91 protein-coding genes and 1 pseudogene (2 of these 92 cut by a window edge) are annotated in these 115,343 nt (G+C 61.8%); 47 read left to right on the forward strand and 45 right to left on the reverse strand.

Annotation, left to right across the window (positions count from 1 at the left end; translation table 11 throughout):
* Together AAEO81_RS16960 and AAEO81_RS16965 are read left to right on the forward strand one after the other, a co-directional pair.
* Nucleotides 1-318: the 3' portion of a 3-oxoacid CoA-transferase subunit A gene (locus AAEO81_RS16960; RefSeq protein ID WP_341958030.1), read on the forward strand. 384 nt of this gene lie to the left of the window's left edge; 318 of the gene's 702 nt are visible here — the last part of the coding sequence; its start codon lies off the left edge, out of view; its stop codon occupies nt 316-318.
* A gap of 8 nt (nt 319-326) precedes the next feature.
* Nucleotides 327-968: a 3-oxoacid CoA-transferase subunit B gene (locus AAEO81_RS16965; protein ID WP_341958031.1), complete on the forward strand. Its 642-nt coding sequence runs from the start codon at nt 327-329 to the stop codon at nt 966-968.
* Between the two features lie 77 nt (nt 969-1,045).
* Here AAEO81_RS16965 and AAEO81_RS16970 read toward each other — a convergent pair whose 3' ends face one another.
* The 8 genes from AAEO81_RS16970 to AAEO81_RS17005 form a co-directional block, all read right to left on the reverse strand.
* Nucleotides 1,046-2,200, reverse strand: coding sequence for an outer membrane protein transport protein (locus tag AAEO81_RS16970; RefSeq protein WP_341958032.1), 1,155 nt, complete (start codon nt 2,198-2,200; stop codon nt 1,046-1,048).
* A gap of 159 nt (nt 2,201-2,359) precedes the next feature.
* On the reverse strand, nt 2,360-3,295 hold the full coding sequence (locus tag AAEO81_RS16975; RefSeq protein WP_166594566.1) for an SMP-30/gluconolactonase/LRE family protein: 936 nt from the start codon (nt 3,293-3,295) through the stop codon (nt 2,360-2,362).
* Nucleotides 3,296-3,393: 98 nt separating this feature from the next.
* Nucleotides 3,394-4,578 carry an acetyl-CoA C-acyltransferase gene (locus AAEO81_RS16980; RefSeq protein ID WP_341958033.1) on the reverse strand — a complete coding sequence of 395 codons (1,185 nt, stop codon included), beginning with the start codon at nt 4,576-4,578 and terminating at the stop codon, nt 3,394-3,396.
* Complete coding sequence (locus AAEO81_RS16985) at nt 4,571-5,023, reverse strand: acyl-CoA thioesterase (protein WP_341958035.1); 453 nt, start codon at nt 5,021-5,023, stop codon at nt 4,571-4,573. Before AAEO81_RS16985 ends, AAEO81_RS16980 begins: the two co-directional genes overlap by 8 nt.
* Entirely contained in the window at nt 5,020-6,180 is a 1,161-nt protein-coding gene (locus AAEO81_RS16990) for an FAD-dependent monooxygenase (RefSeq protein ID WP_341958036.1), read from the reverse strand. The genes AAEO81_RS16985 and AAEO81_RS16990 overlap by 4 nt, the downstream gene beginning before the upstream one ends.
* Complete coding sequence (locus AAEO81_RS16995) at nt 6,180-7,025, reverse strand: VOC family protein (RefSeq protein ID WP_341958037.1); 846 nt, start codon at nt 7,023-7,025, stop codon at nt 6,180-6,182. Before AAEO81_RS16995 ends, AAEO81_RS16990 begins: the two co-directional genes overlap by 1 nt.
* Nucleotides 7,026-7,117: 92 nt before the next feature.
* Nucleotides 7,118-8,839, reverse strand: a complete 1,722-nt coding sequence (locus AAEO81_RS17000; protein WP_341958040.1) for an AMP-binding protein — start codon at nt 8,837-8,839, stop codon at nt 7,118-7,120.
* Between the two features lie 20 nt (nt 8,840-8,859).
* Nucleotides 8,860-10,110: an alpha/beta hydrolase gene (locus AAEO81_RS17005; protein WP_341958041.1), complete on the reverse strand. Its 1,251-nt coding sequence runs from the start codon at nt 10,108-10,110 to the stop codon at nt 8,860-8,862.
* A gap of 250 nt (nt 10,111-10,360) precedes the next feature.
* Here AAEO81_RS17005 and AAEO81_RS17010 point away from each other — a divergent pair, with 250 nt between their 5' ends.
* Nucleotides 10,361-11,116, forward strand: a complete 756-nt coding sequence (locus AAEO81_RS17010) for a TetR/AcrR family transcriptional regulator C-terminal domain-containing protein (protein WP_341958042.1) — start codon at nt 10,361-10,363, stop codon at nt 11,114-11,116.
* Between the two features lie 72 nt (nt 11,117-11,188).
* The gene (locus AAEO81_RS17015; protein ID WP_341958043.1) at nt 11,189-12,046 is read left to right on the forward strand and encodes a LysR family transcriptional regulator; all 858 of its coding nucleotides are present in this window, start codon (nt 11,189-11,191) and stop codon (nt 12,044-12,046) included.
* A gap of 15 nt (nt 12,047-12,061) precedes the next feature.
* Here the strand turns inward: AAEO81_RS17015 and AAEO81_RS17020 are convergent, their stop codons facing one another.
* The gene (locus tag AAEO81_RS17020) at nt 12,062-13,018 is read right to left on the reverse strand and encodes a threonine dehydratase (protein WP_341958045.1); all 957 of its coding nucleotides are present in this window, start codon (nt 13,016-13,018) and stop codon (nt 12,062-12,064) included.
* Nucleotides 13,019-13,110: 92 nt separating this feature from the next.
* Here AAEO81_RS17020 and AAEO81_RS17025 point away from each other — a divergent pair, with 92 nt between their 5' ends.
* The 4 genes from AAEO81_RS17025 to AAEO81_RS17040 all read left to right on the forward strand — a co-directional run bounded on the left by AAEO81_RS17025 (nt 13,111) and on the right by AAEO81_RS17040 (nt 17,732).
* On the forward strand, nt 13,111-13,911 hold the full coding sequence (locus tag AAEO81_RS17025; protein WP_341958047.1) for an AraC family transcriptional regulator: 801 nt from the start codon (nt 13,111-13,113) through the stop codon (nt 13,909-13,911).
* Nucleotides 13,912-14,051: 140 nt separating this feature from the next.
* Nucleotides 14,052-15,089 (forward strand): ABC transporter substrate-binding protein, encoded by a 1,038-nt coding sequence (locus tag AAEO81_RS17030; protein ID WP_341958048.1) that lies wholly within the window; start codon nt 14,052-14,054, stop codon nt 15,087-15,089.
* 91 nt (nt 15,090-15,180) lie between these two features.
* A complete protein-coding gene (locus AAEO81_RS17035; RefSeq protein WP_166594577.1) occupies nt 15,181-16,557 on the forward strand; it encodes a cystathionine beta-synthase in 1,377 nt (458 codons plus the stop codon).
* A complete protein-coding gene (locus tag AAEO81_RS17040) occupies nt 16,554-17,732 on the forward strand; it encodes a cystathionine gamma-synthase (RefSeq protein ID WP_341958049.1) in 1,179 nt (392 codons plus the stop codon). The genes AAEO81_RS17035 and AAEO81_RS17040 overlap by 4 nt, the downstream gene beginning before the upstream one ends.
* Before the next feature lie 179 nt (nt 17,733-17,911).
* Here the strand turns inward: AAEO81_RS17040 and AAEO81_RS17045 are convergent, their stop codons facing one another.
* Nucleotides 17,912-18,850 carry a LysR substrate-binding domain-containing protein gene (locus AAEO81_RS17045; protein WP_341958050.1) on the reverse strand — a complete coding sequence of 313 codons (939 nt, stop codon included), beginning with the start codon at nt 18,848-18,850 and terminating at the stop codon, nt 17,912-17,914.
* 185 nt (nt 18,851-19,035) lie between these two features.
* Here AAEO81_RS17045 and AAEO81_RS17050 point away from each other — a divergent pair, with 185 nt between their 5' ends.
* From AAEO81_RS17050 to AAEO81_RS17075, 6 genes are all read left to right on the forward strand, one after another.
* On the forward strand, nt 19,036-19,527 hold the full coding sequence (locus tag AAEO81_RS17050; protein WP_341958051.1) for an L-2-amino-thiazoline-4-carboxylic acid hydrolase: 492 nt from the start codon (nt 19,036-19,038) through the stop codon (nt 19,525-19,527).
* Nucleotides 19,524-20,759 carry a Zn-dependent hydrolase gene (locus AAEO81_RS17055; protein ID WP_341958053.1) on the forward strand — a complete coding sequence of 412 codons (1,236 nt, stop codon included), beginning with the start codon at nt 19,524-19,526 and terminating at the stop codon, nt 20,757-20,759. The genes AAEO81_RS17050 and AAEO81_RS17055 overlap by 4 nt, the downstream gene beginning before the upstream one ends.
* 219 nt (nt 20,760-20,978) lie before the next feature.
* On the forward strand, nt 20,979-22,142 hold the full coding sequence (locus tag AAEO81_RS17060) for an isovaleryl-CoA dehydrogenase (protein WP_341958055.1): 1,164 nt from the start codon (nt 20,979-20,981) through the stop codon (nt 22,140-22,142).
* Nucleotides 22,143-22,240: 98 nt separating this feature from the next.
* Complete coding sequence (locus AAEO81_RS17065) at nt 22,241-23,845, forward strand: carboxyl transferase domain-containing protein (RefSeq protein WP_341958057.1); 1,605 nt, start codon at nt 22,241-22,243, stop codon at nt 23,843-23,845.
* Nucleotides 23,846-23,859: 14 nt separating this feature from the next.
* On the forward strand, nt 23,860-24,675 hold the full coding sequence (locus AAEO81_RS17070) for a gamma-carboxygeranoyl-CoA hydratase (protein WP_341958058.1): 816 nt from the start codon (nt 23,860-23,862) through the stop codon (nt 24,673-24,675).
* Nucleotides 24,672-26,633: an acetyl/propionyl/methylcrotonyl-CoA carboxylase subunit alpha gene (locus tag AAEO81_RS17075; RefSeq protein ID WP_341958060.1), complete on the forward strand. Its 1,962-nt coding sequence runs from the start codon at nt 24,672-24,674 to the stop codon at nt 26,631-26,633. The genes AAEO81_RS17070 and AAEO81_RS17075 overlap by 4 nt, the downstream gene beginning before the upstream one ends.
* A gap of 223 nt (nt 26,634-26,856) precedes the next feature.
* On the opposite strand, the gene AAEO81_RS17080 is transcribed toward AAEO81_RS17075, so the two are convergent.
* Nucleotides 26,857-30,342 (reverse strand): indolepyruvate ferredoxin oxidoreductase family protein, encoded by a 3,486-nt coding sequence (locus AAEO81_RS17080; RefSeq protein WP_341958062.1) that lies wholly within the window; start codon nt 30,340-30,342, stop codon nt 26,857-26,859.
* Nucleotides 30,343-30,566: 224 nt separating this feature from the next.
* Here AAEO81_RS17080 and AAEO81_RS17085 point away from each other — a divergent pair, with 224 nt between their 5' ends.
* From AAEO81_RS17085 to mapR, 5 genes are all read left to right on the forward strand, one after another.
* Nucleotides 30,567-31,034, forward strand: coding sequence for an Lrp/AsnC family transcriptional regulator (locus AAEO81_RS17085; RefSeq protein ID WP_166594587.1), 468 nt, complete (start codon nt 30,567-30,569; stop codon nt 31,032-31,034).
* A 568-nt stretch (nt 31,035-31,602) separates the two neighbouring features.
* The gene (locus AAEO81_RS17090) at nt 31,603-32,124 is read left to right on the forward strand and encodes a sigma factor-like helix-turn-helix DNA-binding protein (RefSeq protein WP_341958064.1); all 522 of its coding nucleotides are present in this window, start codon (nt 31,603-31,605) and stop codon (nt 32,122-32,124) included.
* 106 nt (nt 32,125-32,230) lie between these two features.
* Nucleotides 32,231-33,412, forward strand: a complete 1,182-nt coding sequence (locus tag AAEO81_RS17095) for a M14-type cytosolic carboxypeptidase (protein ID WP_341958066.1) — start codon at nt 32,231-32,233, stop codon at nt 33,410-33,412.
* A gap of 167 nt (nt 33,413-33,579) precedes the next feature.
* Entirely contained in the window at nt 33,580-33,828 is a 249-nt protein-coding gene (locus tag AAEO81_RS17100; RefSeq protein ID WP_341958068.1) for a DUF3203 family protein, read from the forward strand.
* Between the two features lie 105 nt (nt 33,829-33,933).
* On the forward strand, nt 33,934-35,382 hold the full coding sequence (gene mapR, locus AAEO81_RS17105; protein ID WP_166594592.1) for a GntR family transcriptional regulator MpaR: 1,449 nt from the start codon (nt 33,934-33,936) through the stop codon (nt 35,380-35,382).
* 159 nt (nt 35,383-35,541) lie between these two features.
* On the opposite strand, the gene AAEO81_RS17110 is transcribed toward mapR, so the two are convergent.
* The 9 genes from AAEO81_RS17110 to AAEO81_RS17150 form a co-directional block, all read right to left on the reverse strand.
* A complete protein-coding gene (locus AAEO81_RS17110; RefSeq protein WP_341958070.1) occupies nt 35,542-36,288 on the reverse strand; it encodes an SDR family oxidoreductase in 747 nt (248 codons plus the stop codon).
* A 104-nt stretch (nt 36,289-36,392) separates the two neighbouring features.
* A complete protein-coding gene (locus AAEO81_RS17115) occupies nt 36,393-38,483 on the reverse strand; it encodes an EAL domain-containing protein (protein ID WP_341958071.1) in 2,091 nt (696 codons plus the stop codon).
* A 125-nt stretch (nt 38,484-38,608) separates the two neighbouring features.
* Nucleotides 38,609-40,099, reverse strand: coding sequence for an efflux transporter outer membrane subunit (locus tag AAEO81_RS17120; protein ID WP_341958073.1), 1,491 nt, complete (start codon nt 40,097-40,099; stop codon nt 38,609-38,611).
* Complete coding sequence (locus AAEO81_RS17125) at nt 40,096-43,203, reverse strand: efflux RND transporter permease subunit (protein ID WP_341958075.1); 3,108 nt, start codon at nt 43,201-43,203, stop codon at nt 40,096-40,098. The genes AAEO81_RS17120 and AAEO81_RS17125 overlap by 4 nt, the downstream gene beginning before the upstream one ends.
* Nucleotides 43,203-43,607: a hypothetical protein gene (locus AAEO81_RS17130; RefSeq protein WP_341958077.1), complete on the reverse strand. Its 405-nt coding sequence runs from the start codon at nt 43,605-43,607 to the stop codon at nt 43,203-43,205. The genes AAEO81_RS17125 and AAEO81_RS17130 overlap by 1 nt, the downstream gene beginning before the upstream one ends.
* A complete protein-coding gene (locus tag AAEO81_RS17135) occupies nt 43,604-46,699 on the reverse strand; it encodes an MdtB/MuxB family multidrug efflux RND transporter permease subunit (protein WP_341958080.1) in 3,096 nt (1,031 codons plus the stop codon). Before AAEO81_RS17135 ends, AAEO81_RS17130 begins: the two co-directional genes overlap by 4 nt.
* Nucleotides 46,696-48,021: an MdtA/MuxA family multidrug efflux RND transporter periplasmic adaptor subunit gene (locus AAEO81_RS17140; RefSeq protein WP_341958082.1), complete on the reverse strand. Its 1,326-nt coding sequence runs from the start codon at nt 48,019-48,021 to the stop codon at nt 46,696-46,698. The genes AAEO81_RS17135 and AAEO81_RS17140 overlap by 4 nt, the downstream gene beginning before the upstream one ends.
* A gap of 196 nt (nt 48,022-48,217) precedes the next feature.
* Nucleotides 48,218-48,718 carry a thiol peroxidase gene (gene tpx, locus AAEO81_RS17145; RefSeq protein WP_341958084.1) on the reverse strand — a complete coding sequence of 167 codons (501 nt, stop codon included), beginning with the start codon at nt 48,716-48,718 and terminating at the stop codon, nt 48,218-48,220.
* 124 nt (nt 48,719-48,842) lie between these two features.
* Nucleotides 48,843-49,760 carry a LysR family transcriptional regulator gene (locus AAEO81_RS17150; RefSeq protein WP_341958086.1) on the reverse strand — a complete coding sequence of 306 codons (918 nt, stop codon included), beginning with the start codon at nt 49,758-49,760 and terminating at the stop codon, nt 48,843-48,845.
* A gap of 132 nt (nt 49,761-49,892) precedes the next feature.
* Between AAEO81_RS17150 and AAEO81_RS17155 the strand changes: the two genes are divergently transcribed.
* A complete protein-coding gene (locus tag AAEO81_RS17155) occupies nt 49,893-50,888 on the forward strand; it encodes an aldo/keto reductase (RefSeq protein WP_341958088.1) in 996 nt (331 codons plus the stop codon).
* 465 nt (nt 50,889-51,353) lie between these two features.
* Here the strand turns inward: AAEO81_RS17155 and AAEO81_RS17160 are convergent, their stop codons facing one another.
* The 3 genes from AAEO81_RS17160 to AAEO81_RS17170 form a co-directional block, all read right to left on the reverse strand.
* On the reverse strand, nt 51,354-55,046 hold the full coding sequence (locus AAEO81_RS17160; protein WP_341958090.1) for a translocation/assembly module TamB domain-containing protein: 3,693 nt from the start codon (nt 55,044-55,046) through the stop codon (nt 51,354-51,356).
* On the reverse strand, nt 55,043-56,773 hold the full coding sequence (locus AAEO81_RS17165) for an autotransporter assembly complex family protein (RefSeq protein ID WP_341958092.1): 1,731 nt from the start codon (nt 56,771-56,773) through the stop codon (nt 55,043-55,045). Before AAEO81_RS17165 ends, AAEO81_RS17160 begins: the two co-directional genes overlap by 4 nt.
* Nucleotides 56,774-56,840: 67 nt before the next feature.
* On the reverse strand, nt 56,841-57,491 hold the full coding sequence (locus AAEO81_RS17170) for a GNAT family N-acetyltransferase (protein WP_341958094.1): 651 nt from the start codon (nt 57,489-57,491) through the stop codon (nt 56,841-56,843).
* Nucleotides 57,492-57,707: 216 nt separating this feature from the next.
* Between AAEO81_RS17170 and xthA the strand changes: the two genes are divergently transcribed.
* Nucleotides 57,708-58,520: an exodeoxyribonuclease III gene (xthA, locus tag AAEO81_RS17175; protein WP_341958096.1), complete on the forward strand. Its 813-nt coding sequence runs from the start codon at nt 57,708-57,710 to the stop codon at nt 58,518-58,520.
* Nucleotides 58,521-58,696: 176 nt separating this feature from the next.
* Nucleotides 58,697-60,046 carry a phosphate ABC transporter substrate-binding/OmpA family protein gene (locus AAEO81_RS17180; protein WP_341958098.1) on the forward strand — a complete coding sequence of 450 codons (1,350 nt, stop codon included), beginning with the start codon at nt 58,697-58,699 and terminating at the stop codon, nt 60,044-60,046.
* A 485-nt stretch (nt 60,047-60,531) separates the two neighbouring features.
* Here the strand turns inward: AAEO81_RS17180 and AAEO81_RS17185 are convergent, their stop codons facing one another.
* Nucleotides 60,532-61,764 carry an acyl-CoA dehydrogenase gene (locus AAEO81_RS17185; protein WP_166594607.1) on the reverse strand — a complete coding sequence of 411 codons (1,233 nt, stop codon included), beginning with the start codon at nt 61,762-61,764 and terminating at the stop codon, nt 60,532-60,534.
* 169 nt (nt 61,765-61,933) lie between these two features.
* Here AAEO81_RS17185 and AAEO81_RS17190 point away from each other — a divergent pair, with 169 nt between their 5' ends.
* The 3 genes from AAEO81_RS17190 to AAEO81_RS17200 all read left to right on the forward strand — a co-directional run bounded on the left by AAEO81_RS17190 (nt 61,934) and on the right by AAEO81_RS17200 (nt 64,470).
* Nucleotides 61,934-62,866: a LysR family transcriptional regulator gene (locus tag AAEO81_RS17190; protein WP_341958101.1), complete on the forward strand. Its 933-nt coding sequence runs from the start codon at nt 61,934-61,936 to the stop codon at nt 62,864-62,866.
* A gap of 271 nt (nt 62,867-63,137) precedes the next feature.
* Nucleotides 63,138-63,521, forward strand: coding sequence for a MerR family DNA-binding transcriptional regulator (locus tag AAEO81_RS17195; protein WP_341958103.1), 384 nt, complete (start codon nt 63,138-63,140; stop codon nt 63,519-63,521).
* A 49-nt stretch (nt 63,522-63,570) separates the two neighbouring features.
* Nucleotides 63,571-64,470 (forward strand): hydroxymethylglutaryl-CoA lyase, encoded by a 900-nt coding sequence (locus AAEO81_RS17200; protein ID WP_341958105.1) that lies wholly within the window; start codon nt 63,571-63,573, stop codon nt 64,468-64,470.
* Between the two features lie 580 nt (nt 64,471-65,050).
* Here the strand turns inward: AAEO81_RS17200 and AAEO81_RS17205 are convergent.
* The 3 genes from AAEO81_RS17205 to AAEO81_RS17215 form a co-directional block, all read right to left on the reverse strand.
* A complete protein-coding gene (locus AAEO81_RS17205; protein WP_341958107.1) occupies nt 65,051-65,599 on the reverse strand; it encodes a cupin domain-containing protein in 549 nt (182 codons plus the stop codon).
* A gap of 149 nt (nt 65,600-65,748) precedes the next feature.
* Nucleotides 65,749-66,729, reverse strand: a complete 981-nt coding sequence (gene denD / locus AAEO81_RS17210) for a D-erythronate dehydrogenase (RefSeq protein ID WP_341958108.1) — start codon at nt 66,727-66,729, stop codon at nt 65,749-65,751.
* 16 nt (nt 66,730-66,745) lie between these two features.
* Complete coding sequence (locus tag AAEO81_RS17215) at nt 66,746-68,059, reverse strand: MFS transporter (RefSeq protein ID WP_341958109.1); 1,314 nt, start codon at nt 68,057-68,059, stop codon at nt 66,746-66,748.
* A 163-nt stretch (nt 68,060-68,222) separates the two neighbouring features.
* Here AAEO81_RS17215 and AAEO81_RS17220 point away from each other — a divergent pair, with 163 nt between their 5' ends.
* The 3 genes from AAEO81_RS17220 to AAEO81_RS17230 all read left to right on the forward strand — a co-directional run bounded on the left by AAEO81_RS17220 (nt 68,223) and on the right by AAEO81_RS17230 (nt 71,181).
* On the forward strand, nt 68,223-68,999 hold the full coding sequence (locus AAEO81_RS17220) for a FadR/GntR family transcriptional regulator (protein ID WP_341958111.1): 777 nt from the start codon (nt 68,223-68,225) through the stop codon (nt 68,997-68,999).
* A gap of 261 nt (nt 69,000-69,260) precedes the next feature.
* Nucleotides 69,261-69,491 (forward strand): hypothetical protein, encoded by a 231-nt coding sequence (locus AAEO81_RS17225; RefSeq protein ID WP_341958112.1) that lies wholly within the window; start codon nt 69,261-69,263, stop codon nt 69,489-69,491.
* Nucleotides 69,492-69,615: 124 nt separating this feature from the next.
* The gene (locus tag AAEO81_RS17230) at nt 69,616-71,181 is read left to right on the forward strand and encodes a methyl-accepting chemotaxis protein (protein ID WP_341958114.1); all 1,566 of its coding nucleotides are present in this window, start codon (nt 69,616-69,618) and stop codon (nt 71,179-71,181) included.
* Here the strand turns inward: AAEO81_RS17230 and AAEO81_RS17235 are convergent.
* Complete coding sequence (locus AAEO81_RS17235) at nt 71,171-71,776, reverse strand: TetR family transcriptional regulator (protein ID WP_341958116.1); 606 nt, start codon at nt 71,774-71,776, stop codon at nt 71,171-71,173. The two genes, AAEO81_RS17230 and AAEO81_RS17235, sit on opposite strands and share 11 nt — an antisense overlap.
* A 130-nt stretch (nt 71,777-71,906) precedes the next feature.
* On the opposite strand from AAEO81_RS17235, the gene AAEO81_RS17240 reads away from it, so the two are divergent.
* Nucleotides 71,907-72,788: an NmrA family NAD(P)-binding protein gene (locus tag AAEO81_RS17240; RefSeq protein ID WP_341958118.1), complete on the forward strand. Its 882-nt coding sequence runs from the start codon at nt 71,907-71,909 to the stop codon at nt 72,786-72,788.
* Between the two features lie 68 nt (nt 72,789-72,856).
* On the opposite strand, the gene AAEO81_RS17245 is transcribed toward AAEO81_RS17240, so the two are convergent.
* From AAEO81_RS17245 to AAEO81_RS17270, 6 genes are all read right to left on the reverse strand, one after another.
* On the reverse strand, nt 72,857-74,299 hold the full coding sequence (locus tag AAEO81_RS17245) for an efflux transporter outer membrane subunit (protein WP_341958120.1): 1,443 nt from the start codon (nt 74,297-74,299) through the stop codon (nt 72,857-72,859).
* Nucleotides 74,292-75,479, reverse strand: coding sequence for an efflux RND transporter periplasmic adaptor subunit (locus AAEO81_RS17250; RefSeq protein ID WP_341958122.1), 1,188 nt, complete (start codon nt 75,477-75,479; stop codon nt 74,292-74,294). The genes AAEO81_RS17245 and AAEO81_RS17250 overlap by 8 nt, the downstream gene beginning before the upstream one ends.
* Nucleotide 75,480: 1 nt before the next feature.
* Nucleotides 75,481-78,666: an efflux RND transporter permease subunit gene (locus AAEO81_RS17255; RefSeq protein ID WP_341958124.1), complete on the reverse strand. Its 3,186-nt coding sequence runs from the start codon at nt 78,664-78,666 to the stop codon at nt 75,481-75,483.
* Nucleotides 78,667-78,978: 312 nt separating this feature from the next.
* Nucleotides 78,979-80,361 (reverse strand): MFS transporter, encoded by a 1,383-nt coding sequence (locus AAEO81_RS17260; RefSeq protein ID WP_341958126.1) that lies wholly within the window; start codon nt 80,359-80,361, stop codon nt 78,979-78,981.
* A 59-nt stretch (nt 80,362-80,420) separates the two neighbouring features.
* A complete protein-coding gene (locus AAEO81_RS17265) occupies nt 80,421-81,956 on the reverse strand; it encodes an AMP-binding protein (RefSeq protein ID WP_341958128.1) in 1,536 nt (511 codons plus the stop codon).
* Nucleotides 81,957-81,958: 2 nt separating this feature from the next.
* The gene (locus AAEO81_RS17270) at nt 81,959-83,137 is read right to left on the reverse strand and encodes an acetyl-CoA acetyltransferase (protein WP_341958130.1); all 1,179 of its coding nucleotides are present in this window, start codon (nt 83,135-83,137) and stop codon (nt 81,959-81,961) included.
* Nucleotides 83,138-83,287: 150 nt separating this feature from the next.
* Between AAEO81_RS17270 and AAEO81_RS17275 the strand changes: the two genes are divergently transcribed.
* Nucleotides 83,288-83,860, forward strand: coding sequence for a LuxR C-terminal-related transcriptional regulator (locus tag AAEO81_RS17275; protein ID WP_341958132.1), 573 nt, complete (start codon nt 83,288-83,290; stop codon nt 83,858-83,860).
* A gap of 21 nt (nt 83,861-83,881) precedes the next feature.
* Here AAEO81_RS17275 and AAEO81_RS17280 read toward each other — a convergent pair whose 3' ends face one another.
* The 4 genes from AAEO81_RS17280 to AAEO81_RS17295 form a co-directional block, all read right to left on the reverse strand.
* On the reverse strand, nt 83,882-85,813 hold the full coding sequence (locus AAEO81_RS17280) for a PAS domain S-box protein (protein ID WP_341958134.1): 1,932 nt from the start codon (nt 85,811-85,813) through the stop codon (nt 83,882-83,884).
* 54 nt (nt 85,814-85,867) lie between these two features.
* Nucleotides 85,868-86,236: a response regulator gene (locus AAEO81_RS17285; protein WP_341958136.1), complete on the reverse strand. Its 369-nt coding sequence runs from the start codon at nt 86,234-86,236 to the stop codon at nt 85,868-85,870.
* 51 nt (nt 86,237-86,287) lie between these two features.
* Nucleotides 86,288-87,709, reverse strand: a complete 1,422-nt coding sequence (locus tag AAEO81_RS17290; RefSeq protein ID WP_341958138.1) for an ATPase domain-containing protein — start codon at nt 87,707-87,709, stop codon at nt 86,288-86,290.
* Nucleotides 87,710-88,229: 520 nt separating this feature from the next.
* Complete coding sequence (locus tag AAEO81_RS17295; RefSeq protein WP_341958140.1) at nt 88,230-89,480, reverse strand: aspartate aminotransferase family protein; 1,251 nt, start codon at nt 89,478-89,480, stop codon at nt 88,230-88,232.
* 383 nt (nt 89,481-89,863) lie between these two features.
* On the opposite strand from AAEO81_RS17295, the gene AAEO81_RS17300 reads away from it, so the two are divergent.
* The 10 genes and pseudogenes from AAEO81_RS17300 (at nt 89,864) to AAEO81_RS17345 (ending at nt 98,365) form a co-directional block, all read left to right on the forward strand.
* The gene (locus tag AAEO81_RS17300) at nt 89,864-90,739 is read left to right on the forward strand and encodes a MurR/RpiR family transcriptional regulator (RefSeq protein ID WP_341958142.1); all 876 of its coding nucleotides are present in this window, start codon (nt 89,864-89,866) and stop codon (nt 90,737-90,739) included.
* Between the two features lie 64 nt (nt 90,740-90,803).
* On the forward strand, nt 90,804-91,604 hold the full coding sequence (locus AAEO81_RS17305; RefSeq protein WP_341958144.1) for a transporter substrate-binding domain-containing protein: 801 nt from the start codon (nt 90,804-90,806) through the stop codon (nt 91,602-91,604).
* Nucleotides 91,605-91,606: 2 nt separating this feature from the next.
* A complete protein-coding gene (locus AAEO81_RS17310; RefSeq protein WP_341958146.1) occupies nt 91,607-92,995 on the forward strand; it encodes an MmgE/PrpD family protein in 1,389 nt (462 codons plus the stop codon).
* A complete protein-coding gene (locus tag AAEO81_RS17315; RefSeq protein ID WP_341958148.1) occupies nt 92,992-93,648 on the forward strand; it encodes an amino acid ABC transporter permease in 657 nt (218 codons plus the stop codon). Before AAEO81_RS17310 ends, AAEO81_RS17315 begins: the two co-directional genes overlap by 4 nt.
* A 9-nt stretch (nt 93,649-93,657) precedes the next feature.
* Nucleotides 93,658-94,302, forward strand: a complete 645-nt coding sequence (locus tag AAEO81_RS17320; protein WP_166594634.1) for an amino acid ABC transporter permease — start codon at nt 93,658-93,660, stop codon at nt 94,300-94,302.
* Between the two features lie 11 nt (nt 94,303-94,313).
* On the forward strand, nt 94,314-95,081 hold the full coding sequence (locus AAEO81_RS17325) for an amino acid ABC transporter ATP-binding protein (protein WP_341958151.1): 768 nt from the start codon (nt 94,314-94,316) through the stop codon (nt 95,079-95,081).
* Nucleotides 95,082-95,141: 60 nt separating this feature from the next.
* Nucleotides 95,142-96,107: an agmatinase gene (locus AAEO81_RS17330; RefSeq protein ID WP_341958153.1), complete on the forward strand. Its 966-nt coding sequence runs from the start codon at nt 95,142-95,144 to the stop codon at nt 96,105-96,107.
* 65 nt (nt 96,108-96,172) lie between these two features.
* The gene (locus AAEO81_RS17335) at nt 96,173-96,583 is read left to right on the forward strand and encodes a RidA family protein (RefSeq protein ID WP_166594637.1); all 411 of its coding nucleotides are present in this window, start codon (nt 96,173-96,175) and stop codon (nt 96,581-96,583) included.
* Nucleotides 96,584-96,836: 253 nt separating this feature from the next.
* A pseudogene (locus AAEO81_RS17340) lies at nt 96,837-96,993 on the forward strand (4-amino-4-deoxy-L-arabinose-phospho-UDP flippase); the annotation flags it as partial.
* The gene (locus tag AAEO81_RS17345; protein ID WP_341964552.1) at nt 96,977-98,365 is read left to right on the forward strand and encodes a UDP-glucose/GDP-mannose dehydrogenase family protein; all 1,389 of its coding nucleotides are present in this window, start codon (nt 96,977-96,979) and stop codon (nt 98,363-98,365) included. The pseudogene AAEO81_RS17340 and the gene AAEO81_RS17345, both read left to right, overlap by 17 nt.
* A 1,310-nt stretch (nt 98,366-99,675) precedes the next feature.
* On the opposite strand, the gene AAEO81_RS17350 is transcribed toward AAEO81_RS17345, so the two are convergent.
* Complete coding sequence (locus tag AAEO81_RS17350; protein ID WP_341964553.1) at nt 99,676-101,277, reverse strand: phospholipid carrier-dependent glycosyltransferase; 1,602 nt, start codon at nt 101,275-101,277, stop codon at nt 99,676-99,678.
* A 641-nt stretch (nt 101,278-101,918) separates the two neighbouring features.
* Between AAEO81_RS17350 and AAEO81_RS17355 the strand changes: the two genes are divergently transcribed.
* Nucleotides 101,919-102,515, forward strand: a complete 597-nt coding sequence (locus AAEO81_RS17355) for a histidine phosphatase family protein (protein ID WP_341958154.1) — start codon at nt 101,919-101,921, stop codon at nt 102,513-102,515.
* 41 nt (nt 102,516-102,556) lie between these two features.
* Nucleotides 102,557-103,399: a phosphatase PAP2 family protein gene (locus tag AAEO81_RS17360; RefSeq protein ID WP_341958155.1), complete on the forward strand. Its 843-nt coding sequence runs from the start codon at nt 102,557-102,559 to the stop codon at nt 103,397-103,399.
* Here the strand turns inward: AAEO81_RS17360 and AAEO81_RS17365 are convergent.
* The 3 genes from AAEO81_RS17365 to AAEO81_RS17375 form a co-directional block, all read right to left on the reverse strand.
* A complete protein-coding gene (locus AAEO81_RS17365; RefSeq protein ID WP_341958156.1) occupies nt 103,338-104,648 on the reverse strand; it encodes a HAMP domain-containing sensor histidine kinase in 1,311 nt (436 codons plus the stop codon). The genes AAEO81_RS17360 and AAEO81_RS17365 overlap by 62 nt on opposite strands.
* A 120-nt stretch (nt 104,649-104,768) precedes the next feature.
* Nucleotides 104,769-105,983 (reverse strand): MFS transporter, encoded by a 1,215-nt coding sequence (locus AAEO81_RS17370; protein ID WP_341958157.1) that lies wholly within the window; start codon nt 105,981-105,983, stop codon nt 104,769-104,771.
* Nucleotides 105,984-106,221: 238 nt separating this feature from the next.
* The gene (locus AAEO81_RS17375; RefSeq protein WP_341958159.1) at nt 106,222-106,998 is read right to left on the reverse strand and encodes an alpha/beta hydrolase; all 777 of its coding nucleotides are present in this window, start codon (nt 106,996-106,998) and stop codon (nt 106,222-106,224) included.
* Between the two features lie 270 nt (nt 106,999-107,268).
* Here AAEO81_RS17375 and AAEO81_RS17380 point away from each other — a divergent pair, with 270 nt between their 5' ends.
* Together AAEO81_RS17380 and AAEO81_RS17385 are read left to right on the forward strand one after the other, a co-directional pair.
* A complete protein-coding gene (locus AAEO81_RS17380; RefSeq protein WP_341958160.1) occupies nt 107,269-107,541 on the forward strand; it encodes a DUF2790 domain-containing protein in 273 nt (90 codons plus the stop codon).
* A gap of 116 nt (nt 107,542-107,657) precedes the next feature.
* Nucleotides 107,658-108,425: a 2-keto-4-pentenoate hydratase gene (locus AAEO81_RS17385; RefSeq protein ID WP_341958162.1), complete on the forward strand. Its 768-nt coding sequence runs from the start codon at nt 107,658-107,660 to the stop codon at nt 108,423-108,425.
* Nucleotides 108,426-108,661: 236 nt separating this feature from the next.
* On the opposite strand, the gene AAEO81_RS17390 is transcribed toward AAEO81_RS17385, so the two are convergent.
* Nucleotides 108,662-109,792 carry a hypothetical protein gene (locus tag AAEO81_RS17390; protein ID WP_341958164.1) on the reverse strand — a complete coding sequence of 377 codons (1,131 nt, stop codon included), beginning with the start codon at nt 109,790-109,792 and terminating at the stop codon, nt 108,662-108,664.
* Nucleotides 109,793-109,874: 82 nt separating this feature from the next.
* A complete protein-coding gene (locus tag AAEO81_RS17395; protein WP_341958166.1) occupies nt 109,875-110,786 on the reverse strand; it encodes a LysR family transcriptional regulator in 912 nt (303 codons plus the stop codon).
* A 108-nt stretch (nt 110,787-110,894) separates the two neighbouring features.
* Here AAEO81_RS17395 and gcl point away from each other — a divergent pair, with 108 nt between their 5' ends.
* From gcl to AAEO81_RS17410, 3 genes are all read left to right on the forward strand, one after another.
* Complete coding sequence (gene gcl, locus AAEO81_RS17400; RefSeq protein WP_341958167.1) at nt 110,895-112,670, forward strand: glyoxylate carboligase; 1,776 nt, start codon at nt 110,895-110,897, stop codon at nt 112,668-112,670.
* Between the two features lie 51 nt (nt 112,671-112,721).
* Nucleotides 112,722-113,504, forward strand: a complete 783-nt coding sequence (gene hyi, locus AAEO81_RS17405) for a hydroxypyruvate isomerase (protein WP_166594653.1) — start codon at nt 112,722-112,724, stop codon at nt 113,502-113,504.
* 197 nt (nt 113,505-113,701) lie between these two features.
* Nucleotides 113,702-114,604, forward strand: a complete 903-nt coding sequence (locus AAEO81_RS17410) for a 2-hydroxy-3-oxopropionate reductase (protein WP_166594654.1) — start codon at nt 113,702-113,704, stop codon at nt 114,602-114,604.
* Nucleotides 114,605-114,691: 87 nt separating this feature from the next.
* On the opposite strand, the gene AAEO81_RS17415 is transcribed toward AAEO81_RS17410, so the two are convergent.
* On the reverse strand, nt 114,692-115,343 hold the 3' end of the coding sequence (locus tag AAEO81_RS17415) for an OprD family porin (protein WP_166594655.1). Its footprint extends 677 nt past the window's final position; 652 of the gene's 1,329 nt are visible here — the last part of the coding sequence; its start codon lies beyond the right edge, outside the window — the gene reads right to left on this strand; the stop codon is at nt 114,692-114,694.

Here is a 115,343-nt window from a genome sequence, read left to right on the forward strand (position 1 = left end):
CTGCTCGCCGCAGGCAAGGAAACCCGCGTCATCGATGGCCGGGACTACGTGCTGGAAATGCCCCTCCACGCCGACATCGCCCTGATCAAGGCCCACAAGGGCGACCGCTGGGGCAACCTCGTGTACCGCAAGGCGGCACGTAATTTCGGGCCGATCATGGCGATGGCTGCGAAAGTCGCCATCGCTCAGGTCGATGAAATCGTGGAACTGGGCCAACTGGACCCGGAACACATCATCACCCCCGGGATTTTCGTCCAGCGCCTGGTGGCCGTGCCGGGCCACGCCGTCTCTCCTTCCGCCACCGCCACTGCCGTCTGAGGCCTGCCATGACCGTCACTCAAAAACTGTCGCGCACCGACATGGCCCAACGCGTGGCCGCCGACATCCCCGAAGGGGCTTACGTGAACCTGGGCATTGGCCTGCCCACGCTGGTGGCCAATTACCTGGGCGAAAAGGAAGTCTTCCTGCACAGCGAAAACGGCATCCTCGGCATGGGCCCCTCCCCCGAGCCCGGCGCCGAAGACGACGACCTGATCAACGCGGGCAAACAGCACGTGACCCTGTTGACCGGCGGCGCGTTTTTCCACCACGCCGATTCCTTCTCGATGATGCGCGGCGGCCACATCGACATCGCCGTGCTCGGTGCCTTTCAGGTGTCCGTCACCGGTGATCTCGCCAACTGGCACACCGGCGCCGAAGGCTCCATTCCTGCCGTCGGCGGCGCGATGGACCTGGCCACAGGGGCTCGCCAAGTGTTCGTGATGATGGACCACCTGACCAAGACCGGCGAAAGCAAACTCGTCGACCAGTGCAGCTACCCGCTGACCGGCATCGGTTGCGTGACCCGCATTTATACCGACCTGGCGATTCTGGACGTGACGGATCAGGGGTTGCTGGTGCGGGAAATCGTGGCCGACATCACGTTTGAAGAACTGCAACAGCTCAGTGGTGTGCCGTTGCGTCAGTAGTTCGTACCCTCCCGCCATGGCGGGAAAGGAGAACACCGTCCGGCATGCTTGGTGCCGGACGGTGGCCCAGGCCAGCGTTAGAACTTGTAGCCGAAACCGACGGCGAGCATGTGCAGTTCGCCGCCCGCTTCCGTGCCTTCGCTGGGACCGGTGCCCTTGGTGATGTGACGCAGGTCGTACATGTACGAGCCGCTCACTTCGAGGTCTTTGGATACGGTGTAGGTCAACCCGGCCGTGACGCTTTTAGGCTGGTTGCACGGGCAAATGGCAATCAGCGTTGCTTCGTCGTTCGGCACCTGATGGTTAGCCAGCGACACGCCCCCGCGTACCTGCAAGCGGTCGTTGACCTTGTAGTTCGCCCCGAAGCGGAAGACGTTCTGGTTCTGCCAGCCAAAGCCCGGCCCATGGCTGGAACCGGGCGCACCGCCTTCTACCAGCGAGTTGTTGAACGTCTTCTGACTCGCCCAGTTCAGCCACACGTAGTCGAAGGCGAACGTCCAGTCGCCCCAATCGTACGCCAGCCCCGCGCCCGCCTGTTGTGGTGCGTTCAACTGCCCGTTTGGAATGATGTCGTCATGGGCGTCCAGTTTCTGAAACCACACCGGTGACGAGTACGTCAGTCCCAGGCGCAGATTGGGCGCAATAGTGCCCAGGTAGCCGACGCCAAAACCGATCCCCAACGCGTGATCGGTGTCATTGGTGGCACCGAAATTTTCCAGCCCATGCAGCATCAGGCTTTCATAGCCCAGCTTCACCGAGAAACCGAGGTAATGGCCCGGCGCGAACTGGTAGGTCGCGGTGGGCGAGAGAATCAGTTGCCCCAGTTCCGATTTGACCTTCGAGGTGCCGAATGCCGGAATCGGTTTGCCATAGTCCACCCCCGCGCCGTACCCGGCAGCCGTGAGGCCGAAGGTGACGTCGGGCGAATATTGATAGTTGGCGCCGAAGCCCGGCAGCAACAGAAAGATGTCATCGCTGTTTTTGGCCCCATGGACGTTGGAACGCAACTGCCCCACGGTCGCCATCACGTTGCCGTCCACCCGCGACCCCACCGCGCCCATGCCGGCCGGGTTGTTGATCGCGGCGGTGGCATCCACGGGATTGGCGATGGATGCGCCGCCCATGCCCATGGCGGTGACCCCATACCCCGCATACTGAGGGCCGTTTGCCGCTTCCACCCTCGCCGCTAACATCACCGTTCCCGCAAGGATGACGCCCAGCACATTTTTCATGACCCTGATTCCTTATATTTATTGTTGGCAGGTCAATGCCCACGGCGTTGCGTCAGGCAAGCCGAACCCGCAACGTCAGCGAGAGGGCCGACGCCGTTGGACACGATCGATGCTTATTCAGATCGGGGCAGTCCGCCTGCCCCTCAGATGCCGATGCGGTTACGGGCGACCGTCACCACGACCTACCGCGACACGGGTGGTAAAGATCGAGGTTTCGACGTCCAGCGCGACCATGGCCAGGAAGATGTTGGGGTGATCGCCCTTGAGCCGGGTGCCGGTCATGTAGAGCGTCTTGCCGTCTTCGCCGCCCAGTGCGACGGAGACCACCTCGTGACCCGGAATGTGAACCCGGTCAGTGATGTTGCCTTGAGCATCGATGCGTGCGAACTGGTGCGAACGCAACACGGCGAGCCAGATGCCGCCCTCGGCGTCGATGGCGATACCGTCCACGCAACCCAGTTGGCCCGCGCGATCTTCATCGGTGGGGAAGGCTTTCTTCATGTCGAGGAACACGCGACGGTTGACCAGCTTGCCGTCAACGATGTCGACGATGGACAGGTGCTCGACAAAGGTCTCGGAGAAGATGAGGTGTTTCTGGTCCGGGGTGATCACGATGCCGTTCGGAAAGTGGCAGTCCTCAAGCCCCACGTACACGTCCTTGCCGCCCGGCTCGACGATCACGATGCGGCCCGGTTTCAGGCCTTCGCCTTCAAACACCCGGGCACCGACGTCGTCAACGTAGATGCGGTCGTTTTTATCGATCACCATGTCGCCAATGTAGCCCGTAAACACGCTGGACAGGTCGGCGTACAGTTCGAGGTTTTCACCCAGGGGCTTGCCCGGCAGGTAGCGGTACAGCCGGGTTTCGTGCATTGAACTCAGGATGAGCGTGCCGTCGGACAGAAAGCCCATGCCGTTGGGTTTGTGCGGCATTTCGGCGATGACGGTCTTTGTGCCGTCTGCATCAACGGTGTAGACCTTTTTGCCCAGCATGTCGGAGACGTACAGCTTGCCATCCCTCCAGCGGGTGCCTTCACCGAAGATCAGGCCGTCGGTCAGCTTCTCTACCACGTATTTTTGTTGTTGTGAGGACATGTCACGTACCACCTTTGTTGTTAGAGATTGTTGAGGTCGCCGTGCAGGTCCACGGCGTTGTTCATGCACGCAAAATACGGTTTATCGCGAGAGTCCGATCAGAGGATTTCAAACAGCCCTGCCGCCCCCATGCCACCGCCCACGCACATCGACACCACGGCATAACGCGCCTTGCGTCGCCGGCCTTCGAGCAGGACATGCCCAACCTGGCGAGCGCCGGTCATGCCATACGGATGGCCGATGGAAATGGCGCCGCCGTTGACGTTGCAGCGCTCGGGGTCAATCCCCAGTTGCTGCTGGCAATACAGCGCCTGGCAGGCGAACGCTTCGTTGAGCTCCCAGAGGTCGATGTCCTGAACCGTCAGCCCGTGTTGCCTGAGCAGTTTGGGGATGGCAAAGATCGGCCCGATGCCCATTTCTTCCGGCGCCAAGCCTGCGACCGCGATACCGCGGTACAGACCCAGCGGGGTGGCGCCCTCTTGCGCCGCACGCCGACTGTCCATCAGCACACAGGCGCTGGCGCCGTCCGATAACTGACTGGCATTGCCCGCCGTGACACTGCCTCCCGCGATGACTGGCGACAGCTTCGCCAGGCTGTCGAAGGTGGTGTCGGCCCGATTGCCCTCGTCCCGCGCCAGCAGCACCGGCTCAAAACGCACCGCGCCGGATTCCTTGTCGACGATGCGACGCTCCGCGCTGATCGGCACGATCTCGTCGTTCAGCAGGCCGTTGGCTTGGGCGCGGGCCGTGCGCAACTGCGAACTCAGGGCGAACGCATCCTGCGCCTCACGGGAAATCCCGTATTGGCGCGCCACGTGTTCGGCGGTTTGCAGCATCGGCATGTAGGCGTGAGGCACGGCTTGCTGCACGGTGCGATCCGCTTCCTGGGCCACCCACTGGAAATAAGCATCCTGCACGGCAGAGATGTTTTCCTGCCCACCAGCAGCCACCGCGTCCATGCCGTCATGCAGAATCTGCTTGGCTGCCGTGGCGATGGCCATTAGCCCGGACGAGCATTGCCGGTCGAGGGTCATTCCGCTCACCGAAACCGGCAGCCCCGCCGCGAACACCGCGTTGCGCGCCAGGTTCGAACCGGCGGTGCCTGCGGCTAACACCGTGCCGATCACCACGTCGTCGATGAGCGCAGGATCAACCCCGGCGCGCTCCACGGCATGGCGTAGCGCGTGGCCCATGAGGGTCGGCGACTTGATGTGATTGAGCGAACCGCGCATGGCTTTGCCAATGGGCGTGCGCGCCGTTGACACGATCAGGGCTTCACGCATGGTGGTCTCCTGTCGCGCGCTGATGCTCACGGAGCACCGTTTTCAGCGCATCGGGCAGCGGCAGGCCGGTCATTTGCGGGGTGACGCAGATCGGCGAGAACACCCCTTCGAACGCCACGCTGCCATCTGGCAAAAACGCGGTGGCGTGCAGATCGAACGTGCGCTGACGGACCTCGCCCACGTCGATGCGAATGTCCACCACCGAACCGGGCGGCAGGCTTTTGTTGAAGGTCAACGACATGTGTTTGCAGGCGAGGCCGCCGTTGCCGGTCCTGGCTTCCGGCCCCCAGCCGATGTGGCCGTAGAAATGCATGACCGCACCGATCAGAAACTCGGTGAATCGACCGGTGTACGCGACACCGGCGGGATCACAGTCGACCCAGCGCACCGTGCGCCGGACCGTGAAGGGCCGTTCGGCAACGACGTATTCAATGCCGCCGTTCATGCCGCACTTCCCGTACGCCCGAGGCGCACCATCAATTCAGGGTACTGGTCACGCAGGCGATCATCGTCGACACGCCCGGTACGGGTCATGAACTGGTAGACGAATTCCTCGGGGCTGTAGGTGTCCATCCACTGCCCCATCCGCTCGTACCACAGGTAAGAACGTTCGGACGCACCGATCAGCTTCTGCTTGCTGGGGCGGTGGGTGCTTTCATAGGCCTGCAAACCTGCCAGCGCGTTGTCCTCGTGGGACAGCAGCGCGTTCGCCAGTGCAATGGCGTCGTTCATGGCGATGCGCGTGCCCGAGCCGATGGAGAAATGCGCGCTGGCCAGCGCATCGCCCACCAGCACGTGACGACCGTTGACCCAATGGGCGTTGCGAATCACCGGGAACTGGCGCCAGACCACGCGCACGTTGCCACTGATCAACGGCGCGCCTTCCAGTTCAGGGGCGAATATCTGTTCCATCAACGCCTGACGCGCGTTTTCGGACAGCGCGCCGAGGTTCAGACGCTCCCAGGTCGCGTCGTCGCATTCGGCGACGAAGGTGCTCATTTCATCGCTGTAGGCGTAATAATGCGCGACGAAATGACCGCCCTGGTATTTGCGGAAGACCAGTGCAGACGCCTCGAAGACCTTCGGCGTGCCATACCAGGCAAAGTGATTGCCGAGGGTGTGAGTGGTGGTGCCGAAACCCTGTTCGAACTCGCGACGGATGACCGAATTGATGCCATCGGCACCGACCACGACGTCCGCGTCCTGTAAACCAAATCGCGCCAGATCGGCCGTGCTGTCGATGCGTTGGCGATAATGAATGACCACCCCCGCCGCTTCCGCATGCCGCTCCAGAATCTGCAACAGGGTCAGGCGTGGGATGGCACCACCCTTCACTGGCAGGCGAAAACCGATGGCGGTTTCATCCTGCACGATCACCTGATGCTGGTGCTGACGGGTCGCTTCGGAGAGCGCGTCGTACGAACCGGCATCCGCTTCGCGCAGCTGTTGCAGACCGGTGTCCGCCATGACCACACCGAAGCCGAACGTGGCGTCTGCGGCATTCTGTTCGATGATTTCAACGGACCAGTCTGGCGCGCCGCGTTTGAGCAACAGCGCCAGGTACAGACCGGACGGACCGCCGCCGACAATGGCCACTTTCATCATTGCGCTCCCCGGCTGATTTGCAGGCGGTAGCGGTCGAACTCGGTGACCTGACCGACGAACCCGCCGGTCAGCGCCGCGTTCCACAACGCCGGGACGAAGCCCAGTTTCTTGCGTTCGAACACCAGCGCGTCTTGGGCAGTGATTTTCCAGTAACCATTGCTCAGGTGTTCGAGACCGTAATCCGGGTTCGCTCGGGCGGCGTCCACCAGCGGCTGAAATTCCGGGGCATCGAGGACGAAGAGCACCACCTCGTCGGTGTTGTCCGGGGCAATATCGGCCGCCTTGTCCAGCCAGACCTGATCGATCCCCACGAACGGTGCAGTACCGGCGAGGTGCGCGTCTTCATGGGCCATCGCCGCTTCCAGCGTGCGGGTCGCGTCCTCACCATCCAGTGCGTTCATCGGGCGCTCTTGAATGGTGATTTCCATGTAATAGCCGTTCGGGTCGTTGAAGTAGATCGACTCGATCAGCTCGTGGCGGATCTGGAAGATCAACGGGATCTGCTGCGCCTCCAGACGGTCGCGCCATTCCAGCAACTCTTCGCGGGTGTCCACACGCCACGCGGTGTGCGTCGCTTCGTAGCGATAGTCGGCCACGGGCAGGGTGAAGTCCGGCTGTTCGGTGTTGATGTAGTAGAAGAACGCGATGGTGCTGTGGTTGCCGCTGTCGAAAAAGAAATGCAGGAAATCGGGATGATTGGAGGGCCCCCAGGCACGTGCCGAGATGGCATGCACCAATGGCAGGCCAAGTTTGTCCCGATAGAACTCCACGGTTTCACGCAGCTTCCAGGTGGGCCTGGCGCTGTGGTGAACGCCTTTGAGAACGGGCTGTTTTACAGTCATGGGAACGACTCCTGTGAACGGCGTCGGAGGACGCCTGTTGCCAGGGGGCTGACGCGCAGCCCCTTTAATCAAATGAACTCGACAGCCCGCACTCAGCCCGCAAGCTGGGCACGCTCAAGCTCGACGCTCTTTTTCACGATGTCGCGCAGGCCTTCTTTGCTGAGCTTCCCGGACGCGGTCAGCGGGAACGACGCCAGCACTTCCACGCGCTCCGGCCACTTGAACTTGGCCAGTCCGTAGTCCTGCAGGAACTCCCCGAGTTCGGCCACGCTCGGCGCAGCGAAGCCATCGCGCAGCACCAGCGTCACGCACAGACGCTCGTCGAACACCGGGTCCGGGTAGCCGACCGCCGCCACCGCCGCAACGGCCGGGTGACCGGAGACCGCCATTTCCACTTCTTCGCAGTTGATCTTTTCGCCGCCACGGCTGACCAGGTCCTTCAAACGGCCGCAGAACACGTAGTAGGTCTTGCCGTCGATGAGTTTGGTGAACATCAGGTCGCCGGAGCGGTAGTAGCCGTCGCGGGTGAAGGTCTCGCGGTTGCGGTCTTCGGCGTTGTAATAGCCGTGAATGGTGTACGGGCCCTTGAACACCGGCTCGCCGATTTCGCCAGGCTTGGCGTCCTCGTCCGTGCCGGGCACCACGATGCGGATCTCGTCGAACTCGGACACCGGGCGGCCGTTGGTGGTGTCATGGGCTTCTGCCGGGTCATCGCGGTGGGTCAGCGCGATCACGCCCTCGGTGATGCCGAAGATGTTGTGGGTGCGCACGCCGAGCAGTTTCTGCAACTTGGCCGCGCTGTTGGCGACGATCACGCCACGGGCATTGGACAGGTCCACACGCCCTTCCTGAATTGCCGACTCCAGCCGCGCAATGATCGGACCGCCCAGCATCAGCCAGGTGGGCTGGGTGGTGGCGATCAACGAGATTAGGGTTTCAGGCTGCAGATCCGGGGTAATCGTCACCGTGCCACCGGTCATCAGAAACGGCCCGAAGCAGCAGCCCATGTTGAGGTTGTGCACCATCGGTTGCGGCATGAACAGCGTGTCGTCCGGACGGAAACCCAACCACTTGGCCACCGAGCGCATGTTGTAGAGGTATTCGTTGTGGAAGCGCGGAATGATTTTCGGCACGCCGGTGGTGCCACCGGACAGCTGAAAAACGGCGACCTGAAACGGGTCCAGGTGCACCTGCCCCACCAGCGCTTCGGCTTCGGCCAGGTCGATCCCGGCGATCAGCGCGTCCTGAAACAGCACCCCGTCCTGAGGCTCGCCGCGCACTTGCATGATGAGCTTCAGGGAAGGCGCCGCTTCCTGCATCTTGCGGGCGAAGGCCACGCTGTCGAACTTCTCGACTTCATCGCCCTGCACGATGTGCAACCTGGCTTCACCGTGGTTGGCCAGATAGCCGATTTCACGCTCGCGGTGGGCGGCCATGGTGCAGATCGGAATCAGCCCGGCCTTGAGGCAAGCGATGAACGAAATGACCAACTGCTCGCTGTCGCGCAGCTGGTAGATCACGCGATCCAGCGGCTTGAGCCCTTGTTGGATGAAGGCCCCGGCCAGCCGAGTGGACAGTTCATCCAGCTCGCGGTAGGTGATGCGCAGATTCGGACCCAGCAGCGCGACGTTGTCAGGGTAATGCCGAACCACCTCTTTAAGCCCGTCAACGAGGGTTTCGTGACGCAATGCACCGCCCGCGACGTAACGGTCAAGGTCGGCCTGCCGGGGGTAGACGACACCGGCAATCGGTTCGGCGACGCGGTTCAGTCGTGGGGTGTGTACAGCAGCGGATTCATTTTTTGTCATTGTCATGAGCGAACGCCTTTGTCTTGTCAGAAGTTTTCTTGAAGCCAACGTCTCAGGTGCTGGCCCGCGAGGACCTGGCCGGACGTCTCACCCGTCTCCAGTGCCTGACCGTGGTGGTTGCCACGCACGCGGTGCCGTTCTTTGCGTGAAGCCGGGATCGCCTCATAAATCGCGTCCACGTCCTGCGGAAATACCGCGTTGTCGCCGCTGTACTCAATCAACAGTGTGGGCTGTTCGATGGCGTGCGCGCATTTGGCCAGAGAGGCGTTCGAGGACAGGCCCGACCAGGTCGAGAGCCACGACTCGGGGGTGACAATGCGCCCGAAACCCACACTGCCCAGGTTGGAAACAAACGGGTCGGCGCCCCATAACGAACCGACGAAACGGTCGGACGGATCGAGGGAAATGTCCCAACTGCGCAGGTCGGCGTCGGTACGCCACACCTGAAAGATCGCCCCGTGCGCCGCCAGCGCCCGGTCTGCGTTCGCGCCACTGGTTTTCAGTCGATGACGTGCTGCTTGACGACGCTCGATCAAATCACGGGCATGGGCATCGATACGCGCGACACGCTGACGCTGCGCCGCCCGATAGCATTCGATGAAGTCTGCACTGTAACGGGCAGAGTCAGGCGGCATGCGGAAGCCGTTGGCCTCGCTGAACGGGTCCAGCGTCGGGTCGGTGGAGAATGGATCGCGCTCATCTGTCACCGACGGGTCCAGCGCGTTCATCAGCAGAATGCCCTGGCCGGGATGCGGCGAGACCAGCGCGATGCCGTCTGCCACAGGGAATTCGGCAGTGTCGAACTTCGTGGCGCGGCCGGCCGGGGTTTTATCGACGCGTCCTTCCGCAGCCTGTGTTGATTGCTGGTTGTAGTAAGCGAACAGACCGGCGCCGCCCGAATTGCCCAGCAGCACGATGGTGTCGAACCCGGCGGCACGCAGATGACGCATGCCTGCGGCGACGTCGTACAGCGCGAATTCGTGTTCCAGACGCAGGTCATTGCCAATCGAGCGCGCGCCTTGCACCCAGCACGCCCATCCCGCGTCCAGCGCATCCGGCACCAGGTAGTGGGTCACCACCAACTCCCGGGGGTGCATGATGAACAGCACTTTGCGCTCGCCGCCTCGGGAGAAGAGCACGCCGAGTGCACCCTGACCGTCCTGTGTCGTCAGCGGCACCGGCGTCGAGCTGAACGGAACGGTCATGCGATCCGCTTGCCAGGACGCGCCGCGCAAACCTGCCGTCACTGCCACTTTCTTGTTATTGGAATCAGCCACTGTGGGCCCTCCTGCCAAGCCTCGAAAGGCCGTTGAGATCGCTTTTTGAGACAGGCTCAATTAGACGTTGAGCAGAAGATAGAGCACTATCTGAGAGGGTGTCAATTAGCGTTTCAAAAAATAGTTTCCGAGACTTTCCCCTCCCTGATCCTGCAACCCTGCTCTGGCCTTGCATTCATTGAGGGCTTTAGAAAACGTGACAGGCAGTGATAATCTGAGGCCGTATCAATTAATTCCAGGGAACTGTCGGATGTCAGAGAAAACCAAAGCCGCTGCAACCCCGAAGGCCGCGCCCGTCAAAAAGGTGGGACGGCGGCCCAAGAGCGGCCAGGATGTCTCGCGGGAAGCCATGATCGAATGCGCCGTGAGGATCGCCCGCAGCGAATCCTTGAACGAAGTCAGCATGGTCAGGATCGGCAAGGAACTCGGGGTGGCCGCTGGCATGGTGCATTACCATTTGGGCAGCCGCGACGAACTGATCAGCGCCGTGATCAACGCCGCGTTCAAGGAGCGTCTGGAACGGCTGCCAGCACCGACCGGCGCGTGGCGTCACGATCTGGAACAGTTCGCCTTGTCGTCGCTGGACACGATGGGCCGCTGGCCGGGGCTGGCGACCTACATCCTGACGGAGAACAAATTCCGCCTGTTTCAGCGGGTCCAGCCCGGCGAGACTGATTACGGCCTGGCGTACTTCGATCACATGGGGCGGATTCTGATGAGCATGGGCGTTTCGGGGCCCATGGGCGCGATGATCTACCACCTGCTGCTGTTGTTCGTGTCGGTCATCGCCGCCGAAAAGGAAAACCGTCAGTCGCCCAAGACCCACGGGGACTTCATCAGTGGTTACCTTGCCCGCTTCGCCAACGACAGTTATCCGGGTGCGGCGTTTCTCGCAGCGCCGTTCGCCTCGCTCAACAGTCCTGCCACTTATGAAACCGGGGTGTCGATCCTGCTGGACGGTTTCGAGAAATGGATCGTGGTGCCAGAGGTTCCCGCCAAGGCGTGAATCGGGCGACCGCAGTTGACTTATCCCGGGATAAACCCTGGTTGTGCCCCTGATTTCACAGGATGCTTTCTCTTGAGCAGCTACCTCGAGCCGGACCTTTTGCGCACCTTTCTTCTGATTGCCGAAACCGGCGCGCTCAGCCGGGCCGCTGGCCGCGTGGGCCGCACCCAGGCGGCCGTCAGCATGCAGATGAAACGCCTCGAAGACATCGTGGGTCAGCCGCTGCTCACCCGCACCGGTCGAGGTGTGAACCTGAACGCCCATGGCGAACGGCTGCTGCCCCATGCCCGCAAGATTCTGCGCGCCCACGATGAGGCCATGGCGCAACTGCGTGACGACGCCCTCTCGGGGATCATCCGGCTGGGCTGCCCCGACGACTACGCCACGGTGTTTCTGCCTGCCCTGCTCCGGGATTTTGCGGCCTTGCATCCGCAGGTGCAGGTCGAGGTGTTCTGTGCGCCGACCCCACGGCTGATTGAACGCATCAATGCCCACTTGCTGGACATTGCGATCATCTCTGAAGCGCACACCGACAACGCCCCCTCTGCCATTCGCCTGGAACCTCTGGTGTGGGTGGGCGCCAAGGGCAGCGACGCGGCGCAGATGGAGACGCTGCAACTCGCCCTCTCAGACCCAGACACCCTCGACCATCAGGCCGCCGTCAACAGCCTCGAAGCTGTCGGCAGACCGTTTCGCCTGGCCTACGCCAGCCACAGTTTGACCGGGTTGTGTGCGGTCGTGCGGTCGGGTCAGGCCGTCGCCGTGCTGACTCAAACCGCCGTGCCCGCCGATCTGCACATCCTGCGCAGTGACAGCGGGCTGCCCGCGCTGCCGCAGATTTCCATCAGCCTGAAACTCGATCGCCAGAAAGTCTCCGGGCCGGTCGCCGCCATGGAAGCGCATATACGCGCGCAACTGCCGCAGTTGTAAACCGGCGTGGGTGCCTCAGCCCAAGACCTTCGCGTAAATCTGTTTATCAACGTTCGCCCCCGACAGAATCACCCCGACCCGCTTGCCTTCCATCGCCGCCCGCTCCTGCATCAAAGCCGCCAGCGCAGCCGCCCCTGCGCCCTCGGCCAGGTTGTGGGTGTCGGCGTAATACACGCGCATCGCCTCGGCAATCTCGGTTTCGCTGACAGAGACGATCCGCGCCGCACCGGTGGCGTAAATTCGGAACGCGTCGGGCACCGGTTTACGCACGGCGAGGCCGTCGGCGAAGGTGTTGGCCGATGCCGTTTCCCGCAATGCGCCCGCGTCGAAGGACTGCTTGGCCGCGTCGGCTTCGGTGGAAACCACGCCGACCACTTGAGTCTTCAGGCCCAGCGCATCGCGGGCGGCAATCACCCCGCAAATCCCAGAGCCGCAGCCGATCGGCACGTACACGGTGTCCAGGTCCGGCGCGGCCTTGAACAGTTCCAGCGCATAGGTGGCCACACCCTTGACCAGTTCCGGGTGGAACGCGGGCACCAGAAACAGCCCCTCGACCTGCGCGAGACGGATCGCTTCTTCGCGCGCCTCGTCGAAGTCCTGACCGTACTCGATGACCTCGCCGCCGAAGCCGGCCATGGCCTTGTTCTTTTCCACCGAGTTGCCTTTCGGCACGACGATGACTGACCGAATCCCCAACGCCTGCGCAGCCATCGCCACGCTTTGCCCGTGATTGCCTCGGGTGGCGGCGATGACGCCCGTGGTGTTCGGCCAGTTGCGCTTGAGCCAGGCCATGTAGGTGATGCCACCCCGCACCTTGAACGCACCGGTCGGCGTGTGGTTCTCGTGTTTGACCCACACCGTGCAACCCAGGCGCTGCGCCAGCAAAGGCCAGACGAACTGCGGCGTCGGGGGCATGACCTGGTACACCTGGCGGGCGGCATCTTCGATATCCTGCAGTGTCAATTCGGGCATGACGCTCTCCTGTTTTTTGCCGAGTCTAGGCGCTGGGTCCCGTTGAAGGCTTTCAAAAAAACCACCTGACCTTCGTTGAAACGCTCAGTAAGATGAGGCCCATGAGCACCCTTGATCAGCCTGCCTCTCTGCCCCTCAACGACCCGGTACGACGCGCCGTCGTCGGGCCGTGGCTGATCGAATTGCTGCCTGCCAGCGCGTACGAAGCCCGCTACGTCGCCACGCACTCATCCATCGGTTTCGCCTTCGACAGCCAGCGCGGTGTCCATGCCATCGGCAGCGACCGCGTGCGCCCGTTCGATGCCCTGCCCAATGGACTGGCCTTCGTGCCTGCCGGGTGTGACGTCTATTCGCAATCGTCCAAGGGGGGCGAATATCTTCGGGTGCTGCGCCCCGATGGTTGGGCGCTGAATGACGAACGCCCGTTCAATAACCGGATCGACCCTCAAGCCATTCGCCTCGCTCAACGCATGCGCAACGCGCTGTTGAAGCCTGCGTCGGACGATGACTGGGAGCTTTGGGCGATGACGCTGGCGAGTCGTGTCTGCGCCGAGGCAGAAAGCGCAGGATCAGGATCGATTACCCCTCGCCGCCTGCGTCTGCTCGACGAGTATCTCGACGCCGGTTTGAGTGAGCCCATCAGCGTGCAGGCAATGGCCGCGCTGCTCGACCTGTCCGAGGGCTATTTCATGCGTGCCTTCACCGAGGCGACGGGAACCAGCCCTCACCGCTACCTGATCGACCGCCGCATCGCTCGCGCCCGTTCGCTGTTGCGCGACCCGGCACAACGGCTGGCCGACATTGCGCACGCCTGCGGTTTCTCGTCTCAGGCGCACATGACCACGACTTTCACCCAACGGCTCGGCGTCAGCCCCGGGGTCTTTCGGCGCTGATACGCGCGCTTGGCAGGCCTGTTTGCGCGAACATATTGATATGCGTTTTTGATATTTAAATAACGCTGGTTATATCTATAAAGTCGCTTCCATCAAGGACGGCGCAGCGTGCTCCGGTCCCTCAAACGATGGAGCCTGTGATGCCTCAAAAACGCTCGACAATTCCTCGCAAAGGCCGCTTTGGCGCTGTGCTGACGCTGGCCGCCAGTGTGTTGGTCGCGACACTGGGCGCGCCGCAAGCCGCTCAGGCTGAAGGCCAATTGCGCATCGCCGAACAGTTCGGTGTGGTCTACCTGTTGCTCAACGTGGCACGGGATCAGCAGTTGATCGAGAAGCACGGCAAGGAAGCGGGCGTCGATATCAAGGTGGACTGGACGCAGCTGTCAGGCGGCTCGGCGGTGAATGACGCCCTGCTCTCTGGCGCCGTGGACATCGCCGGTGCAGGCGTGGGCCCATTGCTGACCATCTGGGACCGCACCCATGGCAAACAGAACGTCAAAGCCGTGGCCTCCTTGGGGAACTTCCCGTATTACCTGGTGAGCAATAACCCTAACGTCAAAACCATCGCTGACTTCAGCGAGAAAGACCGCATCGCCGTGCCCGCCGTCGGCGTGTCGGTGCAATCGCGCTACCTGCAATTTGCTTCGGCCAAATTGTGGGGCGATGCCGACTACAACCGCCTCGACAAATACACCGTCAACCTGCCGCACCCGGACGCCGCCGCTGCGCTCAAAACCGGTGGCACCGAGCTGAACGGCCACTTCTCCAACCCGCCGTTTCAGGAGCAGGAAGTGGAGAACAAGAACGTCCATGTGGTGCTGAATTCCTACGACGTGTTGGGCCCGAACTCGCCGACGGTGTTGTTCGCCACGGAAAAATTCCGTGAGGACAACCCCAAGACCTATCAGGCGTTCATTGACGCATTGGCGGATGCCGCGGACTACATCAAGCGCGACAAGGCGGGCGCGGCGGACACCTACATTCGCATCACCCACTCCAGCATCGACCGTGCGCAGTTGATCAAGATCATCGAAAACCCGCAATTCGAATTCACCATCAACCCGAAGAACACCTACCCGATGGCCGAATTCCTCTACCGCGTCGGCGCGATCAAGACCAAGCCAACCTCGTGGAAAGATTATTTCTTCCAGGATGCGAAGTTGCTGGAAGGGAGTTGATGAGCGACTAGAGCTGCCCCGCCTCATTCCGGTGCACGTTTGAACTATGCTGCTGTCCATCCGATGAGTGTTCTGCACATGAGGATTTGACATGTCAGCTGATTCGCGTCCAGCCGTACTCGAACTGATCGGCAATACCCCGTTGGTGCGCGTCAGTCGCATCGACACCGGTCTCTGCACCCTCTTCCTGAAGCTTGAATCGCAAAACCCCGGCGGCTCGATCAAGGACCGCGTTGGCCTGGCCATGATCGACGCCGCCGAGCGCGACGGCCGTTTGCGCCCCGGTGGCACCATCGTCGAAGCCACGGCGGGCAACACCGGTCTCGGCCTGGCCTTGGTCGGTCGGGCCAAGGGTTATCGCGTGGTGCTGGTGGTTCCGGACAAGATGTCCACCGAAAAGGTCTTGCACCTGAAGGCCATGGGCGCCGAGGTGCACATCACCCGTTCCGACGTCGGCAAGGGCCATCCCGAGTATTACCAGGACGTCGCCGCCCGGCTGGCCAGTGAAATCCCCGACGCCTTCTTCGCCGACCAGTTCAACAATCCCGCCAACCCCCTGGCCCACGAATGCAGCACCGCGCCGGAAATCTGGGCGCAAACGCAGCATGACCTGGACGCGATCGTCGTCGGGGTCGGCTCGGCAGGCACCCTCACCGGCCTGACCCGCTTCTTCAAGCGCGTGCAACCGGACCTGGAAATGGTCCTCGCTGACCCCGTCGGGTCGGTGGTCGCCGAATACAGCCGCACGCGGACGCTGCCCACCCCCGGTTCCTGGGCCGTAGAAGGCATCGGCGAAGATTTCATCCCCTCCTTCACCGACATCACCAGCGTGCGTCAGGCCTATTCCATCAGCGACGAAGACAGCTTCGAACACGCCCGGCAGTTACTGCGCGCCGAGGGCATTCTGGGGGGCTCGTCTACCGGCACGCTCCTGGCCGCTGCCTTGCGCTATTGCCGCGAACAGACCGTGCCGAAACGCGTGGTCAGCTTCGTCTGCGACACCGGCACCCGCTATTTATCCAAGGTCTACAATGACCAGTGGATGACCGATCAGGGCCTTATGCAACGCACCAAATACGGCGATTTGCGCGACTTGATCGCCCGTCGTTTCGAGGATGGCCGGGTGATCAGCGTCGGCCCGGACGACACTCTGCTGACAGCGTTCCAGCGCATGCGCCTGGCCGACGTGTCGCAACTGCCGGTGCTGGTGGACAACACACGGCTGGTGGGCGTGATCGATGAGTCCGACATCCTGCTGGACGTGCACAATGACACTTCCCACTTTCGCACCACTGTCGCCAGCGCCATGACCGATCAGTTGAACACCCTGCCGCCCGACGCTTCCCTCGCCCGGCTGCAAGAAGAACTGGACCGTGGCCATGTCGCCATCATCGCCGACGCTTCGGGCTTTCACGGCCTGATCACCCGCGTCGACCTGCTCAATCACTTGCGGAGATCCCTTGCATGAGTCAGCACGACGAACACGCCAAGCCCCATGGTTTTGCCACCCGCGTGATCCACGCCGGACAGTCACCCGACCCGTCCACCGGTGCGCTGATGCCGCCGATCTACGCCAACTCCACCTACTTGCAAGAAAGCCCCGGCGTGCACAAGGGGCTGGATTACGGGCGCTCGCACAACCCGACGCGCTTTGCACTGGAGCGTTGCGTGGCGGACCTCGAAGGCGGCACTCAGGCCTTCGCCTTTGCCTCGGGGCTGGCGGCCATTTCGTCGGTGCTGGAATTGCTCGACGCGGGCTCGCACATTCTGTCCGGGGATGATCTCTACGGCGGCACCTTCCGGTTGTTCGATAAGGTGCGCAAACGCAGCGCCGGACACCGTTTCAGCTTCGTCGACATGACCGACCTGTCGGCCTTCGAAGCCGGTTTGCAGGATGACACCAAAATGATCTGGGTCGAGACACCGAGCAACCCGCTGTTGCGCCTGAGCGATCTGGCGGCCATTGCACGCATCTGCCGGGATCGCGGGATCATTTGCGTGGCCGACAACACCTTCGCCAGCCCGTGGATTCAGCACCCGCTGGCCTTGGGTTTCGACATCGTGGTGCACTCGACCACCAAATATTTGAACGGCCATTCGGACGTCATCGGCGGCATTGCCGTGGTCGGCGACAACCCTGAGCTGGCTGAACGCTTGGGCTTCTTGCAGAACTCCGTGGGCGCCATCGCCGGGCCTTTCGACGCCTTCCTCACCCTGCGCGGCGTGAAAACCCTGGCCCTGCGCATGGAACGCCACAGCAGCAACGCGCTGGAACTGGCGCAATGGCTGGAACGCCAGCCCCAGGTGGCGCGGGTTTACTACCCCGGCTTGCCCACTCACCCGCAACACGCGCTGGCCTGTCGGCAGATGCGCGGCTTCGGCGGCATGATCTCGCTGGACCTAAACACCGACCTGGCCGGCACCCGACGGTTCCTGGAGAATGTCGAGCTGTTTGCGCTGGCGGAAAGCCTCGGCGGCGTCGAAAGCCTCATCGAACACCCGGCCATCATGACCCACGCCAGTATTCCTGCCGGAAACCGGGCGAAGCTGGGGATCGGCGATTCGCTGGTGCGCCTGTCGGTGGGCATTGAAGATATCGAAGACCTGCGGGCGGACCTGGCTCAAGCGCTGGGTACAATCTGATTTGTGGATTGTGTTCAGGCATGTGCGGAGGATTGTTGCCCGTTAAGTAATAGAGATTTGCCAAAATTCACATGGTCGAGGCTTCGATAGGTTGCTAACGTTCTATCCATCAAATCCGCCGATTTGATGGATGTCCTCCAGGCCGCCACACCGTCCGAGATAACGGGTTGGCGGCTTTTTTATGGACGCGATTCGGCGCTCGACGAGTCCGTCGACAGCGGCTGAATCATCAACACCCGCTTCAACCAGCTGTAAAGACTCATCCCTTCCTTCGATAACTCCCCGTCCGCCCGCCGACACAGGTAATACGCGCGCCCGTCGTCCAGCGCGTGGTCGAACAGTTTCACCAATTCACCCCGGTCCCGCAGCGGTGCCACCAATGGCTCGCGAAGCAGCGCACAGCCCAGTCCATTGAGGGCGGCGGTCATTGCCAACTGGCCGTCCTCGAAGAGCAAGCCCTGCAACGCGCCCGGATGGCGAACGTCTACACGCTGAAACCACTGCGCCCAGGTGCCGCGTTCTTCGTCGTGCAGCAGCGGCAGGTCAATTAATGCTTCGGGCGACTCGATAGGGCCGACGCGTTCCAGCAGCGACGGGCTGCACCACGCCGTCACGTCACCCGGTATCAGCGGCTCACTCTGATACCCCGGCCAATGCCCCGTCCCGAACCGGATGGAAATGTCGGCCGCATCGCTGGGGTAACTGCGGTGGTTGGCGTAGGTCACGTTGACGTCCACGGCCGGGTTGTCAGCCAGAAACTCGCCCAGGCGCGGGATGAACAGGTTGATCCCGAGCATGGGGATCAGGCTGATGGTCACTTGCCGTGTCGCGGACTGCTCGCGCACGTGCTCGGTGGCGCTGCGCAACACCGCGAACGCCGAGCGAATCGCCCGGTAATACTCCCGGCCGTCGTCGGTGAGGATCAGGTTGCGGCCTTGCCGCGAAGTGAGCGACTGGCCGAGAAAATCGTCCAGCAGGCGCAATTGATGGCTGATGGCCGACGGCGAGACATCCAGCTCACGGGCGGCGGCATTCACTCCACCGTGACGGGCGAAGGCTTCGAAGGTGCGCACGGCACGCAGTGGCGGGTCGTTTTCAAACTGTTCTGTAAAATTCATGTGTTGAGCTTAATACGGATATCAAATGCCGAAAAGCGGCAAACAACTTCGCCATATAGAAGGTTATAAGCCTATGCAGCCATAACAGTTGATAAATATAGAATGGTTAATTAGTGTTCTTTCCAACGAGGCCTACCTGCTTTTCATAAAAGGCCCTCTCACACCGTGAACCCGAGGAAAACCACATGAGCGCTGTCGAAGGTGAACTGGGCATTCTGGCCCGGCGGCGAATCGAGGCTGAGATCATCAAGCCGATCTACGAAATACTGGTGCGCGACTACGGCAAGCAGCACGCCCAGGCCGTGATTGGCGAAGCGGTTTCCCAAGCAGCGGTCAAGGCCGGGGCGTATTTCGCGTCCCGCGAGCCAAAAGGCCCAAGCCTCGAAGGTTTCGTGGCCCTGCAAGAGCTGTGGGAAAAGGACGACGCGCTGAAAGTCGACATCATCGCCAGCGACGCCACCCACTTCGACTACGACGTGCACCGCTGCCGCTACGCCGAGATGTACCACGATATGGGCCTCGGCGAGATCGGGCACCTGCTGTCCTGCAACCGCGACGAACTGTTCATCGTCGGCTACGACCCCAACGTCGAACTCACCCGCACTCAAACGCTGATGCAAGGCGCCAGTCACTGCAATTTCCGCTACAAGGTCAAGGATCAGGAGCCGCAATCATGAGCGCCGCCCCTCGCATCAACGGCGCACGTCTGTGGGATTCGCTGATGGAAATGGCGCAGATCGGCGGCACGCCCAAGGGCGGCGTTTCCCGGCTGGCACTGACCGAGGAGGATCGTATTGGCCGCGACCTGTTTGCCCGCTGGGCCACCGAAGCCGGGTGCACCGTGCGCGTCGATGCCATGGGCAATATGTTCGCCCGCCGCGTGGGGCGTGACGACAGCCTGGCCCCGGTCATCACCGGTTCTCACGGCGATTCACAACCGGCTGGCGGCAAGTTCGACGGCATCTATGGTGTGCTCGCGGGCCTGGAAGTCATCCGCACTCTGAACGATCACGACATTCAGACCGATCGGTCGATTGAAGTGGTGAACTGGACCAACGAGGAAGGCTCGCGGTTCGCCCCGGCGATGATTGCCTCGGGCGTCTACACCGGCGTGTTCGACCTGGCATACGGCCTGTCCCGCACCGACGCCAAGGGCATCACCCTTGGCGAAGCGTTGCAGACCATCGGTTACGCAGGTGACGAACCCATGGGCGGCCGCGAGATTCACGCCGCCTTTGAGCTGCACATCGAGCAAGGCCCGATTCTTGAAGCACAAGGCCTGACCATCGGCGTGGTGACGGGTGCTCAAGGCCAACGCTGGTACGAAATCGAACTCACCGGACGCAGCGCCCACGCGGGCACAACGCCCATGGATCATCGTCTGGACGCTCTGCTCGGTCTGGCGCGGGTGGTCGAAGCGGTCAATGCCATGGGGGTTGCCCAGGGCGATGAAGGTCGTGCGACGGTCGGCTGGGTCAACGTCTTTCCCAATTCTCGCAACGTGGTGCCGGGGCGCGTGGTGTTCAGCGTCGAGTTTCGTCACCCCAACGAAGCCGTGCTGGAGGTGCTCGACTGGCAGTTGCGTCAGGAAGTGCAGGCCATCGCCGACACCATCGGCCTGCAACTCAAGCTGGAGCAGATCTTTCAATATGCGCCGATTGCCTTCGACGCCGACTGCATCGACCGCGTAGAACAGGCCGCGTCCGAACTCGGCTACAGCCATCGCCGCATGATTTCCGGCGCTGGCCACGACGCCTGCTACCTGAGCAAAGTCGCCCCTACTTCCATGATCTTCGTGCCCTGCGTGAACGGTTTGAGCCACAACGAAGCCGAGCACATTCATCCTCATTGGTCGGAAGCCGGTGGGAATGTGTTGCTGCACGCGATGCTGGCCAAGGCGGGAGTTTGACCCTTCCCGCACCGCCTGTGCCTTCGGTATAGGCGGGATCGCAGCACGGTCAGGCTCTTGATTCTGGCCGGATTGCACCCCTTCTCCTCATCTCTTTTCTCAACCGTACTCATGCCCCGCGTTGACAGCCCCTCATTCGCAGGTTTACGTTAACGTAAAGGTGATACAGATCATTTTCGTCTGACAGCCCCTCCAAAAACAACAAGGGAACGCAGTCTCATGAACTACCCCACGCTCAATTTCGGCCTTGGCGAGACGATCGACATGCTCCGCGACCAGGTGCAGGCCTTCGTCGCCGCGGAACTGGCGCCTCGCGCGGCGCAGATCGATCAGGACAACCTGTTCCCCGCCGACATGTGGCGCAAGTTCGGTGACATGGGCCTCTTGGGCATCACCGTCGACGAGCAATACGGTGGCGCGGGCCTGGGCTATCTCGCTCATGTGGTGGCCATGGAAGAAATTAGTCGCGCGTCGGCCTCCGTCGCCCTCTCCTACGGCGCGCACTCCAATCTCTGCGTGAACCAGATCAACCGCAACGGCAACCCTGAGCAGAAAGCCCGCTACCTGCCAAGGCTGATCAGCGGCGAGCACATCGGCGCCCTGGCCATGAGCGAGCCCAATGCCGGTTCCGATGTGGTGTCGATGAAGCTGCGGGCCGATAAACGCGGCGACCGCTTCGTCCTCAACGGCAGCAAGACCTGGATCACCAACGGCCCCGACGCCCACACCTACGTGATCTACGCCAAGACCGACCTGGAAAAAGGCGCCCACGGCATCAGCGCTTTCCTCGTCGAGCGCGACTGGAAAGGGTTTTCCCGTGGCAGCAAATTCGACAAGCTCGGCATGCGCGGCTCCAACACCTGCGAGCTGTTTTTCGATGACGTCGAAGTCCCGGAAGAAAACCTGCTCGGCACGCTGAACGGTGGCGTACGTGTGTTGATGAGCGGCCTGGACTACGAACGTGTTGTGCTCTCCGGCGGCCCGACCGGGATCATGCAAGCCTGCCTGGACGTGGTGTTGCCTTACATTCATGACCGCAAACAGTTCGGCCAGAGCATCGGCGAATTCCAGCTGATTCAGGGCAAGGTCGCCGACATGTACACCCAACTCAACGCCAGCCGCGCCTACCTGTACGCCGTGGCGCAGGCGTGTGAACGTGGCGAAACCACGCGCAAGGACGCCGCCGGGGTCATCCTCTATACCGCCGAACGTGCCACGCAAATGGCGCTGGACACGATCCAGATTCTCGGCGGCAACGGCTACATCAACGAATTCCCCGCAGGCCGTCTGCTGCGCGACGCCAAGCTGTACGAAATCGGCGCTGGCACCAGTGAAATCCGTCGCATGTTGATTGGGCGCGAGCTGTTCAACGAGACGCGGTGAAGCAGCGGCGAGCGTTGAGCGGCAAGCGGCAAGTAAAGGCAGTGTGCGGTGACCGGGTATTAGGCGTCGTGTCAGCGGTTCTGGTGGGGGGATGAGTGATGTTTTTCAAAACACAGGTCAATCCGCGTTCGGCGGAGTTTTTGGCGAACAGCGAGGCGTTACGCAAGCAGGTGGATGATCTGCACACGCTGTTGGCGCAGGTGTATCAGGGCGGTGGGCCGAAAGCGCAGGAGCGGCACACGTCGCGGGGCAAGTTGCTACCGCGTGAGCGCATCAATCGGTTGCTGGACCTGGGGTCGCCGTTTCTGGAAATCAGCCAGTTGGCGGCCCACGACGTGTATGGCGAAGAGGTGCCCGCCGCAGGTGTGATCGCCGGAATCGGGCGGGTCGAGGGCGTCGAATGCATGATCATCGCCAACGACGCGACGGTCAAAGGCGGGTCGTATTACCCGCTGACCGTCAAAAAACACCTGCGCGCCCAGACCATCGCTCAGCAGAACCGCCTGCCGTGTATTTACCTGGTGGACTCCGGCGGCGCCAACCTGCCCCGTCAGGATGAGGTCTTTCCTGACCGCGAACACTTCGGCCGCATCTTCTTCAATCAAGCCAACATGAGCGCCGAAGGCATCCCGCAAATCGCCGTGGTCATGGGTTCATGCACGGCGGGCGGCGCGTATGTGCCAGCCATGGCGGATGAAGCGATCATGGTGCGCCAGCAGGCGACGATCTTCCTCGCAGGGCCGCCGCTGGTGAAAGCCGCGACGGGTGAAGTCGTGAGTGCTGAAGACTTGGGCGGTGCCGACGTGCATTGCAAGATTTCCGGCGTGGCCGACCACTACGCCGACAGCGACGAACACGCGCTGGCACTGGCCCGACGCAGCGTCGCCAACCTCAACTGGCGCAAATTGGGCGCACTGCAAACACGTCCTCCTGAAGCCCCGCGCTACCCCAGCGACGAACTGTACGGCGTGATTTCCGCTGACCCCAAACAGCCTTTTGACGTGCGCGAAGTCATTGCGCGGCTGGTCGACGGTTCGGTGTTCGATGAGTTCAAGGCGCTGTTCGGCACCACGCTGGTGTGCGGGTTCGCGCACCTCAATGGCTATCCCGTCGCGATCCTGGCCAACAACGGCATCCTGTTTGCCGAGGCGGCGCAGAAAGGCGCGCACTTCATCGAACTGGCCTGTCAACGGGGCATTCCGCTGCTGTTCTTGCAAAACATCACCGGTTTCATGGTCGGTCAGAAATACGAAGCGGGCGGTATCGCCAAGCACGGCGCCAAGTTGGTCACCGCCGTGGCCTGCGCCAAGGTGCCGAAATTCACGGTGATCATCGGTGGCAGTTTCGGCGCCGGTAACTACGGCATGTGTGGGCGGGCCTACGACCCGCGTTTCCTGTGGATGTGGCCCAACGCGCGCATCGGCGTGATGGGCGGCGAGCAGGCGGCGGGCGTGCTGGTGCAGGTCAAGCGCGAGCAGGCCGAACGCAGCGGCCAAGGCTTCAGCGCCGAGCAGGAAGCCGAGATCAAGCAGCCGATCCTCGACCAGTACGAACATCAGGGCCACCCCTATTACTCCAGCGCCCGCCTCTGGGACGATGGCGTGATCGACCCCGCGCAGACCCGCGACATTCTCGCCCTGGCCCTCAGCGCGGCGCTCAACGCCTCCATCGAACCGACCCGCTTCGGCGTGTTCCGGATGTGACCCGAGGAACGACCATGACCGATTTCGACACCGTCGAGCTGGAATACGACCCGCGAGGTTTCGCGACCCTCTGGCTCAACCGTCCTGACAAGAACAATGCGTTCAACGCGCAAATGATTCGCGAGCTGATCCTGGCGCTGGACAAGGTCCAGAGCGACAGTCGCCTGCGCTTTCTGCTGCTGCGCGGGCGCGGTCGGCACTTCAGCGCCGGGGCCGACCTGGCCTGGATGCAGGAATCCGCGAACCTGGATTATCAGACCAATTTGGGCGACGCCCGCGAACTGGGCGAGCTGATGTACGGCCTCGCCAAACTGAAATTGCCGACGCTGGCGGTGGTGCAAGGCGCGGCCTATGGCGGCGCGCTGGGCCTGATCAGTTGCTGCGACATGGCCATCGGCGCCGACGACGCGCAGTTCTGCCTGTCGGAAGTGAAGATCGGCCTGGCGCCAGCGGTGATCAGTCCCTTCGTGGTCAAGGCCATTGGCGAACGCCATGCCCGTCGTTATGCCCTGACCGCTGAACGTTTCGACGGCCAACGGGCGCGAGAGATCGGCCTGCTGGCCGAAGCGTACCCGGTCGCCGAGCTTGAGGCCCAGCTGCAACACTGGGTGTCGAACCTGCTGCTCAACAGCCCACAGGCCATGCGGGTCAGCAAAGACTTGCTGCGCGAAGTCGGCCACGGCGAATTGACCCCGTCCCTGCGCCGCTACTGCGAAAACGCCATCGCCCGCATCCGCGTCAGCCCCGAAGGCCAGGAAGGTCTACGCGCCTTTCTGCACAAGCGCGAGCCGAGCTGGCGCGACGAATCCAAGAACGGAGAGACACCATGAGCCGCCCGAACACCCACGCCCTGACGTCCGTGCTGGTGGCCAACCGGGGCGAAATCGCCTGCCGCGTGATGCGCACCGCCAAGGCCATAGGCCTGACGACCGTTGCGGTACACAGTGCCACTGACCGCGATGCCCGCCACGTGCGCGAGGCCGACATCGCTGTGGACCTGGGCGGCAGCAAGGCCGCTGACAGCTATTTGCAGATCGACAAACTGATCGCCGCCGCCAAGCGCAGCGGCGCCCAAGGCATTCACCCGGGCTATGGGTTTCTCTCGGAAAACGCAAAATTCGCTCGTGCTGTCGAGCAAGCGGGCCTGATTTTTCTTGGCCCGCCCGTCTCGGCCATCGACGCCATGGGCAGCAAATCCGCCGCAAAAACCTTGATGGAAACCGCCGGTGTGCCACTGGTGCCCGGTTACCACGGCGAAGCCCAGGACGCGCAAACCTTCCGTGACGCCGCCGCGCGCATCGGCTACCCAGTGCTGCTCAAGGCCACGGCAGGCGGCGGTGGCAAAGGCATGAAGGTGGTCGAGCGTGACGAAGACCTCGCCGACGCTCTCGCCTCGGCACAGCGTGAAGCGCAGTCGTCGTTTGGCGATTCGCGCATGCTGGTGGAGAAATACGTCCTCAAGCCCCGCCACGTAGAGATTCAGGTGTTCGCCGATCAATACGGCCATTGTCTGTACCTGAACGAGCGCGACTGTTCGATTCAACGCCGTCACCAGAAAGTCGTCGAAGAAGCCCCGGCGCCCGGCCTCAGCGCTGAGTTGCGTCGGGCCATGGGCGAAGCGGCGGTTCGAGCGGCGCAAGCCATCGGCTATGTGGGTGCGGGCACGGTGGAGTTTTTGCTGGATGCGCGGGGCGAGTTTTTCTTCATGGAGATGAACACGCGGCTGCAAGTCGAACACCCGGTGACCGAAGCCATCACTGGCCTGGACCTGGTGGCCTGGCAGATTCGCGTGGCCCAGGGCGAGCCGTTGCCGATCACACAGGCGCAGGTGCCGCTCAACGGCCACGCCATCGAAGTGCGCTTGTACGCTGAAGACCCGGCCAATGACTTCTTGCCCGCCACAGGCACCTTGCAGGTGTACCGGGAATCGGCGGCGGGGCCTGGACGCCGCGTGGACAGCGGCGTGACGGAGGGGGCTGAAGTCTCTCCGTTCTACGACCCGATGCTCGGCAAGCTGATCGCCTGGGGCGAAGACCGCGAACAGGCGCGGCTGCGACTGCTGGCCATGCTCGACGAATTCGCCATCGGCGGATTGCGCACCAACCTGGCGTTTCTGCGCCGGATCATCGCTCACCCAGCGTTTGCAGCGTGCGAACTGGACACCGGGTTCATTCCTCGTTATCAGGCCGAGTTGTTGCCGCCGGCCGAGGGCTTGTCCGATGAGTTCTGGGCTGTTGCCGCCGAGGCGTATCGTCACGGCACGTCGAATACCGTGCGGACCGATGATCCTCATTCGTCGTGGTCGAGCACGAACGGCTTGCGTTTGGGATTGCCGAATGAAGTCGAGCTGAAACTGAGCTGTGCAGGCGAAACCCGCACAGTGACCCTGAGCGCGCCTTCGACCGACGTGACGTTGCAAGGCGAACAACTGACCCTCAAACACAACGGGCTGCGTCGCCAGACCCTGGCGATCCGCCGAGGCGACACCCTGTACCTGCGCTGGCAGGGCGAGCTGCACGCGATCACAGCGTTCGACCCGATTGCCGCCGTTGACGCCAACCACACCCACCAAGGTGGCCTCAGTGCGCCCATGAACGGCAGCATCGTGCGGGTGTTGGTCGAGGTGGGTCAGCCCGTCGAAGCCGGAACGCCGCTGGTGGTGCTGGAAGCCATGAAGATGGAGCACAGCATTCGGGCGAATCAGGCGGGCACCGTCTCGGCACTGTATTGCGCAGAGGGCGAGATGGTCAGTGAAGGGACGGTGTTGGTGGAGCTGACGGAGATCTAACGACTCGCACAGAATCTGTGGATGCGCGCAGAACCTGTGGGAGACGCCGGAGGTTACGACGGCAGCGATGGCGGCGTGTCAGTCACTCGTCAATGGCTGACCCAACGCTTCGCTGCCGTCGTAACCTCCGGCGTCTCCCACAAGGGAATCAAGATCAGTTCAAAAGCGATGTTGAACCGAAATAAAAAGGGGGTAAGGATCAGTCGATCCTCACCCCGTTGATTTAAGCCGCCACCTCATACAACTTGGGCAGCTCAACCTCCCCATTCACCAACCCCTGACGCATGCGCACCGCTTGCAACGCCGCTGCGTTCATCGCGCTTTCCTTCACATGGCCGTACCCGCGAATCCGTTCAGGTAAACGCGCCAGGCTCAGTGCCATGTGGCGATTGCTGGCGTTCAAATGCGTCAGGATCAGCTCGATGTCACTCACGTAGCTGTCGATCAACGCGCGCTCCTGCCGACGCTCCAGACTCCGGCCAAACGGGTCGAACGCCGTCCCGCGCAGGAATTTGAAGTTTGCCAGCACATCGAAGGCCTTCAACATCCACGGGCCAAAACTGCGTTTGCGCGGGGTGCCGTTGTGCGGGTCGCGCTTGGCCAGCCACGACGGCGCCAGATGAAACTCCAGCCGGTAATCGCCTTCGAACTGCGCCTGCAACTGACGGGTGAACTCGCCGTTACTGTACAGACGCGCCACTTCGTACTCGTCCTTGTAGGCCAACAGCTTGAAGTAGTTGAACGCAACGGCCTCGGTCAACGCCGGTTGCTCGCCCGGAAACAGCCGCGCTTCGGCATCGCGCACGTTGTAGACCAGCGACAGATAACGCTCGGCATACGCCAGGTTCTGATACGCGGTGAGGGTTTTGGTGTTGTTGATCAGACGCTGCTCAAGGCTCAGCGTTTCGGGTTCAAACACGGTCACCGCTTCGGGATTGGCCGCCGCCTGCACCGCTTTCAAATCGAACGCCGCTCGACGCCCCCACAGAAACGCTTGCTGGTTCAGGTTGACCGCCACGCCGTTCAGCTCGATGGCCTTTTCAATCGCCGCTGAAGTCAACGGAATCAGGCCCTTCTGGAACGCATAACCCAGCATGAACAGGTTGCTGGCGATGCTGTCGCCCATCAATTTGGTCGCCAGGTCGGTGGCAGGCACGAAGTGGGTCTTGTCAGTGCCCACGGCCTCGCGAATGGTCTGCATCATCGCGTCCGCCGGGAATTCGGCATCGGGGTTGCGGGTGAACTCCGCAGTCGGCGTTTGCTGACTGTTCACCACTGCGTGTGATTTGGCGCTGTTGAGCTTGGCAATCGCATCAGGGCCGGACGACACCAGCAGATCGCACCCCAGCAGCAAATGCGCTTCACCGGCCGCAATGCGCACGGCGAACAGGTCTTCCTGCCGCGCCGCGATGCGAATGTGGCTGACGACCGGGCCGAATTTCTGCGCCAGACCGGCCTGATCGAGCACGCTGCATCCCTTCCCTTCGAGGTTCGCCGCGTAACCCAGCATCGCACCCACCGTCGTCACACCGGTTCCGCCCACGCCCGGCAGCAGGATGTTGAACGGTTGGTCGAGGCTCGGCAGCGTCGGCTCAGGCAGCTCCGCGAACGCTTGGGCCTGTTTCGGCAACTGAGGCTTGCGCAGCTTGCCGCCGTGGACGGTGACGAAGCTGGGGCAGAAGCCCTCGACGCAGCTGAAATCCTTGTTGCACGCGCTTTGATCGATCTCGCGTTTGCGCCCTTCGGCGGTTTCTTTCGGCAGAATCGACAGGCAGCCGGATTTCGCCCCGCAATCGCCGCAGCCTTCACAGACGGCCGGGTTGATGATCGCGCGCTTGTCCAGATCAAGCATCGTGCCGCGCTTGCGGCGACGGCGTTTCTCGGTGGCGCAGGTCTGGTCGTAGATGATCACCGACACACCTTTGAACTCGCGCAATTCGCGTTGAACACTGTCCAGGTCGCGACGATGGTGAAAGGTCGTGATCGGTGCGAACGCTTCGCGGCTCGGGTATTTATCCGGCTCATCCGACACCAGCGCAATGCGTTGCACGCCTTCGTTGAACACCTGACGACTGAGCTGATCGACCCGCAAGATACCGTCGATGGGCTGGCCGCCGGTCATGGCCACGGCGTCGTTGTAGAGAATCTTGTAAGTAATGTTGACCTTCGAAGCCACCGCCGCCCGCAGCGCCAGATGGCCGGAGTGAAAATAGGTGCCGTCGCCCAGATTCTGAAACACGTGCGGGGTCTCGGTGAACGGCGCCTGGCCAATCCAGGTCACGCCTTCGCCGCCCATTTGGGTGAAGGTCTCGGTTTCCCGGTCCATCCAGATGGTCATGTAATGGCAACCGATGCCCGCCAGCGCGCGGCTGCCGTCCGGGACTTTGGTCGAGGTATTGTGCGGACAACCGGAGCAGAAATGCGGGGTACGCTGCGTGTTGAACAGCGGCGCGGCGAGGGCTTTTTCTTTGTCTTGCAGGAATTGCAGGCGCGCTTCGATTGTCGGGCTGCTGTAGATCGGCGCCAGCCGTTTGGCGATAACCCGGGCAATCATCGCGGGCGTCAGTTCGGCCAGGTTGGGCAGCAAAGAGCGCCCTTCTTCGTCGAACTCGCCGACAACACGAGGGCGTTTATCGACGGGCCAGTTGTACAGTTGGCCGGTCAATTGGTCTTCGATGACGCTGCGCTTTTCCTCGACCACCAGGATTTCGTCGAGCCCTTCGGCAAAATCGTGCACTGACACCGGTTCCAGCGGCCAGCTCATGCCGACCTTCAACACGCGAATGCCCACCGACGCGCACAGCGCTTCGTCGATGCCCAGCTCTTCCAGCGCCTGACGCACATCGAGGTAGGACTTGCCGGTGGTGATGATGCCGAGACGCGGCTCGGGAGAATCGATGACCACTCTGTTCAGTTCGTTGGCCCGTGCAAAGGCTCGAGCGGCGTAAATCTTGTAGGTGTTGAGGCGCGCTTCCTGGGCCAGTGGCGTGTCAGGCCAGCGGATGTGCAAGCCGTCTTTCGGCAGCTGGAAATCTTCGGGGATGCGGGTTTCGATGCGCAGTGGATCGACTTCGACCACGGCGGAAGAGTCGACGTTTTCGGCAATGGTCTTCATCGCGACCCAGCAGCCGCTGTAGCGGGACAGTTCCCAGCCGATGATGCCGTAATCGAGGATTTCCTGAACGTTGCTCGGGTTGAGCACCGGGATCATCGAGGCAATGAACGCGTGTTCGCTCTGGTGGGCGATGGTCGAGGATTTGCAGCCGTGGTCGTCGCCCGCGAGGATCAGCACCCCGCCTTTTTCCGCGACGCCGGCCGAGTTGCCGTGCTTGAAGACGTCGCCGCAACGGTCAACGCCCGGCCCCTTGCCGTACCACAGGGCGAATACGCCGTCGTACTTGCCATGGGGAAACAGGTTGACTTGCTGGCTGCCCCAGACCGCCGTGGCGGCCAACTCTTCGTTGACGCCGGGCTGGAAATGGATGGCGTTTTCCTGGAGGTAGTCCTTGGCGTCCCACAGGCTCTTGTCGAGGTTGCCCAGTGGCGAGCCGCGATAACCGGAGATGAAACCAGCGGTGTTCAGGCCCCGGGCCTCGTCGCGCTGCTTTTGCAGCATCGGCAAGCGGGTCAGCGCTTGGGTTCCGGTCAGGTAAAGATGGCCGGTGGCGAGTCGGTATTTATCGTCCAGACGAATATCAGCCAAAGACATTCAGGCACTCCTTTATTGTTATTAGTGCGTTTTGAATGTGGCGAATGGCGGCGTCTCGGGCTTTGTGGGCCGTGGTGCTGCCATTCGGTCGTCGGGACGGTTCAGCCCGACGCTCACAGCCCAAATACTGCCTGTGCGGCGCGGGCTTTTTCTTTCTCTTTTGGCCGGTTTCTGCTGATATTCTGCATGCCGGTTTCATTTTTATAATAAAAAAGGGTCAATTCATGCAGGTCAAACTGAGCCCCATCGATCGCAAAATTCTCCGCCTGTTGCAGCACGACGCCGACCTGTCTGCCGCTGAAATTGCTGAACGGGTCGAGCTGTCGCAATCGCCCTGCTGGCGGCGGATCAATCGTCTAGAGGAGGAAGGGGTGATCGAGCGCAAGGTCGCATTGCTCAACCCGGCGAAGCTCGGGCTGACCATGACCGTGTTCGTCGACGTGAAACTGTCAGGCCACGGCCGGCGTTACCTGACCGAATTCGAGGCCGCGGTCATCGGTTTTCCCGAAGTCCTGGAGTGCTACACGATGGCGGGCGACATGGATTTCATGCTCAAGGTCGTGGTGCAGGACATCGCCAGTTATGAACGATTTCTGCGCGATCACTTGCTGCAAAGCCCCCATGTTCAGGAGGCGCATTCGAATATCGCGATGAGTGTGGTGAAGCGGACGACGGAACTGCCCATCGACTAGCCGCGACAAGTAGCAGCAACGAGTGGCGAGCTTCAAGCTGCAAGAGCAGTTAGCGGTGAGTTTGAAGCGGGTGGCGTGCCGCTCGGAATGGGGTGGCGTTTTTTTTGCGGGAACGAAAAAAAACATTTGACGTGCAAATGATAATGATTATTATTGAGCGCAACCCGTCGCGAGACGGGTTGGTAACCCGGAAGCCTTAGGTCGGCTTCCGGATTATCTCCTCATCAGGCTAATCACGGTTTTTGACCCGGCTTTTTGCCGGGTCTTTTTTTGTGCCCTTTGAGGGTCTGATTTCGTGCTGCGGTTCGGTCGGGTGTTGCATCTTCAGGCTAATGAAGAGGGTGACTGCTTGATGGCGCGCATCATAGCAAAAGAAAAATGAGCGCTGAACCGGCAATGCGGTCAAAAACGACATATTTAGTAAATAAGTCGAGGATAAACGACCTTTTTACTTGAGAATGAATCTCATACCCACTAGCATCGACGAGCATCACGGACGATGCCCCCACGCCTCTGCTCAGCACGATGCTCTTCAGGATGATCAACGGATGACCGCGAGTGATACGCCATGACCCATCAGCTCAGCTCGATGTTTTCCTTGCCCCCTCGCCAACCCGACGTGCCTGCCAGCGCCGAGACCGACACCTGTCGGCGGCGGATTCAAAAACTCCCGCGCAAGACGCAGCAGGTCTTTCTGCTCAGCCGTCTCGATCAGTTGCCCTACACCTCCATTGCTCAGTTGCTTGAACTGGACGTCGACTCAGTCGAGCGCAAGATCGTCCGCGTTCTCGTCCATTGCAGTCACAGCGCCGACGAAACCGCAGAGAAGGCGCTTCGCTGGTATGCCCACTTGCAGAGCCCCCTCGCCACCGCCAGCCAGCGCATCGAGTTCCGCCACTGGCTCGACGCCGACCGACGCCATTTGAACGCATTTCAGGACGCCGAACGCCTCTGGCGTAGCCTGGAAGCACCCGCTGCGCTGATGGGCGCCAGCGGCTGGCACCGCCGCAAACGCCGGGTTTACATCGGCTGGCTGATGTTGACGGCCTTTCTGTGCAGCCTGTTGGTCACCGCTGAAGCCTTCACCTGAGTCCCATCAGCAACCGTTTCTGTCGCCGGTCCTCGACCTGATGCGTGTAAAGTAGCGGTCATAACAGCCCAGCAGCGCCCTCTTCTTTTGACGGACTCGGCCTGCGATGGCGCTGAGTTGGCACTTACGTACTCAGGACTCTTCCGTGATTCAGACCGCCCTCTCCGTTACCTGCGATTTCGACAGCGGCAACATCGTCGTACTCGATGCAAGCAGCCCTCAGAATGTCCAACTGGCCATTCGCCCCGACACCCGCAGCCCGCATTTTCAGTGGTTCCACTTCAAGGTCGATGGCATGCAAGTGGGCGAACCTCACGCGTTCAGCCTGACCAACGCCAGCGAATCCAGCTACAACCGCGCGTGGACCGGCTACAACGCCGCCGCCTCCTACGACCAGAAGACCTGGTTCCGTATCCCCAGTCAGTTCGACGGCAAAGCGCTGAATTTTGAGCTGTCACCTGAACAGCCGCAAATCTGGTTCGCCTATTTCGAGCCGTACAGCCGTGAACGCCATGACGGGCTGATCGATCAGGCGCTGAACAAAGCCGGCACTGAGCTGCTGGCCACGGGCAAAAGCGTCGAAGGTCGCGACATTCCTCTGCTGCGCAAAGGCGACGGCGCACCCGGCAAACGCAAGATCTGGATCATCGCCCAGCAACACCCCGGCGAGCACATGGCCGAATGGTTCATGGAAGGCATCATCGAACGGCTGCAAGAGAACGATCCTGAATTGGAGGCCCTGCTCGCCTCGGCCGATCTGTACCTGATCCCGCACATGAACCCGGACGGCTCGTTCCATGGTCATTTGCGCACCAACGCCCAAGGCAAAGACTTGAACCGTGCGTGGCAGGATTCAACAGCGGAACTCAGCCCGGAAGTGTATTTCGCCAGAGAACAGATGGAAAAATACGGCGTGGACATGTTCCTCGACGTCCACGGTGACGAGGAAATTCCGTACGTCTTCACAGCCGCCTGCGAGGGCAATCCGGGGTACACCGAGCAGCAGAAAGCACTGGAAGCGGACTTTCGCGCTCGCTTGAGTGGCCTGACCAAAGACTTCCAGACCCGCTACGGCTATCCGAAAGGTCAACCTGGCAAGGCCAACATGAACCTGGCGTGCAACAGCGTCGGCGAACGCTACAAATGCCTGTCGCTGACCCTTGAAATGCCGTTCAAGGACAACGACGACGCACCGGACATCGTCACCGGCTGGTCGGGCAAACGCTCGATGCAACTGGCCCGGGATGTGCTGACCGTACTGGGGCAAATGGTGTCTGTGCTTCGCTGACAGCGAACGCCTTTCCCTGTGACAGCCTGAGGTATCGGCGGTGGCGATCTCGCGTATCGCGCCGCCGACACTGATTGGCCAGACGAGCCTGCACCTCACGTCTGGAACCCGAAACAATGAGCGAGCTGCGCAGTCGCACCTTTATAGGACAATGAAGGAGCACGACCATGCCTCTCGAATTCAACAGCGACCACACCACCTGCACAGCGGTGGTCGACGGCACCCCCTACAGCAGCCCGATCACTGACGTGGTGATCACCACCAATGATGCGACCCACATGTCCGAAGCCAACATTCGCGGGCAGAAGGTGCCGATTACCGAAGCCGAAGCTGACGCGCTGACGGTGTATCTGGCCCATGATCGCAGGCATCACACCGTGGGCGTTGAACCGGGTGAAGACTCGCCGGTGATCTGATTGCTACGAAATGACCTTCTGATCTGCTTTTTATCGAAAAAACTGCCCCTGTACTAAAAACAGTTGGGCGAGCATAGTTCGGGCATCTTTCCGAGTGAGCCCGCCATGAAGCGCTATGAGAAATTCGCTGACGACATTGCCGAACTCATCCGTTCGGGCGTCTTGGCTGCGGGTCAACGAGTGCCCTCGGTGCGTTACGCCAGCCAGACCCACGGGGTCAGCCCCTCAACGGTTTTTCAAGCCTATTACCTGCTGGAGCGCCGAGGCCTGATCCGTGCGCGGCCGCGATCCGGGTACTTCGTCAACGACAGCCTCGCCCCCGAAACGTTTGCGGCCCCTCGCTTTGAGGCCCAGCCCGTGTCGGGGCTCCCGCTTGAGGCCCACGTCAGTGAGTCCACGGAAGTCGATGTCAGCGAGCTGGTGTTCTCGGTGCTGGAATCGATCAAAGACCCGAACACCGTCCCTTTCGGCTCGGCGTTTCCCAGTGCGGGGCTGTTCCCGTTGCAGCGCCTCGCCCGTTCACTGGCCAGCGCCACCCGTGACATGGACCCGAGCATGGTGGTCAGCGACTTGTCGCCCGGTAACCCCACCCTGCGTCGACAGATCGCCCTGCGCTACATGGTGGCCGGGCAGATGCTGCCGATGGAAGAGCTGCTGATCACCAACGGCGCCCTGGAAGCCTTGAACCTGTGCCTGCAAGCGGTCACTGAACCGGGTGACCTGGTGGCCATCGAAGCCCCGGCGTTCTATGCCTGCCTGCAAGTGCTGGAGCGACTGAAGCTCAAGGCCGTGGAAATCCCGGTGCACCCACAGACCGGCATCGACCTCAACGTGCTCGAACACGCGTTGGAGCGCTACCCGATCAAAGCCTGCTGGAGCATGACCACCTTTCAGAACCCCACCGGTGCGACGGTGCCTGAAGCGCGCAAACGTGAACTGGTGGAGCTTCTGCGCAAGCACGACGTGCCGCTGATCGAAGACGATGTCTACGCCGAGTTGTATTACGGGCAGCACGCGCCGAAACCCGCCAAGGCCTTCGACACCGAGGGTCTGGTGCTGCATTGCGGGTCGTTCGCCAAGAGCCTGGCCCCCGGCTATCGCGTGGGTTGGGTGGCGGCCGGGCGTTATGCGCAGAAGGTCGAGCGGCTGAAAATCATGACCTCGCTGTGTGCGTCGATGCCGGCACAGGCGGCGATTGCCGATTACCTGCAACACGGCGGCTACGACCGGCACCTGCGCAAATTGCGCAACAGCCTGGAAGATCAGTTGCGCGCCATGCTCAGCGCCGTCGCCCGGTATTTTCCGTCGCAGGTCCGGGTCAGCCAGCCGTCAGGCGGGTATTTTCTGTGGGTTGAATTGCCTGAGCAGATCGATTCGTTGAAGGTGTTTCAGGTCGCCTCCGCCCAAGGCATCAGCCTCGCGCCCGGCCCGATCTTCTCCCCGACGCGACGGTTCAAACACTGCATCCGCCTGAACTACGGCAGCCCGTGGAGCGAGACGGCCGAGCGGGCAATGGAGACGTTAGGGAAGATCATCAAATCGATGATGGGGTGACGATCAGAAGGGCACATGACCTGTGGGAGCGAATTCATTCGCGACACGTCGGTACCGACGCACCTCTTCATCGGCTAGACCCATTCGCGAATGAATTCGCTCTCACAGAGATGATCTTCTCCAGGCAGGATGTGGGGAACATCCCGTCCTGTAGCAGTATCAGCGACCGCCACCCAGATCAATAAATGTCCCGGTCGAATACGACGCTTTGTCCGACAGCAGCCACAAAATCGCTTCTGCCACTTCGTCCGCCAGCCCGCCACGCCCCATCGGGATGGTCGGTTCGAGCTTGGTCACCCGTTGTGGGTCGCCGCTCAGGGCGTGGAAATCGGTGAAGATGTAGCCAGGGCGCACCGCGTTGACCCGAACCCCCTCGCCCGCCACTTCCTTGGACAGACCCAGGGTGAAGGTGTCGAGCGCGCCCTTGGACGCGGCGTAATCCACGTACTCGCCCGGCGACCCCAGGCGTGCCGCCACCGACGAGACGTTGACGATGCTGCCGCCGTCGCCGCCATGACGCGGCAGCATGCGCAGCAACGCGTGTTTGCTGCACAGCATCGGGCCGACGACGTTGCTCATCATGATCTTGAGCATGCGGAATTCGGACATGTTTTCGACCCGGGACTGTTCGCCCACGGTGCCCGCGTTGTTCACCAGCGCACTGATGCGCCCCAGCTCGGCGTCCACCTTGGCAAACAGACGAATGATTTCGTCTTCGTTGCTGACGTCCGCCTGAATCGCGATGGCATGCCCCCCTGCCTCGCGGATCTGATGGCAGACGCGTTCCGCGGCGTCATGATCAGACAGGTAATTGATGCACACGCGATAACCTTGCGACGCCGCCAGAACTGCCGTGGCAGCACCAATACCTCTGGAGCCGCCAGTGATGAGGAGGTTTTTATCCATGGGAGTATCCGAATCAAAGCTCTAATCTTTTTCCGGGTTCTGCCAATCGCCAGCTGCATGCGCCGTCTTTCGTAGCGTCCCAGTGTTATGCCAAGCGTGAAACGTCAAACGGTGTTCTCGGAGACGCGGTTCTGCGCCGCGCTAATATCCGCCATGAAGCGGTCTGCTGGCAACGGAACGCCCAGCAAATACCCCTGCAATGAATCGCACCCCAGCTCCGTGAGAAAGTTCTGCTGGCTGCTGGTTTCTACGCCTTCGGCAACGATTCGCAGGTTCAGCGCCTGCCCCAGCGCGACGATGGCCGAGACGATCGCGGCGTCGTCGCTGTCATGTTCGAGGTCGCGGACGAAGCCACGGTCGATTTTCAGCTCGTTGGCTGGCAACCGCTTGAGGTACATCAGGCTGGAGTAGCCGGTGCCGAAGTCGTCGATGGAAATGTCGACGCCCATCTCCGAGAGTTTTTGCAGCACGGACATGCTGGCGTCAGCGTCGCTCATGGCCGTGGTTTCGGTGATTTCCAGGGTCAGGCAGTTGGCGGGCAAACCGTGGGCCGCCAGCGACGTTGCCACACTTCTGACCAGCCCGGCGTGACAGAACTGCAAGGCCGACAGGTTGACCGCGATGCGCCAGTCGGTGTACCCGGCGTCGTACCAGACGCGCATCTGCCGACAGGCCTCATTGAGCACCCACTCGCCGAGGTTGATGATCAGCCCGGTTTTTTCCGCCAGGCCGATGAACGCATCCGGCATCAGCAAACCGTGCTCGGGGTGGTTCCAGCGCACCAGCGCTTCGGCCCCGACAGGCGTGCCCGACCCGGCCGCGAATTTCGGTTGGTAATGCAGGCAGAACTGCCCTTCGCGCAGGCCGATGCGCAGATCCTGCAGCAATTGCAGCTGGTTGCGGGCGTTGGTGTTCATCGACGCATCGAAGAAGCTGTAGCCGTTTTTGCCCGCGCTTTTGGCGTGGTACATGGCCGCGTCGGCGTTCATCAGCAATTCCTGCTGGGTGCGCCCGTTACCGGGGTAAAGGCTGATGCCGATGCTCACCGTGACTTGCAGGTCATGGTCCTGCACGTTGAACGGCCTGCCCACCAGACTGACCTGACGGGACGCCACGGTGGTTGCGTCGTCGACTTCTTCCAGTTCCACCAGCAACACGAATTCATCGCCGCCGATACGGGCCAGCGTGTCATGGCGATGGAAGTTGTCGCGCATGCGCAACGCCACCTCGCGCAACAGCTGGTCGCCGACGTGGTGCCCAAAGGCGTCATTGACCGGCTTGAAGCCGTCCAGGTCCATGAACATCAGGGCGAACAGACCGCCTTGGGAATCCACCTTGCGCATGGCCTGCTCGATGCGGTCTGCCAGCAGAATGCGGTTGGGGAGCCCGGTCAGGGTGTCATGGAGCGCCAGTTGGGTCAGTTCGCGATTCGCTTCACTCAGTGACTCGGCCAGTTGAGCGGTACGGGCTTCGAGGCGCGCGTCCAGCACCGACGTCAGCAAGGTGATCGCCAGGACCGCGAGGGTGGTGATCAGCACCAGTTTGTCCAGGCCGTCCGTGCGCAGCCCCGTGGCCGCCGCGCCGCAGAAACTGCCCTCGGGAAAGTTGGCCGCCGCCATGCCGGTGTAATGCATGCCGACGATGGCGAAGCCCATGACCACGGCCGCCCCGCCGCGCATCAGGCGGATATAGGGGGTTTCTTTACGCAATCTCAGGGCGATCCACAACGCGGCGCCGGACGCCGTGACCGCGATGATCAGCGACGCGCCGAACAGCGCCGGGTCGTAGTCGATGCCCGGCTGCATGCGCAGCGCCGCCATGCCGGTGTAGTGCATGGTGCTGATGCCAACGCCCATGGCCAGCGCGCCGAACACAACGTGCAGCAACGGCACGCGCTCTTGGCTCACCAGCCACAAGGCCAGGCCGGAAGACAGCACAGCGAGCAGCAGGGAAAGCAGGGTCAGGGCAAGGTCGAAACCCAGGTCGATGGGCAGTTTGAACGCCAGCATGCCGATGAAGTGCATTGACCAGACGCCAATGCCCATGGACAGCGCGCCGCCCAGAATCCACAGGGGTTTGGCCCTGCCTTTGGCGGTGGAAATGCGGCCGGCAAGGTCGAGCGCCGTGTACGACGCCAGGATCGCCACAAGGATGGAAACCAGGACCAGCGAAAAGGTGTAGTGTCCAATCAACATGGGCGTAACTCGCGACTCAACGACAAGGGCCAGATGGCCCCATGAACTCGGCGCAATTCTACCGAAATCCGCAAGAATGTCGCGTCAGTCCATCGAAATAATGGCACTGAGCCATTTAGCCCTTCTCAGCGCCGGGTTACTTCCGGGTCACGCGACAGCCCGCTCTCGGCATTCCATCCACCGCCCAGTGCCGCGATCAATTGAACGCTGGCGATCAACCGGCTCTGCAACACATTCAGCACGCTGCGTTCGTTACTCAATGCGGTGGTTTGCACGTTGACGACATCAAGATAGCCAATCAGGCCCGCCTTGTACTGGTTACTCGTCAGGCGCAACGAATCGCGGGCGGCGTCCAGCGCCTCGGCGCGCACCTGAGCTTCCTGCTCATAGACCCGCAATTGCGCCATGTAATCTTCGACTTCCTTGAAGCCGTCGAGCACGGTCTGGCGATACTGAGCGACCGTCTGATCGTAGACAGCTTGGGTGCGATCCACCTCGGCGGCGCGCTGACCGCCGTCGAACAGGGTCATGGCCAACTGCGGCCCCACCGACCAGAAACGGTTGGGCAAGGTGATCCAGTTGCTGAACGTACTGCTGCTGTAGCCGCCGTTCATGCTCAGGGTCAGATCAGGGTAATACGCCGCCTTGGCCACACCGATGTTGGCGTTGGCGGTCATGACCGAGCGCTCGGCGGCCGCAATGTCCGGGCGACGCTCCAGCAACTGCGAGGGCAGTTGTGCCGGAATCTGCGGCAGGGTCGGGATGTTCGTGGTCGGCGCCAGGCTGAAATCCGCCGGAGCCTGACCCATCAACACCGCGATGGCGCTCTCGAACTGCGCCCGCTGCCAGGCGAGGTCGATGAGGTCGGCCTGTGTGCTTTTGAGTTGGGTCTGCGCTTGAGCAATGGCGTCACGCCCGGAAATACCGGCGCGGTATTGGTTCTGCGTCAGTTTGAGGGAGCGCTCGTAGGTCTGCACCGTGGACTCCAGCAGACGCTTCTGCTCGTCGATCACCCGTAATTGCAGGTAATTCTGCACCAGCTGCGATTGCAGGCTCAGTTGCATCGAAGCCAGATCAGCCAGACTGGCTTGGGCGCTGGCCTTGTCGGCTTCCAGCCCTCGACGCAACTTACCCCACACGTCAGCCTCCCAACTCACGCCCAGCTGCGCGTTGTAGGTGTCGCGAATCCCGCTGCTGGAGCTGCTCAGGCTGGAATTGCTGCTGCCGGTGCCCTGACTCGAACGGTTTTTGCTGGTGGTCAGGTCCAGCGTCGGGAAAAACGCCCCCCGTGCGCTGCGCACCAACGCCTCGGCCTGACGGTATTGCGCGTCGTACTGGGCGACGGTCTGGTTGGAGGTGTTGAGTTTTTCCACCAGCCCATTCAGTTGCGCGTCGCCGTAAATTTCCCACCACGCACCGCGAGCGATGGCGTCGCTGGGGTTGGCCTGGGTCCAGCCGTCGGCCTGCTTGAAGTGCGCGGGCGTGGTGACGTCGGGCTTCTTGTAATCCGGCCCGACCGCACACGCGCTGAGCAGCAACATGCTGAAGCTGACGGCGAAGAGCCGTCGCACGGGCAACGTCCGCTGTTGGGTCAAAAGGTTCTGGCGAAGGGTCATAGCGGTGTTTCCAGGGCAGCATCCGTCCGCACGCCGCGCCACTTATTGACGCGGTGACGCAGGCGGTCGAGGTAAAGGTAAACCACGGGCGTGGTGTACAGCGTGAGAATCTGGCTCAGGATCAGGCCGCCGATGATCGTCAGGCCCAGCGGGTGACGCATCTCCGCGCCTTCGGCACTGCTGAGCAGCAACGGCACGGCGCCGAGAATCGCCGCCAACGTGGTCATCAGAATGGGCCGCAAGCGTTGCAGACACGCGTTGCGGATCGACTCCATGGGCGTCATGCCGCTGCCCCGCTCCAGTTGCAGCGCGAGGTCGATCATCAAAATAGCGTTCTTTTTCACCACGCCGATCAATAGAAACAGCCCCAGCAGCGAAATCAGGCTGAACTGCCCGCCGGTAAGATAAATACTCAACAGCGCGCCGACACCCGCCGAGGGCAGCGTCGAGAGGATGGTCAGGGGGTGCACGTAGCTTTCGTACAAAATGCCCAGCACCAGGTACACGGCTACCAGCGCACCAAGGATCATAAACGGCTGGCTCTTTTGCGTCGCGGCGAAGGCGTCGGCGGTGCCGGCCATTTTGGCAATCACGTCTTCGGGCAGCCCCAGCGCGGCCACAGAGCGTTCGATGGCGGCGTTGGCGTCATCGAGGCTGACGCCTTCAGCGAGGTCGAAAGAGATGCTTTCCGAGGCGAACTGGCCGTCATGGCTGACCCGGTCATCTTCCAGACTGCGTTCGTAATGGGCGATGGTCGACAGCGGCACCCGCGCGCCATCGGCGGTGATCACCTGCACCTGCTCCAGGGTGATCGGGTCCAGCGCGTATTTCGGGTTGATTTCCATCACCACCCGGTACTGGTTGAGCGGGTCGTAGATGGTCGAAATCTGCCGCTGGCTGTAGGCATTGTTCAGCACCGTGGTTACCGTGTTCATGTCGATGCCCAGACGCTTGGCGGCGTCGCGGTCTACGATCAGCGTCACTTGCTGGGTGCCGCCGCCGTCACGGGCGTCGATGGCGGTCAGTTCCTTTAGTGTCTTGAACGCAGCGGCGACCTTCGGGTACCACTCGCGCAGGCTTTCCAGATCGCCGCTTTGCAGGATGTACTGGTATTGCGAGGTGGTCTGCTCACGGCCGCCGCCCAGTTGCAGGTCCTGATCCGGTTGCAGGAACAGTCGGCCGCCCGGCACCAGCGGCATTTCCTTGCGCAACCGCTCCACCACCTGCTCGGAGCCGATCTTGCGCTCGGAGATAGGCTTGAGGCGCACGATGATGAACGCGTTGCCCGTGCCGCCGTTGCCGCCGATGAACCCGGCGACGCTTTCCACGGCCGGATCCTTGAGCAATGCATCCCGGAACACATTGAGTTTGGGCTGCATGACCGAGAACGACAGGCCATCATCGCCCCGCACGAAGCCGATCAACTGGCCGGTGTCCTGTTGCGGCAGGAAGGTCTTCGGCACCACCACGTAGAGCGCGATGTTCACGCCGATGGTGATCAGCAAAGTCAGCAGGGTCAGGCGTCGGTGACGCAGCGCCCAGCCGAGGCTGCGGTCATACCCGGCAACCATGCGGTCGTTGACCCGCTGGCTCCAGCGCTGCAAGCGGTTTTCCGTGCCCGGCACGTGAGGCTTGAGCCAACGGGCGCAGAGCATCGGGGTCAGGCTTAGCGAAACCACCAACGACACGATGATCGACACCGACAGCGTGATCGAGAACTCACGGAACAGGCTTTCTACCAGGCCGCCCATGAACAGGATCGAGATGAACACCGCCACCAGCGACACGTTCATCGACAGCAGCGTGAAGCCGACCTCCTGGGCCCCGCGATACGCGGCCTCCATCGGCGGCACACCCTCGTCGATGTGCCGGGAAATGTTCTCCAGCACCACAATGGCGTCGTCCACCACCAGTCCCGTGGCTAGAATCAGCGCCATCAGCGACAGGTTGTTCAACGAAAACCCATAGAGGTACATGATGGCGAACGTGCCCACCAGCGAGACCGGCACGGCCAGCGTGGGAATCAGCGAGGCGCGGAAATTGCCGAGGAACAGGAACACCACCATGATCACCAGCACCACAGCGATCAGCAGGGTCATTTCCGCCTCGTGCAGCGTCGCCTTGATGACTGGCGAGCGGTCCATCGCCAAGTCGAGCTTGACGCTGGCGGGAAGCACGGCCTGCAACGCGGGCAATTGCGCCTTGATCGCCGCCACGGTTTCGATGATGTTCGCGCCTGCCTGCCGGTTGATCACCAGCAACACGGCGGATTTCTCATTGAAGAACCCGCTGTTGTAGCGGTCCTCGACCGAATCCTTGACCCGGGCCACGTCCTTGAGGCGCAGCGCCGCGCCGTTCTGGTAGCGAATCACTAGCGGGCCGTAGTCCTTGGCCTTCTCCAGTTGATCATTGGCCTGCACCTGCCAGTTGTGTTCGGCGTTCTCCACCGAACCTTTCGGACGACGCACGTTGGCGTTGGCAATCGTCGTGCGCACTTCGTCCAGCGACACGCCGTACTGGTCCAACAGCTTAGGCTCCAACTCGACCCGCACGGCAGGCAACGAACTGCCGCCGATCTGCACTTCGCCGACGCCATTCACCTGCGACAGGCTCTGGGACAGGATGGTCGAGGCCAGGTCGTACAGCTCGCCCTTCTCTAGCACGTCCGACGTCAGCGACAGCACCATGATCGGTGCCTGGGACGGGTTGACCTTCTTGTAAGTCGGCATGCTGCGCATCCCGCTGGGCAACAAGCTGCGCGAGGCATTGATCGCGGCCTGCACCTCGCGGGCAGCGCCGTTGATGTCCCGGTCCATGTCGAATTGCAGAATGATCCGCGTGGTGCCCTGGCTCGAACGGCTGCTCATGGTGTTCACCCCGGCAATCGTGCCCAAGGAGCGTTCGAGCGGCGTGGCCACGCTGGACGCCATGATTTCCGGGCTCGCGCCGGGCAACGTCGCCGACACCACGATCACCGGGAAATCCATGTTCGGCAGCGGCGACACCGGCAGCAGATTGAAGCTCATGCCGCCCAATAGCATGATCGCCAGACTCAGCAGAATCGTCGCAACGGGCCGACGGATGAAAGGCGCCGACAGGTTCATCAGAAGCAGCCTCGAGTTTCAAGCTGCAAGAAGCAGCCGCGAGTTTCGAGCTGCAAGCTGCAAGAAAAAGCCGCGGCGTCGATCAGCTTGAGGCTTGGAGCTTGAAACTCGCAGCCATCGCTAACGCTGCTACGAATTTCTAGCGGCGAGCTGCAAGCAGAGTTCGCGCCGCCAATCAGCTTGCAGCTTGCAGCTTGAAGCTCGTCGCTGCCGCTATCGCAGCTCCAAGTTTCGAGCTGCAAGCTGCAAGAAAAAGCCGCAGCGCCGATCGGCTTGCAGCTTGCAGCTTGAAGCTCGTGGCTGCCGCTATCGCAGCTACGAAATTCGAGCGGCGAAGTGCAAGAAAAAGCCGCGCCACCGACCAGCTTGCAGCTTGCAGCTCGAAACTCGAAGCTGCCGGTCATACCGCCTCCTCAGTCTTACTCGACCGACGAAACCGGCCCCCCAAGCGATCGAAATACAGATAGATGACCGGCGTGGTGAAGAGTGTCAGGACTTGGCTGACCAGCAACCCGCCCACCATCACCAGCCCCAGCGGTTGGCGCAATTCCGCACCCGAGCCGGTGGCGAACATCAGGGGAATGGCGCCGAACAGCGCGGCCAGGGTGGTCATCAGGATCGGCCGAAAGCGCAGCAACGCCGCTTCGTAGATTGCGGTCTGCGGGTCGATGCCCCGGTTGCGTTCGGCGTCGAGGGCGAAGTCGATCATCATGATCGCGTTCTTCTTGACGATGCCGATCAGCAGAATGATGCCAATGATGGCGATCATCCCCAGGTCGTTGCCGCTGAGGATCAACGCCAGCAAGGCGCCGATGGCCGCCGACGGCAGGGTTGAGAGGATGGTGATCGGGTGGATGTAACTCTCGTAGAGCACGCCCAGCACGATGTACATCGTCACTACGGCCGCCAACACCAACAGCAGCGTGCTGGAGAGCGAGGCCTGGAACGCTTCGGCGGCGCCCTGGAATTCGGTCTGCACGCCAATCGGCATGCCGATGTCCTTCTGCACCTGCTGAATCACTTCCACGGCCTTGCCCAGCGCCACACCGGGGGCAAGGTTGAACGACATCATCACCGCCGGGAACTGGCCGATGTGGGCGATGGCCAACTGCGCCTGACGCTGTTCCACTTTCGCCAGACTAGACAGTTTGACCTGGCCACCGTCGGTGGTCTTGACGTGAATCTGCTCCAGCGCCTTCGGCCCCAGTTCGCTGCCTGCCGCCGCTTGCAGCACCACGCGGTACTGGCTGGCCTGAGTGTAAATCGTGGAGATCTGCCGCTGACCGAAGGCGTCATACAGCGCGTCGGTGATGGTCGAGACGGTCACGCCCAAGCGACTCGCTGCGTCGCGGTCGATGTTGAGGTACACCTGCAAGCCTTTGTCCTGAAGGTCGCTGGCGACGTCGGTGAGTTCAGGGCGTTCGGCCAGCGCCTCGACCAGCTTGCCGCTCCACAGGCTCAGCAGTTCAGCGTCCGGCGAGGACATGCTGAACTGGTATTGCGTGCGGCTGACGCGGTCTTCGATGGTCAGGTCCTGCACGGGCTGCATGAATAGGCGGATGTCCGAGAGCTGATCCACTTCCGGTTGGAGCCGCTGAATCACCTCGGTTGCAGATTCGCTGCGCTCGGCGTGTGGCTTGAGGTTGATCAACATGCGCCCGCTGTTCAGCGTGGCGTTGTCACCGTCCACGCCGATGTAGGACGACAGGCTGGCCACGGCCGGGTCTTGCAGAACGATCTTCGCCAGCGCCTGCTGCCGTTCACTCATGGCCGCAAACGACACCGACTGCGGCGCCTCGGAAATGCCCTGAATCACGCCCGTGTCCTGCACCGGGAAAAAGCCCTTGGGCACGGCCAGATACAACAACACAGTGATGCCCAACGTGGCGATGGCAACCAGCAAAGTGATGGGCTGGTGTCTGAGCACCCACTGCAACTTGCGACCGTAGGCCTCGACCAGCCAATCGATCCAAACGCCGCTGGCGCGGTAGAAACGGCCCTGCTCCTCTTCCTTCGGTTCACGCTTGAGCAAGCGGGCGCACATCATGGGCGTCAGGGTCAGGGACACCACCAGCGAAATCAGGATCGCCACGGCCAGGGTGATGGCGAACTCGCGGAACAGCCGTCCCACCACGTCCGCCATGAACAGCAGCGGAATCAGCACGGCAATCAGCGAGACGGTCAGCGAGACCAGGGTGAAGCCGATCTGCTTCGCGCCCTTGAGCGCGGCTTGCAGCGGGGTCTCGCCCTCCTCCAGGTGCCGGGAAATGTTTTCCAGCATGACGATGGCATCGTCCACCACGAAACCGGTGGCGATGGTCATGGCCATCAGGGTCAGGTTGTTGACGGAAAAACCCGCGAGGTACATCACGCCGAAGGTCCCGATCAGCGACAGCGGCACGGCGACCGACGGAATGATCGTCGCGCTGAAACGGCGCAGGAACAGGAACGTCACCAGTACCACGAGCGCGATGGACACCAGCAATTCGTGCTGCACGTCGCTCACCGAAGCGCGGATGGTCTGGGTGCGGTCGGTCAGTACCACCACTTCCAGCCCGGCCGGCAGGTTGTTGGTGATGCTCGGCAACAGCGCCTTGATCCGGTCCACCACCTCGATGACGTTGGCCCCCGGCTGACGCTGGATGTTCAGCAGCACGGCCTGGTTCTCATTGGCCCACGCGGCGAGGCGTTCGTTTTCAGCGCCATCGACAATCTGCGCCACGTCTTTCAGACGCAGCGGCCCGCCGTTGCTGTAGGCGAGGATCAGGTTGGCGTACTCCTCGGGAGACTTGAGCTGGTCGTTGGCGTCGAGCATCGACACCCGGGTCGGACCGTCAAAGTTACCCTTGGGGGTGTTGACGTTGGAGGCGCTGACCAGCGTACGCACGTCCGACAGGTTCAGGCCATTGGCGGCCAGCGCATCCGGGTTGACCTTGATCCGCACGGCCTGACGCTGACCGCCCGCGATGGTAACCATGCCCACGCCGCTGATCTGCGAGATTTTCTGCGCCATGCGCGTGTCGACCAGGTCGTTGAGCTTGGGCAGCAGCATGGTTTTCGAGGTGATCGCCAGGGTCAGCACCGGGGTGTCCGCCGGGTTGACCTTGTTGTAGGTCGGCGGCGCCGGCAGATCATTGGGCAGCAGATTGGTGGCGCCATTGATCGCGGCCTGCACTTCCTGCTCGGCGACGTCCATGTTGATGTCGAGGCTGAAACGCAGGGTGATCACCGACGCGCCGCCGGAACTGGTGGAGGCCATTTGCGTCAGGCCCGGCATCTGGCCGAACTGGCGCTCCAGCGGCGCGGTCACGGCACTGGTCATCACCTGCGGGCTGGCGCCGGGGTACAGCGTCATGACGCGAATGGTCGGGTAATCCACCTGCGGCAGCGCCGACACCGGCAATAGCGTGTACGCGATCAGACCGGCCAACACGATGGCCAGCATGCTCAGCGTCGTGGCGACGGGCCTGAGGATGAACAGGCGGGACAGGTTCATACGTTGCCTTTTTTCGCGGCGTCGGCGCTGGCCGATTCACCGGACTCCTTGGACGGTTGCCCTTGCAGTTTCTCGCCCGGCGTCACCGGCACGTCCTTGCTGTCGTTCACCACTTCCACCGTACTGCCGTCTTTCAGGCGGTCGGTGCCTTCCAGCACCACGCGGTCGCCAGCGGCCAGGCCTTCTGTGATCACGGTGGCGTTTTCATCGCTCGGCCCGGTTTTCAGCGGACGGATGCGGACTTTCTTGTCGCCGTCCATGACGTAGACGAAGGTGCCGTTGACCCCGAACTGCACCGCCGCCGACGGGACCAGCACGACATTTTTCAGGGTGGTGGCCAGCAGGCGGGCGTTGACGAACTGATTGGGGAACAGCGCTTCGTTGTCGTTATCGAAGCGGGCCTTGAACTTCAGGGTGCCGGTGGTGATGTCGATCTGGTTGTCGATGCTCGCCAGAAAACCCTTGGCCTGAAGTTTCACGTCGCCCCGGTCCCACGCTTCGACCAGCAGTTTTTCACCGGTGCGGTAATGGCTGATCACATCCGCCAGGTCTTTTTCCGGCAGGGTGAAATTGACGGAGATCGGCTTGGTCTGGGTGATCACAGCGAGTGCCGTGGTGTCGTTGGCCGCCACCAGATTGCCGACGTCCAGTTGGCGCAGGCCGATACGGCCGGAGATCGGTGCACGGATCTGGGTGAAGTCGAGGTTGAGTTTGGCATCGCCGACGGCGGCCTGATTGGTCTTGATGGTTCCCAGGTATTGGCCCACCTGGGACTCGGCGGTGTCCAGCGTCTGCTTGGCGATGCTGTCTTCTTTATAGAGGTCGCGATACCGCTGGACGTCGATCTGCGCGTTTTTCAACAGCGCCTGATTCTGCATCAGCGTGCCTTCGGCCTGCTGCAGGGCGATCTGATAACTGCGCGGGTCGATGACCGCAAGCAAATCACCGGCCTTGACTTGCTGGCCTTCCTGAAAGTTGATCTTCATCAGTTCACCCGCCACCCGGCTGCGGACGTTGATGGTGTTGAGCGCGGTGACGGTGCCCAGCGCCTTGTAATAGATCGGGAAATCCCCGGTGCTCGCCGGGGCGACGCGGACCGGCACAGGTCCGGTGGAACCGCCGAAGCCAGGCCGTGGCGCGCCGGTCTTGCTGGTGCCACCGCTGCGAGCCGCGCCCTTGTGGGCCTGTTCGCTCTTTTGCGCCGTCGCGTCGGTCTTGGTGGCCGAGCCGGGCCAGAAATGCCAGCAAACGGCGGCAACAATCACTAAGACCAACAGGCTGATCAGCCAGCGACGGGAACTGCGAGGAGCGGACGATTGCATGAATAAAAAGACCAGAATGCGCGGGAGGCTGAACAATAAGCATAGTTAGGTGCCAAGCAAAGGGCCTTTACCGGCAATTTACCCAACGCTTACGTGGCTAACGTGCTGAACTGCAAATGAAAACGGCCTGATCGAGTCAGGCCGTCTTGTGTTGCGAAGTATTACCGGGAACGGTCCGGCAGTACCTGGCAGCGTGTTACTTGAGAACGGACAGCGCCGCGTCGTAGTTCGGCTCCTGACCGATTTCCGGCACCAGTTCGCTGTGCAGGACGGTGTTGTTTTCGTCCAGTACCACGACCGCGCGGGTGGTCAGGCCGACCATTGGGCCATCAGCGATGGCCACACCGTAGTTCTCCAGGAACTCGGCGCCGCGCATGGTGGACAGGTTTTTCACGTTTTCCAGGCCTTCGGCGCCGCAGAAACGGGCCTGAGCGAACGGCAGGTCAGCCGAAATGCACAGCACGACGGCGTTGTTCAGATCATTGGCCTGGGCGTTGAATTTGCGCACCGAAGTGGCGCAGGTCGGGGTGTCGACGCTTGGGAAGACGTTCAGCACTTTGCGCTTGCCGGCAAAGGTGTCCAGGGTGACGTCAGACAGGTCGGCGCCGACCAGTTTGAAGGCCGGGGCCTTGCTGCCGACTTTTGGCAGTTCGCCGCTGATTTGTACCGGGGAGCCTCTACGAGTCACTTGAGCCATGAGCTGAGTCCTTATTCTGAGGTGGCAGGTTCGGTGTACGACAAGACCGGAAGTTAACCACGAAACCGGTTAGCGACCTACCGGTATACACGAAAATGTTGCCGATTGAGGTGTCGGGGCACGGTCAGTCCGCGGGTTTGTCCAGCAGGCCCGGCGTGGCACACAATTCGACCATCCAGTCGACGAACACCCTCACCCGCCGCGACATCTGGCGGTGCGCCGGGTACAGCGCGGTGAGGGGCAATCGGGGCTGAGGATGATCGCTCAACACTTCGACCACTTCGCCGCGCTGCAAGGCCTCGGCGGCGTGATACCAGGGCGTCTGCACCAGACCGTAACCCGCCGCGCACGCCGCCAGATAGCCGTCGGCGCTGTTGGTCGCCAGGGTCTTGGGCAAGCTGAGCTCCTGATCCCTGCCGTCAATGACGAATTCGAGCCCATAGCGTTTATTCGATGTCGCGGAAAAATACTCAATGACCTTGTGCCGCTTCAGGTCATCCAGGGTCAGCGGCGTGCCATGACGTTCCAGGTACGCCGGGCTGGCGCACACCACTTGCCGCATCTGCGCCAACGGGCGCGCCACCAGCGAATGGTCCAGCGCCTGCCCGCCCCGGATCACGCAATCGACGCCGTCGCGGATCAGGTCCACCGGGCGGTCGCTCATGCCCACCTCCATTTCCAGACCGGGATAACGATCCGTAAAGGCTGGCAGCGCAGGCATGAGAATCAGCCGCCCCACGCCCGACGGCATGTCCACCCGCAGCACGCCTTCCGGGGCTTTGGCACTGGAGGAAAAGATCGACTCGGTGTCGTCCAGGTCATTGAGCAGGCTGACGCAGCGCTCGTAATACGCCTGGCCGTCGGGCGTTGGCGTGACTTGCCGGGTGGTGCGCCGAAGCAACTGTACGCCGAGGTGCGCTTCGAGCTGTTTGATCAAGATCGTCACTGACGCCCGAGGCATGTGCAGGCTGTCGGCAGCCTTGCCGAAACCGCCGAGGTCGACAATGCGGGTGAAGGCGCGCATGGCATTGAAACGGTCCATCGTGGCTCCGGCGGTCTAGGATTGTTTAGAAAAAACCAACAGTGAAAGCACTTTTAGCCGGTTTATCCGGTCCCTGTCGAGGGGCACCATGGGTGAGTCTTGAAACCGTTCGACATTCAAAAGGAACGAAGCATGCAAACGCGTCAACTGGGTAAAAACGGACCTCAGGTATCGGCCGTCGGGCTGGGCTGCATGGGCATGACCGATTTCTACACCACCGGCGGCGATACGCAAGAAGCCATTGCGACGATTCACCGCGCGCTGGAACTTGGGGTCACGCTGTTCGACACCGCCGACATGTATGGCCCACACACCAACGAAGAATTGCTGGGCAAGGCACTGGTCGGCAAGCGGGATCAGGCGTTCATCGCCAGCAAGTTCGGCATCGTGCGCACCCCGGGCGATGCCGGCGCCCGTGGCGTCGACGGCAGCCCGGAATACGTTCGCAACGCCATCGATGGCACGTTAAAGCGATTGAAGATCGACACGCTGGATTTGTACTACCAGCACCGGATCGATCCGAAGATTGCCATCGAAGAATCGGTGGGCGCCATGGCCGAGCTGGTCAAGGCCGGTAAAGTCCGTTACCTGGGGCTGAGCGAAGCGTCGGCGGCCACGCTGGAACGCGCGCACAAGGTCCATCCGATTGCTGCCCTTCAAACCGAATACTCGCTATGGAGCCGGGAGCCGGAAGAAAACGGCGTGCTGGAAACCTGTCGCAAACTGGGCATCGCGTTCGTGCCCTACAGCCCGTTGGGCCGTGGCTTCCTCACCGGCACCCTGAAAAGCCCCGACGACTTCGCGGCCGACGACTACCGCCGCAGCAGCCCGCGTTTTCAGGGCGAAAACTTCGCGAAAAACCTTCGGTTGGTGGAAAAGGTCCAGCAACTGGCAGCGGACAAAGGCATCAGTGCCGGGCAACTGGCATTGGCCTGGGTGCTGGCCCAAGGCAACGACGTGATCCCGATTCCGGGGACCAAGCAGCGTAGATATCTGGAAGAAAACGCGGCGGCGCTGGACGTGAAGCTCAGCACCGGTGAGTTGCAGGCGCTGAAGGATTTGTTCCCGGTGGCAGCCGTGGCCGGTGGGCGATATCCGGAGGCGGCGATGAAGTTACTGAATGGCTGATGTAACGGCCCCCTTCCCTGGGGCAAGCCTAAACGAGCGTCTGCCGAAGGCCGTGGGCATGCCCGGATGGCGCGATCAGGCTTTTGATTCTGGCCGAAGGCCGTGAGAGTGCCGGGGTGCGCTCCACCATGCCTGCGATCGGCCCGGGGTCGCGCCCGACCGAAGCGACAGCAACACCCAGCACCTTCGGTGTGTCAGACATACCGCATTAACCGGGTTTACGACTGCTTCGCAGCCGATCGCGAGCAAGCTTGCTCCTACGGCCTCCGGCCAGAATCAAAAGCATTGACCGCGCCCCAGTCCGTTTCTGTCGAAGGCGTGGGAGTGCCGGGCGGCGCTCCCATCGGCAGAACCAGATTACGCTGCGATCAGGCTTTTGATTCTGGCCGAAGGCCGTGGGAGCTGGCTTGCCTGCGATCTGTTGCGAAGCGACAGCAAAATTTGCGTACCGGGAAGTGATGAGAATCAGAAATCCCGCTTGTAGAAAATATCCAGCGAACTCGCTATCCCGCTGGCGGCCTCCACATACACCTTCTTGCTCAGCAAATACCGCAAGGCGATGGTATTGGCCGGTTCGAACACGCCTACGCCATACCGCAGGCTGAGCTTGTCGGTGATCTTGCCGCTGGCGACGACAGAGGTTTTGTCGCCGCTGCCGGAGGTGTCGAGGTCGAAGTCTTTGATGCCCAGCCCCGACGCCAGTTTCCCCGCTGTGGACGACCCGCCTGCCAGCCCCAAAGCCAACGCGGCCTGGGCCATCATGTTGCTGTCTTCGCCGTTGGTGCTCAGCGGACGGCCCAGCACCAGATACGACAACGCCTGTTCCTGACTCATCGCCGGTTCCGAAAACACCGTGGTGGTCGGCTGTTCCGCGCTGCCAGTCAGGCGAATGCCCGCGATGACGTCGTCGGTCTGGCGAATCGCTTCGATGTCCAGGTACGGCTGATCCACCGGCCCCGCAAACAGCAGCCGCGCCTTGCGGATGGTCAGGCGCTGGCCGTAAGCGCGGTAGCGACCGTCATTCAGGTTCAGTTCCCCTCGGGTGTCGAGGTTGTCGCCGATGTGTACATGCCCTGCCAGATTGGCGGTCAGCCCAAAGCCGTTGAAGCTCAATTTGTCCTGTCCCACCTCGACGTTGACGTCCATGGCAATGGCCATCGGCGGTTTGCCCTCCTTGGTCTGCGCACCGACGATCACCGTGTCGTCGGAGACCTTGACCGTGGACGGCGGCAACTGGCGCACCGTGATCTCGCCTTTGGGGATCAGCACCTTGCCGGACACCGCCAGTCGATCCCCTTGCAGGGTGATCTTCAAGTCGGGCGCGGCTTCGAGCTTGGCATAAGGCTCGACGGTGATCGGTAAATGCGAACCTTGCAGGCTGACATCGACATCCAGCGCCTCCGCCCAGCCGATGTGCCCGCCAATGCTGCCCTGCCCGGTCGGGCCGCTGTTCCAGTTGCCCTTCAGTTGCACGTTCTCGCCCGCGATCAGCGCCTGAACATTGAGTTTCTCCAGGCTGACGGGCAGCTCCGGTCCGGACACTTCGCCGTCGCTCAAGGTGACGTTGCCGTTGACCTGTGGCGCCAACAGGCTGCCGGTGATGCGTCCATTGCCGTTGAGCTTGCCGTTGAGCTTCTCGATCATCGGCACGAAGGGTCTGGCCACCGACACGTCCAGCCCGCTCAGGGTGAAGTCGCCACTGACGGGCTTGTTCTTGCCCAGAGGATCGATGCTCAAACTGGCGAGCAGTTCTCCCAGCTTGCCGCCCCGTAAATCGAGACGAGTGTCGACCTTTTTCGGGGTCAGGCTGCTGGTGAGTTTCAACGCCTGATACGGAAAATCCAGCCACTGGTTTTTGTCTTTCACGCGCAACGTGCCGCCGCTGGCGTCGATCACGATCTGGCCGTTAGGGCCCGATGCCGGAACGTCCAGTTGCACGTCGGCGCTGAGCGAACCCTTCCAGGCGAAATCCTTGGGCAGCCATTGCGCGAGGCTTTCCAGCGGGAATTGCTTGAGGTGGTAACGCAGGCGCGGATCAGGCATCAGACGTTGGTCCTCGCCACACAGGCTCGCAGGCCCGGACATCCAGCAGTGGGCGCCGAAATTGATCTTGCCGTCCGCCAGCCGCTCCAGCTTCGCCGGTTGTTGCAGCTTCCAGTCCTGGCCGCCAGTCTGGATGTCGCCGCTGGCGAGCCGCCCGCGCCAGTTGCCTTTGTCGAGAGTGCCGTCGAGGGCAAGGGCCAGCTTGAGCAGTGGGCCTTGCAGGTCAAGCTTGAGCTGCTGTCGCTTGATGTCGCCCTGCCCGTTCAGGGTCAATGTGCCCAGCGCGGTATCACCGGTCTGGATGCCGGTGGTTTTCAGGTCGATGTTCGCCCGCTGCGCGCCGTCGAGCTTGGCGGCCAGGGTCAGGGTTTGCAGCTTGTGGGTGTCATACGCCAACTGCGTGCCTTGCAGCGCCAACTGGCCTTGCGGGGCCTGCAATGTGCCCGCCAGGTCCAGACGGCCCTTGGCCTGTCCTTGCAAGCGCGGCCACAGTTGACCGAGTCGCGGCAGATTCATGTCGAGCTGCGCTGTCAACTTCTGTTGCAGGCTGCCGGTGCCCTGTATGCGGTTGTCCCCCAGCCGAATGTCCAGTGCGCTGACTGTCCACTTGTCACCGGCGCCGTCGGCCTTGGCTTGCAGAACGGCGGGCTGTCCACGCAGACGGCCTTTCAGGTCCAGGTCGGCGTTCAGGTTGAGCTGATCGTTCTTGAAGGCGCCTTTGCTGCGCAGCGGACCGGCCAGCGAACCGGGCAACTCGCCGACCCAGAACGACGGGTCGAGGGCGCTGAGGTCAAGCGCGGTGTCCCACGACACGCCGTCGGCGAAACCGACGTTGACATGACCACTGGCCTTGCCCTGCCCGGCCACCAGCTCCACTTGCGGCAGGAAAATCTGTTGCAAGTCACCGCTGAACGGGCTGGCCAACGTGAATGGCCCCGCCGGGCCTTTGAACGCCCCCGCGAAGTTGCCAAGGTATTTGCCATCGGTGTAGGAGACTTCGCCGGTGAAGGTGTGAACGCTGACCTGCGGTTCGTCGATGACCGGGTACAAGCGATGCCACGGGAAATCCAGCCAGTCGATTTTCGCATCGGCATTCATGCCCTTCTGCCAGTCAACCTTGCCGCTCGCCTTGAAGTGTTGGGTCGGGCTGGCAGTCAGGTCCAGCGCGCCGATGTCCGCGCCGTTGGCGTCCACACGCCCTTGCAACGCCAGCGCCACGGGGCCCTGCTCTGCTGGTAGCGTCGCGTTGCCTACGATTGCGTAGCCTTGGGCCAGATCGCCTTTGGCGTTCAGGCTCAGGCCATTGAGTTGCAGCGTGTCAGGCAGGTCGGCGCTGGGCTTGAAGGCGTCGCTGGTAATGGCGACGTCGGCAGGCAGGTTGTCCACCAGCGGTTGCAACTGGCCGACTAGTCTGGCGTCGATGTAGCCATGGGTCTGGGCGTTGAGGTTCAGCGTCTTCAGCAGATCGCCATTCACGTTCAGTGTCAGCGAAAGCGGCTGACCGCTCACGTCCGGCAGTTTGACCTGCCCCTCGGCGGTCAACGGCCAGTCAGCCGTGGGGTTGAGCAACCCGGTGAGGTCAAGGACGATGTCGTCGCGTTGGGCATGGACTGAATCGATCTTCAACCCCTCCGCCGTCCAGTGCGCCGCGAGCTGCACGTCGCGTACCTGTTCCAGGCCGTCCAGGTGCACGCTGCCCACGTGCACCTGTCCCAGTTCAAGGGCGAGCGGCAGCTTGAGGTCCGGCAAGGTGATCGGGCCGTTGCCAGGTTCAGCGCCTGAAGGAGGAAAGTGCAAACGGACATCGCCGGTTTGCAACGTGTCGATGCACAGGGTCATGCGGGTCAGGCAGCCTGGCGACCAGGCGAACACCGGCGCATCCACCTCGACTGTGCTCTCGCCCTGTTGCCAGACCACGGAATCCGCCCGCCATTGGCCACCGAGGCGACCAGAGAAGTTGCTCAGTTGCAAACCGGGCACCTGCCCCAGCGCCCAACGGCTGCCGGTTTCGGTGCCGAGAATCAAGCCCACGCTTGCGCCGATCAACACCACGACGCCCAACACAGCGATCGCGCCATACAGCGCGACCCGTTTAAACAGTGCCGCTTTCGTCACAGTTCAGGTCCCATCGAGAAGTGCAGACGAATGCCGCCGTCGTCATCCAGTGCGTGTGCCAGGTCCAGGCGCAGCGGGCCGACCGGCGAGACCCAGCGTATGCCGATGCCGACACCGGTTTTCAGGCTCGGAAGGTCCAGCGAGTTGAACGAGTTGCCCTGATCGACGAACGCCGCGACGCGCCATTTCTCGGCAATCGAATACTGATACTCGGCACTGCCCGCGATCATGTAGCGCCCGCCGATCTTGTCGCCCTCGTCGTTTTCCGGCGACAGGGACTGGTAGTCGTAACCGCGCACGCTTTGGTCGCCCCCGGCAAAGAAACGCAGCGACGGCGGAATGGATTTGTAGCCGTTGGTGGCCGTACCGCCCACTTGAAGGCGCCCGAGGAATCGGTGGTTCTGCGCCACAGTGGTCAGGCCCTTGACCAGCGCCGTGCCATGGACCACGTTGGCGTCCGACCCCAGTCCCTCTTTCGCGACCTCAGTTTCGAATTGCAGGCGATAGCCATTGTGCGGGTCGATGCGGTTGTCGCTGCGCAGGTAGGAATAGCTGATGCCAGGCATCAATAAGGTACTGATGCCTTCGTCATTGCCGAGCCGATATTCTTCGCGCTGCCATTTGAGGGAAATGACTCGCTCCCACCCGCTCGGCAGTTTGCTGTGCCACTCAGGGCCGACGGTGAGCAATTTGCTCAGGCTGTCGGTGTCAGCGATTTCTTCATATTGATAGCCACCGGCAAAGCGCAATTTGTCGGTCAGGGGTGGGTCGAGCGGGATGTCGTAGAACAGCCCGACGTTCTGCCGGGGCGCCGACAGTTCGGACTCGATGCCGTAGCTGTGACCTTCTGCGTTGACCCAGTGCCGCGTCCAGTTGGCCTTGACCCGTGGCCCCACGTCCGTGGAGTAACCGACGCCAAGGCCCATGGTCCGGGGCTTGCGGGTTTGCAGTTGCACGTCCACCGGGATGGTCTGCGCCTGTGCGGCCGTGGGCGAGGCGTCCACGCGCACGCCTTCGAAATAGCCGCTGGACTGCATGGCCTGATTGAGATCGGCGATCAGCTCGGAATCGTAGGGGGTGTCCTCCTTGAACGGGACCATGCGCCGCAGCAGGTCTTCGTCGAACGGCGCGTCGCCACTGAACGTGACCTTGCCCAGCATGAAACGCGGGCCACTGTCGTAGACCAGCTCGATGTCTGCAACGCCCGCTCGGGGGTCGACCGACAGCCGTTGGGTCACAAAACGCCCGTTGAAAAAACCGTAGCGGGCGGCCTGATTCTGGATGAGTTTCTTGGCGTCTTCGTAATAGCCGTGGTTGAGCGCAGCGCCCGGCTTGAGCGCGTCGCTCTTCGGCACCTTGAACGCTTTGAGTTGACTCGCGGGGCCTTCGATCCGCACCGTGACGTTACGCAGGTGCACGGGCTCGCCGGGCTGCACGTTCAGGACCAGGTGCAGGTCTTTGTCAGTGTGTTTGATCTCGCTGTCGATCTGCGCCTGATAGTAGCCGAGGGCTTGCGCCGCCTTTTGCGCCTGTTCGACGGCGCCGACGCTGAACCGTTCGAGGGCTTGCTCGTCACGCTCGCCGAGGCTGCCCACGTACCCCTCGATGTTGGACTTGAGTTCTGAATGGGCAGGTTTGATCCGCACCTCCAGTTGCGCGTCGGCGAACGCGGCGCAACTGGAAAACATCAGGAGAAAACCACTGGTGAATCGAACAGGAAACTTCATAGGCGCGGATGCTAACACGAGCGGCGGGGGCTGCTGGAACCCGCAAAAAGGGAGAAGAAACCCGACGTCACACCCTTGAACCCATTGAAACCTGAGGGTTCGGGTGAAAAAACACGTGTTCGCGGATAGGTCCTACAGCAACTTCGCCGATTTCCTCGTAGCCCTGTCTTTTATAGAAGTCGAGATAGTGGCCGTTTCCGGTGTCGAGGACGATGCCCTGAGAGTTTTCATCGACGGCGCACCAGTCATGCAGCGCCTGCAACAGCTGTTCACCGTAGTGCTGGCCCTGAAAATCCGGGTGCACCGCGAACAAGGGCAACACGTGCACGGCATCGGACGGCAGGCACGCGAGCACGGACTGGTAATACTCAAGATAGCGCTGGGTGCAACGCAGCCCCGTGCCCATGACCATACGCAGTCGCCACGCCCAGCTTTCTGTAATGCCCAGGCGGCGCTGCGGCGGCGCGATCAGGGCGACCCCGACCAGCCGGTCCTGAACGAACAGCCCCAGCGCGGGCATGTCTTGCAGAAAGTGTTGTTTGACCAATTCACGAATGGTCGCGCGCACCCGCTGTTCGTACCCGGAGCGCCCGGATTCGAACAGGTACGCGAAACTCGGTTCATGACGATAGGCCTGGTACAGCAGCGAGCGGGACTCTCGCGAATAACCGCTGTCCAGTTGGCGGATGTCGGGCGAAGCGTTCGCAGGTTCAGGCATGTAATCGTGTCCCTTTCGATGACGACCCGACGCGTGGGGCCGGATTCGTGGTGTCAGGGTTTCGAGTCCTGGCCGTTGTCTACAGTTCCGGCGAGTTTTTCAGGCGTTTCCCACAGCGTAGCAGCCCTGTCTGATCGCGAGTTTGTGCGGCGATGCTGGCCGTCGCTGAGCAGGTCGGCTAGCATCGCTGTTTGATTTTTGCCAGGACTGCCGTCTATGAAAATTGTGTCTTTCAACATCAACGGCCTGCGCGCACGCCCGCATCAACTGGCGGCATTGATTGAAAAGCACCAGCCTGACGTGATCGGCCTGCAAGAAACCAAGGTCTCCGATGACCAGTTTCCCCAGGCTGAAATCGAGGCGCTGGGCTACCACGTGCACTTCCACGGGCAGAAGGGCCATTACGGGGTCGCCCTGCTGTCCCGTCAGGCGCCACTGGTCCTGCACAAAGGCTTCGACACCGACGACGAAGAGGCTCAGCGCCGCTTCATCTGGGGCACTTTCGCTGATCGCAATGGCCTGCCGGTGACGATCATGAACGGCTATTTCCCACAGGGCGAAAGCCGCGATCACCCCACCAAATTCCCGGCCAAGACCAAGTTCTATGCCGACCTGCAACAGCTGCTCGAAACCCGTTTCAGCAATGAGCAGCCGTTGGTGGTGATGGGCGACGTGAACATTTCGCCGGAAGACAGCGACATCGGCATCGGCCCGGACAACGCCAAACGCTGGCTGAAAACCGGAAAATGCAGCTTCCTGCCAGAAGAGCGTGAGTGGATGGCCAAGTTGAAAAACTGGGGCCTGGTGGACAGCTTCCGCCACCTGTACCCGGAAGTGGTCGACCAATTCAGCTGGTTCGATTACCGCAGCCGTGGTTTTGAGGACGAGCCGAAGCGTGGACTGCGCATCGACCTGATTCTCGCCTCCCATGGCCTGCAACCGCGAATCAAGGCCGCCGGTGTGGATTACGACCTGCGCGGGATGGAAAAACCGTCGGATCACGCGCCGATCTGGCTGGAGTTGAGCTGATTCCCGAGGCGGTAAGGCAGTTGTAACCGTCCGGCCCACCCGGCCAGCGGTGGCGTTTCGAACGTCGCCACCGCTGGCAAGCCGTGTTGTAAAAGGCGTGGCCTGAGACTTGTCACATTACAGCAACGCATCTGTCTTATTCTCCGGCCACTTTCGGCCATAAGAAGTTGCCGCACATGTCGCGCACTCGCCTGTTCTTTTCTTTCTTTTTGATCTGCCTGCTACCGCTGTCAGCGTACGCCGCCGCTCCGCTTCCCGTCCCGGGAGATGGCTCGCCTGTGCTGCGCCTTCAGGGCTCGAACACCATCGGCGCGCAACTGGGGCCTGCACTGGTCGCTGGGCTGCTCGATCAGCAAGGCGCTCAAGGCATTCAGCTGCAACCCGGCGTGCAGCCCAATGAAATGCGGATCGTCGGGCAAATGCCGTCCGGGGAAGCGGTGAGCATCGACGTCGCCGCTCACGGTTCGAGCACAGGTTTCGCGGCGTTAAAAACCGGCCAGGCCGATCTCGCGGCCTCCTCGCGCCCGATCAAGAACAGCGAAGTGAACGATCTCGCGGCCCTCGGTGACCTGCGCGGACACGAGGCCGAACAGGTCATCGCCATCGACGGCGTGGCTGTGATTCTGCACCCCGCCAACCCGATCCGGGAGCTGAGCATCACGCAACTGGCCAAGGTGTTTTCCGGGGAAATCCGCGACTGGGAAGCACTCGGCGGCACCGGTGGCCCCATTCATCTCTATGCCCGGGACCAGCAATCCGGCACGTTCGACACCTTCAATGAGTTGGTGCTGGCCAAATCCGGCAAGAAGTTGGCCTTGGACGCGAAACGCTTCGAATCCAGCGAAGCGTTGTCGGATGAAGTCAGCGAGGACCGCCACGGCATCGGCTTCATCGGTCTGCCCTATGTCCGCCAAAGCCGTGCGGTGGCGATCATCGACGGCGAATCCAGGCCGATGCTGCCGACCATCAGCCTCATCGCGACCGAAGATTACCCGCTGTCTCGTCGCCTGTACTTCTACCTGCCGCCGCAATCGAACCAGCGGTGGGCCAAGGCGCTGGTGCGGTTCGCCCAAAGCCCGCAAGGCCAGTCCATCGTGGCGCAGAATGGTTTTGTGGCGCAGACCGTCCAGGCCGTGAAAGTCCGGGCCACCTCGGAGATGCCCGCCGAATACCAGAACCTCACCCGTGAGGCCGAGCGGCTGTCGGTGAATTTCCGCTTCGCCCAAGGCAGCGCCACGCTGGACACCAAGGCCCGACGGGACATCCGGCGCGTGGTCGATTTTCTGAAAACCCATGACAAGCTGAACCAGAGCGTCACGCTGGTAGGGTTTGGCGATGCTAAAAGCGACCCGGCACGGGCGCAGCTCTTGTCGAAACTGCGGGCCATGGCAGTGCGCCGGGAATTGCTGAAAGGTGATGTGATCTTGCGTGACGTACGCGGTTTCGGCGATGAAATGCCCGTGGCGGCGAATGATGCCGACGAGGGCAGGATCAAGAATCGTCGGGTTGAGGTGTGGGTTCAATAGGACATGCGCAAGTCGCGGCATCTGCATTACCCCTACCACCGATTCGCGAATGAATTCGCTCCTACAGGGGACTGCGTCAGACCGAAACATTCGCGGTGACGTAGGACTACTGTGGGAGCGAATTCATTCGCGATGGCCGGTTCAGGCGACACAGCCGTTGGATTTGGGTTACCTGTGCCGCCGTCTCGCGAATGAATTCGCTCCTACAGGGGACTGCGTCAGACCGAAACACTCGCGGTGACGCAGGACTTCTGTAGGAGCGAATTCATTCGCGATGGCCGGTTCAGGCGACACAGCCGTTGGATTTGGGTTACCTGTGCCGCCGTCTCGCGAATGAATTCGCTCCTACAGGGGAACTGCGTCAGACCGAAACACTCGCGGCGACGCAGTACTACTGTGGGAGCGAATTCATTCGCGAAAAGCCGGATCAGGCAATGACCTTTCACTGCCTGAAACCCGGCCCTGCAATTTTGCGCGAAGTCGGATCAACGATGCTCGCTGCGCATCATCTCTTTCGGCACGTATTTGCCGATCTCAAACTTCCCAATCGCCGCACGGTGCACTTCGTCCGGCCCGTCCGCCAGGCGCAGGGTGCGTTGCATGGCGTACATGTAGGCCAGCGGGAAGTCGCCGGACACCCCCGCTCCGCCGTGAATCTGGATGGCGCGGTCGATTACCCGCAGCGCAACGTTCGGCGCCACGACCTTGATCTGCGCGATTTCGCTCTTGGCCACCTTGTTGCCGACCGTATCCATCATGTACGCGGCTTTGAGGGTCAGCAGCCGCGCCATGTCGATTTCCATGCGCGAGTCGGCGATTTTGTCTACGTTACCGCCCAGGCGAGCAAGCGGCCGACCGAACGCCGTGCGCTGCACCGAGCGTTTGCACATCAGTTCCAACGCCCGCTCCGCCATGCCGATCGAACGCATGCAGTGGTGAATCCGGCCCGGACCAAGGCGACCCTGAGCGATCTCGAAGCCGCGCCCTTCACCCAACAGGACGTTTTCGTACGGCACGCGGACGTTCTCGAACAGCACCTCGGCATGGCCATGGGGTGCATCGTCGTAGCCGAAGACCGGCAGCGGACGCACGATCTTCACCCCCGGTGCATCCGTCGGCACCAGGATCATTGAATGTTGTTGATGACGAGGGCCGTCCGGGTTGCTCAAGCCCATGAAAATCATGATTTTGCAGCGTGGATCGCAGGCACCGGAAGTCCACCATTTGCGGCCATTGATGACCCACTCGTCGCCATCGCGCACGGCACGGGCGGCCATGTTGGTGGCATCGGACGAGGCCACGTCAGGTTCGGTCATCGCAAAGGCCGAGCGGATTTCGCCCCGCAGCAGCGGTTCGAGCCACTGCTGCTTTTGCGCGTCGCTGGCGTAACGCACCAGCACTTCCATGTTGCCGGTGTCCGGCGCCGAGCAGTTGAACGGCTCCGGCCCCAGCAACGAACGGCCCATGATTTCCGCCAAGGGCGCGTATTCCAGGTTGGTCAGGCCAGCGCCCAATTCGGATTCGGGCAGAAACAAATTCCACAGCCCTTCGGCTTTGGCCTTGGCTTTCAGTTCTTCCATGATCGCGGTCGGCTGCCAGCGGTCCCCTTCCGAGACCTGGCGCTCAAACACAGGCTCGGCCGGGTAGACGTAGGCGTCCATGAACGCCGTGACGCGCTCGCGCAATTCCTGGACCTTGGGGGAGTAAGCGAAATCCATGGGCAGCTACCTTCTGATGAGGTGTTTCAAGACATGCAAGCGATGCTAGATCAGGCCCCTCCATTTATCTAACCTATTCTCAGCGTGTATAAACATTCATCACTGATATATGATCGGCGCGTTTCGGCACGAAAGTCCCAACTACAACAACAGCGTGAGGCGCATCGCAATGAATCTGAGCAAGGTCGATCTCAACCTCTTTATTGTCTTTGACGCCATCTACACTGAGGCCAACCTGACCCGCGCCGGTCAGATCGTCGGCATCACCCAGCCAGCCGTGTCCAATGCCTTGGCCCGCCTTCGCGAGACCTTCAACGATCCGCTGTTCGTGCGCACCGCCCAAGGCATGGTGCCAACGCCGATGGCCCAGAACATCATTGGGCCGGTGCGTAATGCGCTGTCGCTGCTCCGGGTGTCGGTGCAGGAGAGCCGGATTTTCAACCCGCTGCAGGCGAACAAGAACTACCGCATCAGCATGACCGACCTCACCGAAGCGATCATTCTGCCCGCGCTGTTTCAGCGGCTGCGCCGCCTGGCCCCAGCGGTCACCATCGAAAGCTTTCTGTCCAAGCGCCGGGAAACCACCAAGGAACTGGCGGCGGGTCGGCTGGATTTCGCCGTAGACGCGCCGTTGAACACCGACCCGCAGGTGCGCCACGTCAAGCTGATGGAAGACAACTACGTCTGCGCCATGCGCAAAGGGCATCCGCTGGCGAACAAAGGCTCGATAACGTTGGACGACTATCTGTCGGTGGCGCACATCCACATCTCCAGTCGCCGCAGCGGGTTGGGCTACGTCGATCTGGCGCTGGGCAAAATGGGCATCCAGCGCAAGATCGCCCTGCGGTCGCAGCATTATTTGATGGCATCACAGGTGCTGCACCAGACCGACATGGTCATGACCGTTCCAGAACGCTTCGCCCGGCGTAACGACCTGCATTTCGTCCACCTCCCGGTGAACGACGTGCCAAGCGTAGAGACCCACTTGTACTGGCACGAAAGCACCGATCAGGACCCGGCGAACCGTTGGATGCGGGAGCAGATCATTGAGTTGTGTCAGCTGGTGATTGCGCAAGAACGCAAACTTGAGAAAGAACTTTAAGTAGTGGTAACTGTTATTTATCAACTGCTTAAAACCAGTATCTAAAGTCGATTGAAATCTAAAACTGTAGGAGCCGGCTTGCTGGCGATCCCTTATGCCAGCTGCCTTATGGGTGACTGGCACACCGCGTTCGCCAGCAAGCCGGCTCCTACAGCGATCGCGTCCTGCCGCTCTGCCGGTAACCGCCCGCCCTAGAGTGCATCTCGCTGCTTGACGTTTACGTCAAGGTCGCCGTACGTTAGCCGAACGCTTCCCTCGTTCGAGCCCCGCCATGAACCACCCGACTTACAGCATTTCCGACCTCGCTCGCGAGCTGGACATCACCACGCGCACCATTCGCTTTTATGAAGAACAAGGCATGCTAAGCCCCGAACGCCGTGGGCTGGAGCGCATTTATTCAGCGAGGGACAAGGTCACGCTGAAGCTGATTTTGAGGGGCAAGCGCATCGGGTTTTCCCTAGCCGAATGCCGGGACTTGATCGGCTTATACGACCCTAGTGGCGACAATCAAAAGCAACTGACCACCATGCTGCAGAAGATCGCCGAGCGTCGCGCCCAACTCGATCAGCAGTTGCTCGACATCCAGCAGATGCAGCTGGAACTCGACACCGCCGAAGAGCGCTGCAAAGAAGCGCTGAAAAATACCGTTCAATAACAAACGAATAGCGCATAAACCTGATGCTGACAGTGAGGATGAATTTGCCATGTCGCTGCCCCAACGCGTACGTCTGGTCGAAGTCGGCCCCCGTGACGGCCTGCAAAACGAGGCGCGCCCCATCGACGTCGCCGACAAGATCCGGCTGGTGGACGACCTCTCCAACGCCGGGCTTGGCTATATAGAAGTCGGCAGTTTCGTGTCGCCCAAGTGGGTGCCACAAATGGCGGGATCGGCGGAAGTGTTCGCGGGCATCCGGCGCAAGGACGACGTGACTTACGCCGCCCTCGCCCCCAACTTTCGCGGTTTCGAGGACGCGCTGGCGGCGGGTGTCAAGGAAGTCGCGGTGTTCGCGGCGGCTTCCGAGGCCTTCTCGCAGCGCAACATCAACTGCTCGATCAGCGAAAGCCTCGACCGTTTCCTGCCGATCATGGAAGCAGCGCGATTGCACGGTATTCGCGTGCGGGGCTATGTGTCCTGTGTGCTGGGCTGCCCATACGAAGGCACCGTGCCGCCGAAACAGGTGGCGGCAGTGGCCGACGAACTGTTCGGCATGGGCTGTTACGAAGTGTCACTGGGCGACACCATCGGCACCGGTACACCCGGCGCGACCCGCGAATTGATCGACGCCGTCGCGGCCAACATCCCTCGCGGCAAACTGGCCGGGCATTTCCATGACACCTACGGGCAGGCGCTGGTGAATATCTACGCCAGCCTGTTGGAGGGGATTCAGGTGTTCGACAGCTCGGTGGCGGGCCTGGGCGGCTGCCCCTACGCCCAAGGGGCCACAGGCAACGTGGCGACGGAAGATGTGGTGTACATGCTGAACGGGCTGGGCATCGACACGGGTATCGACCTGGACAAATTGATTGCAGCCGGTCAGCGCATCAGTGACGTGCTGGGCAAGGCGAACGGCTCTCGGGTGGCGAGGGCACGTTTGTCGGCCTGATGTGCGACAAGTTGTCACAGAGTGTTACCCTGACCAGCATTGAAGCGATGGAAACGGGTAACACGGAAACACCCGGTGATGATCTCAGCGTGGCGCTGAATGTGGGGTTTTTCTGAAGGCCACGGTTTCCGGGCTTTTCAAAGCATTGACGAAACTTGGCATGGCTTCTGCTATGTCTTATGTACAACAAAAATAAAAAATCGCAGTAACCCAATAAAAACAAGACGTATCGGCTCTGACATAACAAGAACAAGACGGAAGAGACGCAGCTAACTGATTTTTTTGGAGTGGATCGCTTTGTGAGGCTCAGGCCTCTCGACCGGGCAGAGAACAATAAAACTACCTTCAGGTAGCTACCGCATGGGTTGAATCGCAAGATCGAAGCTACATCAGCGCTCAAAAAAATACGTTTGCTCTTGGCCCCGGATGGGGGTCGCTCAAAACCAAAAAGGTATGGCTGCCAAAAACAACAACAGGCCACCTAAAAACAAAAAAGAGCATGCAACTGAAACACCTTGAAGGGGAGCCTCGGCTCCCCTTCGTGCTGTCTGGCGTTTGGTAACCTCACGCCAGACGCTCCTTAAAAATTAGCTGGCGTGTTCGCGCTGATGATTTCTGCCTCATCCTGCCCGATGTTGCGAAAGCTGTGGGGCAGCGTGGTCGGGAAGTAATACCCATCACCGGCGTTGAGAATGCTGATCTGCCCGTCTACCGTCAGCTCGATGGTGCCTCGCGTGACCAGACCGCACTCCTCGCCCTGGGCATGCACGATCGGTTCATCGCCCGAGCCTGCACCCGGCGCGTATTGCTCACGGAGCATGCGCATCTGGCGGCTGGGCACCGAAGCGCCGATCAGCAACAGGCGCAATCCGTCGCGACCGAGATCCGGCTGTTCTCCGGCGCGGAAGACGTAGCGTTGTTCTTGAGGCGGCTGATCGAAGGAGAAAAAATCCGCCAGGGTCATGGGAAACCCCTCCAGCAGTTTTTTCAGCGAACTGACCGAGGGGCTGACGCGATTCAACTCAATCAAGGAGATCGTGCCATTGGCGACTCCGCTGCGTCTGGCCAGCTCACGCTGGGACATTTTGTAGCTTTCCCGCACTAACTTCAGTCGTGACCCCGTATCCATGACAGCCCTTGGTTGATTCTGAGGGTATCGGGGGAAGTGCCTGTTTTCACACACGAAGCGTGGGCCGTTCCCCGGTTTGAGTGGGGCTGATTAGAACACGATTAACCGCCCTGACCTAGACGGCCACGCGACATATGAACGCGACGGTTTTAGCTGGGTTGGGGTGGGTATTCCGCGATGAACTGCCCGATGACATCCGCAAAATCGTGATCGGCGGTAAAGCCCAGCTTTTTCGCATACGTTGCGGTGAATGACCCTGGCCAGGAGCCGACGATTTTCTCGATCGCCGGGTTGCGCCCCAGACGAATCCGGTGGGCGACCTCGTCCCCCGCCGTCCGCCGCAACGCGTCAATCATGTCGGCCACCGTGATCGACAAGCCCGGCATGTTGATCACCCGCCCCGGCTGCAATTGCTCCGCCGACAGCTCATGGCCATGAATCAGGTTGGCGATGGCCTGCGCCGGTGACATCAGCCACAGGCGCGTCTCCAGCGACACCGGGCACACGCTTTCCTGCCCGTTGAGCGGCTCACGGATGATGCCACTGGCGAAGCTCGATGCCGCAAGGTTGGGTTTGCCGGGCCGTACGACGATAGTCGGCATGCGCAAGCTGCGGCCATCGACGAAACCCCGACGGCTGTAATCAGCGAGCAGCAAATCGTTCATCGCCTTTTGTGTGCCGTAGGAGCTTTGCGGCGCCCAGACCTGATGGTCCTCCACCTGAGCAGGCAGCTGTCCGCCGAACACCGCCACGGAACTGGTCATCACCCATTTTGGGCAGGTGCCGAGGCTGCGAATCCGCTCCAGCAGCTGTTGCGTCGCGGTGAAGTTGATGCGCATCCCGAGCTCGAAGTCCTGTTCGGCCTGACTCGACACCACGGCCGCAAGGTGGAAAACGCTGTCGGTTTCGGCGGTCACCAGCCCTTCCAGCACTTTGGGGTCGGCGATGTCACCGCAGACCACCTCGACCCGAGGGTCGTCCAGGCCGGTCAGCGGCACCACGTCGAAAGCCACGATTTTCGAGAGGGCCTGCCTGGCCCCCTGTCGATCGGTCAACGCGCCGCGCTGCAAGAGGGTTTCGATCAGGCGACGGCCGAGAAAGCCGGCCGCACCGGTCACGAGAATATTCATGGGTCACTCCTGTTGCTCAACGGTTAACGAGTTTTGCGGGAATCCGGAAGATCAACACCGACCCGAGGATCAGTGCACCCGCCATCACGTACAGGCCGATGGTGGTGCTTTGGGTCATGTCCTTGAGGAAGCCGATCAGATACGGCGAAACGAACCCTGCGAGGTTGCCGCACGAGTTGATCAGCGCAATCCCCGCAGCGGCCGCAGTACCTCCGAGGAACGCCGTCGGCAGGCTCCAGAACAGTGGCAACGTGCTGAGGGCGCCCATGGCGGCGAGGGTCAGGCCGATCATCGACATCGTGAAACTGCTGCTCCAGGTCGCCGCGATGATCAAACCGATGGCGCCGACGATGGCCGTCAGTGCGAGATGCCAGCGGCGTTCACGTACCCGGTCCGCGTGGCGCGACACCAGCAGCATGGTCGCGACGGCCGCGCCGTACGGAATCGCGGTCAACAGGCCGATGTGCAGCACGTCGGTGACCCCGGCCTGACGGACCAGCGTCGGCAGCCAGAAACCGACGGTGTAAAAGCCGGCGATCATGCAGAAATAGATCGCGGTCAGCAGCCAGATGCGCGGCTGGCGGAACACGTCGCGCACGCTGTGGACTTCGTGGGAGTGGCTTTCGGCGTCGATGCGCGATTGCAGCAGGGTTTTCTGTTCCTGAGTCAGCCAGCCCGCGTGGGAGATGCGGTCGCTCAGGCAGAAAATCACCAGAATGCCGATGGCCACCGACGGCAGGCCCTCGATGAAGAACAGCCACTTCCACCCCGCCCAACCGTGGGCGCCGTCGAACACGGCCATGATCCAGCCGGACAGCGGCGCACCCACCAGGCCCGACAGCGGCACGGCGCTGGCGAACAACGCGAACATCTTCCCGCGACGGTGGGTCGGGAACCAGTACGACAGGTACAGAATGACGCCCGGGTAGAAACCGGCCTCGGCCAGCCCCAGCAGGAAACGCATGATGTAGAACGACATCGGCGTGGTCACGAAGGCCATGCAGGACGAGATCACGCCCCAGCTGATCATGATCCGCGCAATCCACAGCCGGGCGCCGACCCTGTGCAGGATCAGGTTGCTGGGGATTTCAACCAGGAAGTACGCGATGAAAAAGATGCCCGCGCCGAGGCCGTACACCGCTTCGGAGAAATGCAGGTCATCGGACATTTGCAGTTTGGCAAAACCGACATTGACCCGATCGAGGTAGGCCACCAGATAACACAGCAGCAGGAGCGGCAGAATGCGCCACGCCGCCTTGCGGTAAGCCGCGTCTTCGGAGGCATCGGCGGCGGGCGTGCCGCTGGCGCCCTGCGTCAAGGATTCACTCATTTCTTTCCCATCCCTTTGTTTTTGTAGTGGGCGAATGTTGGGGGCAGAACAGCGTGCGACATAACAAGTAACATAATACGTCATACGAATTCAACACGCTTCCTGCACGGGACGTGGCGCCGGAAATGCAGTAACGTTCATTCATTTGAAACATGAGATTTCCATGTCCGCCTCCGACCTGACCCCGCGCCCGAATGCCCCCTCCAGCCTGAAAGACGCCTCCAAAGGCACGCTGGCGGATCAGGTCACGGCCGCACTCAAAGCGCATATCGCCAACGGCGAAGCCCTTCCCGGCACGCGCCTGCCCACCGAGCCTGTGCTGTGCGAGCGTTACGGGGTGAGCCGCACGGTGGTGCGAGAAGCAATTTCCCGGCTGAAGTCGGCGGGTCTGGTGGAAGTGCGTCAGGGCAGCGGGACCGTGGTCTGCGAAGGTGCGCACATCAAGGCGTTCACCATCGATGTGGACGTCGGCGGCTCCATCGAAGCGGTGTTGCGCGTCACGGAATTACGCCGGGGCATTGAAGGCGAAGCGGCCGCCCTCGCCGCCCAGCGTCACACCCGTCAACAACTGGAAACCATTGAGCGTGCGCTGAAAGCCATTGATACCGCTGAGCACGAAGGCCATGACGGCGTCGAGGAAGACCTGGCGTATCACCTGTCGATTTCCCACGCCACGGGCAATCCGCTTTACCCGTCTTTGCACGAATTCATCGCCCAGTTTGTGAAAGAGGCCATCCGCATCACCCGCTCCAATGAAGAGCGCCGTCAGGAAATGGCCAGCACCGTGCGCGTCGAACATGTCGCCATTTACGACGCCATCGCCGCCCGCGATCCGGAAGCTGCACGCCAGGCCGCCCTCACCCACATCAACAATGCTGTCGAGCGATTGAAGAGTGCTGACCCTTCCTTTTGGCAGAATCCCGTGCACATAAATCCTTGAAGCGCTTGGCATTCGCCCGCAAGACTTGACCGTTCGTCGTGATTTGCTAAATAGGAATCAGTCATAAATCCGTTTTCACGAAATGTTCACGTCGCAAGGTTCAGTCTGCACCTACTCCTTTTGATCCTCTTTAAGCCCGTCTTCCCCAGCGGGCTTTTTTCTGCCCGGGATTTGAGCATCGTGCTCATGCACACCCCGCAAATTCCTCGAACTCGTCTTGCGCGCTGTCCTCCAATATTCAAGCCCCCTGAGGATACTGACATGAGTAACGACGACCGCAACGCCTCCACCCGTCCCACCAACGCCCCACCTACCGATGCGTCCGGCAAGCCCGTGAACGTGGTCGAGCGCGATCTCGCAGACCGCGACGACGACACCCGCGCCGTGGACGAAGTCATCACTCCCACCTCCATCCGCACCAAGGAACAGGAAGCCGAAGAGCTGAAACGCAAGACCGATGCCATCGAACGCAAGGTCGCCGACGGCAATTGACCGACGCTTGAATGCCCGGTTTCTGGGAACAGATTCCCATTGCCGGGCACCGTTCGTCGGCGTCGGCAATGTTGTGCTACACCTACTGGCAAGCACTTCAGCACTGTCAGGGATGAGTCGGTCTATGCGTTTGAACATGCCGGTTACACAACAGGAACGTACTTTTGCCGCTAACGAGCGTTTGATTTCCACCACCGACCTCAGCAGTCACATCACCTACTGCAACGACGCTTTCGTCGCCCTCAGCGGTTTTACCCGCGAAGAACTGATCGGCCAGCCCCACAACCTCGTTCGTCACCCCGACATGCCGCCCTCGGTGTTCGCCCACATGTGGGAGACCCTCAAACAGGGCAAGCCATGGATGGGCGTGGTGAAGAACCGCGCGAAGAATGGCGACTTTTACTGGGTCAGCGCTTACGTCACGCCGATCTACGAGCACGGTAAGATCTCGGGGTTCGAGTCCGTTCGGGCGCTCCCGACCCGCGAGCAGGTGCGTCGGGCCGAGGCGCTGTACGCGCGCCTGCGAGCGGGCAAGTCTGCCGTTTCCGGTGTTGAAACCGCCCGCTATCAACTGGCCCGCCAACTGCCGCTGATCATCGCCGCTGTGATTCTCGGCGTTTGCAATTATTTATTGGCCGATCATGCGGAGTTGGCGGCCATGCTGCTGACGCTGGTCGCCCTCAGCGTGTTTCTGGAATGGCGGCAAAACCAGACGCTCAAGGCGCTGCTGGACGAACATCCCAAAGCCTTCACCGACCCTTTGATAGCCTTGACCTACAGCGATAACCGGGGCCCGCAGGCGCGTCTGGACCTGGCGTTGCTCAGCGAGGAAGCGCGCCTGCAAACCGCGCTGACGCGGCTGGTGGATGCCGGGGAAAACGTCAAACAGCGCGCCGGTCAGTCCGCCAGCCTGTCGCTGTTGCAGGCCGAAGCCCTCGATCAGCAACGCAACGAAACCGATCAATCGGCAACCGCCATCACGCAAATGGCCGCGACGATTCAGGAAGTCACCCATAACGTGCAGAACACCGCTAACGCTGCGCTGGAAGCGGACAACCTCGCCCAACAGGGACGCAGCCTGGCCGACGACAGCCTGTTGGCGATCCGCCACATGGCCAACTCGGTGTCTGAAATCGGCGAAGCGGTGGGCGAGCTGGCCAGTGCGACGCAATCCATCGGCAGTGTTGTGGACGTCATCAATTCCATTGCCCAGCAGACCAACCTGCTGGCCCTCAACGCGGCTATTGAAGCGGCACGCGCCGGGGAACAGGGCCGAGGGTTTGCGGTGGTGGCCGATGAGGTCCGCTCACTGGCTTCGCGCACGCAGACCTCCACCGAGCAGATTCAAGGCATCATCGGCGAATTGCGCGAGGGCGCCAGCCGGGCGGTCGCCACGGCCACGCGGGGCCAGGCCATGTCGCAGGAAAGCGTGACCAGCGTCGAAGCGGTGCAGCACGCGTTGAGTGGCATCAGCCAGGCGGTGTCACGGATCACCGGGATGAGCCAGCAGATGGCCTCGGCGTCCGAGGAGCAAACCCACGTGGCCGAAAGCATCAATCAGCAGATCAACCGCATCGCTCAATTGTGCGACCAGAGCGCGGGGCAAGCGCAACAGGGGTCGAGCATCAGCCGAGAGCTGGAGCAAATGGCCCAGTACCTTCACAGCCTGGCCGAGCGGTTTAATCGCTAGTAGCGGTCGGGGCTTTAACCTGCAACTGCCGACGAACCGCTGCTAGCACTTCTTCTGACAGCGCACGACCTTCGGCCATCCGGGCGACGGTCAGCGCCCCCATCAACGCGCAGAGACTCAGCATGGCCTGATCACGGTTTGACGGCCCGGCATCCCCTTCGGGCCGGGCGGCGGCCAACTGCTCGGTCAGCAGCGCCAGAGTCTGCTCAAACCCTTCCACCGCGACCGTCTTCACGGGGTCTTCAGCCCTCGCAAGTTCACTGCCCAACGCCGCAAACGGGCAACCACTGCTTTCATCCCGGTGCCGCACGCTCAGGTAAGTGGCGACCGATGCATTGAACGCATCGGCCTCTTCGCCTGATGCCCCGACTTGCGCCAACTTCGCCAACTGATCGTCCACGGACGCTTTCGTCGCCTCCGCGACCAGGTGTGCCTTCGACTCGAAGTGTTTGTAAAACCCGCCCTGCGTCAAACCCGCGGCCGCCATCAATGCGGTGAGGCCGCTGCCGTCGATGCCGTGGCGACGAAACTCGACGCGGCTGACCTCAATGATTTTCTGCCTCGTTGCAGCGGTTTCCAGTTTGCTCTTGCGCATGGAACGCCTCTTTCTATCCGAATATCCGACGTGCTGTTGACATTAGATTCCGATCACCATCTAATGTGAATTACAAGCTTCATATAACTCTCCCGTCCGCGCAAGCGGTTTCCTGTACTGAGGATCGATCATGTCTCAACCCACCCTGCTCGTCACCGGCGCCACTGGCTTCACCGGCCGCAAAACCGTCGAAATCCTGCGCAAAAAAAACATCCCTGTCCGAGCTCTGGTGCGCGCCGATGACCACCGCGCGGCGGAACTGCGCGAGCTGGGCGCAGACGTTGCCATTGGCGATTTCCAGGACCTTGATTCGGTGCGCGCCGCCCTTGAAGGCATCGAGTCGGCCTACTTCGTCTACCCGATCCACCCCGGCATCATCGACGCGAGCGCCCGTTTCGCGTTGGCGGCGAAAGAAGCCGGTGTGACCTCGCTGGTGAACATGTCGCAGATTTCCGCCCGTCGCGTGGCTAAAAGCAACGCAGCCTTGAGCCATTACACCGCCGAACGCGTGTTCGACTGGTCGGGTCTGGCGACCACTCACCTTCGCCCGACGTACTTCGCCCAATGGCTGCTCTACCCGCACTGGCGGAAACACATCGTCGAACGCGGCGAAATCCGTCTGCCGTTCGGCGACGGTCGGCACGCCCCGATCGCCGCCGAAGACCAGGCCCGCCTGATCGCCGCGATCCTGCAAAACCCGCAACCTCATGCGGGCAAGACCTACGACCTCAACGGCCCGATCGAACTGAGCCAGCAAGGTGTCGCCGATGCCGTCGGTGAAGTGCTGGGCCGCACCGTGACCTACGTGCCGATCACCCTCGAGCAATACGATAAGGAAATGACCGAATCGGGGCTGGGCCCGTTCCTCCGCCAGCACCTGATTGAAGTGGCGCAGGACTACCAGCATGGCGTGTTCGAGGGCGAAGACTCGATCATCGCCGACGTCACCGGCGTCGCGCCGATGACGGTCCAGGCCTTTGTGACCTTGCACAAGGCCGCCTATCAGCGTTGATTGATCCCGATCCACGCAAGCCCCGCTGAGTCGTGCATTCAGCGGGGCTTTTTCAATGGCGGTAATCCTTAACGAAGCGGCGTCTCCGGCTTGCCGTTGACCGCCAGCTCCGAGACGTTCCACCCTCCCCCCAACGCCTTGACCAGCCCGACACTCGCCGCCAGTTGTTGGGTCTGCAAATCCAGCACGCTGCGTTGCGCCTGCAACGACGCGGTTTGTGCGACGACCACGTCCAGATAACCAATCGCCCCCTGCTTGTAACGGGCCAGCGAGAGGTTTTCGCTGTATTGCGCCGCTTCCGCCGCTGCGCGCTGATCCTCCAGCGCCGAACCCAGGCCATCAATGATCGACAGGTTGTCTTCGACCTGCTCGAACGCCGCCAACACCTGCGCCCGGTATTTGCCGCCCGCCTCATCCGTCGCGGCTTTCGCCGCGTCCACCTGGGCCTGACGCAAGCCGCCGTCGAACAGCGTGGTCACCAGCGAAGGCCCCACGGCCCAGAACAGGTTGGGTGCGCTGAGCAGATTGGCGAACTCGCTGCTTTGGTACCCGCCTTGGGCGCTCAGGGTCAGCGTGGGGAACCAGGCGGCGCGGGCCACACCGATGCGTGCGTTGGCGGCGGCAATGCGTCGCTCGGCGGCGGCAATATCAGGTCGACGCTGGAGCAAGGTCGAGGGCACGCCCGTCGGCACCGTGGGCAATGGCAAGGCTGCAGTGCTCGGCGCGATGCTGAACTGTGACGCCGAGGCGCCGGTCAACGCCGCAATGGCATGTTCAAGCAGCGTCCGTTGCACGTTGTTTTGCTTGAGCTGCGACTTGGCCGACGACAGCTGCGAAGAAGCCCGCGCGACATCCAGCCCGGAGACGATGCCGCCGTCGTGCAGGCCTTGGGTCAGGTCCACCGCGCGGCTGAACGCCTGGGTCGTCTGTTCCAGCAGGTGGGTCTGCTGATCCAGGCCGCGCAGGCGCACGTAGCTGTCGGCCAGTTGCGCTTGCAGGCTCAGCCGCGCAGACGCCAGGTCGGCGAGCGAGGCTTGCGCTTCGTCAGTACCCGCCGCCACCGAATTGCGCACGCGGCCCCAGAGGTCCACTTCGTAGTCGATCTGCACACCCAGGGTGCCCGAGTTGTAGACGTCGTCCGTGGTGCTGGCACGCAACGGTCGCGTATCGGACTGGCGGATTCGTTGCGCGTTGCCGATCTGCTTCACCGTGGGCAATAACGCTGAGTTCACTTGGGCCACGAACGCCTGAGCCTGCGCGTAATGCGCCAGCGCTGCGCTCAAGGTCGGATTATTGGCCAGCAGTTGCTGCTGCAGCGCATCCAATTGCGGGTCGTTGTAAACCTGCCACCAACCGTCGCGACTGATCTGGTCACTGGGCGTGGCGAGGCTCCACGGCCCTTGGGCTCTGTACTGTTGCGCCGTGGGCACCGACGGTACGGTGTAGTCCGGCGCGAGGGAGCAAGCGCCCAGCCCCAGCATCGCCATCAACAGCATGCTCTGCTTAACCATGGGGTTTGGCCTCGGCAGGTTTGGCGATCTGCACCGGGTCGTTGTCGTTCAAGCCATCGGGCGGCGTGTCGATGACGCGGTCCGTGGCGGCGAGGCCCGAACCGATTTCCACCGAATCACCGAAATCCCGAGCGATGGTCACGGTCTTGAACAGCACGTGGTCGTTTTGATCGAGAGTCGCGACGCGCATGCCCTGAGCGTCAAATTGCAAGGCACTGGCCGGGAGCCGCACGACGTTGGGTTGAATCGGCAGGTCGAAGCGTACGCTGGTGTAGGCGCCCGGCAGCAGACGACCGGTGGGGTTATCGACTTGCAGCTGCACCAGCGTGCTGCCCGACGACGCGTTCACCGAATCCGCCGAGGCAATGACGGTGGCTTTGAACTGTTCCTGCGGGTATTCGGGCACGCTCAGTCGCGCCGTTGCACCGGCCTTCACCTGCGGCGCGTAACTCTGCGGCACTTGAACGTAGACCCGCAAACGGCTGACGTCGGACACGGCGAATAGTTCTTGGCCGCTGGCCGTGCTGCCCGCGTTGATCAGCGCGCCGACATCCGTGGAGCGCGCCGTGACCACACCGTCGAACGGCGCGGTCAGCCGTTGAAAACCTTTGGTCGCCAACAACCGCTCGACATTGGCCTGAGCCGCCTGAACCTGCGCCAGCTTCGCAGCCAGGTCACCGTTGCGTTCATCGACTTCCTGCTTGGACACCGAGTCCGACGCCAGCATGGCCTGCCAGCGTTTGGCACTGGTCTGGGACAGCGTGGCATTGGCTTTGGCGGTGGCCAGATCGGCGCGTGCCTGGAGCAACTGCTGATCCAGTTCGGGGGTGTCGATCTCGGCGAGCAGTTGGCCTGCCTTGACCTTGGCGCCGATGTCGGCTTTCCAGGACTTCAGGTAACCGCCGACACGGGCAAAGATCGCTGCCCGCGACCAGGCTTCCAGGCGTCCCGGCAAAATCAGCGCCGAACCTTGGGTGGGTGCGGCCGGGCTGATGACGATCACGCTGGGCAGCGCCTGGGCATCGGTCCAGGTCTTCAGGTCTTTCGATTCACTGGCGCGGGCCGTGAGACCGACGAACACCACGGCGGCGACCACGACCAGCGCAATCAGCAGACCCAGATTCGCTCGCCAGCCGCTGACGCGTGGCTGACGTTGGGTTACAGGAGTGTCGTTGAGCATGTCAAAACCCTTGAGAAGCAGTGGCCTGGACGCGGGCGCGACTGTCGCGTGCGTGAACGAGGCTGAAAATGATGGGAACCAGGAACAACGTGGCCACAGTGGCGAAGCACAGACCGCCGATCACCGCACGGCCCAGTGGCGCGTTTTGCTCACCGCCCTCGCCCAGGCTCAAGGCCATGGGCGCCATGCCGATGATCATCGAAATGGCGGTCATCAGAACCGGACGGAAGCGGGTAAACCCGGCTTCCAGCGCGGCCTGCAACGGGTTGCCGTGCTCCGCCAGCCGTTCCCGGCAGAAGCTGACGACCAGGATGGCGTTGGCCGTCGCCACCCCCATGCACATGATCGCCCCCGTCAACGCTGGCACCGACAACGGCGTGTGCGTGACAAAGAGCATCCAGACGATGCCCGCCAGGGCCGCAGGCAATGCGGTGATGATCACGAACGGGTCGCTCCACGACTGGAAGTTGACCACGATCAGCAGGTAGATCAGCACGACGGCCCCCAGCAGCCCGAACAACATGCCGCTGAAGGCGCTGTTCATCGTCGTTGACTGACCTTGCAGCGCCACTTTCGAGCCTTTCGGCACGTCGTTGGCGTGCGCGGCCAGAATCTTCTGGATGTCTGCTGCCACACCGCCGAGGTCACGGCCCTGCACCGAGGTGAGGATTTCCACCACGGGCTGGATGTCGGATTGGGTCACCACGGAGTTGCTGTGGGTCCGCGCCACCGACGCCAGGCCGCCGAGAATCTGTCCGCTGCCGGTCGAGGACGTGGAGGTCAGCGGCAGGTTGTACAGCTGCGCCAACTTGTCGAGGCTGTACTGCGGGGTTTGCAGCACGATGGGGTACGACACGCCGTTCGCCGTGTTGAGCCAGAACGTCGGTGCCACCTGGCTCGATCCCGCGAAGTTGACCACCAGGCTGTTGGTGATGTCTCGCTCGCTGATCCCGAGCAGTTGCGCTCGGGTGCGGTCCACGTCGATCTTGAACGTCGGCAATTGCTGGGACTGCTGAATCCGGGCATCCGCGACGCCCGGCACCCGACGGATTTCACGCAGCAGCGTGTTGGCGTAGGCGTAGTTGCCGCCCAGGTTGTTACCGGTGATCTGCACGTCCACCGGGGCCGACGAACCGAAGTTGAGAATCTGCCCGACGATGTCGGCTGGCGGGAACGAGAACACGGCGTTGGGGAATTCGCGAGGCAGTTGCTCACGCAACTGGCGCACGTACTCGGCGGTCGGCTGATGGTCTTCGTTCAGGCTGATCTGGATGTCGCTGTCCTGGGAGCCGACCGTACCGGTGGTGTTGTACGCGGTATTGATGCCGCTGACCGCCAGCCCGATGTTGTCCACCACCGCCTTGAGTTCGGAGCCCGGGATCACTCGACGCACGGCATTCTCCACATCGAAGATCAACTGCGCCGTGCTTTCGACACGCATGCCCACCGGGGCACGGACGTGCATCAGAATCTGCCCGGAATCCACCGCCGGGAAAAAGTTGCGGCCCAACGTCGGCGCCAGCGCGAAGGACGCGACGACGAAGGCGAGGATGCCGACCATCACCCCTTTGCGGTGCTCCAGCGCGGCGGCGAGCAACCCGTGATACCCCTCGCGAATCCGTTCGAAACGCGCCTCGAAACCCCGTTGGAATCGTACCAATGGGTTGCGGCTGGCAGGTTTGTGCGCGCCCTCTTCCGTCAGGTTGTGGGGTTTCAGCAGGTAGTTCGCCATGGTCGGGACCAGCGTTCGCGACAGGATGAACGAGGCAATCATCGCGAAAATCACCGCTTCGGCCATCGGCACGAACAGGAACCGGGCCACGCCGTCGAGGAAGAACATCGGCACGAACACGATGCAGATACACAAAAGGGACACGAAGGCCGGTGTCACGATCTGCGCGGCGCCGTCCAGGATCGCGGTCTCCACCGGCTTGCCCTGTTCCAGGTGCCAGTTGATGTTTTCGATGGTCACCGTGGCATCGTCGACCAGGATGCCGACGGCCAGCGCCAGCCCTCCGAGGGTCATGATGTTCAGGGTTTCACCCATCGCCGACAGCGCGGCAATCGACGACAGGATCGCCAGCGGAATCGAGACCGCAATGATCACGGTCGAACGCCAACTCCCCAAGAACAGCAGGATCATCAGACTGGTCAGCGCGGCGGCGATCAACCCTTCACGGGCGACGCCACTGATGGCCGCTCGCACGAACAGCGACTGGTCGCCGATCAGGTCGATGTTCAGGTTTTCAGGCAACTGCGCCTTGGAATCGGCGAGCTTGTCCTTGATCCCTTCGATCACCCCGAGGGTCGAGGCCGAGCCGGTCTTGAGCACCGGAATCAGCACGGAACGGTTGCCGTTGACGTGCACGATGTTGGTCTGCGGCGGGCTGCCGTCCTTGACCGTGCCGACATCACGTATCAGCACCGTGGTGCCGTTGGCGGTCTTGATCGGCAGGTCTTCGAGGTCCTTGAACGCCACCGGCGAGTTGTTCAGTTGCAGCATGTACTCGTAGCCCCCGATCTTCTGGGTGCCCACGGGGGTGATCTGGTTTTGCGTGGCCAGCGCGTTGGCGACGTCTTGGGCAGACAGCCCTCGCGCTTGCATCTGCGCAGGGTCAAGGTCGATCTGCACCTGACGGGTCTTGCCACCGAAGGGGTACGGCAGCGACGCGCCCGCCACGGTGGTGAGCATCAGCCGCACGGTGTTGAGGCCGATGTCACCCAGCTTCTGCTCGCTGAGGTTCTGGCCGGACAACGCCAGTTGCACGATCGGCACCGTTGAGGCGCTGTAGTTGAGAATCAACGGCGGCACCGTGCCGGGCGGCAGGTTGCGCAGGATCGCCTGGGACACCGACGTCAACTGGGCGTTGGCGTTGCTGATGTTCACGCCCGGCTGAAAAAACACTTTGACGATCCCGAAGCCGTTGAGCGACTGGGCTTCGATGTGGCGAATGTCGTTGACCGTGGTCGTCAGCACCCGCTCGAACGGGGATGTGACGCGCCCGGCCATCTGGTCCGGCGAGAGACCGGTGTACTGCCAGATGACCGCGATGACCGGAATGCGAATCTCCGGAAAAATGTCAGTGGGGGTGCGCAGAGCCGCCAGCGGCCCGACGATCATGATCAAAACGGCGAGAACGACAAAGGTATACGGTCGTCTCAAAGCAACGCGTACGAGGCCAAGCATGGAAGTATCCAGACAAGCGTGAAACATCAATGTCGAAGCGGATCAGGCACAAACGGCCCGACGGCGCTCCGACGTCCAGGTCGATCCGATCGACGAAGCCCGTCCAGAAAAGGCGGCATGGCGCACGATATTCACAAATACGGGTATATACCACTTAATTTTTCATGACATGGACCGCAGGCATGAAAAGCGGATGGCGGCGGACGCAGATCGGGAGGCCGCAGACCGGTACAGGCCTGAGAAAAACGCGACACATCGAGGGAGAACGGCCTGCGTCGCACCGCTCAGAGGGTGCGACGCAGTCGGGACGAATCAGGCCGCGGTGCTGTGGCTGGATTCGGAGGCAGGTGTGACGGGGAACGCCGAAGATGAAGACCCGGTGTCCCGCTCGCTCGATGCAGGTTGCACAGCCTGGGTACACGCCACGAAATCTTCCTGGCGCAGCAACGTCAGGGCAATCAGCGACGCGATCCCGGTGCCGATGTAGAAATACCACGGTGAGCTGATGTCGCCGGTTTGCTGAATCAGCCAGGTCGAAATCAATGGCGCGCTGCCCCCGAACACGGCCACCGGAATGTTGTAGGCCACCGCGATACCGGTCGAGCGAATCCGGGTTGGCAGCAGCTCACTCATGGTCGCGTAGGTCGACGAGGCGTACAGCCCGAACAGAATCGCCACGGCCATCAACGGCCAGATGAACGTGGCAGGCGTTGCGGTCGGTGCCGCTTTAAAGAACCAGTACATCGCCATCGTCGCCAGCACACCCACCACCATCAGGAATGGTTTGCGCCCGTAACGGTCGGTGAACGCTCCGCCCAACGGCATGACGAACGCCGCCGCGAGGCTGGCGATGAACACGTAGAACAGCGTGGTGCCGCTGTCGAACTTGAGGATGCGCGACATGTAGGTCGAGGCGAAGGTCAGCACCAGATAAAAGATCGAGCTGTGCAGCGTGATGATGAAAAACACCAGTGCAATCGCCCGCTTCCACTGCCAGACCTCACGCAGCGGCGCCTTGGAGGTTTCCCCGGCTTTTTGCAGCGCAAGGAATTCCGGGCTGTCTTCTAGTTTCAGGCGAATGTACATCGAGATCATCCCCATGGGGCCGGCGATCAGGAACGGCACACGCCAGCCCCACGATTGCATCGTCTCCGCGCCCAATACCCAGGTCATGCCATTGGCGACAGCGCCCCCGAGGAGCAGCCCCAATACCGCCGTGACCATTAGCCAGCAGGTGGAAAAACCACGGCGACCGGGCCCGGCGTACTCGGAGATGAAGCTGGTGATGGTGCCGATCTCGCCACCGGCCGAGAAGCCCTGGACGCAGCGGATAAGGATCAGCAGCACCGGAGCGGCGAGGCCAATCGACGCGTAGGTCGGCAGGAATCCGAGCAGGCAGGTCGAACCGGCCATCATCATCAACACCGTGATCAGGGTCTTGCGACGACCGATCTTGTCGGCCAGCGGACCGAAGAACAACCCGCCCAGCGGCCGCATGAAAAAGCTCAGCGCGAACGCGGCGAAGCTGCTCAGCAGGCTGGTGGTGGGGTTGTCGGAAACGAAAAACGCACCGCCGATGTACACCGCCAGAAAACCGTAGACGCCGTAGTCATACCATTCGATGAGGTGGCCGGAAATCGCGCCAATGAAGGCGCGGCGACGTTGCCGTTCGGGATTTTGTTGTTGAGTTGCCATTGTTGTATTCCTGTCTTTTGTTGTTATTCAAGGAAAAACATCATGGTGAAACGGTGCACTCACACCGCCGCCGCGCTGCGCTCCTTCAACCAGAGCCGCAGATCGGTCTTGAGCACTTTTCCGTAGCTGTTTTTCGGCAGTTCGGCGCAGAACACGTACTTTTTCGGCTTTTTGAACGAGGCCATGCGCGAGACGAACCACTCGTTCAACCCGTGCTGATCGACCGCCTGCTCTTCACGCGCCACGACGAACGCCACCACCGATTCGCCCCACTCCGCGTCCGCTTCACCGACCACGCAAACTTCGAAAACGCCGGGGTGCGTGGCCAGCACTTCCTCGACCTCGCGGGGGTACACGTTGCTGCCGCCGGAAATAATCACGTCCTTGGAGCGGTCGGTCAGGGTCAGGCAGCCATCCGGGTCGAGATACCCGATATCGCCCGTGAACAGCCAGCCATCGACGAGGGTTTCGCGGGTCGCCGCTTCGTTGCGCCAGTAGCCCTGCATCACGGTCGCGCCGCGCACGGCGATTTCTCCGGCCTGCCCGCTGGCAACCGCATGCCGCTGGGCATCGACGATTTTGATTTCGACACAGGACTGCGCCATGCCCACCGACGCCACCCAGCGTTCCCAATTCGGGTTGCTCCGGTCCGCGATGGCCTGGCGGCTCAAGGCGGTCACCGTCATCGGGCTTTCACCCTGGCCGTAGATCTGAATCAACCGTGGACCAAACACCTCCACCGCTTCACGCAGATCCGCCACGTACATCGGCGCGCCGCCGTAGATCACGCTTTTCAGACCCTCGCCAGAGTAGCCCTGACGCTTGGCCTCTTCGACCATCCGCTTGACCATGGTCGGCGCTGCGAACAGCGACACCTGCTCCAGCCCTCGCGCAAGATCGAACAGCTCCGCCGCCTTGAACCCGCGCGACTCGGGCACCACATGCCGGGCGCCGCAGCGCACATGGATGAAGTTGTACAGCCCCGCGCCATGGGACATCGGCGCGGCGTACACCACGGCATCGTCAGCAGACACCTGATCCACATCCAGCGGGTAACACAGCGACATGGCCATGAGGTTGCCGTGTGACAGCATCACGCCTTTGGAGCGCCCCGTCGTGCCCGAGGTGTAGAACAGCCACGCGAGGTCGTCGGTGTTGCGCGAAGCAGGCACGTTCAGCGCTTCACCTTCGGCCGCCAGAGAAGCCAACGAACCGTGAACCGCCACTTCCGTGCACGAGACAGGCAACTCTCCGAACGCGAACACTTGGCCGTCATCGGTGACCATCAGCCGCGCTTCGGCGTTTTCGGCGATCCAGCCGGCTTCGGCGGCGTGCAGTTTGCAGTTGATCGGCACCGCGACCGCGCCGATCCACCAGATGGCGTAAAACAGCTCCAGGTATTCGCAGCAGTTCTTCATGAACAGCGCGACCCGGTCCCCCGGCTGGACGCCGTATTCCTCACTCAAACACCCCGCACGGACCTGCACGCGTCGGGCAAATTCGGCGTAGTCCGCGACCTGTTCCGTACCGCGAAACAGTGCCGGGCGTTCGGGCCAGCGCCGGGCCGCATCGTTCAACCAATGAGCAATGTTCATGGTCAGGCCCTCCGCGCTTGCAGCACGGTGGCGTAATTGGCGACGGCCATGCCGCCCATGTTGAACAGCAGCCCGAATTCGGCGTCTGGCGCGGCAAGGCCGATGGGGTTGCCGGTCAGTTGATGGAACGCCATCGCATGCATCGACACGCCGGTAGCACCGACCGGATGCCCCTTGGCCTTGAGGCCGCCTGACAGGTTGACCGGCAGACGCCCGCCCGCCTGCACGATGCCGTCGTCCAGCGCGCGATGGCCCTCGCCTTTCGGCGCCAGACCCATGGCTTCGTAGATGAGCAGTTCGGCGATGGTGAAACAGTCATGGACTTCGGCGAACCCGATATCGGCCAGCGTCACCTCGGCCTGACGCAGCGCCGCGTGAATCGCCCGCTGCGGGCCTTCAAAGGCGAGAATGTCGCGCTGGGCGATGGGCAACACGTCGTTGACCTGACGCGCACCGCGAATCAGCACTTCACGGCGAAACAGACGGGCACGTTTTGGCGAGGCGAGGATGATCGCTGCCGCGCCGTCGGTGATCAGCGAGCAGTCGCTCAGGCGCAAGGGCGAGGCAATCACCGGGTTGCTGTCGGACACGGTATTGCAGTGTTCGAACGGCATCGCCTTGTGCATGTGCGCCAGCGGGTTGGCCATCGCGTTGGCGTGGTTTTTCGCGGCAATCGCCGCCATCGCCGACATCGGGCTTTGGTAGCGGTCGCGATACTGGGCGGCGGCAATGCCAAACAGTTGAGGAAAACTCAGGCCGGCCTCTTCGGCATCGTTCTGATACCCGGCACCGGCGAGGGCCTGGGTGACCTGCGCCGTGGTGTTGGAGGTCATCTTCTCGGCACCGACCACCAGCACCAGTTCGGCAGCGCCGGAGCGGATCGCGTTGATCCCGGCTTGAATCGCAGCAGAACCAGAGGCACAGGCGTTTTCGCAGCGGGTGGCGGGTTTGAAGCGCAAGGCAGGGTCGGCTTGCAGCACCAGCGAGGCCGGAAAACCGTCGGGTACCAGCCCGGAATTGAAATGCCCGAGGAAGATCGCGTCGATTTCCGAGGCGTCAATCGCGGCATCGTCCAGAGCCTGACGCGTGACTTGCACAATCAGGTCTTCAAGGGTGGTGTTGTCCAGTCGCCCGAACCGGCTGTGACCGGCGGCAACGATGGATACGGCGTCATTGACCATTTTTATTTTCTCCTTCGCAATGAGCAGGCGTTCTTTACAATGCCCACCACGAAGCCCCCTCGCCAGTTCGTACAACTACGTATAGGGATGAGTAGTGCCAAAGGCCGATACTGGTCTGGAAGACGACAATAAAAACAGCGAGACAGCGCGATGAAAGATGAGTCCGACCACCTGCAGGACCTGGAACGGCTGGCGTTTCAAGTGTCTCCCGCGCCTCAGGTCATCACCGGCAATCGTCGCATGCTGGATTTCAACGACGCCTTTCTGAAGCTGTTTGGCTATGAGCGCGACGAGTTGGCCGATCAGTTGATTTTGAAGCTCTACCCCTCACAAGCCGACTATCAGGCCATCGGCGAGCGCAGCCTGAGCTGGCTGCGCAACGCCCTTAACGGCGCGTATTCCGACGAGCGTTTCATGCAGCACCAGAGCGGCGAGGTGTTCTGGGCGCGGGCCAACGGCTACACCTTGACCCCTGACGAACCCTTCCAGTTGATGGTCTGGCATTTCGAGCGCATGGACCGGGCCATTCGCCCCACCGTCAATCTCACGCCCAGAGAACGCGAGATTTCCGCGCACATCGTCAATGGCCTGACGTGTAAAGAGGTTGCCCGCAAACTGTCGATTTCCCACCGCACCGTCGAAGTCCATCGCGCACGCCTGATGAAAAAGCTGCAAGCACGAAACAGCGCCGATCTGGTGTCGAAAATCATTGTTCTGCGCTAGGCAGTGCGCACCTTGCGACGCTCAAGAGCCAATCGAAGCGATGGCCCGCGCCAGCTCTGCCTGGTTGAAGGGTTTAGGCAAGCGCGGCAAGCGCTGGGCCAAGGGCGAAACCGTGTCGGTGAACCCTGAGGAAATGATGATCGCCAAGGCCGGGCGCAAGCGGGAAATCTGCTCGGCCAGCTCGGAACCGGACATCGCGGGCATGACGTAATCCGAGATCACCAGATCGAAATCGTTGTGCTCGCGAATCAGGGCCAACGCCTCGTCGCCATCGCTGGCGGTCAGAACCCTGTGCCCCAGGTCCTCGATCATGGCCCGGGTGCTCAGCACCACCAGCGGATCGTCGTCGACAAACAGCACCTTGAGCTGTTGGGTGGGGAGCGCCGCAATGCGAGGGAGGGTTTCGTTCGCTATGGGGCTCGGTTCGCTCGCCACCTTTGAAATGGGCAGCCACAGCTCGGCGGTCGTGCCGAGGCCGGGTTGGCTTTTCAGGACCAGCTTGCCGCCCGACTGTTCGGCCAGGCCGTGAATCATCGACAAGCCCAGACCAGTGCCTTTGCCCAGCCCCTTGGTGGTAAAGAACGGCTCCATCGCCCGTTGCAGCGTGGCCTCATCCATCCCGGTGCCGGTGTCGGCCACCGAGATGCAGATGAACGGCTCTTCGGTCGATTCCGGCGAACGCCAAAACGCGGCTTCCCGGGCTGAGACTTCAATGTTGCCGCCGTTCGGCATGGCGTCCCGGGCGTTGATCATCAGGTTCATGATCGCCATTTCCAGCTGACCGGCGTCGACGAACACCTGCCGCAGCAGCAGTGGGAATCGGGTGTCCACCGAGATGTTCGCCCCCAACGAGTGCCCCAGCAGCTCGGACATGCCGCGAATCAATGTCCCTACGTCGACGGGCTCCGGCGCCAGCTCCTGACGCCGCGCAAACGCCAGCATGCGCTGGGTAAGGGATGAACCCCGATGGGCGGCGGCAATGGCGTTGTCGAGCAAGGACACGGTTTTCCCATCGCCGGACAGGCGCTTCTTGACGATGCCCAGGCTGCCGAGAATCACCGTCAGCAGGTTGTTGAAATCGTGGGCGATGCCGCCCGTGAGCTGGCCGATGGACTCCATTTTCTGTGACTGGTAGAGCGCTTCCCTCGCCTCTTTCAACGCGGTCTGCGCCATGACCGAGTCCGTCACGTCGCGGGTGATCTTGGCAAAGCCGATGATGACACCGCCCTGATCGCGAATCGGGTCGATCACCACGTGCACCAGAAACCGCGAGCCGTCCTTGCGCACCCGCCAGCCCTCGCCCTCGAAGCGCCCTTCGCGCACGGCGATGTCCAGCGAGCGTTGCGGCATGCCCGCCTGCGCGTCAGCGGGTTCGAAGAACAGGGAAAAATGCTGGCCGATGACCTCATCCGGCGTATAGCCCTTGATGCGCTGGGCGCCCGCGTTCCAGGTGGTGACGATGCCCGTCGGGTCGAGCATGTACAGCGCGTAATCCGTGACGCCCTGCACCAGCAGGCTGAATTGCTGCTCACTGCGACGCAGGGCTTCCTCGGCCTGGCGCCGCTCGGTGAGGTCGCGGGTGACTTTGGCGAAGCCAATCAACGTGCCGTCAGCGGCATGAATCGGGTCGATGACCACCAGCGCCCATAGCCGCGTGCCATCCTTACGCACTCGCCAGCCTTCCCCTTCGAAACGTCCCGAGGTCGCGGCAATGGACAGCGCCCGCTGAGGCAAACCGGCCAGGCGGTCTTCTTCGGTGTAAAACAGGGAGAACGAACGACCGAGAATCTCCGCCTCATCGTACTGCTTGATCCGCCGCGCCCCGGAGTTCCAGCTACAAACGATGCCTGCGGTGTCGATCATGTAAATCGCGTAATCGAACACCGCATCGACCAGCATCCGATAGCGGTCTTCCTGGGAAAGCAGTCCTGATGACGGCGCGGGTGGTTGCATGCTGGCCTCTAAGGCTATGAAGGTGGATGGGGAGCTTGAGCGGCCAGCTTTTCGTTACGCCCCGTCCGGTTTGAGGAGGGATTTGACCCGGTCTACCACGGCGTGGATGTCGAACGGTTTGTCGAATACCTCAAGGAACAAGTCCCGACGCGCCATGCCCAAATGCGCCTGAGCGCCGCTCATGAGCATGATGGGAATCTCATTCAGTGTCTTGTGTGCCCGCACGGTCTCCGCCAGCTCGATGCCGTTCATCCCGGGCATCATGTAATCGGTAATGATTAGCTGCGGGCGCTCTCGCTCCAGAATGGTCAGGGCACGCTGGCCGCTGCCAGCAGTCACCGTGAGGTAGCCTTCATCCTCAAGCGCGAAGCTGAGTACGTCGGCGATCAGGTATTCGTCATCGACGATCAATATCGTGGTCATAACGCCCCCGGCCTGCGCAACCCGCCATGAGCGAGATCGCGGCGACGACCTTTAGGCGTGATGGGTTGAGCCAGGGGCATGGAAATGAACCTTTTTGACGTCGAGACCCTGATCGCTGAAGACCACCTCCAGTAATGCCGGATCGTAGGGGTTGTCCCTTATTTTAAGAATGGACAGCTGGCGTTTAAGTTCAGCCGATTCCTGCACGAACCGCAGCACCAGCAGGTTGTCGACGATGCAGGACAAGTCAGGCGCCGGGGCGTCTATCTCGCCGCCCAACAGGCTGATGACTTCCCACGACGCGACGACCGTGACATTGCGCGCCCGCAACTCGCTCATCAGCGCCGTGTAGAGGTCGAGAATCCGCGATTTGTCCGCGGCCACCCGGGTCATGCCGCCGAGGCTGTCGAGGAACACCCGCTTGATGGATTTCTCTTCGACCGTGCGCAGCAGTTCCAGCGCGAGCTTGTCGATCAGTTCGGTGGTGATCGACTTCCACATGATTGTCAGCGCGCCCGAGGCTTCGAGGGTTTCGAAGTCCAGGCCGAGGGAAGAAGCTTTCATGCGCAGGCGCTGAGGAGACTCGTAGAAACCGAAATGCAACCCCGGTTCTTCCACCGTTGACTGGCCGAGAAAGCTGAGGCCCAACGACGTTTTGCCGGAACCCGAAGGCCCCATCAGCAACGTCACCGACGAAGCCATCAGGCCGCCACCGATCAACCGGTCCAGCCCCGGCACACCGCACGGGACCACGGTGATGTGATCACTGTCACGCATGGAGGAATGCGTCACCGTGCTTTCCAGACGCGGGTACACCACCAGGCCGTCTTCGGTGATTTCGCATTCGTGGGCGCCTGGAATGGCACCGCTGCCCCGGGTCTTGCGCATCTTGATGCGGCGGATGGATTTGATGCCGACCAGTTCTTCGCCCAACTCCAGCACGCCATCGACCATCGTGTGCTCGGGGCTGCCGTCGTCCAGCTGAGAGCTGGTGAGGAAAAACACCGTACAGCCGGCGAACGCAGCGTGACCCTGCAATTCGGAGATGAAGCGTTTGGTGTTGAGCGGCGAATCGGCGCGGGAGCGGGCGTTGAGCAACCCGTCGAGGATCATGACAGTGGACTTCTGTCGAACGATCTCACGGCGCAGCAGCTTGACCACTTCGTCCAGCCCGTCGTTTTCCATGGTGTCGAAAGCGCTGACAAACTGGATCTGGTCGCCGATCTTATCCTTGTCGAAAAAGCTCAGGGTCGAGAGAAACTGGAACAGTCGCTCATGGGGTTCGGCCAGGAGGGTCGCGAACAGCACGCGGCCGCCATCGCGGGCATGGTTGAAGCCGATCTGGTTGGCCAGAATGGTTTTGCCTGAACCGGGGCGGCCTTGAATGATGTAGGAAGACCCGGCGACGAAGCCTCCCTTCAACAATTCATCCAGCCCCTGAATTCCGCTCTTGAGGCGTCTTAGCTGGTTCAAATGTGCTCCCTCCGCCAGTGATCGTCAGCGGTGCGAACGATACGCACGACGAAAGACGCATTCTTTCGCGTTTGGCGCCGCTTTCCAAGCGCAATCATCATTCGTGGCGAAGACTTACGGCACAACCCGCGAAATAGCCTCATGGCCGCGACGGTGTTTTTTCATCCGCTTGCTCTGGGACGCAGCTTTCGGTTTCCGCTTTCGACTGCTCGCTGCGCCGCTCCGGGTCATGGGTTTGATCGGCGCCGACAAGGGGAATTCGGGGGTATCGTCGGAAGAATCGACGGGTTCGTGATCGGGGGTGTGAGAACCCATGGCCGCTGCCTCTTTTTCAGGAATGCAGGGGTTGGAGTGCGGCGGGTGCCAGAGGTGCGTTTTTTCTGATGTGGCCAGCGCTGAACCCGTGGGAGACGCCGGAGGTTACGACGGCAGCGATCTGTTGCGAAGCAACAGCAAGTCCTATGCACGCGGTCTGCCGGGCACACGACATGCCCGGTTCGTCCCGCCTTTCACCTCAATCTCAATCAAGCGCCCTCAAACACGCTTCAAGAATGTCCAGCCCTTCGTTCAGCACCTCGGGCTCGATGGTCAACGGCGCCAACAACCGGATGATGTGCCGGGATTTGCCGCTCGGCATGAGCAACAACCCGTGTTCCCGAGCCATTTGCAGCAACTGCGCCATCTGTGCCGTGGCGGGTTTGCCTTCCGGGGTGATGAGTTCAATCCCGCGCATGGCCCCCACACCGGTCAAACGGCCCAGGTACGGCGATACCTTTTCGGTTTGCCAACGCTCGTAACGCGCCAACAACGTCGATGAATACTGCTCGTTCCACGCCGACAAATTCGCATCGGTCATGACGTCGAGCGTCGCCGACCCCGCCGCGCAGGCAATCGGGTTGCCGGAATAAGTCCCGCCCAATCCGCCTTTAGGCAGCGTGTCCATCAGAGATTTGCGCCCGACCACCGCGCCCAGCGGCACGCCACCCGCGATGCTTTTGCCCAGCAACAGCAGGTCCGGCTCGATCCCCAGACGGCTGAACGCAAACCGCTCCCCCGTCCGCCCGAACCCCGATTGGATTTCGTCGACGATCAACACAATGCCCTTGTCGTCACACAGCTTGCGCAACGCCTTCGCGAACAGCGGGTCCAGTGCCAGAAACCCGCCCTCGCCCTGCACCGGCTCGATGATGAAACACGCCACTTCGTCGATGTCGATTTCCACGCTGAACAACCGGTCCAGCGCCTTGAACGCTTCTTCCGCAGACACGCCGTTGTCTACGCTCGGGTACGGCACGTGGAACACCGGCCCCGGCAGCACGCCCACTTTCTGTTTATAGGGCGCGACCTTGCCATTCAAGTTCAACGTCGCCAGCGTGCGGCCATGGAACGCCCCGTCGAACGCGATGACCGCCGTCTTGCCGGCGTGGCCGCGCACGATCTTCAAGGCGTTTTCCGCCGCCTCCGCGCCGCTGTTGGTGAGCATGCCGCTGACCGGGTAGCTCACCGGAATGAACGCCGCCAGCCGCTCGATGAACTGCTGATACGGCACGTGGGGCGCGGCGTTGAATGCGTAATGGGTCAGGCGCTGGGCCTGCTCGCAAATCGCCGCGACGATCTGCGGGTGGCAGTGACCCAGGTTCAGCACGCCAATGCCACCGACGAAATCGATGTAGCGCTTGCCGTCAACGTCCCAGACCTCGGCGTTTTTTCCGTGGGTCAGGCTGACGGGGTGGACGAAGGAAATGGAGTTGCTGACGGAAGGGAAAGCCATGCTCAAGCGCCTTGCGGACTGTGGGAATGGCGCCTATCTAAGCGATGAAGCGCGTTTTCTCACAAGCGAAATAAAGGCAACGGGTCATTCCGCCAAGGACTGAACCCGCACTGACCCGGTGCGCCGCACCAACGTAACGCATGCCCGCGGGCAGGGTTTCGGGGCGCCCACCTGCGTTCAGGGAATTCACCAAACCCCGCCCGATTCATCGATCAACGATTTTTGAATCAAACCAATCGAAATCGACTCACCCCGGTCACCGCCCCTTGCCCACTGCGGCGAATGACCACGCCCGCAAAATGAATCACTTGAATCATTTCGGAAATTTCTGGCACAAGCGTTGCAATTTCACCTGCAACTCCCGCTTTCAGGTGATGCGCCCGATGGACCGCGATCTGCTCTGCAGCCAGCTTCAACAACAGTTCGAGGACTTTCCACGGCAAGAGCGCGCGGCCGCCAGTTTTATTCTGGACAACCCCCACGAAATCGCTGTGATGTCGATGCGCGACATCGCCCGGCTGGCCAACGTCCCGCCTTCGACCATGACCCGCCTGGCCAAACGCATGGGCCTGTCCGGCTACGACGACCTGCGCGAACTGTTCATCGATTCGCTGCGCGGGCAGAACAGTGCCTACGGCTCTCGCGCCCATGACCTGGTGGAACTCAAACAGCGGGTCGGCGAGCAGCGAGTGATTCAGGACATGGCCAACAACGCCATCGAACAGATTCAGTCGATGTGCAGCCACGACAACCTGCGGGCGATTTCCCGCGCCGTGGCGCTGCTCGCCGGGGCGCGTCAGGTCTACTGCCTGGGCATGCGTTCCTCGTTCGGCGTGGCGTTTCAGTTTTCCCACGTCGCTTCTTACTTCGCGAGAAACGTGCGGTTGGTGGAAGGCGCGGGTGAAAGCGGCGTCATGTCGATCATCAACCAGACCAGCCCCAAGGACGTGGCATTGGTGTGCAGCCTGCCGCGTTATTCGCGCCGGCTGATCACCCTGACCAACTACCTGCACCAACAGGGCGTGCGCATCATCACCATCACCGACAGCCTGACCTCACCCACCGCAAGGCTGGCGGCGGAAACCATCATCGTGAAGAACCAGACCCCGTCGTTCTACGACACCATCGTCCCGGCCATGTTGGTCAGCGAGATGCTGGTGGCGTTGATGTCGGCCGCCTCGACCCAGGACGTAGAAGCCTCGGTCACCCACACCGAAGAAAAGCTGCTCAGCCTCGGCGAGTGGTGGGACCTGGGCTAGCCCCGCTTTCAATTTCTGCCGTTTTTCAATCCGATTCGACCCCTTCATCTACCGGAGCGTCCTGATGAAAGCCAGACCGTGCAAGCCATTCAGCCACATCCTCTTCGCCGCCGGGCTCAGCGCCCTGCTCTGCTCCACCTTCGCCCAGGCCGGTGAAGCGCTGGACCACATCCTCAAGGCCAAGGAACTGCGCGTCGCCGTACCCGTCGACTACCCGCCCTACGGCTACGTCGGACCGGACATGGTGCCCCAGGGCCTGGACATCGACGTCGCCAACCTGATGGCGAACAAGCTCGGCGTGAAGCTGCAACTGGTGCCCGTGACGGCGCCCAACCGCGTGGCCTACATCCAGTCCGGCAAGGCGGATTTCACCATTTCGTCCCTGGGCAAGACCGCTGAGCGCGAGAAGGTCATCGACTACAGCATCGCCTACTCGCCGTTCTTCGACGCGGTGTTCGGCAAGGCCGAGTTGCCCGTCAAGTCCATGAGTGACATGGCGGGCAAGACCGTGTCCGTGACCCGTGGCTCGATGCAGGACAAGGAATTGACCGACATGGCCCCTGAAGCGATCACCAAGCGTTTCGAGGACAACAACAGCAGCATCTCGGCGTTCCTGTCCGGGCAGACGCAAATGGTCGCCATCGGCACCACCGTCGCTGCCGCGCTCAAGCAGAAAAACCCGAACATGGACATCGCGCTCAAGGTGGTGCTGTCCAACGCGCCCAACTACATCGGCATGAACAAGGACGAGCCGGAGCTGCGCAACAAGGTCAACGAGATCATTCGTCAAGCCAAGGCAGACGGCACGCTAGACGCGATCTCGCAGAAATGGCTGGGTGCCCCGGCTGGCAACCTGCCGGAATAACCATGAGCGAGTTCACTCCTTCACTGGTCACTCTGGCGCGCTGGAGTTCGGGCCTGCAACGGGCGGACATCCCGCCAGCGGTGCAGGACGCCGCCAAGCGTTGCCTGATCGACACCCTCGGCGTGGCGCTGGCGGGCAGTCGCAGCACGGTCGCCGCCCAGGCCCGTGCGGTGATTGCGGTCACGGCGGGCGCAGGCGAATCGACGGTGTTGGGCCAGGCGCGAAACGCCGCCGCCCCGGCAGCAGCGTTTGCCAACGCTACGACGGCCCATGCGCTGGATTTCGACGACAACTGTTATCCCGGTTTCGTCCACGGTTCGGCGGTGATCCTGCCCGCCGCGCTGGCCGTGGCGCAGATGCGCGACCTGAGCGGCGCTCGCTTGCTGGCGGCCATCGTCGCCGGGGCTGAATGCGAATACGCGCTGGCCAAGGCGTTGACGCGGCAGATTTACGACCGGGGCTGGTGGACCACCGGCGTGCTCGGCGTGGTCGGTGCTTGTGCTGCGGCCTGTCATGGGCTGGGGCTGAACGCGGAACAGACCGCCGCTGCGCTGGCCCTTGCTATTGCAGGCACCGGCGGGATGAAAGCCGGGTTTGGCAGCGACGCCAAGATGCTCATGGCGGGGCGCGCCAGTGAAACGGGCGTGATCGCGGCGCTGTTGGCCAGTCACGGCAGTCGCGGCCCCCTGGATGTAATCGAGCATGAAAAAGGTCTGGCGGCGATGTTCAACGGCGGGCTCCTCAACCCCTTGCCCGCCCTGGGCAGTCGCTGGAGCCTGATTTACCCCGGCGTGGACATCAAACGGGTGCCGGTGTGCCTGTCGTCCCATGCCGCCATCGATGCCCTGCGCGAGTTACTCGATGAGGGCGAAGTCAGGGTGGAGGACATTGACGCGATCCTGTGCGACGTGCCGCCCATTGTGATCCAGAACCTGGTGCACGACGCGCCGGTCACCCGCCAGCAGGCCCAGTTCAGCATGCCGTTCGCGCTGGCCTGCACCGCGCTGCTCGGTGACATCACCCTCGCCTCACTGGACGCGACGGTTCTGGCACGCGCTGACCTGCAACACCTGATGAAACGGGTCCGCATGGCGAGCAGCGTCCGTTGGCAAACCGCTCTGCTGGATTCAGCGCCCGAAGGGGCCTGGGTGAAGGTCGTGCGCCGCGACGGCACCTGCGTCGAGCGCTTTTGCGCGATGCCGGTGGGGTCCGCGTCACGGCCCCTGTCGAGCGCCCAGCTTCACCACAAGTTCATGCACTGCGCGAAAGGCGTGTGGCCTGTCGCCCGCGCTCAACGCTTGTTCGATGAACTCTCGCACCTGGAAGACCTGCCCGGCGTTCGCGACCTGCTCGTCTGCGAAACGCCCACTGTGGAAACGATGCAATCATGACCCTCGATTTTTCTGTGGTACTCAAGCAATGGCCGATGCTGCTCGATGGCCTCGCATTGACGGTCGGCCTGACACTGATCGCGGCGGTCCTCGGCACGCTGCTGGGCATCGCCTGCGGGGTGATCCGCAGCAAAGGCCCACGCTGGGCGCGCTGGCTGATCGGCACGTACGTGGAGCTGATCCGCAACACCCCTTTCATCATTCAGCTGTTCTTCATTTTCTTCGGCCTGCCGGGGCTGGGCCTGAAGATGACCGCGCTGACCGCCGCGATTCTGGCCAACGTAATCAACCTCGGCGCCTACGTCAGCGAGATCGCCCGTTCCGGGATTGAAGCCACGCCCGACGGCCAGATCGAAGCCGCCGAAAGCCTGGCCCTCGATCGCTGGCAGATCTTCACCCGCGTGATCCTGCCGCCCGCCCTGAAACGGGTCTGGCCCGCGCTGGTGGGGCAGATGGTCATCATCATGCTCGGCTCGGCAGTGTGCAGCCAGATTTCGGCGGAAGAGCTGTCGTACGCGGCCAACCAGATCGCCAGCAACTCGTTCCGCAATTTCGAAACGTACATCGTCGTCGCGGCCTTGTACCTGCTGCTCTCCATCGCCCTGCGCCGCCTGCTGAATTGGGTCGGCCCGCATTTCATCTTCGGTCGCTGAGGGCCTGACATGTACGAATTCACGCTGTGGGACATCGCCCGGAACCTGCTGCTGGCGGCGCGCTGGACGGTCGGCCTGTCACTGATCGCCTTCATTGGCGGCGGGTTGGTGGGTGGATTGCTGGTGGTATTGCGCCTGACGGGCACGCGCACCGTGCGCCGTCTGACCATGCTGTACGTGCAGCTGTTTCAGGGCACGCCGCTGCTGTTGCAGCTGTTTCTGGTGTATTTCGGCCTGTCGATGTTCGGCATCGAAACCAGCGCGCTGGTCGCCGCCTCGATCTGCCTGACGCTGTACGCCAGCGCCTATCTGAGCGAAATCTGGCGCGGCAGCGTCGAGTCCATCGACCGAGGTCAGTGGGAAGCGGCCAGTAGCCTGGCCCTCAGTTTCGGCGAGCAGTTGCGTCACGTGATTCTCCCCCAGGCCCTGCGCGCGGGGATCGCCCCGACCGTGGGCTTCATGGTGCAGGTGGTCAAGGCCACGGCGCTGACCTCAGTCATCGGTTTTGTCGAAATGACCCGCGCCGGCCAGATCATCACCAACGCCACGTTCCAGCCGTTCTTCATCTACGGGTCGGTGGCGCTGATGTATTTCGCGCTGTGCTTTCCGCTGTCGCTGTACAGCCGCCGACTTGAACACCAACTTCGTCGCTAAGGACCTCTCACATGACTGCGTCATCTCACCACGACGCCGGGGCCGCTTTCGCTCTGGTGGACATTCGCGGCCTGCGCAAGCGCTTCGGCGACAACGAAGTGCTCAAGGGCGTGGACCTGCAAATCGCACGCAAGGAAGTGGTCTGCATCATCGGCAAAAGCGGCTCGGGCAAAAGCACCCTGCTGCGCTGCCTCAATGGACTAGAGCGTTTTCAAGAAGGCTCGGTGGTGGTTGATGGCCAGCCGATCCAGCCCGACAACCGCGCCGCGATGCGCGAACTGCGGCAGAACGTCGGGATGATTTTCCAGGGCTTCAACCTGTTCCCGCACCTCACGGCCGGGCAGAACGTGATGCTCGCGCCACGCCTGGTGCAAAAGACCGCCGGGGCAGACGCCGAACGGCAGGCGCGCAAGCTGCTGGAGCGGGTCGGCCTCGGCGAGCGCTTCGACGCCTTCCCTGATCAGCTCTCCGGCGGCCAACAGCAGCGGGTGGCGATTGCCCGTTCATTGGCGATGAACCCGCAAGTCCTGCTCTGCGACGAGATCACCTCGGCCCTCGATCCCGAACTGGTCGGCGAAGTGCTCCAGGTCGTCGAGGGCCTCGCGGCCGAAGGCATGACGCTGATCATGGTCACCCACGAAATGGCCTTTGCCCGTCGGGTCAGCGACCGGGTGATTTTCATGCACCAGGGCCTGGTCCACGAAGCCGGACCGCCCCACGCACTGTTCGATAACCCGCAGACCGTCGAGCTGCGGCGCTTTCTTTCACTGGATCACTGACCGCTGCACGCGACGCTGCTCATTCAGACACACGCTCAGAATCACAATCAGGAGACACCCATGGATTTCCCGTTGACCGTTCCACCGTCGAAAAAACACCAGAGCTTCCTGTGGTCGCCCATTTGCACCGACCTCGACCAGCTCGACGCCCACGTGGCGATTCTCGGCATCCCGTTCGGCAAGGCGTATGTCGCCGAGCACATCAGCAACGACCAGAGCAAGGCGCCGGACGCCATTCGCGCCATGAGCGATCGGATCTGCCGTGCCTTGCACCATTACGACTTCGACGTCGGTGGCCCGATCTATGACAACCGCGCGCTGAAGGTCGTGGACTGCGGCAACGTGCCCGCCGACCCCACCGACCTCAACAGCCACAGCCTGCGCGCCGAACAGGCTGTGCGCAAAATCCTCGACGCTGGGGCAATGCCGGTCATCCTCGGCGGCGACCACAGCATCCCGATCCCGGTGCTGCGCGCCTACGAGGGCCGTGGCCCGATCACCCTGATCCACATCGACGCGCACCTGGACTGGCGCGACGAGATCAACGGCGTGCGCGACGGCCTTTCCAGCCCGATCCGCCGGGCCTCGGAGATGGAACACATCGGCGAAATCTTCCAGATCGGCCTGCGCGCCCAAGGCAGCGGTCGTCCGGCGGATTACCAAGCGGCGGTGGATTACGGCGCGCACCTGATCACTGCCTATGACGTCCACGACCACGGCATGCAATCGGTGCTGGACCGGATTCCCGATGGCGGCCAGTTTTACCTGACCATCGACGCCGACGGCCTCGACCCGTCGATCATGCCCGGCGTGGCAGGCCCCGCGCTGGGAGGCATCACCTACGTGCAAATTCGCCAGTTGATTCACGGGCTGGTGAAAAAAGGCAAGGTCGTGGGCATGGACATCGTCGAAATCACCCCGGCCATCGACGTCAACAACCTCAGCTGCATCACGGCCGGCCGACTGATCGTCAACCTGATCGGTGCCGCCGTGCGCGCCGATTACTTCGACGCGCCGCCGCTGTAACGCCTATCCCCGGATTCAGCGCCAAGGACGGCCCCCTCTCTTTCTGCAACCCAGGCCCGATCACCATGCCCACCCATACCCGCATCCGCATGTTCAACACCAAGGACACTTACCCCAACCAGTCACTGGACAACGACCTGTGCCAAGCAGTCCGCGCCGGCAACACGGTGTACGTACGCGGCCAGTTGGGCACTGATTTCGACGGCAACCTCATCGGGCTCGGCGATGCACGCGCACAGGCTGAGCAGGCCATGAAGAACGTCAAACAGTTGCTGGAAGAAGCCGGCAGTCAGTTGCAGGACATCGTCAAGATCACCATTTACCTGATCGACCCCCGCTACCGTGAAGAGGTGTACCGCGAGGTCGGCAAATGGCTGAAGGGCGTGTTCCCGATATCTACCGGGCTGGTGGTGTCGGCCTTGGGCCAGCCGCAGTGGTTGATGGAAATTGATGTGATTGCCGTTATTCCCGATTGAGCCTGCACGGTTCGTCAGTTTCCCTCCAATTCACCACAGCGGCATTGACGATTGAGCGATGCCGCTGACGGTCTGATCCCGCCTCAACAGTGCACATCCCTTCCCCGCCAGGCGCTCCTACCCCGGCAATGATTCAATTCGCTCTCCGTTTGCCGGCGAACGACAGACAGCAACATCTGGACGGCAATCTGTTGATTCTGATCTTCGACAGGGCGCCGTCATGACTTTCGTTTTCCTGCTAAGTGCCTGCCTGCTGGCCGCCCTCCTCCCCTTTTTCAACGAGACGCTCACCGTTCCCCGAACGGTGGGCGTGACCCTGATCGTGGTTGGTGTGGTCACGATCAATTTCCGGCGTGACAGCGATCACGGCGCCAAGGAGTTCTCCCGATGAAAATCAGCGTCTTCGGTAGCGGTTATGTGGGTCTGGTGCAAGCGACCGTTCTGGCGGAAGTCGGCCACGATGTGGTGTGCATGGACATCGATCCGGCGAAGGTCGAGCAGTTGAGCAAAGGCCACGTGACCCTTTACGAACCGGGTCTGGAAAGCCTCGTCCGGGAAAACCTGGAAGCCGGCCGGCTGCATTTCACGGTGGATGAACAGCGCGCCGTCGAACACGGCGAGGTGCTGTTCATCGCGGTCGGCACCCCGTCACGGGCCGATGGTTCGGCAGACTTGAACGGGTTCTTCGCGGTGGGCGAATCCATCGCCCGGCACCGCATCGAGCCGGTGATCATTGTCGAGAAATCCACCGTGCCCGTGGGCAGCGGCGACGCGTTGCGCAGCCACATCGAACATCACCTGCGCCAGTCGGCCCGGTTGCTGAAATTCGATATCGTCTCCAACCCCGAATTCCTCAAGGAAGGCTCGGCTGTGAAAGATTGCCGTCGCCCGGACCGCATCGTCATCGGCTGTGGCAACCCCGACGTGTTCCCGGTGATGCGCGAACTGTACGCGCCGTTCAACCGCAACCATGACCGCATCATGTTCATGGACCTGCGCAGCGCCGAGCTGACCAAATACGCCGCCAACTGCATGCTGGCGACCAAGATCAGCTTCATCAATCAGATCGCCGAGCTGGCCGAACACCTGGGGGCTGACGTTGAATCGGTGCGCCTGGGCATCGGCGCGGATTCACGCATCGGCTACGACTTCATCTACCCCGGCTGCGGCTACGGCGGTTCGTGCTTCGGCAAGGACATTCGGGCGCTGATTCACAGCGCGCGGGAGGCCGGTTGCTCCAACGATTTGCTGAACGTGGTAGAGAACATCAACGAACGGCAGAAGAACAAGCTGTTCGACCGGATCAATGCGTTCTACAAGGGCGAACTGCGGGGCAAGACTTTCGCGCTGTGGGGCCTGGCCTTCAAGCCGAACACCGACGACATGCGCGATGCACCGAGCCGCGTGTTGATGGAAGCGTTGTGGGCAGCGGGTGCGACGGTGCGTGCGTTCGACCCGGAAGCCATGCAGGAAACCCAGCGCCTGTACGCGGAGCAGTCAAACCTGATGCTGATGGGCACGCCGGAATCGGTGTTGCTGGGCGCCGATGCGCTGATCGTCTGCACCGAATGGCAACAGTTCAAAGCACCGGATTTCGACCTGATCCAGCAACGCCTCAAAGCCCCGGTGATCTTCGACGGCCGCAACCTCTACGACACCGAACGCATGGCCAAACGCGGCTTTCAGTACTACCCCATCGGGCGTGGTGAATCCTGCAACCTGCCCATCCCCCAGCAACAATGGGCGCCGTATGAGCTGCTGGCCAACCACCACGCTGTCTGACACGCCGCCCTCCCCGTAGCCGTCCGGCGTGGCGGCGGCAGCGCCCCTCTGCCGCCACGGCCAGCATGCCGGACGGCTACAGCTGCTTTGTGTCGCGCCGGACTGCCCATGGGGGTCAGCACAATCCTTCGACACCGCAATTCTCGTGGGAGACGCCGGAGGAACGACGGCAGCGAAGCGGTGGGTCAGTTGCCAAATCAATCGCCTGACCCACCGCTTCGCGGCCGTCGTCGCTCCGGCTGCTCCCACAAGGTTCAGTGCCGTGCTCGCGTTCTTCGACAAGCACGATCGTGTGCGGGTTGCCGATGGCCGCGAGTCATGGCCGCCACGCAGGACTGCCACAGGTGATTTCTGTCGTCAGCACCATCCCTGGACACCGCCATTCTCGTGGGAGACGCCGGAGGGACGATGGCAGCGACGGCGTTGGGTCAGTTGCTGATCAATCGCCTGACCCACCGCTTCGCGGCCGTCGTCCCTCCGGCTGCTCCCACACGATTCCGCGCCGGGCTCGCGTTCTTTGCTCAAACACAATCGTGTCCGGGTGCGACGGGTGCGAGTCATGGCCGCCACGCAGGACTGCCACAGGTGATTTCTGTCGTCAGCACAATCCCTGGACACCGCCATTCTCGTGGGAAACGCCGGAGGGACGACGGCAGCGACGGCGGTGGGTCAGTTGCCAATCAATCGCCTGCCCCACCGCTTCGCTGCCGTCGTTCCTCCGGCTGCTCCCACAAGGTTCAGTGCCGTGCTCGCGTTCTTTGCTCAAACACGATCATGTTCGGGTTGCCGATGGCGGCGAGTCATGGCCGGACTGCCACAGTGGGTTTGTGTCGTCAGCAAAATCCCTGAACACCGCAATTCTCGTGGGAAACGCCGGAGGGACGACGGCAGCGACGGCGGTGGGTCAGTTGCCAAATCAATAGCCTGACCCGCCGCTTCGCGGCCGTCGTTCCTCCGGCGGCTCCCACAAGGTTCAGTGCCGTGTTCACGTTCTTCGCCAAGCACGATCGTGTTCGGGTTGCCGATGGCCGCGAGTCATGGCCGCCACGGCCGACACGCCGCAGGGGATGTGTGTCGTCAGCACAATCCCTGGACGCCGCAATTCTCGTAGGAGACGCCGGAGGAACGACGGCAGCGAAGCGGTGGGTCAGTTGCCAAATCAATCGCCTGACCCACCGCTTCGCGGCCGTCGTTCCTCCGGCTGCTCCCACATGGTTCCGCGCCGGGCTCGCGCTCTTCGTTCAAACACAATCGCGGCCGGGTTGCCGACGGCTGCGAGTCATGGACGCCACGGCCAGCACGCCGCGGTGCTACGGGCCGGGTAATCTGACGAGGATGTAATCCTCTTTATCGAACCGGCCGTTGAGCAGCACCGGCAGTTCACTGAGCCGGGTGCCGTGGAGTTTCTGGAAATCGTTGTTGCTCATGACCACGTTCGCCGGGCCTTGCACGGACAGCAGCTGTTCCGGGGTGTCGGTGAACACCGGTTGCAGGTCTTCATCGACGTTGACCATGAATTTGATCGCCTTGGCGTCTTTCCCCATCGAATGCAGCACCAGCGGCGCCTTGTCCGACCGCGTCGCTTCGCGCACCGCTTGAGTGAAATGCCGGGTGTCGTACAGCGTGCGTTCGGTTTTTTCAAACACGCCGATGTAGCTGATCCACACGGCCAGCACCGCACAGGCGGGTAGCCCATAGAGCCGCAGGCGCGGCCGCATCAACAGCGGTAACGCGACCAACTGCAAGATGCCCAGCACCGCGAGAATCGGGCCGATGTCGCTGAGGGCTTCGGGAAAACGCGGACGCACCGCCAGCAACCCCGCCATCAACACACCGGGAATGAAGCAACAGAGGGTCAGGATGAAACCACGCAGCCACCAGAAGCTGCGCCCTGAACGGACTTGAAACGGGTACGCGGCGATAATCGCCGCCATGGGCAACATCGGCAGGATGTAGCGCGCTTTCTTGGCTTGGGGAATCGACAACCCGACCATCACCGTCAAACCGGCAAAGGCACACATGTACAGTAAGTCCAGCGCTTCGCTCTGCTGTTTTCTCGCCGCCACCGCCACCGTCGCCAACACCACCAGCGCGAGCGGGTAAGCCAGCGCATAGTTGCCGAACGCGCTGCTGAAGTACCAGAACACCGGGCTGCTCCCCTCGCTGCCGTCCATGCGTGAGGTGAACTGCATGCGCACGACCTCGGCCAGCAATGCCTCCCCTCCGCTGATTCTCGCCAGCAGCAACAGCACCAGCACGCACGCCAACAGCAACACGACGGCCGCCAGCCCGACTGTCCAAAGACGGCGCCATTGCCGGCTCAAAACGTAATAGCTGCAGAGGACACCGGCGGGCACCACCAGTCCAATCGGGCCACGAATCGCGAAGCCGAGGATTAACAGCGCGAACACGGCGCTCAAGCGTCGGGCCGAACCAAAGTGATCGGTGGCGTAGGCGAGGTAAAACACGGCGAACGACACCGTGGCGAGCATCTGATCCAGCGACACGGCGCGGGTTTCGGTGATGAACGTATTGCTCAGTAGCAACAAGGCGATGCTGAGCCATGCCCAGCGGCGCGAGTACGGCGACAGCAACCGGTACATCAACCCCACCATCACCGCTGACGCGATGCAGGTCGGTAGCCAGGCGCTGAAGCTGGTGACCTGACCGAAGGGCAATGAACCGAGGTAGATCAACCACGTCGTAAAACCCGAGTAGTCCGGGTACGGCTCGCCGTAAGTCGTGGGGAACACGCCTGGACCGTGGCGCAGCATTTCCTGCGCGAACATCACGAAGCGAGAGTCGAATCCGATGATGCTCAGGTGCCAGCTGGCCGTCACGAATAACAGAAGGGCCAGTCCTCCTGCCCACCAGGCCTGGCGTCTGGCCCGAGCCGGGGTGACACCCGACAGAAACTCGGAAGCGATCGCTGTCAATACAGACTCCTGTGGGCACGCGGATCGGTTAACGACTGCCGGAAGCGTAGACGTGATCCAGAGATTCCGTGATGGCCTGTCGTCCACGACGGTTCACTGCGAAGCACAGCCGCCGCACGCACATTAACATTGCAATGCGGCGATAACGACGTCCGTTTTATTTCTCGCCCACTGTATGGCTGCGAGCGTGCACGCACGAAAAGTGAAGAATGACAGTATCGTCAATGGCAGTTCGTCACAGAGCGTTAATGGTTGACTGTCAAACTTTCGTGAAAACTGCGTGAGCGCCCCATGACATCTTTGTGACGCGTATCGGCGCTGGCCTCTGTGATCGAACGTCAGCGATAACATCCCGCCAAAGCCCGCAAAGTCGCGCCGTTGAGCGGCGAGGAAAATGTGAAAACGCTTTTCACAAACCCTTCACTCCCTGTTGACTCCGACTCGCTTACTTTGAATCAACGCGACGCACTTATCTTCACTTAGTTTGAAAGTTGCGTCCTGAATACTTTTTATTTATTGCAGGGCTCGTCATGACGCTCAACTTCAGCCACGCCCTGGATCAATTGAACGCGCGGTATCAGGCGCTGGGAAAGTTATCCCGTTTAATGGTGTTTAGTATGGCAATGTTGGCATTGGCCGGGGTGACCACTCTGGCGTTGCGACCGCCACCCTTGACTGACCTCTCGGACGGCCATCGTCTGCGCAAGATCAATTTTTTCCCGCTCTGGGCTCAGGGCGATCTGGTGGTACTCACCCGTCACGCTGAGCGCTGCGATCACTCCACCAACCCCTGCCTCGCACAACCCGACGGCATCACGGTCAAGGGAAGCCGCGTTGCCGAACAGTTGGGGCGTACGTTTCAGGCCTTGGGGCTGGATCAAGCCACGATTTACAACAGTCCGCTGCGCCGCACCGAGCAGACGGCCGCGTTCGCCTTCAACCGCGCGCCCGTGGCCCAGGACTGGTTGGTCAATTGCCGCAAATCGATGCTCGATGACGTCCTCAAACACAAGATGGACGGGTACAACCTGATTCTGGTGACCCACAGCGAGTGCATCAGCGAGGTTGAAAAATCCCTGAACGTCCGCGCCCCGGTCACGCTGGATTACGGCTCGTCGCTGATCGTCTCGGTCAACCGCAAAGACCGCAGCGCCACCGTATTGGGCTACATCGACGCGCAGGACTGGAACACCGTCCTCGCCAAACGCCCCTGACCCACGCCTTTTCCTTCACCCGCCCTTCGGAACATCAGACCGTGCACAACAGCCGAAACCGTTTCTACTTCAAGCATGTGGGTGTCCCGTTGCTGCTGGCCTTGATCCTCTTCGTCAGCTTCGATTTGACGGGGCTGGACGTGATCCTCAGCGACTGGATGTACAACACGACCACCCAGGCCTTCCCGCTTCAACACAACAAACTGTTTGAAACCATCACCCACAAGTGGGCGCGGATCATTCCGAACTGGACCGGCGAAGCCGCCATTATTGGCGCGTTGCTGTCGTTCATCTGGCCGCGATTCAAGGCCGAAAAACACGTGAAGATGATGGCCTGGCTGGAGAAAATCCGCGTGGCGCCCTTGCTGCGTTTCCTCACTCGCCATCGCCGGGACCTGCTGTTCGTGGTATTCGCGTTTTCCATCACCACCGGCGCGATCCACTATTTCAAGAGCCACACCAGCATCTATTGCCCGATCGAAACCACGCTATACGGCGGCATCGAAAAGCAAAAGGAATGGTTCGAGAACTTCAACCTGCTGCATGACGCTGGCAAAGGGCGCTGCTGGCCGGGTGGTCACGCATCGGGGGGGTTCACCATGATGGCGCTGTTTTTCGTGGCGCGGCGCTACCGCTGGCGTCACGCCCGCAAGCTGATGGGCTTCGCGCTGGTGCTGGGCATGGTCTACGGCACCACGCGGGTGCTGCAAGGCTGGCACTTCATGTCCCACACTTTTTGGGCCGGCATTATCGTCTGGTTCTCGATGTTCCTGACCGCGCTGGCCTTCTATGGGCGGGCCAGGCTGGACCCCGGCATCGAACTCAAGCCCGCGCCCAAACCGCGCACACCGACACTTGTCCCGGTGCCTCAAGCACAACGGTAAAACGGCAGCCCGCCGGTTCCCGGCTGGTCAACGTCACGGTCCAGTGCTGATTGCCACAAATCCGCTGGACCAGCGACAACCCTAATCCGAGCCCTTCTCCGCGCTGTTCGTCGCCCCGCACAAAGGGCTGGAACATCGCCTGCTGCTTCTCCAGCGGAATCCCGATCCCGCTGTCTTCGACCGTAAACCCATGGGCATGCAACGTCAGCCGGATGAAGCCCGTGTCGGTGTAATGCCAGGCGTTGCGCAACAGGTTGCCCATGACCGAACGCAGCAGCGGCTCGTTGTACAGCCCTTTAGCTTCATCACAGGGTTCATAAATGAACGTCAGGTTTTTCTCTTCGATGGGCGCCCGCCAGACCTCAAGCAATTCGTCGGCAATCTGTGACAGTGTGCCACGCTGGCCTTGTGGCGCGTTCTTGCCTTCAGTCCGCGCCAGCAACAGGAAGGTTTCCACCAGTTGATTCATGCCCGCCGTGGCTTTGCTGATGCGTTGCACCTGCGTTCGTGAACGCTCATCCAGACGCGGGTATTCCAGCAGCAGCTCGCAGGACGTCGCCAGCACCATCAGCGGCGTACGCAATTCGTGGCTGACATCGCTGGTGAACAGTTTCTCGCGCCCCAACGCCGCCCGCAGGCGTCCCAGGGTTTCATCGAAAGATCGCGCCAGCGCGCCGACTTCGTCCCTGGCATACCCATTGGCCAGCACCGGCGCCAATTCGAGCAGTTGATCACGATGACGCACCTGCCCCGCCAGGCTCGACACCGGTGCCATCACCCGCGACGCCAACAGGCGGCCGAGCAGCACCGCCAGCAGCACGCTCAGAATGAAACCGATCAGGACCACGCCAAACAAGATCCGCTCGCGCTTGGCGAACGAACGTTGGTCGCGCAACAGCACGTAATGCCGCTCCCCGACAGACGCCACCATCGCGTAATAGGCACGCTTGCCACGGAAAAATTCCTGAAAGCCGAGGGGCAGGCCCCGCAGGTCATCGGCCATGGCCAGATCGCTCGCGCCATCATCGGCATAGAACAGTTCGCCTTTTTCCGGGCGATGGCGCCATTCCTCGACATTGTCCAGCTTGAGCAGGCGGTGCAGATTGCCGCTCATGTTGATGGCCGTCAGACGTTTTTCCACGACGTGCACGGTGGCGATGATGCCCACCGCGAACACGCCGGCCACCAACGCGCTCATCAACGCAAAAACGATCACGATCCGCTGTTTCAGACTGTGTTTGATATCCATGGGGTTCCGTGCGTCACTCAGATCAGGGCTTGCGCCGCCGGGCTGATTATCCGGATGCCATGTCATGGTTTCGTCAAAACGTGGACGGTGAAGCGCAGCGTGGGGTGAATGCCCCGGAAGCTAGGGCGTCGCGGGCCGCATCATCAACATCACCGCCGCGCAGACCGCCATCAACACACATGTCGCGATGAACACGATGGGCATGCCGAAGTGTCCGCCGAGATACCCGCCCGTCAACGGCCCCAGCACCTGGCCGACGTACTGGCTGGACGTCGAGTAGCCCAACATGCGCCCCGCGACCTGATCCGGCACTGAATGCCGGATAATCGCCGCGATACACGGCAGCAGCCCGCCCAAGGCAACACCCATCAAGAAGCGCAACGCCACCAGCTGCCATTCGTTGGTCACGAAGGCCTGGGGAATCAACAGCACGGCCGCTGCGATCAAACACCCCATCACCACTTTCCAGTGGCCGATGCGGTCTGCGAGCTTGCCGATCCGCGAGGCCGACAACACACTGGCCAGTGCCGTGGCGGACATCACCAGCCCCGCCATCACGGTCACGTTTTCCGTGTGCAATTGCGTGAGGTACACCGTGATGATGGGTTCGATGGACATGATCGAAAACATCACCAGGCACGCGACCACGAACATGGTGATCACCGGCCGCTTGTCCGGGATCAAGTCCCAGGGCCGCACGGCGACAGGCCTGGCTTCGCCTGCCGCATGCTTGGGCCTGGGCGCTTCTTTCATGATGAACAGCGTGGCGAGAAACGTGAGGAAGATCACGCCGCCAGCCAGGAAAAAGGTGTTGCGGATGCCGATCAGCGGCGGCAAAAATCCGCCGATCAACGGCCCTGTGAGATTCCCCGCCATGATCCCCGACGAGAGCATGCCCAACGCCCAGCCGGAGCGTTCTTTGGGCGTCTGGGTCGCCACCAGAATCGTCGCCCCGGACGCATACCCGCCCAACAAGCCTGCCAGCAGCCGCAGCCCCACCAATTGGTAAATGTTTTCTGCCAGACCGATCAGCGACATCGCCACGGCCATGCCCAGACTGGCACGAATCAACATCAGCTTGCGGCCGTAGCGATCCCCCAACCGACCCCACAACGGCGCGGTGAACGCGGCAGACAGAAAGGTCGCCCCGAACGCCGCGCCGGACCATTGCACAATGGCCGCGGGGTCGCTGACACCCAGGTGTTCGACATACAGCGGCAGGAATGGCAACAGCAAGGTCATGGCGATGATCGTGGTGAACGACCCGGCCACGCAGACTGCCAGGTTGCGCTTCCAGTGTTCTTCGAGGATTGCAGCGGGGGGTTGAGCGGTCATCTCTGATCCGTGCACAGGACATGTCCGTACACGGTAGAGGGTTGATGCCCATAAATAAAATTCATGTTTTTTATGCAGTGGATTCCAGGGAGGAATGACTGGAATTGCCTGGTTTTTGCTCCCGCTGTGGCAGCGAATGCCTACGCGCGACGCTGGTACATCAGACAGAGACATGCCTGGCATACCGGCCCTTCGCGAATGAATTCGCTCCTGCAGCTTGAATCAGGCGCCGGCCAACTCACTTCCCGTCCTGTGCGTGCTGGGCGGCCTGTTCGATCAGCGTTGCCACTTCTTTCGGGTGGGATTCGTACACCGCGTGGCTGGCGCCTGCAATCTCAATGGTGTGCGCGTTGGCACGTTTGGCGTACATGCGCTCCAGATCGGGGTTGATGATGCGATCAGACTTGGCCACCGCGTACCAGCTCGGCTTGGTCTTCCAGGCCGCGACAGTCGCCGCCGTGGTGAACACCGAGGCCGACGTCAGGGACTGGCTGTGAGCTTCGAACTCTGCCTGAGCCTTGGGCAGATCGGCGGCGAAATCCGCCGGGTAAAACGCCGGGTCCAGGTACAGGAAACCGTCGTCGGTTTTCTTCACGGCCTTGGTCGCGTTCGGGTACAGCTTGCCATTCGCAGCCTCGGTCTCGCCGACGTCCAGCGCGTGGGCGGCGATGTACACCAGACCCGCGACGTGGCTGTCTTCGCCCGCATCGGAAATGATCGCCCCGCCGTAGCTATGGCCGACGAGGATGGTCGGGCCGTCCTGCATCGCCAGGATGCGTTTGACGGCGGTGACGTCATCGCTGAACGACGTCAGCGGGTGCGCGGCGACGGACACGTGATAGCCGTCTTTCACCAGAATGTCGTACACCGGCTTCCAGCCCGCGCCGTTCACGAAGGCGCCGTGCACCAGCACGATGTTTTTCACAGGGGCCGCCGAGGCGGCAGTGGCGAATCCGGCAGTGGCCAAGGCGAGTGCGGCGACAGCGAAGGCGGAACGGACGTGACGAAACTTCATGGCGTGACCTCAAGCGGTAAGTAGGGGTGAACGCCGCAGCGTTCAGTCAGTGACCACAGCAAGACGCACCCGCTCGGCGCTTATTCCACCGCTCGCACACATTATTTCGATGCCCGTCGACGCTTCGCCCTTCGCCCACACCGGGCATCAGCTCCGTTGATGACGTGTATCGACACGCACCATTTCAGCTGCGTCCGGCCTGCTCCCTAGAATGGCGCCATACCCGAGCCAACCTCTGAGCCCGGCGCAGCGGATCACGTGGAGCCTGTCATGAAAGCCTTTCTCTTCATCGCGTTGTCGTTTTTCAGTGTGTTCACCTTTGCCGACGATACGGTCAGCCGCGGCACCTCGGCGGCGGTCCAGGACGGCCAGTACGATTACACCCAAGACCTGGACATCGCCAAGGTCGTGCGCATCAACACCGCGAGCAACGCCCCCGGCGAATGCGGGCCGGTGAAGGCGCAAATCGAGTACGTCGACAGCAAAGGCGTGAGCCACACACTCGAATACACCCGTCTGGGTGACGACTGCCAGAACGGCTGATGTGTAACGCAGGGTTCTGCGCGGTCGGCAAATGGGGTTAGAGTAGTCACGCTGGCCCCACGACTGAGACCGGATCGTGGGGCACTTTCCATTCAATTGACTGAAGGAAGTCCCGCGTGAATCAACCGTCTCACCCAGCAAAAATCGCCGAATTGATCGTCGACGCCATGCGCGACGGCCAGAAAATCACCGAGATTCGCCCTGATTACATCCCTGCCGATGCGCCGAGTGCCTACGCCCTGCAACGGGAAATCCTGCGGTTGCGAGACACCACGGTCGGCGGCTGGAAAGTGGGTTCGAAAGCCACCCATGGCGGCCCCATCACGGGCGCATTACTCCCGGAGGACGGCCTGTTTGCCAGTGGCAGCCAGGTGGAAATCATCGATTACCCACACCCGATCCTCGAACTTGAAATCGCCTTTCGCCTGAACCGCGAATTCACGCCCCGCGCCGAGGCCTATTCCGATGAGGACGTGCTGGGCAGCATCGGCTTCATGGGCGCCACCATTGAGATCGTCTCCAGCCGGTTCAGAGCCTGGCCAAAGATCGACCCGCTGCTGGCGCTGGGCGATCTGCTCAACCACGGGGCACTGATCGTCGGCGATTTCGTGCCGTACGACGCCAGCTTCCCCTTCGTCGAACCCGCCGTGACCTTCACCTATGCCGACGAAGACATCGTGCCCGGCGACGGCGCCAACCCGGCGGGCGACCCGCGTCGCCTGCTGCCGTGGGTGGTCAACCACCACACGCAAAACGGCCAGAGCGTGACGCCGGACCTGATCATCACCACCGGCTCGTACACCGGCATGTATTTGACGAAGGGGCCGGGTGTGGCCATCGGAGAGATTCGTGGATTACCGCCGATATCCGTGGAGTTGATCTGACGCCCATGGGCTGCGCGGGTGGATCCCCGCAGCAGCCGTGCGTCGCTGATGGGGACCACAACTGTGGGAGACGCCGGAGGTACGACGGCAGCGAATGCGTAGGATCATAACGGGCTGAGGTGTCTGACACCCCGCTTCGCGGCCGTCGTACCTCCGGCTGCTCCCACGCGATTTCGGGCGTTTCGACGTTTTGCAATACGGCACAGCGCACCCGGAGCCCGACGACCGAATCAGCGTCACGCCTTGCCGAAGGTGACGTCCAGCGACATCGCGTCAGTGTGGCGCATCGGGTTGTTGCCTTGGCCGAGCGTGTCGTCGTTCGGGTGCATGTAGGTCATGCCCGTGCCCAGGGTCTGGGTCAGGAAATCCCCGCCCTTGCGCATGGCGTCGGTTGAACCGTCATAGAAACCCGCCACGGTTTTGTTGCCCGCCGAGTCAGCCGAGACGATGTCGCTCGATGCCTTGTCCGCCACGCTCTGGCTGTCGCCCACTTCGAAACCCTTGCCATCGGTGGCATGGATCGCGGCGTTGCGGCCGTCGATGTCGCTGGTGTTGATGAACCCGTTGTAGAACTCCAGACGGCTGGCGTCCGGCTTGTACTGGCCATCGGCATCGGCCTGTTTGAGCAATCCGGTGGTGTCGTTCTCAAACTTCATCGTGCCTTTCTGGCCGGGCTGCAGGGTCAGCTCGGCCGTCAGCTGATCGTGCTGGTCGAACTGCCCGATCTTGATCGGGTGATCCTGAGTATTGGTGATGTTGAACGCGCGCGGACCACTGCCCGCGACCGGATTGTCTCCCGTGGCAGCCGTGCTGCTGGCGCTGTTCGTGGAAGGCGTGGCCGTGGCCGGATCGGCTGTGGCGGTTTGCGGTTCGGCAGCCGCTGTTTGCGGTGTCACTGTTTGCGGTGTCACTGTTTGCGGTATCGAGGCCTGGGGTGTCGCCGTCTGGCCCGCAGGCTGAGCCGGCTGATCGGTTTGCGGGGGCTGCGCGGCGGCGTTCGTCACCGGCTTCTGCGATTGGCCCGGCGAACTGCCATTGCCTGCGCCATCCGAGGGGGTCTGCGGCGCATTCTGGTTGTTTTGCATCATCTGCGCGATGAGCTGGAGTATCTGTTGCACCAGGTCCCGCACCTGATTGCTCAGGCTGTCATTGCCGTCTGCCGGTGCCTGAGCCGCCGCGACCCGACTGTCACTCAACGCCGCAGGCTGCCCGCCGAAATTGACCTGCCCGCCTGCCCCGGCTGCCCCGCCGAAACTGACCATCCCGCTTTGGCCGGATGAACCTCCACTGCCCTTGAACGCGTCCTTGTGTGCGAAGTCGCGGGTGTCCAGGCCAAAGCCCTGCTGGGCGGGACCGAGTATTTTCATCGACATCTGACACCTCCGGGACGGTCTGAATACCGCGTGAGTGGCGTCAGCGTCCTGATCGGTTCCCGCTGAGGACTGCCCGTTATCCCCCGTTCGTCCAATACCCCGGCCGGTTGTACACCTCCTTCAGAAACGCGATAAAAAACCGCACCTTCGCGGGCAAGTAGTGCTGATGGGGATAGACCCCCTGAATGTCATAACTGGGCAATGCAAAGTCATCCAGCACCGTGACCAGCGCCCCGCTTCCCACGGCGTTCTGAATCTCCCAGGTTGAGCGCCAGCACAGGCCCAGCCCGCGTTTGGCCCAGTCGTACAACAGCTCACCGTCGTTGCAGTAGAGATTGCCCGTGACCTTGATCGCCACTGGTTTGCCGTCCCGCTGAAAGGTCCAGCCCCTGTGTTGTCCGCCCTGCAAGTTGAACGTCAGGCAATTGTGATCGGCCAGGTCTTCCAGCGTCTGCGGCAGACCGTGTTCCGCAAAATACCCCGGTGAGCCGCACACCACGCGTTTGTTGGCGTACAGCTTGATCGCCACATAGTTGGGGTCGAGCACCTCGCCGATGCGGATGCTCATGTCATAGCCCTCGCGCACCAGATCGACCACGTTGTCAGTGAGGTTGAACGACAGCTGCAAATCCGGAAAACGCGCTTGAAACTCCGGTGCGTGCGGGGCGACATGTTGACGCCCGAACCCTGCCGGGGCCGAGACAACCAGGTGCCCGCGCACGCTGTTTTCGTTCTCGCTGATGCTCGCGTCCAGTTCTTCGAACGACTGCAACACGGTCTTGGCGTTTTCCAGGTACGACTCGCCCGCATCGGTCAAGGTCAGGCCGCGAGTGGAGCGGTGAATCAGCTTCACCCCCAATCGTTCTTCCAGTGCGCTCAGGCGTCGTCCCATGATCACCGGCGTCACACCTTCCACCAGCGCCGCCGCCGCAAAACTGCCGTGAGTGGCGACCAGCACGTAACTGCGTACCTCTGTGTAACGGTCCATTCGATACTCCTGATACCGACAGAACTGCCAAAAGCAGCCATTCACAAACTCTCGAATTCAAATCAGGCTGAGCACGTACAAAAACTATCGAGTTCAGGAGACTAACAAATGACCATCATGAGAGCCATCGAAGCCGCCGTTCTGGTGATGCGTCGCGAAGGGGTCGATACCGCGTTCGGTATCCCCGGCGCTGCCATCAACCCGCTGTACGCAGCGTTCAAGAAACTCGGCGGCATCGATCACGTGCTGGCCCGCCACGTCGAAGGCGCCTCGCACATGGCCGAGGGGTACACCCGCGCCATCGCTGGGAACATCGGTGTGTGCATCGGCACTTCCGGCCCGGCCGGTACCGACATGATCACCGGCCTGTATTCAGCGTCCGCCGACTCGATCCCGATCCTCTGCATCACCGGCCAGGCGCCCCGCGCACGCATGCACAAGGAAGATTTCCAGGCCGTCGACATCGCCAGCATTGCCGCGCCGGTCGCCAAATGGGCCACCACCGTCATGGAACCGGGCCAAGTGCCGTACGTGTTCCAGAAAGCGTTCCAGCTGATGCGCAGCGGCCGCCCGGGTCCGGTGTTGATCGACCTGCCGTTCGACGTGCAAATGGCCGAGATCGAATTCGACATCGACGCCTACGAGCCGCTGCCGGTGATCAAGCCACAGGCCAGCCGCAACCAGATCGAAAAAGCCCTGACGATGCTCAACGCGTCCGAGCGCCCGCTGATCGTCGCCGGTGGCGGCATCATCAACGCCGATGCCTCGGATGCGCTGGTGGAATTCGCCGAACTGACGGGCATCCCGGTCATCCCGACCCTGATGGGCTGGGGCACGATTCCGGACGATCACCCGCAAATGGCCGGCATGGTTGGCCTGCAGACCTCTCACCGCTACGGCAACGCGACGATGCTGGAAGCGGACATGGTGCTGGGCATTGGCAACCGCTGGGCCAACCGCCACACCGGCACCGTGTCGGTGTACAGCGAAGGCCGCAAATTCATTCACGTCGACATCGAACCGACCCAGATCGGCCGCGTACTGACGCCGGACTTGGGCATCGTGTCCGACGCAGGCGCAGCCTTGGCGATGTTCCTGGAAGTCGCTCGCGAATGGCACACCGCTGGCAAGCTGAAAAACCGCAGCCAGTGGCTGGCCAGCTGCCAGGAACGCAAGCGCACGATGCAGCGCAAGACCCATTACGACAACGTGCCGGTCAAGCCGCAGCGCGTGTACGAAGAGATGAACCAATACTTCGGCAAGGACACTTGCTACATCAGCACCATCGGTCTGTCGCAGATCGCGGGCGCGCAGTTCCTGCACGTGTACAAGCCGCGTCACTGGATCAATTGCGGTCAGGCAGGCCCGCTGGGTTGGACCATTCCGGCAGCGCTGGGCGTGGCCAAGGCCGACCCGAGCCGCCAGGTTGTCGCACTGTCGGGCGACTATGACTTCCAGTTCATGATTGAAGAGCTGGCCGTGGGCGCGCAGTTCAAGCTGCCGTACATCCACGTCGTGGTGAACAACTCGTACCTGGGTCTGATCCGTCAGGCGCAGCGCAACTTCGACATCGATTATTGCGTGCAGCTGGCGTTCGACAACATCAACGCCCCCGAGCTGGAAGGCTATGGCGTGGACCACGTTGCAGTGGCTGAAGGACTGGGCTGCAAGGCTATTCGTGTCAGCGATCCGGCACACATCCAGGCCGCGTTCGCCGAGGCATCAAGCTTGATGCAGCAATACAGCGTGCCGGTGGTGGTCGAGATCATCCTCGAGCGCGTGACCAACATCGCCATGGGCACCGAGATCAACGCGATCAATGAATTCGAGTCGCTCGCCGACAGCCGAGCCGACGCCCCGACCGCGATCAGTCTGCTGGACTAAATAACGGCACTGATCGACGCCACCGAATAAAGAGAAAGAAAGGAGCGAACCATGCCACGTCTCTGCGCCAACCTGTCCATGCTGTTCACCGAGCTGGACTTTCTACAACGCTTCGAAGCCGCGGCCAACGCCGGGTTCAGCGGGGTCGAGTACCTGTTTCCGTACGATTTCAGCTCGGCGCAAATCAAGGCCGAACTGGACGCCAACGGCCTGACCCAGGTGCTCTTCAACCTGCCAGCGGGCGACTGGGCCAAAGGCGAGCGGGGGATTGCCTGCCACCCGGACCGCGTCGAAGAATTCTACGCCGGGGTCGACCTGGCCATTGCCTACGCCAAGGTACTGGGTAATACACAAGTCAATTGCCTGGCCGGGATCAAGCCACAGGGTTTCGATGACGCGCTGATTGAAAAGACCTTCGTTGACAACCTCAAGTACGCGGCCGACAGGCTGCAAGCCCAAGGCATCGATCTGGTCATGGAAATGATCAACACCCTTGACATCCCGGGCTTCTACCTCAGTACCACGGCCCAGGCGCTGGCGATCCGCGAGAAAGTCGGCAGCCGCAACCTGTCGCTGCAATACGACATCTATCACATGCAGATCATGGAGGGCGACCTAGCCCGCACCCTCGAAAAAAACCTGCCGGTGATTCGCCACGTGCAACTGGCCGACAACCCTGGGCGGCATGAGCCAGGAACTGGCGAGATCAACTACGGGTTCCTGTTCGGGCACCTGGACAAGCTGGGGTATCGCGGGTGGATCGGCTGTGAGTACAAGCCGTTGACCACCACCGAAGCCGGGCTCGGCTGGTTGAAGACTCATAACCTGATCTGACACAAACACTAACGCCTACCGGGATCGCCCTGTAGGAGCGTGGCTTGTCCCGCGATCTGGTGCGAAGCAGCAGTAAAACCTGATACCTCGGCGTGCCTGACACACCGTGCGTATCTGTTTTACGACCGGTGCCCGGTCGATCGCGGGACAAGCCACGCTCCTACAGGCGGCACATTTACAAAAAAGAGGAACATTTCATGGCGAACATCGGCTTTATCGGCACCGGCATCATGGGCCTGCCCATGGCGGAAAACCTGCAGAAAGCAGGTCATCAACTCATCCTGTCGAAACACTTCGTCGCCCCGCCCGCCTCCTTGATCGACGGCGGCGCGACGGTGTTGAACAACCCGCGAGAAGTGGCCCAGGAAGCGGAATTCATCATCGTCATGCTGCCCGACACCCCTCAGGTCAACGACGTACTGTTCGGCGAGAACGGCCTGAGCGAAGGCACGGGTGCGGGCAAAGTGGTGATCGACATGAGCTCGATTTCGCCGTCCGCCACCAAAACCTTCGCCGAGAAGATCAACGCCACGGGCGCGCACTACCTCGACGCCCCGGTGTCGGGCGGTGAAGTCGGCGCCAAGGCCGCGACGCTGAGCATCATGGTCGGCGGCAATCAAGGCACCTTCGAGCGCGCTCTGCCCTTGTTCCAGACCATGGGCAAGAACATCACCCTCGTCGGCGGCAATGGCGACGGCCAGACCGCCAAGGTCGCCAACCAGATCATCGTCGCCCTGAACATTCAGGCGGTGGCGGAAGCGCTGCTGTTCGCCTCGAAAAATGGCGCTGATCCGGCAAAAGTCCGCGAAGCGCTGATGGGCGGTTTCGCCTCGTCGAAGATTCTTGAAGTTCACGGCGAACGCATGATCAAAGGCACCTTCAACCCCGGCTTCCGCATCGCCCTGCACCAGAAAGACCTGAACCTTGCGTTGGAAGGCGCTCGCGAACTGGGGCTGAACCTGCCAAACACCGCCAACGCTCAACAGGTATTCAGCACCTGCGCGGCACTGGGAGGCAGCGGTTGGGACCACTCCGGCCTGATCAAAGGCCTGGAGCACATGTCGAACTTCTCGATTCGTGGGGATCACACGCCGGATTGATCTTTCACACAGCGTTCTACGCCATGAAAAAAGCCAGGCAACCGTTACGGGTTCGCCTGGCTTTTTATTACCAGCAGGTTTAACGCATCAGAACACGTTGATCGGGTAATCCGCGATCAGACGCAATTCATTCACGTCGCCTTCCGCCTGGTCGGCATTGGCGCGATGGATCGCTTCACGCAAACGCAGCGACAGGTTCTTCGCCGGCCCGGCCTGCACCACATATTTGGCCTCGACGTTGATCTCGTGGTGCTTGCCATCTTCACCGTAACCATAATTCACGTAGGTGCTGTTCGACGGCATATGCGAGCCGTCGATATCATCACCGGTGATGTAACGCGCCATGAAACTAAGCCCCGGCACGCCGTAGCTCGCCATGTTCAAGTCATAACGGGCCTGCCACGATTTCTCGCCGGGGCCGTTGAAGTCCGAGTATTGAACGGAGTTGGCGAGGAAGATCGAATCCGCCGTGTCACCAGGGCCGTTAATACCAAAGGCCACATAGTCGAAAGGGGTATCGCCATGCACTTTCTGGTACGCCAGCGTAATCGTGTGTGCGGTCAGGAAAGAATAAGCAGCGGCCAGCGACCACGTGGTGTTGCTGATATCACCGGCCTTGGCCGAACCGGCATCATTGGTGCGGTAGATATTGAAATCGAAGTTGACGGACTGGGTATCAGTAATGCCTTGGGTGTAGTTGAGGTTACCGTAGTACTGATCCCAGACGTCCTTCAGGTTG

The sequence above is a fragment of the Pseudomonas sp. RC10 genome, from assembly GCF_038397775.1.
Lineage (GTDB): Bacteria > Pseudomonadota > Gammaproteobacteria > Pseudomonadales > Pseudomonadaceae > Aquipseudomonas > Aquipseudomonas bambusae.

What these genes read in the sequence shown, in the direction of transcription:
- AAEO81_RS16965 (WP_341958031.1), top strand. Translation starts at nt 327, where the DNA reads ATGACCGTCACTCAAAAACTGTCGCGCACCGACATGGCCCAACGCGTG.
- AAEO81_RS16970 (WP_341958032.1), bottom strand. Translation starts at nt 2,200, where the DNA reads ATGAAAAATGTGCTGGGCGTCATCCTTGCGGGAACGGTGATGTTAGCG.
- AAEO81_RS16975 (WP_166594566.1), bottom strand. Translation starts at nt 3,295, where the DNA reads ATGTCCTCACAACAACAAAAATACGTGGTAGAGAAGCTGACCGACGGC.
- AAEO81_RS16980 (WP_341958033.1), bottom strand. Translation starts at nt 4,578, where the DNA reads ATGCGTGAAGCCCTGATCGTGTCAACGGCGCGCACGCCCATTGGCAAA.
- AAEO81_RS16985 (WP_341958035.1), bottom strand. Translation starts at nt 5,023, where the DNA reads ATGAACGGCGGCATTGAATACGTCGTTGCCGAACGGCCCTTCACGGTC.
- AAEO81_RS16990 (WP_341958036.1), bottom strand. Translation starts at nt 6,180, where the DNA reads ATGAAAGTGGCCATTGTCGGCGGCGGTCCGTCCGGTCTGTACCTGGCG.
- AAEO81_RS16995 (WP_341958037.1), bottom strand. Translation starts at nt 7,025, where the DNA reads ATGACTGTAAAACAGCCCGTTCTCAAAGGCGTTCACCACAGCGCCAGG.
- AAEO81_RS17000 (WP_341958040.1), bottom strand. Translation starts at nt 8,839, where the DNA reads ATGACAATGACAAAAAATGAATCCGCTGCTGTACACACCCCACGACTG.
- AAEO81_RS17010 (WP_341958042.1), top strand. Translation starts at nt 10,361, where the DNA reads ATGTCAGAGAAAACCAAAGCCGCTGCAACCCCGAAGGCCGCGCCCGTC.
- AAEO81_RS17020 (WP_341958045.1), bottom strand. Translation starts at nt 13,018, where the DNA reads ATGCCCGAATTGACACTGCAGGATATCGAAGATGCCGCCCGCCAGGTG.
- AAEO81_RS17025 (WP_341958047.1), top strand. Translation starts at nt 13,111, where the DNA reads ATGAGGCCCATGAGCACCCTTGATCAGCCTGCCTCTCTGCCCCTCAAC.
- AAEO81_RS17030 (WP_341958048.1), top strand. Translation starts at nt 14,052, where the DNA reads ATGCCTCAAAAACGCTCGACAATTCCTCGCAAAGGCCGCTTTGGCGCT.
- AAEO81_RS17035 (WP_166594577.1), top strand. Translation starts at nt 15,181, where the DNA reads ATGTCAGCTGATTCGCGTCCAGCCGTACTCGAACTGATCGGCAATACC.
- AAEO81_RS17040 (WP_341958049.1), top strand. Translation starts at nt 16,554, where the DNA reads ATGAGTCAGCACGACGAACACGCCAAGCCCCATGGTTTTGCCACCCGC.
- AAEO81_RS17045 (WP_341958050.1), bottom strand. Translation starts at nt 18,850, where the DNA reads ATGAATTTTACAGAACAGTTTGAAAACGACCCGCCACTGCGTGCCGTG.
- AAEO81_RS17050 (WP_341958051.1), top strand. Translation starts at nt 19,036, where the DNA reads ATGAGCGCTGTCGAAGGTGAACTGGGCATTCTGGCCCGGCGGCGAATC.
- AAEO81_RS17055 (WP_341958053.1), top strand. Translation starts at nt 19,524, where the DNA reads ATGAGCGCCGCCCCTCGCATCAACGGCGCACGTCTGTGGGATTCGCTG.
- AAEO81_RS17060 (WP_341958055.1), top strand. Translation starts at nt 20,979, where the DNA reads ATGAACTACCCCACGCTCAATTTCGGCCTTGGCGAGACGATCGACATG.
- AAEO81_RS17065 (WP_341958057.1), top strand. Translation starts at nt 22,241, where the DNA reads ATGTTTTTCAAAACACAGGTCAATCCGCGTTCGGCGGAGTTTTTGGCG.
- AAEO81_RS17070 (WP_341958058.1), top strand. Translation starts at nt 23,860, where the DNA reads ATGACCGATTTCGACACCGTCGAGCTGGAATACGACCCGCGAGGTTTC.
- AAEO81_RS17075 (WP_341958060.1), top strand. Translation starts at nt 24,672, where the DNA reads ATGAGCCGCCCGAACACCCACGCCCTGACGTCCGTGCTGGTGGCCAAC.
- AAEO81_RS17080 (WP_341958062.1), bottom strand. Translation starts at nt 30,342, where the DNA reads ATGTCTTTGGCTGATATTCGTCTGGACGATAAATACCGACTCGCCACC.
- AAEO81_RS17085 (WP_166594587.1), top strand. Translation starts at nt 30,567, where the DNA reads ATGCAGGTCAAACTGAGCCCCATCGATCGCAAAATTCTCCGCCTGTTG.
- AAEO81_RS17090 (WP_341958064.1), top strand. Translation starts at nt 31,603, where the DNA reads ATGACCCATCAGCTCAGCTCGATGTTTTCCTTGCCCCCTCGCCAACCC.
- AAEO81_RS17095 (WP_341958066.1), top strand. Translation starts at nt 32,231, where the DNA reads ATGGCGCTGAGTTGGCACTTACGTACTCAGGACTCTTCCGTGATTCAG.
- AAEO81_RS17100 (WP_341958068.1), top strand. Translation starts at nt 33,580, where the DNA reads ATGCCTCTCGAATTCAACAGCGACCACACCACCTGCACAGCGGTGGTC.
- mapR (WP_166594592.1), top strand. Translation starts at nt 33,934, where the DNA reads ATGAAGCGCTATGAGAAATTCGCTGACGACATTGCCGAACTCATCCGT.
- AAEO81_RS17110 (WP_341958070.1), bottom strand. Translation starts at nt 36,288, where the DNA reads ATGGATAAAAACCTCCTCATCACTGGCGGCTCCAGAGGTATTGGTGCT.
- AAEO81_RS17115 (WP_341958071.1), bottom strand. Translation starts at nt 38,483, where the DNA reads ATGTTGATTGGACACTACACCTTTTCGCTGGTCCTGGTTTCCATCCTT.
- AAEO81_RS17120 (WP_341958073.1), bottom strand. Translation starts at nt 40,099, where the DNA reads ATGACCCTTCGCCAGAACCTTTTGACCCAACAGCGGACGTTGCCCGTG.
- AAEO81_RS17125 (WP_341958075.1), bottom strand. Translation starts at nt 43,203, where the DNA reads ATGAACCTGTCGGCGCCTTTCATCCGTCGGCCCGTTGCGACGATTCTG.
- AAEO81_RS17130 (WP_341958077.1), bottom strand. Translation starts at nt 43,607, where the DNA reads ATGACCGGCAGCTTCGAGTTTCGAGCTGCAAGCTGCAAGCTGGTCGGT.
- AAEO81_RS17135 (WP_341958080.1), bottom strand. Translation starts at nt 46,699, where the DNA reads ATGAACCTGTCCCGCCTGTTCATCCTCAGGCCCGTCGCCACGACGCTG.
- AAEO81_RS17140 (WP_341958082.1), bottom strand. Translation starts at nt 48,021, where the DNA reads ATGCAATCGTCCGCTCCTCGCAGTTCCCGTCGCTGGCTGATCAGCCTG.
- tpx (WP_341958084.1), bottom strand. Translation starts at nt 48,718, where the DNA reads ATGGCTCAAGTGACTCGTAGAGGCTCCCCGGTACAAATCAGCGGCGAA.
- AAEO81_RS17150 (WP_341958086.1), bottom strand. Translation starts at nt 49,760, where the DNA reads ATGGACCGTTTCAATGCCATGCGCGCCTTCACCCGCATTGTCGACCTC.
- AAEO81_RS17155 (WP_341958088.1), top strand. Translation starts at nt 49,893, where the DNA reads ATGCAAACGCGTCAACTGGGTAAAAACGGACCTCAGGTATCGGCCGTC.
- AAEO81_RS17165 (WP_341958092.1), bottom strand. Translation starts at nt 56,773, where the DNA reads ATGAAGTTTCCTGTTCGATTCACCAGTGGTTTTCTCCTGATGTTTTCC.
- AAEO81_RS17170 (WP_341958094.1), bottom strand. Translation starts at nt 57,491, where the DNA reads ATGCCTGAACCTGCGAACGCTTCGCCCGACATCCGCCAACTGGACAGC.
- xthA (WP_341958096.1), top strand. Translation starts at nt 57,708, where the DNA reads ATGAAAATTGTGTCTTTCAACATCAACGGCCTGCGCGCACGCCCGCAT.
- AAEO81_RS17180 (WP_341958098.1), top strand. Translation starts at nt 58,697, where the DNA reads ATGTCGCGCACTCGCCTGTTCTTTTCTTTCTTTTTGATCTGCCTGCTA.
- AAEO81_RS17185 (WP_166594607.1), bottom strand. Translation starts at nt 61,764, where the DNA reads ATGGATTTCGCTTACTCCCCCAAGGTCCAGGAATTGCGCGAGCGCGTC.
- AAEO81_RS17190 (WP_341958101.1), top strand. Translation starts at nt 61,934, where the DNA reads ATGAATCTGAGCAAGGTCGATCTCAACCTCTTTATTGTCTTTGACGCC.
- AAEO81_RS17195 (WP_341958103.1), top strand. Translation starts at nt 63,138, where the DNA reads ATGAACCACCCGACTTACAGCATTTCCGACCTCGCTCGCGAGCTGGAC.
- AAEO81_RS17200 (WP_341958105.1), top strand. Translation starts at nt 63,571, where the DNA reads ATGTCGCTGCCCCAACGCGTACGTCTGGTCGAAGTCGGCCCCCGTGAC.
- AAEO81_RS17205 (WP_341958107.1), bottom strand. Translation starts at nt 65,599, where the DNA reads ATGGATACGGGGTCACGACTGAAGTTAGTGCGGGAAAGCTACAAAATG.
- denD (WP_341958108.1), bottom strand. Translation starts at nt 66,729, where the DNA reads ATGAATATTCTCGTGACCGGTGCGGCCGGCTTTCTCGGCCGTCGCCTG.
- AAEO81_RS17215 (WP_341958109.1), bottom strand. Translation starts at nt 68,059, where the DNA reads ATGAGTGAATCCTTGACGCAGGGCGCCAGCGGCACGCCCGCCGCCGAT.
- AAEO81_RS17220 (WP_341958111.1), top strand. Translation starts at nt 68,223, where the DNA reads ATGTCCGCCTCCGACCTGACCCCGCGCCCGAATGCCCCCTCCAGCCTG.
- AAEO81_RS17225 (WP_341958112.1), top strand. Translation starts at nt 69,261, where the DNA reads ATGAGTAACGACGACCGCAACGCCTCCACCCGTCCCACCAACGCCCCA.
- AAEO81_RS17230 (WP_341958114.1), top strand. Translation starts at nt 69,616, where the DNA reads ATGCGTTTGAACATGCCGGTTACACAACAGGAACGTACTTTTGCCGCT.
- AAEO81_RS17235 (WP_341958116.1), bottom strand. Translation starts at nt 71,776, where the DNA reads ATGCGCAAGAGCAAACTGGAAACCGCTGCAACGAGGCAGAAAATCATT.
- AAEO81_RS17240 (WP_341958118.1), top strand. Translation starts at nt 71,907, where the DNA reads ATGTCTCAACCCACCCTGCTCGTCACCGGCGCCACTGGCTTCACCGGC.
- AAEO81_RS17245 (WP_341958120.1), bottom strand. Translation starts at nt 74,299, where the DNA reads ATGGTTAAGCAGAGCATGCTGTTGATGGCGATGCTGGGGCTGGGCGCT.
- AAEO81_RS17250 (WP_341958122.1), bottom strand. Translation starts at nt 75,479, where the DNA reads ATGCTCAACGACACTCCTGTAACCCAACGTCAGCCACGCGTCAGCGGC.
- AAEO81_RS17255 (WP_341958124.1), bottom strand. Translation starts at nt 78,666, where the DNA reads ATGCTTGGCCTCGTACGCGTTGCTTTGAGACGACCGTATACCTTTGTC.
- AAEO81_RS17260 (WP_341958126.1), bottom strand. Translation starts at nt 80,361, where the DNA reads ATGGCAACTCAACAACAAAATCCCGAACGGCAACGTCGCCGCGCCTTC.
- AAEO81_RS17265 (WP_341958128.1), bottom strand. Translation starts at nt 81,956, where the DNA reads ATGAACATTGCTCATTGGTTGAACGATGCGGCCCGGCGCTGGCCCGAA.
- AAEO81_RS17270 (WP_341958130.1), bottom strand. Translation starts at nt 83,137, where the DNA reads ATGGTCAATGACGCCGTATCCATCGTTGCCGCCGGTCACAGCCGGTTC.
- AAEO81_RS17275 (WP_341958132.1), top strand. Translation starts at nt 83,288, where the DNA reads ATGAAAGATGAGTCCGACCACCTGCAGGACCTGGAACGGCTGGCGTTT.
- AAEO81_RS17280 (WP_341958134.1), bottom strand. Translation starts at nt 85,813, where the DNA reads ATGCAACCACCCGCGCCGTCATCAGGACTGCTTTCCCAGGAAGACCGC.
- AAEO81_RS17285 (WP_341958136.1), bottom strand. Translation starts at nt 86,236, where the DNA reads ATGACCACGATATTGATCGTCGATGACGAATACCTGATCGCCGACGTA.
- AAEO81_RS17295 (WP_341958140.1), bottom strand. Translation starts at nt 89,480, where the DNA reads ATGGCTTTCCCTTCCGTCAGCAACTCCATTTCCTTCGTCCACCCCGTC.
- AAEO81_RS17300 (WP_341958142.1), top strand. Translation starts at nt 89,864, where the DNA reads ATGGACCGCGATCTGCTCTGCAGCCAGCTTCAACAACAGTTCGAGGAC.
- AAEO81_RS17305 (WP_341958144.1), top strand. Translation starts at nt 90,804, where the DNA reads ATGAAAGCCAGACCGTGCAAGCCATTCAGCCACATCCTCTTCGCCGCC.
- AAEO81_RS17310 (WP_341958146.1), top strand. Translation starts at nt 91,607, where the DNA reads ATGAGCGAGTTCACTCCTTCACTGGTCACTCTGGCGCGCTGGAGTTCG.
- AAEO81_RS17315 (WP_341958148.1), top strand. Translation starts at nt 92,992, where the DNA reads ATGACCCTCGATTTTTCTGTGGTACTCAAGCAATGGCCGATGCTGCTC.
- AAEO81_RS17320 (WP_166594634.1), top strand. Translation starts at nt 93,658, where the DNA reads ATGTACGAATTCACGCTGTGGGACATCGCCCGGAACCTGCTGCTGGCG.
- AAEO81_RS17325 (WP_341958151.1), top strand. Translation starts at nt 94,314, where the DNA reads ATGACTGCGTCATCTCACCACGACGCCGGGGCCGCTTTCGCTCTGGTG.
- AAEO81_RS17330 (WP_341958153.1), top strand. Translation starts at nt 95,142, where the DNA reads ATGGATTTCCCGTTGACCGTTCCACCGTCGAAAAAACACCAGAGCTTC.
- AAEO81_RS17335 (WP_166594637.1), top strand. Translation starts at nt 96,173, where the DNA reads ATGCCCACCCATACCCGCATCCGCATGTTCAACACCAAGGACACTTAC.
- AAEO81_RS17355 (WP_341958154.1), top strand. Translation starts at nt 101,919, where the DNA reads ATGGCAATGTTGGCATTGGCCGGGGTGACCACTCTGGCGTTGCGACCG.
- AAEO81_RS17365 (WP_341958156.1), bottom strand. Translation starts at nt 104,648, where the DNA reads ATGGATATCAAACACAGTCTGAAACAGCGGATCGTGATCGTTTTTGCG.
- AAEO81_RS17370 (WP_341958157.1), bottom strand. Translation starts at nt 105,983, where the DNA reads ATGACCGCTCAACCCCCCGCTGCAATCCTCGAAGAACACTGGAAGCGC.
- AAEO81_RS17375 (WP_341958159.1), bottom strand. Translation starts at nt 106,998, where the DNA reads ATGAAGTTTCGTCACGTCCGTTCCGCCTTCGCTGTCGCCGCACTCGCC.
- AAEO81_RS17380 (WP_341958160.1), top strand. Translation starts at nt 107,269, where the DNA reads ATGAAAGCCTTTCTCTTCATCGCGTTGTCGTTTTTCAGTGTGTTCACC.
- AAEO81_RS17390 (WP_341958164.1), bottom strand. Translation starts at nt 109,792, where the DNA reads ATGAAAATACTCGGTCCCGCCCAGCAGGGCTTTGGCCTGGACACCCGC.
- AAEO81_RS17395 (WP_341958166.1), bottom strand. Translation starts at nt 110,786, where the DNA reads ATGGACCGTTACACAGAGGTACGCAGTTACGTGCTGGTCGCCACTCAC.
- gcl (WP_341958167.1), top strand. Translation starts at nt 110,895, where the DNA reads ATGACCATCATGAGAGCCATCGAAGCCGCCGTTCTGGTGATGCGTCGC.
- hyi (WP_166594653.1), top strand. Translation starts at nt 112,722, where the DNA reads ATGCCACGTCTCTGCGCCAACCTGTCCATGCTGTTCACCGAGCTGGAC.
- AAEO81_RS17410 (WP_166594654.1), top strand. Translation starts at nt 113,702, where the DNA reads ATGGCGAACATCGGCTTTATCGGCACCGGCATCATGGGCCTGCCCATG.